Annotated in this window: 130 protein-coding genes, 1 tRNA gene and 1 other RNA gene (1 of these 132 cut by a window edge); 87 read left to right on the plus strand and 45 right to left on the minus strand. The window is 33.7% G+C overall.

The annotated features are described in order from the left end of the window. Positions 1–217 precede the first annotated feature (217 nt). Both JJQ98_RS04655 and JJQ98_RS04660 read right to left on the minus strand, forming a co-directional pair. Positions 218–1,504, minus strand: a complete 1,287-nt coding sequence (locus tag JJQ98_RS04655; protein WP_151104640.1) for an apolipoprotein N-acyltransferase — start codon at positions 1,502–1,504, stop codon at positions 218–220. Further along, positions 1,504–2,007, minus strand: coding sequence for a YajQ family cyclic di-GMP-binding protein (locus tag JJQ98_RS04660; RefSeq protein ID WP_151104639.1), 504 nt, complete (start codon positions 2,005–2,007; stop codon positions 1,504–1,506). Before JJQ98_RS04660 ends, JJQ98_RS04655 begins: the two co-directional genes overlap by 1 nt. 125 nt (positions 2,008–2,132) lie before the next feature. Here JJQ98_RS04660 and JJQ98_RS04665 point away from each other — a divergent pair, with 125 nt between their 5' ends. The 5 genes from JJQ98_RS04665 to JJQ98_RS04685 are packed head-to-tail and all read left to right on the plus strand — an operon-like array spanning position 2,133 to position 6,789. Then, positions 2,133–2,714: a CvpA family protein gene (locus JJQ98_RS04665; protein WP_054197690.1), complete on the plus strand. Its 582-nt coding sequence runs from the start codon at positions 2,133–2,135 to the stop codon at positions 2,712–2,714. Between the two features lie 10 nt (positions 2,715–2,724). Beyond that, the gene (lysS, locus tag JJQ98_RS04670) at positions 2,725–4,218 is read left to right on the plus strand and encodes a lysine--tRNA ligase (RefSeq protein ID WP_104719122.1); all 1,494 of its coding nucleotides are present in this window, start codon (positions 2,725–2,727) and stop codon (positions 4,216–4,218) included. A 1-nt stretch (position 4,219) separates the two neighbouring features. Next, positions 4,220–5,470: a serine hydroxymethyltransferase gene (locus JJQ98_RS04675; RefSeq protein ID WP_054194873.1), complete on the plus strand. Its 1,251-nt coding sequence runs from the start codon at positions 4,220–4,222 to the stop codon at positions 5,468–5,470. Between the two features lie 28 nt (positions 5,471–5,498). Further along, positions 5,499–6,044, plus strand: coding sequence for a DUF1882 domain-containing protein (locus JJQ98_RS04680; RefSeq protein ID WP_054194874.1), 546 nt, complete (start codon positions 5,499–5,501; stop codon positions 6,042–6,044). Positions 6,045–6,054: 10 nt separating this feature from the next. Beyond that, complete coding sequence (locus tag JJQ98_RS04685) at positions 6,055–6,789, plus strand: SPOR domain-containing protein (RefSeq protein WP_247596693.1); 735 nt, start codon at positions 6,055–6,057, stop codon at positions 6,787–6,789. Positions 6,790–6,805: 16 nt separating this feature from the next. Here the strand turns inward: JJQ98_RS04685 and JJQ98_RS04690 are convergent, their stop codons facing one another. Next, complete coding sequence (locus tag JJQ98_RS04690) at positions 6,806–7,642, minus strand: HemK/PrmC family methyltransferase (protein ID WP_054197693.1); 837 nt, start codon at positions 7,640–7,642, stop codon at positions 6,806–6,808. Continuing rightward, a complete protein-coding gene (locus JJQ98_RS04695) occupies positions 7,639–8,853 on the minus strand; it encodes a M48 family metallopeptidase (RefSeq protein WP_151104638.1) in 1,215 nt (404 codons plus the stop codon). The genes JJQ98_RS04690 and JJQ98_RS04695 overlap by 4 nt, the downstream gene beginning before the upstream one ends. Positions 8,854–8,984: 131 nt before the next feature. Here JJQ98_RS04695 and JJQ98_RS04700 point away from each other — a divergent pair, with 131 nt between their 5' ends. Further along, on the plus strand, positions 8,985–10,004 hold the full coding sequence (locus tag JJQ98_RS04700; RefSeq protein ID WP_060661094.1) for a rod shape-determining protein: 1,020 nt from the start codon (positions 8,985–8,987) through the stop codon (positions 10,002–10,004). Then, entirely contained in the window at positions 10,001–10,672 is a 672-nt protein-coding gene (locus JJQ98_RS04705) for a purine nucleoside phosphorylase YfiH/LACC1 family protein (protein ID WP_065837273.1), read from the plus strand. Before JJQ98_RS04700 ends, JJQ98_RS04705 begins: the two co-directional genes overlap by 4 nt. A gap of 60 nt (positions 10,673–10,732) precedes the next feature. Here JJQ98_RS04705 and JJQ98_RS04710 read toward each other — a convergent pair whose 3' ends face one another. Continuing rightward, positions 10,733–11,938 carry a 2,3,4,5-tetrahydropyridine-2,6-carboxylate N-succinyltransferase gene (locus JJQ98_RS04710; protein ID WP_151104637.1) on the minus strand — a complete coding sequence of 402 codons (1,206 nt, stop codon included), beginning with the start codon at positions 11,936–11,938 and terminating at the stop codon, positions 10,733–10,735. A 121-nt stretch (positions 11,939–12,059) separates the two neighbouring features. On the opposite strand from JJQ98_RS04710, the gene JJQ98_RS04715 reads away from it, so the two are divergent. The 6 genes from JJQ98_RS04715 to JJQ98_RS04740 all read left to right on the plus strand — a co-directional run bounded on the left by JJQ98_RS04715 (position 12,060) and on the right by JJQ98_RS04740 (position 16,416). Continuing rightward, positions 12,060–12,449, plus strand: coding sequence for a hypothetical protein (locus tag JJQ98_RS04715; RefSeq protein ID WP_104719116.1), 390 nt, complete (start codon positions 12,060–12,062; stop codon positions 12,447–12,449). Positions 12,450–12,532: 83 nt separating this feature from the next. Then, entirely contained in the window at positions 12,533–12,775 is a 243-nt protein-coding gene (locus JJQ98_RS04720; protein ID WP_005020892.1) for a TFIIB-type zinc ribbon-containing protein, read from the plus strand. A 2-nt stretch (positions 12,776–12,777) separates the two neighbouring features. Continuing rightward, the gene (gene kdsB, locus JJQ98_RS04725) at positions 12,778–13,518 is read left to right on the plus strand and encodes a 3-deoxy-manno-octulosonate cytidylyltransferase (protein ID WP_151104636.1); all 741 of its coding nucleotides are present in this window, start codon (positions 12,778–12,780) and stop codon (positions 13,516–13,518) included. A 124-nt stretch (positions 13,519–13,642) separates the two neighbouring features. Beyond that, positions 13,643–14,815, plus strand: a complete 1,173-nt coding sequence (locus JJQ98_RS04730; RefSeq protein WP_054194881.1) for a NifS family cysteine desulfurase — start codon at positions 13,643–13,645, stop codon at positions 14,813–14,815. A 10-nt stretch (positions 14,816–14,825) separates the two neighbouring features. Continuing rightward, complete coding sequence (locus JJQ98_RS04735; RefSeq protein ID WP_005020895.1) at positions 14,826–15,806, plus strand: iron-sulfur cluster assembly scaffold protein NifU; 981 nt, start codon at positions 14,826–14,828, stop codon at positions 15,804–15,806. Between the two features lie 16 nt (positions 15,807–15,822). After that, on the plus strand, positions 15,823–16,416 hold the full coding sequence (locus JJQ98_RS04740) for a pyridoxamine 5'-phosphate oxidase family protein (RefSeq protein WP_060661099.1): 594 nt from the start codon (positions 15,823–15,825) through the stop codon (positions 16,414–16,416). A gap of 6 nt (positions 16,417–16,422) precedes the next feature. On the opposite strand, the gene zupT is transcribed toward JJQ98_RS04740, so the two are convergent. Next, positions 16,423–17,292, minus strand: coding sequence for a zinc transporter ZupT (gene zupT, locus JJQ98_RS04745; protein WP_151104635.1), 870 nt, complete (start codon positions 17,290–17,292; stop codon positions 16,423–16,425). Between the two features lie 335 nt (positions 17,293–17,627). Between zupT and JJQ98_RS08815 the strand changes: the two genes are divergently transcribed. The 7 genes from JJQ98_RS08815 to guaB all read left to right on the plus strand — a co-directional run bounded on the left by JJQ98_RS08815 (position 17,628) and on the right by guaB (position 22,640). Further along, on the plus strand, positions 17,628–17,864 hold the full coding sequence (locus JJQ98_RS08815; protein ID WP_247596694.1) for a hypothetical protein: 237 nt from the start codon (positions 17,628–17,630) through the stop codon (positions 17,862–17,864). 18 nt (positions 17,865–17,882) lie between these two features. Further along, complete coding sequence (locus JJQ98_RS08820; RefSeq protein ID WP_247596695.1) at positions 17,883–18,059, plus strand: Plug domain-containing protein; 177 nt, start codon at positions 17,883–17,885, stop codon at positions 18,057–18,059. Further along, positions 18,035–19,039, plus strand: coding sequence for a TonB-dependent receptor domain-containing protein (locus JJQ98_RS08945; RefSeq protein WP_345719231.1), 1,005 nt, complete (start codon positions 18,035–18,037; stop codon positions 19,037–19,039). Before JJQ98_RS08820 ends, JJQ98_RS08945 begins: the two co-directional genes overlap by 25 nt. Positions 19,040–19,048: 9 nt before the next feature. After that, positions 19,049–19,561: a porin family protein gene (locus JJQ98_RS08950; RefSeq protein ID WP_345719232.1), complete on the plus strand. Its 513-nt coding sequence runs from the start codon at positions 19,049–19,051 to the stop codon at positions 19,559–19,561. Positions 19,562–19,644: 83 nt separating this feature from the next. Beyond that, positions 19,645–19,742, plus strand: an RNA gene (gene ffs / locus JJQ98_RS04755) — signal recognition particle sRNA small type. A gap of 100 nt (positions 19,743–19,842) precedes the next feature. Further along, a complete protein-coding gene (gene gatA, locus JJQ98_RS04760; RefSeq protein WP_170252203.1) occupies positions 19,843–21,192 on the plus strand; it encodes an Asp-tRNA(Asn)/Glu-tRNA(Gln) amidotransferase subunit GatA in 1,350 nt (449 codons plus the stop codon). Next, on the plus strand, positions 21,189–22,640 hold the full coding sequence (gene guaB, locus JJQ98_RS04765) for an IMP dehydrogenase (RefSeq protein ID WP_151104633.1): 1,452 nt from the start codon (positions 21,189–21,191) through the stop codon (positions 22,638–22,640). Before gatA ends, guaB begins: the two co-directional genes overlap by 4 nt. Before the next feature lie 144 nt (positions 22,641–22,784). Here the strand turns inward: guaB and JJQ98_RS04770 are convergent, their stop codons facing one another. Continuing rightward, positions 22,785–25,151 (minus strand): tetratricopeptide repeat protein, encoded by a 2,367-nt coding sequence (locus JJQ98_RS04770; protein WP_151104632.1) that lies wholly within the window; start codon positions 25,149–25,151, stop codon positions 22,785–22,787. Positions 25,152–25,155: 4 nt separating this feature from the next. Continuing rightward, a complete protein-coding gene (gene serS, locus JJQ98_RS04775; protein ID WP_005020916.1) occupies positions 25,156–26,451 on the minus strand; it encodes a serine--tRNA ligase in 1,296 nt (431 codons plus the stop codon). A gap of 158 nt (positions 26,452–26,609) precedes the next feature. Between serS and JJQ98_RS04780 the strand changes: the two genes are divergently transcribed. Next, positions 26,610–26,819: a hypothetical protein gene (locus JJQ98_RS04780; protein WP_224757606.1), complete on the plus strand. Its 210-nt coding sequence runs from the start codon at positions 26,610–26,612 to the stop codon at positions 26,817–26,819. On the opposite strand, the gene JJQ98_RS04785 is transcribed toward JJQ98_RS04780, so the two are convergent. The 13 genes from JJQ98_RS04785 to JJQ98_RS04845 all read right to left on the minus strand — a co-directional run bounded on the left by JJQ98_RS04785 (position 26,816) and on the right by JJQ98_RS04845 (position 37,240). Then, positions 26,816–28,156, minus strand: coding sequence for an MATE family efflux transporter (locus tag JJQ98_RS04785; RefSeq protein WP_151104631.1), 1,341 nt, complete (start codon positions 28,154–28,156; stop codon positions 26,816–26,818). The two genes, JJQ98_RS04780 and JJQ98_RS04785, sit on opposite strands and share 4 nt — an antisense overlap. Beyond that, entirely contained in the window at positions 28,149–28,709 is a 561-nt protein-coding gene (locus JJQ98_RS04790) for a class I SAM-dependent methyltransferase (RefSeq protein WP_151104630.1), read from the minus strand. Before JJQ98_RS04790 ends, JJQ98_RS04785 begins: the two co-directional genes overlap by 8 nt. Continuing rightward, on the minus strand, positions 28,702–29,583 hold the full coding sequence (locus tag JJQ98_RS04795) for a carbon-nitrogen hydrolase (protein ID WP_151104629.1): 882 nt from the start codon (positions 29,581–29,583) through the stop codon (positions 28,702–28,704). The genes JJQ98_RS04790 and JJQ98_RS04795 overlap by 8 nt, the downstream gene beginning before the upstream one ends. Then, positions 29,584–29,745 carry a hypothetical protein gene (locus tag JJQ98_RS04800; protein ID WP_166666944.1) on the minus strand — a complete coding sequence of 54 codons (162 nt, stop codon included), beginning with the start codon at positions 29,743–29,745 and terminating at the stop codon, positions 29,584–29,586. It abuts the gene before it with no gap. Positions 29,746–29,747: 2 nt separating this feature from the next. Beyond that, a complete protein-coding gene (locus JJQ98_RS04805) occupies positions 29,748–30,428 on the minus strand; it encodes a ThiF family adenylyltransferase (protein ID WP_054197707.1) in 681 nt (226 codons plus the stop codon). After that, positions 30,425–31,207 carry a 5'/3'-nucleotidase SurE gene (gene surE / locus JJQ98_RS04810; protein ID WP_151104628.1) on the minus strand — a complete coding sequence of 261 codons (783 nt, stop codon included), beginning with the start codon at positions 31,205–31,207 and terminating at the stop codon, positions 30,425–30,427. The genes JJQ98_RS04805 and surE overlap by 4 nt, the downstream gene beginning before the upstream one ends. A gap of 9 nt (positions 31,208–31,216) precedes the next feature. Next, complete coding sequence (locus JJQ98_RS04815) at positions 31,217–32,083, minus strand: polyprenyl synthetase family protein (protein WP_065830826.1); 867 nt, start codon at positions 32,081–32,083, stop codon at positions 31,217–31,219. Further along, positions 32,052–33,140, minus strand: a complete 1,089-nt coding sequence (locus JJQ98_RS04820; protein WP_151104627.1) for a DUF7488 domain-containing protein — start codon at positions 33,138–33,140, stop codon at positions 32,052–32,054. The genes JJQ98_RS04815 and JJQ98_RS04820 overlap by 32 nt, the downstream gene beginning before the upstream one ends. A 3-nt stretch (positions 33,141–33,143) precedes the next feature. Beyond that, positions 33,144–33,452 (minus strand): YbaB/EbfC family nucleoid-associated protein, encoded by a 309-nt coding sequence (locus tag JJQ98_RS04825; RefSeq protein ID WP_005020945.1) that lies wholly within the window; start codon positions 33,450–33,452, stop codon positions 33,144–33,146. Continuing rightward, positions 33,445–33,813 (minus strand): aspartate 1-decarboxylase, encoded by a 369-nt coding sequence (gene panD, locus JJQ98_RS04830; protein ID WP_005020947.1) that lies wholly within the window; start codon positions 33,811–33,813, stop codon positions 33,445–33,447. The genes JJQ98_RS04825 and panD overlap by 8 nt, the downstream gene beginning before the upstream one ends. A gap of 146 nt (positions 33,814–33,959) precedes the next feature. Then, positions 33,960–35,654, minus strand: a complete 1,695-nt coding sequence (locus JJQ98_RS04835) for an AAA domain-containing protein (RefSeq protein ID WP_345719233.1) — start codon at positions 35,652–35,654, stop codon at positions 33,960–33,962. Then, the gene (gene hypD, locus JJQ98_RS04840; protein WP_151104626.1) at positions 35,614–36,729 is read right to left on the minus strand and encodes a hydrogenase formation protein HypD; all 1,116 of its coding nucleotides are present in this window, start codon (positions 36,727–36,729) and stop codon (positions 35,614–35,616) included. Before hypD ends, JJQ98_RS04835 begins: the two co-directional genes overlap by 41 nt. A gap of 55 nt (positions 36,730–36,784) precedes the next feature. Next, positions 36,785–37,240, minus strand: coding sequence for a hypothetical protein (locus tag JJQ98_RS04845; protein WP_151104625.1), 456 nt, complete (start codon positions 37,238–37,240; stop codon positions 36,785–36,787). Positions 37,241–37,291: 51 nt separating this feature from the next. Here JJQ98_RS04845 and truB point away from each other — a divergent pair, with 51 nt between their 5' ends. The 9 genes from truB to JJQ98_RS04890 are packed head-to-tail and all read left to right on the plus strand — an operon-like array spanning position 37,292 to position 44,015. Further along, positions 37,292–38,182: a tRNA pseudouridine(55) synthase TruB gene (gene truB, locus JJQ98_RS04850; protein WP_247596696.1), complete on the plus strand. Its 891-nt coding sequence runs from the start codon at positions 37,292–37,294 to the stop codon at positions 38,180–38,182. Further along, a complete protein-coding gene (csrA, locus tag JJQ98_RS04855) occupies positions 38,176–38,406 on the plus strand; it encodes a carbon storage regulator CsrA (protein ID WP_005020955.1) in 231 nt (76 codons plus the stop codon). Before truB ends, csrA begins: the two co-directional genes overlap by 7 nt. Continuing rightward, on the plus strand, positions 38,407–39,162 hold the full coding sequence (locus tag JJQ98_RS04860; protein ID WP_151104624.1) for a 4-(cytidine 5'-diphospho)-2-C-methyl-D-erythritol kinase: 756 nt from the start codon (positions 38,407–38,409) through the stop codon (positions 39,160–39,162). Between the two features lies 1 nt (position 39,163). Beyond that, positions 39,164–39,622, plus strand: coding sequence for an SsrA-binding protein SmpB (gene smpB, locus JJQ98_RS04865; RefSeq protein ID WP_005020957.1), 459 nt, complete (start codon positions 39,164–39,166; stop codon positions 39,620–39,622). Positions 39,623–39,631: 9 nt separating this feature from the next. After that, positions 39,632–40,114 (plus strand): TonB-system energizer ExbB, encoded by a 483-nt coding sequence (exbB, locus tag JJQ98_RS04870; RefSeq protein WP_040499582.1) that lies wholly within the window; start codon positions 39,632–39,634, stop codon positions 40,112–40,114. Further along, entirely contained in the window at positions 40,114–40,503 is a 390-nt protein-coding gene (gene exbD / locus JJQ98_RS04875) for a TonB system transport protein ExbD (RefSeq protein ID WP_054197714.1), read from the plus strand. The genes exbB and exbD overlap by 1 nt, the downstream gene beginning before the upstream one ends. Beyond that, positions 40,503–40,688 (plus strand): hypothetical protein, encoded by a 186-nt coding sequence (locus JJQ98_RS04880; RefSeq protein WP_005020960.1) that lies wholly within the window; start codon positions 40,503–40,505, stop codon positions 40,686–40,688. The genes exbD and JJQ98_RS04880 overlap by 1 nt, the downstream gene beginning before the upstream one ends. Before the next feature lies 1 nt (position 40,689). After that, the gene (locus JJQ98_RS04885) at positions 40,690–43,278 is read left to right on the plus strand and encodes a synaptonemal complex protein 1 (protein WP_151104623.1); all 2,589 of its coding nucleotides are present in this window, start codon (positions 40,690–40,692) and stop codon (positions 43,276–43,278) included. Beyond that, positions 43,278–44,015 (plus strand): OmpA family protein, encoded by a 738-nt coding sequence (locus JJQ98_RS04890; protein WP_151104622.1) that lies wholly within the window; start codon positions 43,278–43,280, stop codon positions 44,013–44,015. The genes JJQ98_RS04885 and JJQ98_RS04890 overlap by 1 nt, the downstream gene beginning before the upstream one ends. Here the strand turns inward: JJQ98_RS04890 and ung are convergent. Genes ung through JJQ98_RS04905 form a run of 3 tightly spaced genes read right to left on the minus strand, consistent with a single transcriptional unit; the run spans position 44,012 to position 45,641 of the window. Continuing rightward, positions 44,012–44,707: a uracil-DNA glycosylase gene (ung, locus tag JJQ98_RS04895; protein WP_054197716.1), complete on the minus strand. Its 696-nt coding sequence runs from the start codon at positions 44,705–44,707 to the stop codon at positions 44,012–44,014. The genes JJQ98_RS04890 and ung overlap by 4 nt on opposite strands. After that, positions 44,707–44,997 carry an Asp-tRNA(Asn)/Glu-tRNA(Gln) amidotransferase subunit GatC gene (gene gatC / locus JJQ98_RS04900; protein WP_151104621.1) on the minus strand — a complete coding sequence of 97 codons (291 nt, stop codon included), beginning with the start codon at positions 44,995–44,997 and terminating at the stop codon, positions 44,707–44,709. Before gatC ends, ung begins: the two co-directional genes overlap by 1 nt. Beyond that, positions 44,994–45,641: a TetR/AcrR family transcriptional regulator gene (locus tag JJQ98_RS04905; protein ID WP_151104620.1), complete on the minus strand. Its 648-nt coding sequence runs from the start codon at positions 45,639–45,641 to the stop codon at positions 44,994–44,996. The genes gatC and JJQ98_RS04905 overlap by 4 nt, the downstream gene beginning before the upstream one ends. Positions 45,642–45,790: 149 nt before the next feature. Here JJQ98_RS04905 and JJQ98_RS04910 point away from each other — a divergent pair, with 149 nt between their 5' ends. The 14 genes from JJQ98_RS04910 to JJQ98_RS04975 all read left to right on the plus strand — a co-directional run bounded on the left by JJQ98_RS04910 (position 45,791) and on the right by JJQ98_RS04975 (position 62,045). Beyond that, complete coding sequence (locus JJQ98_RS04910) at positions 45,791–46,264, plus strand: RNA pyrophosphohydrolase (protein WP_005020967.1); 474 nt, start codon at positions 45,791–45,793, stop codon at positions 46,262–46,264. Beyond that, entirely contained in the window at positions 46,264–47,469 is a 1,206-nt protein-coding gene (locus tag JJQ98_RS04915) for an aspartate kinase (RefSeq protein WP_005020969.1), read from the plus strand. Before JJQ98_RS04910 ends, JJQ98_RS04915 begins: the two co-directional genes overlap by 1 nt. Further along, positions 47,469–48,014, plus strand: a complete 546-nt coding sequence (locus tag JJQ98_RS04920; RefSeq protein ID WP_005020970.1) for a HobA family DNA replication regulator — start codon at positions 47,469–47,471, stop codon at positions 48,012–48,014. The genes JJQ98_RS04915 and JJQ98_RS04920 overlap by 1 nt, the downstream gene beginning before the upstream one ends. Position 48,015: 1 nt before the next feature. Next, complete coding sequence (locus tag JJQ98_RS04925; protein WP_151104619.1) at positions 48,016–48,657, plus strand: DNA polymerase III subunit delta'; 642 nt, start codon at positions 48,016–48,018, stop codon at positions 48,655–48,657. A gap of 29 nt (positions 48,658–48,686) precedes the next feature. Next, positions 48,687–49,817 (plus strand): dihydropteroate synthase, encoded by a 1,131-nt coding sequence (folP, locus tag JJQ98_RS04930; RefSeq protein WP_151104618.1) that lies wholly within the window; start codon positions 48,687–48,689, stop codon positions 49,815–49,817. Between the two features lies 1 nt (position 49,818). Next, positions 49,819–50,796: a hypothetical protein gene (locus JJQ98_RS04935; protein WP_040499585.1), complete on the plus strand. Its 978-nt coding sequence runs from the start codon at positions 49,819–49,821 to the stop codon at positions 50,794–50,796. Between the two features lie 15 nt (positions 50,797–50,811). Further along, on the plus strand, positions 50,812–51,933 hold the full coding sequence (locus tag JJQ98_RS04940) for a metallophosphoesterase (protein ID WP_151104617.1): 1,122 nt from the start codon (positions 50,812–50,814) through the stop codon (positions 51,931–51,933). A 66-nt stretch (positions 51,934–51,999) separates the two neighbouring features. Next, the gene (locus JJQ98_RS04945) at positions 52,000–54,390 is read left to right on the plus strand and encodes a DUF7494 domain-containing protein (RefSeq protein WP_247596698.1); all 2,391 of its coding nucleotides are present in this window, start codon (positions 52,000–52,002) and stop codon (positions 54,388–54,390) included. After that, a complete protein-coding gene (gene xseB, locus JJQ98_RS04950; protein WP_005020981.1) occupies positions 54,380–54,607 on the plus strand; it encodes an exodeoxyribonuclease VII small subunit in 228 nt (75 codons plus the stop codon). Before JJQ98_RS04945 ends, xseB begins: the two co-directional genes overlap by 11 nt. Next, a complete protein-coding gene (locus tag JJQ98_RS04955) occupies positions 54,607–55,383 on the plus strand; it encodes a carbon-nitrogen hydrolase family protein (protein WP_151104616.1) in 777 nt (258 codons plus the stop codon). The genes xseB and JJQ98_RS04955 overlap by 1 nt, the downstream gene beginning before the upstream one ends. A gap of 110 nt (positions 55,384–55,493) precedes the next feature. Beyond that, positions 55,494–57,341, plus strand: coding sequence for an RNA polymerase sigma factor RpoD (rpoD, locus tag JJQ98_RS04960; RefSeq protein WP_005020987.1), 1,848 nt, complete (start codon positions 55,494–55,496; stop codon positions 57,339–57,341). A gap of 68 nt (positions 57,342–57,409) precedes the next feature. Continuing rightward, positions 57,410–60,928, plus strand: coding sequence for a DNA polymerase III subunit alpha (gene dnaE, locus JJQ98_RS04965; RefSeq protein ID WP_151104615.1), 3,519 nt, complete (start codon positions 57,410–57,412; stop codon positions 60,926–60,928). After that, entirely contained in the window at positions 60,916–61,287 is a 372-nt protein-coding gene (locus JJQ98_RS04970; protein ID WP_065827456.1) for a translation initiation factor, read from the plus strand. The genes dnaE and JJQ98_RS04970 overlap by 13 nt, the downstream gene beginning before the upstream one ends. Positions 61,288–61,292: 5 nt before the next feature. Then, positions 61,293–62,045, plus strand: a complete 753-nt coding sequence (locus tag JJQ98_RS04975) for a pseudouridine synthase (protein ID WP_151104614.1) — start codon at positions 61,293–61,295, stop codon at positions 62,043–62,045. On the opposite strand, the gene mog is transcribed toward JJQ98_RS04975, so the two are convergent. The 5 genes from mog to JJQ98_RS05000 are packed head-to-tail and all read right to left on the minus strand — an operon-like array spanning position 62,042 to position 64,111. Then, positions 62,042–62,575, minus strand: coding sequence for a molybdopterin adenylyltransferase (gene mog, locus JJQ98_RS04980; protein WP_151104613.1), 534 nt, complete (start codon positions 62,573–62,575; stop codon positions 62,042–62,044). The two genes, JJQ98_RS04975 and mog, sit on opposite strands and share 4 nt — an antisense overlap. Next, positions 62,572–63,057, minus strand: a complete 486-nt coding sequence (mobB, locus tag JJQ98_RS04985) for a molybdopterin-guanine dinucleotide biosynthesis protein B (protein WP_151104612.1) — start codon at positions 63,055–63,057, stop codon at positions 62,572–62,574. The genes mog and mobB overlap by 4 nt, the downstream gene beginning before the upstream one ends. After that, the gene (locus JJQ98_RS04990) at positions 63,054–63,509 is read right to left on the minus strand and encodes a molybdenum cofactor biosynthesis protein MoaE (protein WP_224757601.1); all 456 of its coding nucleotides are present in this window, start codon (positions 63,507–63,509) and stop codon (positions 63,054–63,056) included. Before JJQ98_RS04990 ends, mobB begins: the two co-directional genes overlap by 4 nt. Then, a complete protein-coding gene (locus JJQ98_RS04995; protein WP_005020996.1) occupies positions 63,510–63,731 on the minus strand; it encodes a MoaD/ThiS family protein in 222 nt (73 codons plus the stop codon). It abuts the gene before it with no gap. Positions 63,732–63,757: 26 nt separating this feature from the next. After that, positions 63,758–64,111: a hypothetical protein gene (locus tag JJQ98_RS05000; protein WP_005020997.1), complete on the minus strand. Its 354-nt coding sequence runs from the start codon at positions 64,109–64,111 to the stop codon at positions 63,758–63,760. Between the two features lie 83 nt (positions 64,112–64,194). Between JJQ98_RS05000 and JJQ98_RS05005 the strand changes: the two genes are divergently transcribed. The 5 genes from JJQ98_RS05005 to proB all read left to right on the plus strand — a co-directional run bounded on the left by JJQ98_RS05005 (position 64,195) and on the right by proB (position 67,173). Next, a complete protein-coding gene (locus JJQ98_RS05005; protein WP_151104611.1) occupies positions 64,195–64,569 on the plus strand; it encodes a RidA family protein in 375 nt (124 codons plus the stop codon). 92 nt (positions 64,570–64,661) lie between these two features. Next, positions 64,662–64,976 carry a 50S ribosomal protein L21 gene (rplU, locus tag JJQ98_RS05010; RefSeq protein ID WP_172594079.1) on the plus strand — a complete coding sequence of 105 codons (315 nt, stop codon included), beginning with the start codon at positions 64,662–64,664 and terminating at the stop codon, positions 64,974–64,976. Between the two features lie 22 nt (positions 64,977–64,998). After that, positions 64,999–65,256 (plus strand): 50S ribosomal protein L27, encoded by a 258-nt coding sequence (gene rpmA / locus JJQ98_RS05015; RefSeq protein ID WP_005021000.1) that lies wholly within the window; start codon positions 64,999–65,001, stop codon positions 65,254–65,256. A 52-nt stretch (positions 65,257–65,308) separates the two neighbouring features. After that, positions 65,309–66,397: a GTPase ObgE gene (gene obgE, locus JJQ98_RS05020; RefSeq protein WP_115056781.1), complete on the plus strand. Its 1,089-nt coding sequence runs from the start codon at positions 65,309–65,311 to the stop codon at positions 66,395–66,397. Beyond that, the gene (gene proB, locus JJQ98_RS05025; RefSeq protein WP_005021003.1) at positions 66,397–67,173 is read left to right on the plus strand and encodes a glutamate 5-kinase; all 777 of its coding nucleotides are present in this window, start codon (positions 66,397–66,399) and stop codon (positions 67,171–67,173) included. The genes obgE and proB overlap by 1 nt, the downstream gene beginning before the upstream one ends. A gap of 297 nt (positions 67,174–67,470) precedes the next feature. Here the strand turns inward: proB and JJQ98_RS05030 are convergent, their stop codons facing one another. The 3 genes from JJQ98_RS05030 to JJQ98_RS05040 are packed head-to-tail and all read right to left on the minus strand — an operon-like array spanning position 67,471 to position 71,014. Then, positions 67,471–68,463 (minus strand): hypothetical protein, encoded by a 993-nt coding sequence (locus tag JJQ98_RS05030; RefSeq protein WP_210670784.1) that lies wholly within the window; start codon positions 68,461–68,463, stop codon positions 67,471–67,473. Then, the gene (locus JJQ98_RS05035; protein ID WP_151104609.1) at positions 68,417–68,779 is read right to left on the minus strand and encodes a glycosyltransferase; all 363 of its coding nucleotides are present in this window, start codon (positions 68,777–68,779) and stop codon (positions 68,417–68,419) included. The genes JJQ98_RS05030 and JJQ98_RS05035 overlap by 47 nt, the downstream gene beginning before the upstream one ends. Before the next feature lie 3 nt (positions 68,780–68,782). Further along, positions 68,783–71,014: a capsular polysaccharide export protein, LipB/KpsS family gene (locus JJQ98_RS05040; protein WP_151104608.1), complete on the minus strand. Its 2,232-nt coding sequence runs from the start codon at positions 71,012–71,014 to the stop codon at positions 68,783–68,785. Between the two features lie 140 nt (positions 71,015–71,154). Here JJQ98_RS05040 and JJQ98_RS05045 point away from each other — a divergent pair, with 140 nt between their 5' ends. The 22 genes from JJQ98_RS05045 to folE all read left to right on the plus strand — a co-directional run bounded on the left by JJQ98_RS05045 (position 71,155) and on the right by folE (position 88,409). After that, entirely contained in the window at positions 71,155–71,580 is a 426-nt protein-coding gene (locus JJQ98_RS05045; protein WP_104719093.1) for a helix-turn-helix domain-containing protein, read from the plus strand. 65 nt (positions 71,581–71,645) lie between these two features. After that, positions 71,646–72,548 (plus strand): methionyl-tRNA formyltransferase, encoded by a 903-nt coding sequence (locus tag JJQ98_RS05050; RefSeq protein WP_065830848.1) that lies wholly within the window; start codon positions 71,646–71,648, stop codon positions 72,546–72,548. Then, positions 72,548–73,180, plus strand: coding sequence for a biotin--[acetyl-CoA-carboxylase] ligase (locus tag JJQ98_RS05055; RefSeq protein ID WP_005021011.1), 633 nt, complete (start codon positions 72,548–72,550; stop codon positions 73,178–73,180). The genes JJQ98_RS05050 and JJQ98_RS05055 overlap by 1 nt, the downstream gene beginning before the upstream one ends. 11 nt (positions 73,181–73,191) lie before the next feature. After that, positions 73,192–73,980, plus strand: a complete 789-nt coding sequence (locus JJQ98_RS05060; RefSeq protein ID WP_005021012.1) for a ParA family protein — start codon at positions 73,192–73,194, stop codon at positions 73,978–73,980. Continuing rightward, positions 73,980–74,873 carry a ParB/RepB/Spo0J family partition protein gene (locus tag JJQ98_RS05065; protein ID WP_151104607.1) on the plus strand — a complete coding sequence of 298 codons (894 nt, stop codon included), beginning with the start codon at positions 73,980–73,982 and terminating at the stop codon, positions 74,871–74,873. Before JJQ98_RS05060 ends, JJQ98_RS05065 begins: the two co-directional genes overlap by 1 nt. 68 nt (positions 74,874–74,941) lie before the next feature. Continuing rightward, positions 74,942–75,367, plus strand: coding sequence for a FoF1 ATP synthase subunit B' (locus tag JJQ98_RS05070; protein ID WP_065828411.1), 426 nt, complete (start codon positions 74,942–74,944; stop codon positions 75,365–75,367). A gap of 9 nt (positions 75,368–75,376) precedes the next feature. Next, positions 75,377–75,892: a F0F1 ATP synthase subunit B gene (locus JJQ98_RS05075; RefSeq protein WP_005021015.1), complete on the plus strand. Its 516-nt coding sequence runs from the start codon at positions 75,377–75,379 to the stop codon at positions 75,890–75,892. A gap of 1 nt (position 75,893) precedes the next feature. Next, positions 75,894–76,430, plus strand: coding sequence for a F0F1 ATP synthase subunit delta (locus JJQ98_RS05080; protein WP_134044423.1), 537 nt, complete (start codon positions 75,894–75,896; stop codon positions 76,428–76,430). Between the two features lie 20 nt (positions 76,431–76,450). Next, entirely contained in the window at positions 76,451–77,965 is a 1,515-nt protein-coding gene (gene atpA, locus JJQ98_RS05085; protein WP_005021017.1) for a F0F1 ATP synthase subunit alpha, read from the plus strand. Positions 77,966–77,978: 13 nt separating this feature from the next. Then, positions 77,979–78,866 (plus strand): ATP synthase F1 subunit gamma, encoded by an 888-nt coding sequence (atpG, locus tag JJQ98_RS05090; RefSeq protein ID WP_005021018.1) that lies wholly within the window; start codon positions 77,979–77,981, stop codon positions 78,864–78,866. A gap of 24 nt (positions 78,867–78,890) precedes the next feature. Continuing rightward, the gene (gene atpD, locus JJQ98_RS05095) at positions 78,891–80,294 is read left to right on the plus strand and encodes a F0F1 ATP synthase subunit beta (protein WP_005021019.1); all 1,404 of its coding nucleotides are present in this window, start codon (positions 78,891–78,893) and stop codon (positions 80,292–80,294) included. 9 nt (positions 80,295–80,303) lie between these two features. Continuing rightward, positions 80,304–80,696 (plus strand): ATP synthase F1 subunit epsilon, encoded by a 393-nt coding sequence (atpC, locus tag JJQ98_RS05100; protein ID WP_005021020.1) that lies wholly within the window; start codon positions 80,304–80,306, stop codon positions 80,694–80,696. Beyond that, positions 80,693–81,265, plus strand: a complete 573-nt coding sequence (locus JJQ98_RS05105; protein ID WP_005021022.1) for a MotA/TolQ/ExbB proton channel family protein — start codon at positions 80,693–80,695, stop codon at positions 81,263–81,265. The genes atpC and JJQ98_RS05105 overlap by 4 nt, the downstream gene beginning before the upstream one ends. Positions 81,266–81,272: 7 nt before the next feature. Continuing rightward, positions 81,273–81,671: an ExbD/TolR family protein gene (locus JJQ98_RS05110; protein ID WP_005021023.1), complete on the plus strand. Its 399-nt coding sequence runs from the start codon at positions 81,273–81,275 to the stop codon at positions 81,669–81,671. Further along, entirely contained in the window at positions 81,664–82,422 is a 759-nt protein-coding gene (locus JJQ98_RS05115) for an energy transducer TonB (protein WP_060661138.1), read from the plus strand. The genes JJQ98_RS05110 and JJQ98_RS05115 overlap by 8 nt, the downstream gene beginning before the upstream one ends. 1 nt (position 82,423) lies before the next feature. Next, entirely contained in the window at positions 82,424–83,704 is a 1,281-nt protein-coding gene (tolB, locus tag JJQ98_RS05120; RefSeq protein ID WP_060661139.1) for a Tol-Pal system protein TolB, read from the plus strand. Positions 83,705–83,768: 64 nt separating this feature from the next. Beyond that, a complete protein-coding gene (locus JJQ98_RS05125) occupies positions 83,769–84,287 on the plus strand; it encodes an OmpA family protein (RefSeq protein ID WP_005021027.1) in 519 nt (172 codons plus the stop codon). Positions 84,288–84,299: 12 nt separating this feature from the next. Next, on the plus strand, positions 84,300–85,256 hold the full coding sequence (locus tag JJQ98_RS05130) for a tetratricopeptide repeat protein (RefSeq protein ID WP_210670785.1): 957 nt from the start codon (positions 84,300–84,302) through the stop codon (positions 85,254–85,256). A gap of 10 nt (positions 85,257–85,266) precedes the next feature. Continuing rightward, entirely contained in the window at positions 85,267–85,782 is a 516-nt protein-coding gene (locus JJQ98_RS05135; RefSeq protein ID WP_005021029.1) for an FKBP-type peptidyl-prolyl cis-trans isomerase, read from the plus strand. A 15-nt stretch (positions 85,783–85,797) separates the two neighbouring features. Next, positions 85,798–86,934, plus strand: coding sequence for a tRNA pseudouridine(13) synthase TruD (gene truD / locus JJQ98_RS05140; RefSeq protein WP_151104606.1), 1,137 nt, complete (start codon positions 85,798–85,800; stop codon positions 86,932–86,934). Further along, complete coding sequence (gene htpX, locus JJQ98_RS05145; RefSeq protein ID WP_060661141.1) at positions 86,934–87,857, plus strand: zinc metalloprotease HtpX; 924 nt, start codon at positions 86,934–86,936, stop codon at positions 87,855–87,857. The genes truD and htpX overlap by 1 nt, the downstream gene beginning before the upstream one ends. A gap of 9 nt (positions 87,858–87,866) precedes the next feature. Next, positions 87,867–88,409, plus strand: a complete 543-nt coding sequence (gene folE, locus JJQ98_RS05150; RefSeq protein ID WP_005021034.1) for a GTP cyclohydrolase I FolE — start codon at positions 87,867–87,869, stop codon at positions 88,407–88,409. On the opposite strand, the gene JJQ98_RS05155 is transcribed toward folE, so the two are convergent. The 11 genes from JJQ98_RS05155 to JJQ98_RS05205 all read right to left on the minus strand — a co-directional run bounded on the left by JJQ98_RS05155 (position 88,406) and on the right by JJQ98_RS05205 (position 98,809). After that, positions 88,406–89,305 carry a DUF2156 domain-containing protein gene (locus JJQ98_RS05155; RefSeq protein ID WP_054194971.1) on the minus strand — a complete coding sequence of 300 codons (900 nt, stop codon included), beginning with the start codon at positions 89,303–89,305 and terminating at the stop codon, positions 88,406–88,408. The two genes, folE and JJQ98_RS05155, sit on opposite strands and share 4 nt — an antisense overlap. Positions 89,306–89,348: 43 nt before the next feature. Continuing rightward, on the minus strand, positions 89,349–89,600 hold the full coding sequence (locus JJQ98_RS05160; RefSeq protein ID WP_054194972.1) for a hypothetical protein: 252 nt from the start codon (positions 89,598–89,600) through the stop codon (positions 89,349–89,351). Next, positions 89,587–89,967, minus strand: coding sequence for a flagellar export chaperone FliS (gene fliS, locus JJQ98_RS05165; protein WP_005021039.1), 381 nt, complete (start codon positions 89,965–89,967; stop codon positions 89,587–89,589). Before fliS ends, JJQ98_RS05160 begins: the two co-directional genes overlap by 14 nt. A 14-nt stretch (positions 89,968–89,981) precedes the next feature. Next, complete coding sequence (gene fliD, locus JJQ98_RS05170) at positions 89,982–92,042, minus strand: flagellar filament capping protein FliD (RefSeq protein WP_151104605.1); 2,061 nt, start codon at positions 92,040–92,042, stop codon at positions 89,982–89,984. A 14-nt stretch (positions 92,043–92,056) separates the two neighbouring features. After that, entirely contained in the window at positions 92,057–92,431 is a 375-nt protein-coding gene (locus JJQ98_RS05175; protein WP_005021041.1) for a flagellar protein FlaG, read from the minus strand. A 75-nt stretch (positions 92,432–92,506) separates the two neighbouring features. Further along, the gene (locus JJQ98_RS05180; protein WP_060662691.1) at positions 92,507–93,739 is read right to left on the minus strand and encodes a murein hydrolase activator EnvC family protein; all 1,233 of its coding nucleotides are present in this window, start codon (positions 93,737–93,739) and stop codon (positions 92,507–92,509) included. 1 nt (position 93,740) lies between these two features. Beyond that, entirely contained in the window at positions 93,741–94,547 is an 807-nt protein-coding gene (locus JJQ98_RS05185; RefSeq protein WP_060662692.1) for an FtsX-like permease family protein, read from the minus strand. Continuing rightward, positions 94,534–95,202 (minus strand): cell division ATP-binding protein FtsE, encoded by a 669-nt coding sequence (locus JJQ98_RS05190; RefSeq protein ID WP_005021046.1) that lies wholly within the window; start codon positions 95,200–95,202, stop codon positions 94,534–94,536. The genes JJQ98_RS05185 and JJQ98_RS05190 overlap by 14 nt, the downstream gene beginning before the upstream one ends. Positions 95,203–95,204: 2 nt before the next feature. Beyond that, entirely contained in the window at positions 95,205–96,434 is a 1,230-nt protein-coding gene (trmB, locus tag JJQ98_RS05195) for a tRNA (guanosine(46)-N7)-methyltransferase TrmB (RefSeq protein WP_151104604.1), read from the minus strand. Further along, the gene (locus JJQ98_RS05200; RefSeq protein WP_151104603.1) at positions 96,434–97,690 is read right to left on the minus strand and encodes a fibronectin type III domain-containing protein; all 1,257 of its coding nucleotides are present in this window, start codon (positions 97,688–97,690) and stop codon (positions 96,434–96,436) included. The genes trmB and JJQ98_RS05200 overlap by 1 nt, the downstream gene beginning before the upstream one ends. 126 nt (positions 97,691–97,816) lie before the next feature. Continuing rightward, positions 97,817–98,809: an RluA family pseudouridine synthase gene (locus tag JJQ98_RS05205; RefSeq protein WP_233711701.1), complete on the minus strand. Its 993-nt coding sequence runs from the start codon at positions 98,807–98,809 to the stop codon at positions 97,817–97,819. 75 nt (positions 98,810–98,884) lie between these two features. Between JJQ98_RS05205 and JJQ98_RS05210 the strand changes: the two genes are divergently transcribed. The 16 genes from JJQ98_RS05210 (at position 98,885) to JJQ98_RS05285 (ending at position 112,789) form a co-directional block, all read left to right on the plus strand. Then, a complete protein-coding gene (locus JJQ98_RS05210) occupies positions 98,885–100,006 on the plus strand; it encodes an FtsW/RodA/SpoVE family cell cycle protein (RefSeq protein WP_060661147.1) in 1,122 nt (373 codons plus the stop codon). After that, positions 99,997–100,073 (plus strand) — tRNA-Ile (locus tag JJQ98_RS05215). The genes JJQ98_RS05210 and JJQ98_RS05215 overlap by 10 nt, the downstream gene beginning before the upstream one ends. Positions 100,074–100,107: 34 nt before the next feature. Next, positions 100,108–100,329 (plus strand): heavy-metal-associated domain-containing protein, encoded by a 222-nt coding sequence (locus JJQ98_RS05220; protein ID WP_054197745.1) that lies wholly within the window; start codon positions 100,108–100,110, stop codon positions 100,327–100,329. Positions 100,330–100,356: 27 nt separating this feature from the next. Further along, on the plus strand, positions 100,357–101,190 hold the full coding sequence (locus JJQ98_RS05225) for a TerB family tellurite resistance protein (protein ID WP_151104602.1): 834 nt from the start codon (positions 100,357–100,359) through the stop codon (positions 101,188–101,190). Continuing rightward, on the plus strand, positions 101,180–103,105 hold the full coding sequence (gene ciaB / locus JJQ98_RS05230; RefSeq protein ID WP_151104601.1) for an invasion protein CiaB: 1,926 nt from the start codon (positions 101,180–101,182) through the stop codon (positions 103,103–103,105). Before JJQ98_RS05225 ends, ciaB begins: the two co-directional genes overlap by 11 nt. Continuing rightward, the gene (locus JJQ98_RS05235) at positions 103,092–103,919 is read left to right on the plus strand and encodes a CheR family methyltransferase (protein ID WP_005021059.1); all 828 of its coding nucleotides are present in this window, start codon (positions 103,092–103,094) and stop codon (positions 103,917–103,919) included. The genes ciaB and JJQ98_RS05235 overlap by 14 nt, the downstream gene beginning before the upstream one ends. Positions 103,920–103,925: 6 nt before the next feature. Further along, positions 103,926–104,576 (plus strand): CheB methylesterase domain-containing protein, encoded by a 651-nt coding sequence (locus JJQ98_RS05240; RefSeq protein WP_179853497.1) that lies wholly within the window; start codon positions 103,926–103,928, stop codon positions 104,574–104,576. Between the two features lie 2 nt (positions 104,577–104,578). Next, positions 104,579–105,166 carry a YigZ family protein gene (locus JJQ98_RS05245; protein WP_151104600.1) on the plus strand — a complete coding sequence of 196 codons (588 nt, stop codon included), beginning with the start codon at positions 104,579–104,581 and terminating at the stop codon, positions 105,164–105,166. After that, complete coding sequence (locus tag JJQ98_RS05250) at positions 105,167–105,901, plus strand: hypothetical protein (RefSeq protein WP_151104599.1); 735 nt, start codon at positions 105,167–105,169, stop codon at positions 105,899–105,901. A 109-nt stretch (positions 105,902–106,010) separates the two neighbouring features. Then, a complete protein-coding gene (locus JJQ98_RS05255; RefSeq protein WP_151104740.1) occupies positions 106,011–106,517 on the plus strand; it encodes a YqhA family protein in 507 nt (168 codons plus the stop codon). A gap of 1 nt (position 106,518) precedes the next feature. Next, entirely contained in the window at positions 106,519–107,037 is a 519-nt protein-coding gene (lolA, locus tag JJQ98_RS05260) for a LolA-like outer membrane lipoprotein chaperone (protein WP_065829974.1), read from the plus strand. 117 nt (positions 107,038–107,154) lie between these two features. Continuing rightward, the gene (locus JJQ98_RS05265) at positions 107,155–108,438 is read left to right on the plus strand and encodes a citrate synthase (RefSeq protein ID WP_005021074.1); all 1,284 of its coding nucleotides are present in this window, start codon (positions 107,155–107,157) and stop codon (positions 108,436–108,438) included. A gap of 83 nt (positions 108,439–108,521) precedes the next feature. Beyond that, on the plus strand, positions 108,522–109,874 hold the full coding sequence (locus JJQ98_RS05270) for a class II 3-deoxy-7-phosphoheptulonate synthase (RefSeq protein WP_005021076.1): 1,353 nt from the start codon (positions 108,522–108,524) through the stop codon (positions 109,872–109,874). A 209-nt stretch (positions 109,875–110,083) separates the two neighbouring features. Then, positions 110,084–110,755 carry a homeostatic response regulator transcription factor HsrA gene (hsrA, locus tag JJQ98_RS05275; RefSeq protein ID WP_005021080.1) on the plus strand — a complete coding sequence of 224 codons (672 nt, stop codon included), beginning with the start codon at positions 110,084–110,086 and terminating at the stop codon, positions 110,753–110,755. Next, positions 110,734–112,035 (plus strand): sensor histidine kinase, encoded by a 1,302-nt coding sequence (locus JJQ98_RS05280; RefSeq protein WP_230845548.1) that lies wholly within the window; start codon positions 110,734–110,736, stop codon positions 112,033–112,035. Before hsrA ends, JJQ98_RS05280 begins: the two co-directional genes overlap by 22 nt. A 28-nt stretch (positions 112,036–112,063) precedes the next feature. Further along, positions 112,064–112,789 (plus strand): hypothetical protein, encoded by a 726-nt coding sequence (locus JJQ98_RS05285; protein WP_151104598.1) that lies wholly within the window; start codon positions 112,064–112,066, stop codon positions 112,787–112,789. Here the strand turns inward: JJQ98_RS05285 and murI are convergent. Both murI and rho read right to left on the minus strand, forming a co-directional pair. Continuing rightward, the gene (gene murI, locus JJQ98_RS05290; RefSeq protein ID WP_054197753.1) at positions 112,786–113,547 is read right to left on the minus strand and encodes a glutamate racemase; all 762 of its coding nucleotides are present in this window, start codon (positions 113,545–113,547) and stop codon (positions 112,786–112,788) included. The two genes, JJQ98_RS05285 and murI, sit on opposite strands and share 4 nt — an antisense overlap. A gap of 1 nt (position 113,548) precedes the next feature. After that, a protein-coding gene (gene rho, locus JJQ98_RS05295) for a transcription termination factor Rho (protein ID WP_005021088.1) crosses the window boundary here: on the minus strand, positions 113,549–114,283 show its 3' portion. Its footprint extends 579 nt past the window's final position; 735 of the gene's 1,314 nt are visible here — the last part of the coding sequence; its start codon lies beyond the right edge, outside the window; its stop codon occupies positions 113,549–113,551.

Consider the following 114,283-nt stretch of genomic DNA (forward strand, 5'->3'; position numbering starts at 1 on the left):
TTTTTAGAATCTTAAAAGAGATTCAATACTTTTAAATAATTGAATGATATTTCTAAGATTAAATTGAATTGTATTTTTAGGATTCTAAAGTATTAAGATATAGGAGGTGGAGAGAAATAAACAAAAAAATCAAGAAGTGTAGATTTTCTTTAATAGTTTATAAAACTATAAAATTGCGAACGAAATTAATCCAAAGGCAAACGCTTTTGGATTAAATCTAAGGTTGATTTGGCAAAAGCACAAAATCTTTTGAGCCATTGCTAGAATGATAGATAGTTGTGCCATAATTGAATGCAAAATATTGCATAAGAAGTTTTTGCAGAGTGGATTCAATACTAGGATAAAACCAAGCATTATTACTAATGGCAATAAGAAATTTTGGGGAGTTTTGATAATATTCTACTCTTGTGGCTTCATAGCAGATTGCAATTTGAAAAAAATGGTCTTTTAGGATTGTAGAATTTGGCGTTTTGTCTAAGCTACTAGCAAAATCATTCCCACCTTTGAAAAAAACTTCGTTTATCCAATGGGCTATAAAATCAGGCAAAGGGATTTTTTCTCCAAAAGGGACTAGAATGACTTTGTTTAGAATCTCCATTTTGCCTTGCTGGAAGATATAGGCACTATTGTAAAAATTATTTTTATCTTTATTAACCCCTCCGGTTATAATCATAATATCTTGACTTAAGTTTTTTAGCGATTGTATTAAAGAAGGCTGTGTATTAAGAGCCATAGGGAAGGCAGTTTCAGGCAGAATAACCAAATCATAATTTTCTTGTTTGGCTTTTTGTATGAGGTTTAAATTGCTTTGGATTGTGGCATTTAGGTTTGCTAAATCCCAACGCAAATTTTGAGGGATATTCGTGGAGGTTGTTTTGATTTTGAGTGTGGATTTGTGGCTTGTTGGGTAGAGTGTTTGGCTAAAAAGACTAGTTGCAATCAAAGCAAACAATAGCAAGGATATGCCTATTTTGTAGAATCTTTTGTGAAGCAAAAAAGTAAAAATTGCTAAAGTGATAAGAAGCAAAAAAAGAATGCTTTTAGAGGGGAAAAAGTAGCTTTTGGTTAAGATTATTTCAGGGATAAACCAATTAAAACCAAAAGGGTGAATAAAGCTAGCAATAAGCAGGGTTGAGATTTTATAAAGGGGGTTTTGAAAATAACAAAATAAAAAAAATAAAAAACCAAAGATGATGATAAATGTAAGCCAAATTGCAGGCATAAGATAAGTTAAGTCATAAAATCGGAAGCTTAAAGCTACCCAATAAAACCACAAAATCCCGATTAACGCTCCGCAAATAAAAGCACCAAAACGAGAAAGATTGAGGTATAAAAACAATCCTAAAATTGCAAAGAGACTTGAAAAAAGCTTATAGTTAGAATCTCCAAAAAAATATTCCAAATAGATAAAAGCGCTCAAAAGAAAAGCACTTAAGATTCCTATAAGAATTTGCGTGCGTTTATCTTGTGAGAAAACTAGCCCAAAACTTGATAATAAAGGCATTAATTGAAATTTCCAAAGTTGAGAGAAATTTCTAATTCCATTTTTTTAAGATGGGCAATGACTTTTTGAAGCTCATCAATATCTTTTGATTTTACTCGAATCTCATTTCCTTGAATTTGTGTTTGGACTTTGAATTTTTGATTTTTGATTTCTGCGTTGATGGTTTTTGCGTTTTTGTCATCTAGGGTATCATTGAGTTTGTAGGTTATTTTGAGGTTTCCGCCACTTGAATTGTCTTTGGAAGTTTCTTTTAGGACTTTTAAAGAGAGATTGCGTTTGATGAGTTTGGAATCAAAAATATCTTTGATTGTTTTTGCTTTGTTTTCGCTTGTAGCAAGGATTGTGAGTGATTTTTCTTTTTCGTTGAATGCGATTTCTTTGGCTTTGTCATCTTTGAAATCAAAGCGGTTTGCAATTTCTTTTTTTGCCTGCTCTAAAGCATTTTTGAATTCTTGTATATCGACTTTTGCTGAAATGTCAAAACTATGTTCTTTAGCTGCCATTGTATGTATCCTTTTGTAAGTTTTATTGATAATTTTTACAAGATTTTATTTTATCATATCTTTTTTTAGGTTAGTTTTGTGTAAAATAGCAAAATTATTTATTTTATAAGTTGTAAGGTTTTTTAGTGGATAGTTTGAGTTATTTTGATTTGATTATTGGTGCTTTAATTTTGCTAATTGGAATTAAAGGAATAGTAAATGGTTTCATTAGAGAAGTGTTTGGATTGTTTGGAATTGTTGGTGGGGTGTATATCGCTTCGGTTTATTCAACTCAAGCTGGGGAATGGATAAGCCAAAATATCTATACTTTTGAAAATCCTTCTGCAATTGCATTGATTGGATTTTTGGTGTTGTTGATTGTGGTTTGGGTTGCAAGTTTGGTAGTGGCAGAAATACTTCAAAGAGCGGTTAATATGAGTTCGCAAAGCACAATGAATCGTATGCTTGGATTTTGCTTTGGGGCATTAAAAACCTTTATGATTTTTGCCGTGATTTTTTATGCAGTTTCTAACATTCAAATTGCCAAAGGGTTTATGCAAAAACATACGCAAAATAGCGTTTTGTATCCTTTGTTGCTAGATGCTGGAGAAGTGATTATAAAATTAGATGTGCCACAAGAAGAGGTAAAACAAGAGGCGATACCTCAAGAGAAGATACAAGAAACCGCAGAAGATATTGAAAACAAAGTAGATAATAGCTTAAGATAAGGAGTAAAAGTTGTTTGAAGATGATATTTATGTCCAAGGTAGAATCCAAAAAGCAAATTCCTTAAAAGAGCTTGGAATAAATCCTTATGGAAACGGCATTCAAAAAGAAATGGATTGTAAAACTTTTTTGGAAAAGTTTGAATCATTGACAAAGCTAGAAAGCGATGATAGAAAAGATACAAGCATAAATGCTCAAGTGGCTGGACGCATAAAGTTTGTTCGTTTGATGGGGAAGGCTGCGTTTTTGAAAATTGAAGATAATAGTGGAATTTTGCAAATTTATCTTTCCAAAAATGAATTAGGTGAGAATTTTGAAATTTTCAAAAAATACATTGAAGTAGGGGATATCATCGTAGCTAAGGGCTTTCCTTTTGTGACTAAAACAGGGGAATTGAGTTTGCATGCTTTAGAATTCAAATTGCTTACAAAGGCTATTAGTCCATTGCCAGAAAAATATCATGGATTGGTAGATATTGAAATGCGTTATCGCCAAAGATATTTAGATTTGATTATGAATAAAGAAGTCAGGGATACTTTTGTATTGCGTTCTAAAATTGTAAGTTGCGTGAGAAGATTTTTTGAAGAAAATGGATTTTTGGAAGTAGAAACTCCGATGATGCACCCAATCCCCGGTGGTGCAAATGCAAAACCATTTGTAACATTCCATAATGCTCTAAATGTCGAACGATATTTGAGGATTGCCCCAGAATTGTATCTCAAAAGGCTTGTTGTAGGTGGATTTGAGGCTGTATTTGAGATTAATCGAAATTTTAGAAATGAAGGAATGGATCATTCACACAATCCAGAATTTACTATGATAGAGTTTTATTGGGCTTATAAAGATTATAAAGATTTGATTAAAATCACAAAAGCACTCTTTGATTATTTGTTTGCTCAATTAAATCTACCAAAAATTTTAAAATTCAATGAAAAAGAGATTGATTTTAGCGAGTTTAGAGAGATTTCTTATTTGGATTCTTTAGTGGAGATTGGCGGGATTCCACGAGAAGTTGCCACAGATAGAGATAAATTGTATGATTATTTGATTGCAAATAATGTCAAATTAGAATCCAAAATGGAATTAGGAAAACTTCAAAGTGAAGCTTTTGATGCGTTTGTGGAGGATAAGCTAATTAATCCTACTTTTATCACTGATTTTCCTATTGTGATTAGTCCGCTTGCTAGGCGTAATGATGAGAATCCAGAGATTGCAGATAGATTTGAGTTGTTTATTGGTGGAAGCGAAATCGCAAATGGTTTTAGTGAGCTTAATGATCCTTTGGATCAATATGAGAGGTTTAAAGAGCAGGTAATTGCTAAAGAAGCCGGTGATGAGGAAGCACAATATATGGATGAAGATTATATTACAGCTCTTTCTTATGGTATGCCACCAACAGCGGGTGAGGGTATAGGGATAGATAGGCTTGTAATGCTATTAACTGGGCATAATATTATTAAAGATGTGATTTTATTCCCAGCACTTAAACCACAAAAAAAGGATTAAAATGAGTTATTTTTTGGAAAAATCAGATAAAGAAATCTTTGATATCATCGGAGAGGAATTAGAGCGTCAAAACACTCACTTAGAAATGATTGCAAGTGAGAATTTTACATTTCCTAGTGTAATGGAAGCAATGGGGAGTGTTTTGACAAATAAATACGCAGAGGGGTATCCTTATAAAAGATATTATGGTGGTTGCGAGTTTGTCGATAAGATAGAGGAATTGGCGATTAATCGCGCAAAAAAGCTTTTTGGGTGTGAATTTGCTAATGTGCAACCTCACGCAGGTTCTCAAGCAAATGCTGCTGTGTATGCAGCTCTACTTAAGCCTTATGATAAGATTTTGGGAATGGATTTGAGCCATGGAGGGCATCTTACTCATGGGGCAAAAGTAAGCATAACAGGGCAAATGTATCAAAGCTTTTTTTATGGTGTAGAATTAGATGGGTATATCAATTATGATAAAGTTCAAGAAATTGCAAGCATTACAAAGCCAAACTTGATTGTTTGTGGGTTTAGTGCTTATTCTAGGGAATTGGATTTTAAGCGTTTTAGGGAAATAGCAGATAGTGTTGGAGCAATTTTGTTGGCAGATATTGCTCATGTTGCTGGGCTTGTTGTCGCTGGTGAATATCCTAATCCATTCCCTTATGCTGATGTAGTAACAACCACTACACATAAAACCTTAAGAGGTCCTCGTGGCGGAATGATACTGACTAATAATGAAGAATATGCCAAAAAGATTGATAAGGCTGTATTCCCGGGAATGCAGGGTGGTCCTTTGATGCATGTAATTGCGGGGAAAGCAGTCGGCTTTGGTGAGAATCTAAAGCCAGAGTGGAAGCAATATGCCAAACAAGTAAAGGCTAATGCAAAAGTTTTGGCAGATGTTTTGCAAAAGAGAGGCTATAAAATTGTAAGTGGTGGGACTGATAATCACTTGGTATTATTGTCACTACTAGATAAGGACTTTAGCGGAAAAGATGCCGATTTGGCATTGGGAAATGCAGGAATCACAGTCAATAAAAATACAGTTCCGGGTGAAACTCGTAGCCCATTTGTTACAAGCGGAGTTAGGATTGGTTCTCCTGCATTGAGTGCTAGAGGATTTAAAGAAGCTGAATTTGATATTGTAGCAAATAAGATTGCAGATGTTTTAGATGATATACAAAATACTCAAAAGCAAGAGCAAATAAAAGATGAATTAAAGCAGCTTGCGTTAAAATTTCCTGTATATAACAAGGCGATATTTTAAATACAATATGAATGAAAAGAGGTAGAGAATGGTTACAGATATGGATTTAAAACTTATTAAAATGATTACTTCGCATTATTGGATAAAAGAAGCGGGAATTGGTCAAAAAATCCATCATAATGGAAGAATCTTCTATGATAAGTTTAAAAGAGTAGATGAACCACTCACAAGAACAATATTGCAAAGCCATTTTAGAAAAGAAATCACTGTCGCACATTCTTTGATTAATACTCAAGATAAGGTAGAAAATATCGTTTTTGATTATAATGGCTTTAATGCAGAAAGGTTTTGGCATCGCGCACAATTGCTTTTGAGGGAAGAGGGTTTTATTAATTTCACAGCTTATCAGACAAAAACGCCCGGACATTTGCACCTTTATGTGCATAAGGGGCATACAACTTTTCAAGAGGCGTGTCAATTAGCAAAAATGCTTGGAGCAAAGTTAGCACAAAAAATGCCAACAGAATGGAAAATGTTTCCTTCATTGGACATACCTAGAAGTTTTAATATTCTTGTGGTGCCTTATGGGGTTTATAATAAAGAGCGTGGTGCTTCTTGGTCAAAACATATGTAAAGGAGAAAAAATGATAGATACAAATGACAACAAAAAAGAAGAAAAAGGGTTGGAACTTGATGATTTGCTAATTAGCGATATTCAAGAAGAAGATGAAAAGGAAACAAAGAGCAAAAAAACTATTTTGTTGGTGGCAATTGGGATTGTAATTTTTGCAATTATTATTTTGATTGTTTATATGATGCAAAGTGGAAGCAAAAATGAAGTGGATACAAATGCACAAACAAATAAGCCAGTAGAAGAGGCTCAATTGCCAACAATGGCAAAAGAAGAGCAAAATACAGATTTTGGGCAAGTGCCAATTCAATCACAAAATACAAGCAATTCAGATGAGCAATTCCAAAAAATCATTGATCAAATTAAAGCACAACAAAAAGAACAACAAGAGGCATTGCCAAATCCTCCAAAAGAACAAGTGGTATTAGAAACTAATCAAGAAAATAAACAAAATACAATTAAATCATCAGAAACTAAAAATGTTACAACAACAGCAGAAGATTCCAAAAAACAAGAAGTTGGGATAGCAAAAGGCTTTTATATTCAAGTGGGTTCATTTAGTAAATCGCCCAACCAAAAAATACTCCAAACCATTAAAGAGTTAAACTTTAGCCACCAAATGCAAAAGGCTGGAGGTGCAACTCGTTTGTTGATAGGACCTTTTGCAACCAAAGAAGAAGCACAAAAAAACCTTCCTGTGATTAAAGATAAAATCAATAAGGACGCTTTTATCAAAGAGATTAAGTAGGCTTAGGCTTACTTAATTAAAACTCTACAATAAAACCTCTATCTAAATTTGCCAAATCTTTGTAAAATTCTATTTTTTTGTGTGGAATTTTGTGTATAAAATTTTCTATACTTTGTCTTTGATTATAGCCCATTTCACAAATGAGATGAGGAATTTTTGCATTATAAGCAAGCAAGATAATTTGGTGGAGAATCTCATCTCCTACTTCTCCGCCAAATAATGCTTTTGGTGGTTCATAAGAAAGAGAATGTGGAAGAATTTCATCATTTTTGATATAAGGCGGATTGGAGATTAATAAATCAAATGAGAGTTTGTTTTGTGTATTGAAATCCAAAAAGGCACTTTTATAAAGCTTAAGATTAGAAATTTTAAATTTTTTTAAATTGACATAAGCATTGAATAAAGATTCTGGTGAAATATCGCTAGCATAGAATTTCAAAGGATAATCTTGCAATAAAAGCGATAGCATAATGCTAATAATCCCACTGCCAATTCCTATTTCTGCAATATTTTTGCAAGAGTGCTGCAAAATAATCTCTTTTGCTTTATCGATTAGAATCTCTGTTTCTGGGCGTGGGATTAAAGTGCCATGGGAAATATAAAATTCTTCCCCATAAAAACTCACTTTTTCTGTGAGATATTCAATGGGTTCGTGTTGTTCTCGACGACAAATAAAATCAAGATAGCGAATTTCTTCAAAGTGTGAGAGAGCTTGTGTTTCATGGATATGGAGATAGATTCTTGGTTGATTTAAAACAAAAGAAAGCAAAATTTCAGATTCTAAGCGTGGTCGTAGTATTTGGCGAGATTGAAGTCTTTTTGTGCCAAAATCTAAGGCTTCTTTGAGATTCAACAAGCGTCCTTAAAAGCTAATTTTTCACAATCTAATGCAATAAGACGCGCCATAAGCGGTGGGTGAGTATAATAAAAACGCATATAAAGTGGGTGTGAAAGTGGAAAAGAATTATTTTCTTTGACTAGCAATAAAAGAGCTTTTGCTAAGGCTTCTTTGCTCGTGAGATTTGCCCCAAACTCATCAGCATTGTATTCGTTTTTGCGACTAAAAAATCCGATAATGGGGGTAAAGTAAAATCCAATAGGTGCGCTTAAAAGAAGCAAAAATACAACAATGCTGTGTGGAGATTGTGTCAAGTTTGCTTGTGCAAAGAGGGATTGTGGAAAGTTTGCAATGATATTTAATAAAATAAAAACAAACAACAAAACTAACCCCATCATTTTATAAATATCAAGGTTTTTGAAATGCCCTAATTCATGCCCCAAAACAGCAAGAATCGAATCTTGTGGGATTTTTTCTAAAAGTGTATCAAATAAAACAACGCGTTTTGTTTTGCCAAGTCCTCCAAAATAAGCATTCAATCTCCCATCTCTGCGAGAGGCATCCATCACAAAAATACCATTAGAATTAAAACCAACTTGGTTTAAAAGATTTTGTATAGAAGTTTTTAGATTTTCATCTTGTAAGGGAGTGAATTTATTAAAAATAGGCGCAATAAGAGTTGGATATAAAAGATTGATAGCGACAATTAAGATTACACTAACAATAAAGGCATAAAATTCCCAGTATTGTATATTAGAAATAATCCATATAAAAATAAAAATCAAGATTCCGCCAACTATCAATAAAAGCAAGAAAGATTTAATGTTATCAAGAATAAAAAGCTTGATTCCGCCCTTTGCAAAACCAAATTGTTTGTCAATAACTAGCGTTTTATAAGCCTCAAAAGGAAGTGAAAAGAGGCTTTGTATCAATAAAAATAGAAGGACAAAAACCACACTGCCTAAGAGTGAATGAGTATTGATAAAAGATTCCAAAAAATGCAATCCAAATGCAATCCAAATCCCTACTAGTATAAAATCGACTAAAGATTGTAAAAGGGAGATTTTTTCTTTGATGATTGAATAATTTGCCGCTTTGATAAATGATTGTGAATCTAAAATATAAGGTTTTTGGTATAATTGAGATTTTAAGAAACGCAGCTCTATGATACTAAGAAAAATTTTTGGTAGGGTAAAAAATATCCCATAACAAATAGCAAAAATCATTAACCTGTCCTCTATGAAATTATTGTTTTTGCGATTATATCAAATATTGATAAAATTTTTAATTTTAAAGGGATATTGCAGTGAATATTGTTATAATTTAATAATAAAGAATAGAATTTGGTGGGAGATATATGGCTTTTTTTGGACGCAATGATATTGCAATTGATTTAGGAACGGTTAATACAATTGTAAGAAATAATGTAGAAGAGATTATATTTTGTGAGGCGACTTGTATTGCATTGGAGGATACAAGAAATTTCAAAAGAGTTGTTTGCATTGGAGAGCAAGCTAAGAAAATGTTGGGGAGAGCCCCACAAAATTTTGAGATAGTCAATCCGCTTTTAAATGGTGCAATTAGCGATTTTGAGACTACTAAGATTTTTATTGGTGCATTAATTAATCTAGGTCAAACGCGTAATTTAGCACCTAGGGTTGGAATTAGTATCCCACGGAATCTTACACAAGTAGAGAGACATTCTTTGCATGAGGCAGCAATGCTTGCTGGTGCAAAAGAGGTGTTTTTGATTGAGGATCCTTTTAGTGCAAGTGTTGGAGCAGGGTTGGATATTAGCACTTCTAGGGCAAAGATGATTATTGATGCAGGGGGCGGGTTAGTTGAAGTGAGTGTTATTTCTCTTGGCGGACTTGTTACAAGTGCTTTTACTAAAGAAGCTGGAGATTTTATTGATTATGCGTTGGTGGAATATTGCAGACACAATAAAAACATTAGTATTAGCAAAGAAATGGCAGAAAACATTAAGCGACAAATCAATGTTTTTGGGGATAATCCTATTATCAATATCGGTGCTAAATCCTTGGCAACAGGAATGCCTATCGCGTTTGAATTGAATTTGAATGATTTAAAAGAAGTGCTTTTATCTGGAATGTATAAAATTAAAAAAACAATTTTGGAAGCTATCCAAAAATCTCCAGCTCAAATTGCTCCAGATTTGATAGATGATGGGGCGATTCTCACGGGCGGAATGGCTCTAATAACAGGAATGAAAGAGTTTTTGGAAGAAGAGTTGAAAATGAAAATTAATCTTTCACCTAATCCTTTGTTAGATATTTCTAAAGGTGCTTGCATCATCATGCAAAATTATGAAGCTTATGATAGAGTAGAAGATAGGTGGGGAGGGGACCATAATTGACGCTACCTAAAGGGCTAAAGATTTGGTTTAGTAAAATGGGTGATAATGTTGCCTATCATGCTGGAGATTCTACCAAAAGAGAGGTTGAAGCAAACCATAAGAGACTTTTGGAATCTCAGGGGTTTTGTTTGGAGCAATTAGTATTCTTAAATCAAGTGCATGGTAAAGAGATTTTAAAAGCAAATCATTTTGGATTGCTGGGGGAAGGAGATGGGATTTTAATTGATAAAAAAGGTATTGTTGGATTGATTATGGTTGCAGATTGCAATCCTATTGTAATTTTTGATTTGCAAAATAAAATATTAGTGATGTTGCATGCCGGTAGGCTTGGGGTAGAAAAAGGCATTGTTTTTGAGGCTTGTAAAGTTTTGCAAGAACAATATGGAAGTCATTTTCAGAATCTTTTTGCTTATGTGGGTCCATCAATTCGCAAATGTTGTTATGAAGTGCAAGAAGAAGTAATCAGTAAGCCACTAATGGAAGGAAAGATTCTCCAAAATGGCAAAATTTATTTGGATTTGGTTGCAGTTTTAAAAAGGCAATTTAATGAAATGGGGATTAATCATTATGAGATTAGCCCTATTTGCACTTGCTGTGATAAAAGGTATTTTTCTTATCGAAGAGATAAAAAATGCGGTAGATTTGGAATGTTTGCAAGTTTAGAATAAATTAGCTTTGAAGTAGAATTGATAAGCCAATTCTGCTGCTAAAGAGCAGAATTGTAAAGCTTAGTGTAGGGCAGAATTGAGTTCGATTTTTCTGTTGGAGCGGAAAGCAATCATTACGCCGGTTTTAGAATCGCATCGGAAATGGATACCATTTTTGCCTGAAAGCTCTTTGCCTTTGTAAAGTCCGTCTTCTTTGATTTCAAAAGTTGGATTAATTTCTTTAATCTTTTGGGCTTCTTGAGGTGTGATTTTAAAAACTGTTCCTGCCAAAATCGCAATACCTCCATCAACAATACAACCATCGCCCAAACTAATACCTGTGGAGCTATTAACACCAAGTAAGCAGTTTTTGCCAATGCTAATAGGTTCAGAGTTGCCACCGCTTAAAACACCTAAAATACTCGCACCACCACCTACATCGCTACCTTCTCCAACAATCACACTAGATGAGATTCTACCTTCATTCATACAAGCGCCCATTGCCCCAGCATTGAAATTCACATAGCTAGCCCCGGGCATTTGAGTGTAACCACCTGTGCCAAGATATGCACCAAAGCGAGTTTTGGCTGTATCAAGTAAGCGGATATTATCATATTGTGGAATAACTTGCATAAGATAGCGTGGGAATTTATCTACAAAGTCAATGGCAGGGAATTCCCCTCGCATTTTAAGAGCGATTTCATTTTCTCTTAGCCAATCAAGTTCAAAAGGCACATTGCCACTCCAAGCAACATTTGTAAGCAATCCAAAGATTCCATCTAAATAAAGACTTCTTAAAGGGGCTTTGCCAAGTGAAAGAGCCAAAAGCTTCATATAAGCGGATTCTACGCTTTTGCATTGTGTATCTTCATAAATAGCACAAAAGCGATAGCGGAAGTCACCATTTTCTGTATAGATTCTATCCTCTTGCAAGGCTCTTTGTAATTCCAAAACCACAGCAACATTTTTGTGTGCATTAGGATTGCTTTGAGTTTCTGCTAAGTAAGGAGAGAAAGCCTCTAGTGCTTTGATGACAAATTCCTCTGTAATTCCAAAAACCAATTCGCTCTCGCATTCTTCTAAGATTTCACATTCTTCCCTTAGTTCCCAAAAAATTGCATAACTTCCAAAGTTTTCTTTCCAGTTTAATACAGGATAAGTTGCTTGCAAGACTTTATTACTCATAATTCCTACATCAGCATAACAGATTCCAAAACCAATAGGGGCTTTATAGCCGCTTTTTGCTTGAATTTCACTTACTTTTTGTTTGAAATGATTTGTATCCATATAATATTCCTTAGAAATGATTTTTGATATTATAACGATAAAAGTTTATCAATTCCATAAAATTGAAGTAAATGGAAGCTATAATTAGCAAATTTTTATTCTTAAATAAGTGGGATAATCAATGCAGAAAGATATTTTGATTTTAATTTTACTTTGTGCGGCAATAGGAGTTTTATTTGTAGGTTTGTGGATTGCATTTTTGATGAGTAAAACTAAGGCGAATATCAAGAATGAAAAATTCCCTAGTGCAGAGGAATTGTTGGCTAAAATGTCAAAAAAGGAAAATAGCTTGCAAGATTTGATGGAATGTGTGAAGTTTGCCAAAATACATTATAATCTTTATATGGGAGAGGTGGAAGATTTTGATATGAAATTTTTGCTTATATTAGCAACGCATAAGGCAACTGATGCAAAATTGATTTTGGATGTAGAATCTTATTTTAAGCTTGCAAATCCAAAAAGAAAGGAAAAATTAGAGAAAATTTTGGGTGTTGGTATGGCAAGGAGATGATTTAAGATAAATAAAATTTGAGTTTAATTAAGCTATTTTAAGTATAATGATTGTTTTAAAATATTTAAAATTAAGGAATCAATATGCAATGTCCGGTTTGTAATGTAGATTTGGTAATGAGTGAAAGAAGTGGAGTAGAGATTGATTATTGTCCAAAATGTCGTGGTGTTTGGCTTGATAGGGGAGAGCTAGATAAAATCATTGAACGCTCTCAAAGCACTTCGCATTCTCAAGCAAGATATGAAGAACCAAGATACAAAGAAAGCCGCCATTATGAAAAGCCCAGAAAGCGTGAGAGCTTTTTGGGGGAATTGTTTGATTTTTAGTTATGATTATAATTCCAGCAAGATTAAAATCTACGCGGTTTCCTAATAAGATTCTTGCTCTTATTAAAGGGATTCCTATGGTTGTTAGAGTGGCACAAATTGCAAAAGAAGTGGATAATGTAGTAATTGCTTGTGATGATGAAAATGTGCAAAAAGTGTGCAAAGACTTTGGCTTTGAAGGGGTTTTGACTAATAAAGAGCATAATAGCGGCACAGATAGAATCGCAGAGTGTGCAAGGATTTTGGGTGTAGATGATAATGAAATTGTGATTAATTTGCAAGGTGATGAGCCTTTTATTGAACAAGAAGTTATTCAAACGCTTAAGGATTTTATGGAATCTAAAACAAAAGAGTTGGGCGAAATTCCATTTATGGGAAGTTGTGCGAAGGTGATTTCCAAAGAAGAAGCAAAAGATCCAAATTTGGTAAAAGTGATATTCAATAAGAATGATGAAGCTATTTATTTTTCACGCTCTCTTATTCCTTATGATAGGGAAAATATTATGGATACTCACAAAGAGTGGCATTATTTTGGGCATTTGGGGATTTATGCCTTTAGTGGTAAGAGCTTGCAAGAGTTTTGTAAGCTTCCAAAATCCCCTTTAGAAGAAATTGAAAAATTAGAGCAATTAAGAGCAATCGAAAATAATAAGAAAATTGTAATGGCAAAAGTTTCTAGTAAATCTTTTGGGATTGATACCAAAGAGGATTTACAAAGAGCATTAGAAATATTTTGCAGATAAAATTGACCATATCTATTTAAATTCAAAATTCTTTAAGCTTTTTTGGAGTAAAAGCTAAATTCATTTTAGTTTTTTAAAAAATGAAAAAGTTTATATTTAAAGTGTATTTTGAAAGGATAATAATATGGAAAAGTCTAGCAAAAGAGTCTATTTAGACAATAATGCAACGACTATGTTGGACCCGCGAGCAAAGGAACTTATGGAGCCTTATTTTTGTGAAAAATATGGGAATCCAAATTCTTTGCATACTTTTGGAACAGAAACACACAAGGCAATAAGAGAAGCTTTTAATCATCTTTATGAAGGAATTAATGCAAGAGATGAAGATGATATTATTATCACTTCTTGTGCGACAGAATCTAATAATTGGGTGCTAAAGGGAGTGTATTTTGATGTTTTGCGGTTTGGCGAGAAAAATCACATTATCACTACTGATGTGGAGCATCCAGCGGTTTTGGCAACCTGTAGATTTTTGGAGACACTTGGAGTAGAAGTTACCTATCTTTCTATTGGTGAAAATGGGACACTTAAAGCTAAGCAAGTAGAAGAGGCTATCACAGATAAAACGGCACTTGTTAGCATAATGTGGGCAAATAATGAAACAGGGATTATTTTCCCTATTGATGAGATTGGGGAAATCTGCAAAAGAAGAGGTGTTTTATTCCACACAGATGCGGTGCAGGCTATTGGTAAGATTCCTGTTGATGTACAAAAGGCTAATGTAGATTTTCTAAGCTTTAGTGGGCATAAATTCCATGGACCTAAAGGAATTGGTGGGCTTTATATCAAAAAAGGTGTAAAGCTAACCCCGCTTTTTCATGGTGGAGAACATATGGGTGGCAGACGCAGTGGGACGCTCAATGTGCCTTATATTGTAGCAATGGGTGAGGCAATGCGTCAAGCGTGTTTGCATTTGGATTTTGAGCGTAATAATGTTAGGCGATTGCGTGATAAGCTAGAAGATGCGTTGCTGGAGATTCCTGATGTATTTGTAGTTGGGGATAGGGCATTACGAGTGCCTAATACAATTTTGGTAAGTATTCGAGGTGTAGAGGGCGAGGCGATGCTTTGGGATTTAAACAAAAATGGTATTGCTTGTTCGACTGGTAGTGCTTGTGCGAGTGAGGATTTGGAGGCTAATCCTGTAATGAGTGCAATTGGTGCAGATAAAGAATTGGCACACACCGCAGTTAGAATCTCTTTGAGTAGATTTACAACGCAAGAGGAAATTGATTATGCAATCACAATTTTTAAAAAATCAATTGAGCGTTTAAGAGCAATTTCAAGTAGTTATTAAAGGATATAAGATGGCAAAAAATGAATTATTGGGTGGAGCATTGTGGGATGCGTATTCTAAAAAAGTCAGTGAGAGAATGGACAATCCAACACATTTAGGAGTGATTACGCAAAAAGAAGCCGATGAACGAGGGTTGAAATTGATTGTTGCAGACTATGGTGCAGAGGCTTGTGGCGATGCTGTAAGGTTGTATTGGCTTGTAGATAGCAATGATGTGATTGTTGATGCAAAATTTAAGAGCTTTGGCTGTGGGACTGCTATTGCAAGTAGTGATATGATGGTGGAATTGTGTTTGGGCAAAAAAGTGCAAGAGGCGGTGAAAATTACTAATATTGATGTAGAAAAGGCATTGCGTGATGATCCTGATACGCCAGCGGTTCCGGGGCAAAAAATGCACTGCTCGGTAATGGCTTATGATGTGATTAAAAAGGCAGCTGCATTGTATCTTGGGAAGAATCCAGAGGATTTTGAAGATGAGATTATAGTATGCGAGTGTGCTAGGGTGAGCCTTGGGACATTAAAAGAAGTTATTAAGCTAAATGATTTAAAAAGTGTAGAAGAGATAACTGAATACACCAAAGCAGGCGCATTTTGTAAAAGCTGCATTAAGCCCGGAGGACATGAAGAGAGAGAATATTATTTGGTGGATATTTTGCGTGATGTTCGAGCAGAAATGGAAGAAGAATCGCTAAAAAACAAGGCGGATTTGGAATCTAAAGGGGATTTGAAGTTTGCCGATATGACTTTGGTGCAAAAGATTAAAGCAATTGAGAGTTTGATTGATGAGAAGATTCGTCCTATGCTTATGATGGATGGCGGAAATATGGAGATTATTGAGCTTAAAAATTCAAGCGATGGGCATACTGATGTGTATATCCGCTATCTTGGTGCTTGCAGTGGTTGTGCAAGTGGTGCGACAGGGACACTTTTTGCTATTGAATCTGTTTTGCAAGAGGGGCTTGATTCGAGTATTAGAGTATTTCCAGTGTAAGGGGATAATAAAATTAATGCGACGCAGTGAATTTGAATGCAATGATTCTAAGATTATAGAATCAATGTTGCAAAAAATCGAATTTGGTGTGATGATTATCCCAGATGTTGAACCTTATGGGGTTCCTATTAGTTTTTGTTATTGCGGTGATGAAATTTATTTTCATGGAGCAAAGAGTGGTAGAAAATACCATTTGCTAAAAGAGAATCCAAAAGTCTCTTTTAGTGCTACAAAAATTTATTCTTATATTCCTTCTTATTTTTTAAATAACACAATGATTCCTACGCAATTTTTCTTTTCTGTTTATCTAAGTGGCACTTTTGAAACAATTACGGATTATCAAAGAAAAAAGTGCATTTTAAAGTCGTTAGTGCAAAAGTATGAATCTCATAATGATTCATTGGATATGGATTTGGGTCAATTTAAAGGGCAAGAAAGGGGTGTATTTGTTGGAGCAATAAAGGTAGAAAGTCAAAGCATAAAAGCAAAATTTGGGCAAAACTTAAAACAGGAAGTTAGAGAACAAATAATCAGAGATTTGACTAATAGAGGCACTTTATTAGATCAAGAAACTATTGAAATGATGCGCTATTTTAGCCCCCAACCTTGAGGTTTGTTAGTGATTTAAAATTAATAGGCTAAAGGCTATGACTACCATTCCTAGAATTAATCCATATAAGCTATCGTGTGCTTCTCCATAGTTTTTTGAAGCAGGAAGTAATTCATCTAGCGAGATAAATACCATAATTCCAGCTACAAAGGCAAAAGTAATTGCTAAAGTTAAATCTCCCATAAAAGGTAATAGAAATAATGCGCCAATGATTGCTCCTAAGGGTTCTGCAAGTCCAGAAATAGCAGAGTAATAGAAAGCTTTCTTTTTGTTGCCTGTGGCGTGATAAATAGGTAGGGAAACCGCCATACCTTCAGGAATGTTGTGAATGGCAATGGCAAGTGCGATGATAATACCAAATGAAAGATTATCTAAGCTTGAAGCAAAGACTGCAAAGCCTTCTGGAAAATTATGTATTCCAATGGCAATGGCTGTTAAAATCCCCATGTGTTTAAGTTTTAAAGTTTCTCTTTGTGAGATTCCAGGGTGATAGCTTGGTTTTTGTTTGCCACTAGGAATGGGGCAAATTTTTAACTCTAATAACTCATCATTATCTTTAGGATTGTGTGGATTAAGTTCTTTTGGGATTAGTTTATCGATAAGTAGGCTGATTAATAAGCCTCCAAAAAAACATAATAAACCTATTATTTCGCCAAAATCTTTAGAATAGGTTTTGAAATCTAGCAATGAAGAGGGTAGAATCTCTACAAAAGAAATATAAATCATAACTCCCGCAGAAAAACCCAGCCCAAAAGATAAAAATCGAGTATTATTTGCATATGAAAAGAAAGCAATTAAAGCTCCAATTGCACTTGAGGCACCTGCAAAAAATGTTAGCATGATAGCATAAAAAACCTGCCAAGATAAAATTTCCATAATTAATTCCTTTAATAAAAACCAAATTGTAGCACTTTTTGTATTAATAATATAAAGAGAACAATATTAACAATATAATTGTATTTTTTTTAATGATTTAAAAGTAAATAGTTTATTTTTCTTTGTGATATATAAAATATTACAATATGTAATTATAAAATCAATAATGCAAACCAAATTATAAGAATCTAATTTAAGTGCAAGTTTTATTTAAAGCATCGTGTTATAATCCTGTTAGTTGGCTTATTTTAATTGAGGCTGTGAGTGAGATATTGATATAAGTAAGCCATTAGATTCTTTTTAAAATAAGATAATAATTTTTAAGGAGATATTTCATGAAACACAAAGCTTTTGCATTCTTATCTCTCTTAACTCTGCTTTATTCTCAAGGCAATCAAGTTACAATACAATATGCTAATTCTCCCCTAGCAAATCCTACGCAAATTGATTACACTGATATTTTAGGCAAAGATTCGCTTTTAAATAATAGCGATATTGCAAAGAGTTTGCAGCAGATTCCTGGGTTTTCAGTCGCTAAAAAAGGTGGTGGTGGAACCGAGGCATTTTTTTGATCGCTTGGTGGAGGTAGATTGCCAATTGTCGTAAATGGAGGGACTTTATTAGGAGGTTGTGGTGGTAGAATAGATACGACTTTAACCTATATTTTTCCACAAAATTATAATTCTATTACCATTATAAAAGGTCCTCAAGATGTAAGATATGGATCTTTGATTACTGGGGAATGCTTTTTGATAGAGAGATTCTAATACTTCAAAAACCAAGTTTTAGCGGTGGGGTGGATGCGCTTTATGGAAGTTTTGGAAGGGTTGATGCTAATGCGCATTTAGTAGGCGGAAATGAACTAGGTAGCTTACAGGCTATTTATTCAAACTATAGAAGTGATGATTGTGAAAGTGGCAGGGGAGATAGGGTGCATTCTGCATACAAGAGACAATCTGGGATTTTTGTTGGCGCTTTAACTCCTAGTCCTGATTTAAAGCTAGAACTTAGTTTTGATATTGGCAGGGGAGAAGCTGCTTATGCAGATAGGACAATGGATGCGAGAACTTTTGATAGGGAGTCTTATCAAGCACATTTGATTAAATTTTTCAATGACGATAAGTTAGATTTTCACATTTATCATCACGAAATTGACCATATTATGGATAATTTTAGCCTAACTAATGGTGTTCCAAAAACAGGGAATAAATATCAAATTAGCAATCCCAATAGAACAAATACGGGCGGGAGATTGGAATATCAAAAAAAGTTTGATCTCTCTAAGATTTACTTTGGTGGAAATTATAATTTAGATAAGCATAAGACTAGATCTATTGCTAATCAAAATAGTGCACAAGAAGCAGAAATGATTCTAAATAGCCCTTATGCCCCTAATTATACTTTTAAAAGTTATGGGATTTTTTCGCAAATAGAAACCTTTACTTCATCTAATATGGGATATTTTGCGGGTATAAGGGGTGATAGGGTGGATATGATGGCTCACAAGCTAGATACTTCTAATACAAAATATGCCTTGAGTGGCTTTGGAAGAGCTGAAAAATATTTGGGCGATTACACGCTTTATGCAGGTTTGGGTTATGCACAAAGGATTCCTGATTTCTGGGAAGTTTCTAAGGGAAATGGCTTGAATCTAAAAAAAGAAAAAAACACGCAATTAGATTTGGGGGCAACTTATCACAAAGAGAATCTTAGCTTTAGCGTGTCTAGCTATGTTTCTTGTATTTAAGATTATATTATGTTAAATTACAATACAGCTACCACTACAGGCTTTAACACTGATGCGTTATTATTGGGTGGAGAAGCAGAGATTTCTTATGAATTTTTGCCTAATACATTTGCATTAGCTCAAATGAGCTATACCTATGGACAAGACACAAAAGAAAATAGACCACTAGCACAAATTGCACCCTTGCAAACACTTTTTGCATTAAAATATGATGACAGTAAATATTTTATCAAAGGTGAAATCATTGCACATGCAAAACAAACTAGAAGTTTAGAAGGCTATGGTAATGTAGTGGGTCAAGATTTTGGTGATTCAAGTGGATTTGGCATTATAAACTTTTATGTGGGTTACACTTATAATAATCTCAAACTTTTTGCAGGAGTTGAAAATCTCACGGATAAACTCTATAGCTATCACCTCTCTAAAAATAGCATTGATTTGAGTGTGGCGGATAATCCTGTTAGCTCTAGAATATATGAAATGGGAAGAAACTTTTGGGTAAGAGTCAAAATAGACTTTTAAGATTCATGAAAATGGTAAATTTTTATTTAGTGGAATTTAAATTTGCTTTTTTAAGAAAAAATAAATATAATTTCAATCGCCCTTTTTGAGACTTGTGCAATGGGTTTTTTGAATAATGCTTCAGGGTGGGAACACAGCAGAGCCTTCAAAAAATTTATGTGCCGCAAGTATCTTAAGAAGGGTTTTTAAAACTTCAAAAATTTTTACTTCTTTAACCCTTTTATTAATATTCTTTTTTTATAATACTGAAATTTTTTATTGTGGAGAAATTGATGGATAGTATTCCTACTTTACAAGAGGCTTTGAAGCTTGATAGAGATGGTATTAAAGAATTAAAAGAAAAATTAAAAAAGAAAATTCAAGAAAGCAATTTAAATGCGTATGTTGGAGAATTGCAAGATTATCAAGAGGATTTTTTGCCTATTGCAATTAAAGATAACATAAATGTAAAAAATTGGGAGATTACTTGTGCAAGTAAGATATTAAAGGGTTATATTGCCCCTTATAATGCTACAGCAGTGGAAAATCTTTTAAGCCATAAAATGGCACCTTTTGGGCGGACTAATATGGATGAATTTGCTATGGGAAGCACAACTGTAAGTAGTTGCTATGGAAAAACGCTTAACCCAAGAAATCCAAGCAAAGTCCCCGGTGGAAGTAGTGGAGGGAGTGCTGCAGCAGTCGCTGGTGGAATCGCACTTGCAGCATTAGGCAGTGATACAGGTGGAAGTATTCGCCAACCTGCTAGTTTTTGCGGTTGTGTGGGATTGAAGCCCACTTATGGTAGGGTTAGTCGTTATGGATTGGTGGCTTATAGCTCTAGCCTTGATCAAATTGGACCTATTACGCAAAATGTAACAGATTGTGCCATACTCTTTGATGCAATAAGCGGATATGACAAAATGGATTCTACTTCTGCTAATCTTGCACCTACTAAAACCCATAAGAATCTTAATCCTAATACCAAAATGAAAATTGCTATTTTGCCAAATCTACTAAAGGATGCGGATGCAAATATTCAAAATGCCTATCAAAAAACAATTGATAGATTAAGTAAAGATGGGCATACGATTATTGAAAAAGAAATGCTTGATACAAGCTATATTATCTCTGCATATTATGTAATTTGCACCGCTGAGGCAAGTTCGAATCTCGCAAGATTTGATGGTGTGCGTTATGGAAATAGGGCAAAAGATGTTAATAATCTTAAAGAATTGTATTTCAAAACGCGTTCTCAAGGGTTTGGCGATGAGGTGAAAAACAGAATCTTGCTTGGCTCATTCGTGCTTAGTAGTGGGTATTATGACGCATATTATATTAAAGCTCAAAAGGTGCGGACTTTGATAGCAAGGCAATATAGCGAGATTTTAAAGGAATGTGATGTGATTTTGTCTCCAGTGGCACCTAGTACAGCTTTTGGATTTGATGAATGCAAGAGTCCTTTGCAGATGTATTTAGAAGATATTTACACTATTGGTGTGAATCTCGCTGGTCTCCCAGCACTTTCTTTGCCTGTAAGCGAAGATGATGGAATGCCTATTGGAATGCAGCTTATCGGAGATTCTTTTGCAGAACAAAAGATTTTAGATTTAGGATTGAATTTGGAAAATTTATGTAAGGAGGATTTATGAAAATTAGAGCGCGTGCATTGACTTTTGAAGATGTTTTGTTGGTTCCAGCTTATTCTGAAATTTTGCCCAAAGAAGTATCATTGCAGACAAAATTTAGCAAAAATATTACTTTAAACTCTCCTTTGGTTTCTGCGGCAATGGATACAGTTACGGAATATCGCACTGCTATTGCTATGGCAAGGGTTGGAGGGATTGGGATTATTCACAAAAATATGGATATTAATTCTCAAGTAGCACAAATCAAGAAGGTTAAAAAAAGCGAAAGTGGTGTGATTATTGATCCGATATTCATTAGTCCTGAAGCGACTTTGATGCAGGCAAAAGCAATCACAGATAATTATAAAATTTCTGGTGTGCCCGTGGTTGATGATAGTGGAAGTTTGATTGGGATTTTGACTAATAGGGATATGCGTTTTGAGACGGATTTAAATCGCTTGGTCAAAGAAGTGATGACAAAAGCACCTTTGATTACTGCACAAGTTGGTACAAGCCTAGAGGAAGCACGCAATATTATGAATAAGCATAAAATTGAGAAATTGCCTATCGTGAATGAAAAGGGAATTTTAAAAGGGCTTATCACAATTAAAGATATTCAAAAGAGGATTGAATATCCGCACTCTAATAAAGATGATTTTGGTAGATTGCGTGTTGGTGCTGCTATTGGTGTATTTCAATATGATAGGGCTAAGGCATTGGTAGATGCGGGAGTAGATGTTTTGGTGTTGGATTCTGCACATGGGCATAGTCGGGGGATATTGGAAACCATTAAAGAAATTAAAAAGCATTTGGTGGTAGATATTGTCGCTGGAAATGTTGCCACAAAAGAAGGGGCTAAGGCATTGATTGAAGCTGGGGCTGATGGTGTAAAAGTGGGCATTGGTCCAGGAAGTATTTGCACTACTAGAATTGTTGCTGGTGTTGGAGTGCCGCAAATTACAGCAATTGCTGATGTAGCAGAAATATGCAATCAAGAAGGGATTCCGCTTATTGCTGATGGAGGTATTAAGTATTCAGGGGATATTGCAAAAGCACTTGCAGCAGGTGCAAGTAGCGTGATGATAGGAAGTATGCTTGCAGGGACAGAGGAATCACCGGGAGAGACAATCATCTATCAAGGTAGGCAGTATAAAAGCTATCGCGGAATGGGAAGCTTAGGGGCTATGAATAAGGGAAGTGCAGATAGATATTTCCAAGAAGGCACAGCACAAGAAAAGCTTGTCCCAGAGGGAATAGAGGGCAGGGTGCCTTATAGGGGCAAGATTGCAGATGTGATTCATCAAATGCTTGGGGGATTGCGTTCTTCAATGGGGTATTTGGGGTCAAAAAATATTCCTACTTTGTGGGAAAAAGCGGAGTTTGTAGAGATTACGCAAAGTGGTTTGAGGGAATCTCATGTGCATGATGTGATGATTACCAAAGAAGCCCCAAATTATCATATTAGCAATTAATGATTTTCTAAGGGCGAGATTGATTTTGGAAGTTATGACTATTTTGACCTAAATAAAATAGTTGTAGGTTTCTTCCTTTGAATGCCGCACTTTATAAGAAGCAATGAGCTTCAAGATTTAAAATTAAATGGAGCATTAGTAAAATTATCTATTTAGTAATTTTTCTGTGTCAATTTTAAAGTCAAAAAACTCTGAAATTATGCCAGAATTTCCGATGGTTGTAAATTGTGAAGCTGCGGCATTGTAGTTGTTTTCTTGTAGGTATAAAATTCCATTAGCGATTCTTGTTTCATAATTGGTTGGCGCTTCGAGTTTGGAGAGTTGCAAAAGTGTAGCGGCATTTTCTGTATGTCCTGCTCCAACCGCTGCAACTGCTGCTAAAAAGAGAGTTTGAGTGTCTTGCTCTTTAAAATCATCAATAAGGCTATTATAAAGCGTGAAAGATTTTTCGAATTCTTGTAAGTAGATATAAGTTAGGGCAAGTGCTTGAATCACGCCTCGTACATCTTTTTGCTCGGTAATTAGGCGATTGTCCAAATCCTTTTGCACATAGTGCAAAGAGCCGATGATATAGGCAATCTCAATATATATTTCTCTTACAACCGCTGCACCATAATAAATGGGTTCTTTATTGATTGAGGGGTTTTGATAATAGCTTTGTAGTTTCAAAGAAAGGCTTTTTGGGTCGTCTTTATAATTGAGAGCTAAGAGCTCTAAGAGATTGCTTAAAGGGTCATTTGGAAGTATGGATTTTAAGCTACTAGCAGAGCTAATAAGTAGGCTTTGGTTTTGAAGTAGGATACTTTGGGTGAAGTTTAGCGCATAATAAATTGCAATATTGCTTTTTTGGGTTTCTAGGAATTCTAGTGGCATAGGTGTGCCATTATGCACAAAATTAAGCAATGCGCGGATAAAATCTCTTTCTTCTTTGGTGCCTTTTAGATTGATAATTTCTTGGTTGATTTCGTTGTTTAATCGTGTAGAATCTCGGTATGTAAGCTGGGAAGTGATAAGTGCAAAAATGCCTGCTTGTAAATCTTGGGGATTGAGATGAAAAGCGCGGATAAAGTGCTGATAAGAATGGTCAAAATCTCCCATTTGTGCATAATTTAATCCTAAATTGTAGTGCAAAATAGAGTGATTAGGATAATCAGTAATTGCAGTGGTTAATAGTTTATTGGCATTTCGGATATTTCCATTAAGTGTTTCTAAAATAGCATTGGCGATATTTTTATTGACTTTGGAGATGGTTTGTCCTCGGAGTAGAATCTCTTTGGCTTCTTGGAGATTTTCAATGTGGATATTAATTCCACCTTCTTGAATGATATTGAAAGCTTCTTTTGCATCAAAAACTTTATAGGGAGCAAAATAAAAGAGAATTTTATAGGAATTAAGCTTTAAGCCATTGAAATTATCCCAAAAACGCTTTTGAGCAATATTGACATCAAAGAAATCTTTTTTGAGGGAAATTTTGATAGGATAGGGATTTTGATTGATTGATTCTTTGTCATTGGCGTATTTATTGAGGATTTTTGAAGCATCTGCAAATCTTGAAAGCTGAAGCTTCATAAGAAGTAATGCCATTTCTTTGTCTAATGAAGTTCCGAGTGCTTCTATGCTTTGTGTGATGAGGCTATGGGCTTTGGAGTAATCTCCAATTCTTGCATAAAGTAAGGCAAGGTTAAACCAAGTGTTTGGATTTTTGGAGTTTTTTTCGAGTATTTCTATTGCTTTGTAATCATCGTTGAAATAGGTGTATAAAGAAGAAAGTAAATAATTGTTTTGTTCTTGATAATAAGTAGAGCTTTGGTGCGTGAGTGGAGAGAAAGCCTCAAAGTAATTGCCTTTGTAATAATGTGTGAGTGCATAAAGATAAGAATAAAGCGGAAGATTCCCAGAATAGGGGAGATAAGTTTCTGCCAAATCTAAATAATATTTGTATTTTAAGGGTTGATTGAGATAAAGGGAGCATACAGCAGCATTAAGAGAACTAATTACTCGATCCTCCCCCAAATCAATGGCTTTTTGAAAGGATTGCAAAGCATTTTCATAGGATTTTTCTTCCATTTGGGCAACCCCTAAATTATAGTTGGATAATCCTTCTGAATAGCTTGAAATTTTTTCGTATAAGTCTAATGCTTCTTTTTTGTTTCCGTTAGAATATAAAAAATTAGCTTTTTTGAGCCAAGCTTCTAGGTTTTCAGCATTAGTAATAATATCTCCACCTCTTTGGATAGAAAACTTTGGTGGTAGGATTTTGGATTCTTGTTGTGTGTTGGTTGTAGGCTCTTGTGAGAGAAATTGTCCAAGTAAGAATATAAAGAAAATGATAAGAAAACCAAGTAACAAAGCAAGGGCAATAGCTAGTTTTTTGCGTTCTTTAAAGAAAAGTTGAATCTTTTCAAATTTGCTAAGTTGCTTTGGTTTTTCTTCTTTTTTTAAAATGTCTTGTAAGATGTCAAAACCATCATCAAGGCGTATAATCTGCTTATCATCTTCTTGGAGAGCCATTTTGTTACCTTAAGTAAGGTTGTAAAACGCTGGGAATCTCGATACTTCCATCTTCTTGCTGGTAATTTTCCATAATTGCAACAAGTGTTCTTCCAACAGCTAGGCTAGAGCCATTTAGGGTATGGACTAAATGATTTTTTTTGTTGGCATCTTTGTATCGGATTTTTGCGCGTCTGGCTTGAAAATCTCTTGTGTTTGATATAGAGCTAATTTCACGATAGCAGTTTTGTCCAGGAAGCCAAACTTCAATATCAATGGTATTGCTTGCACTAAAGCCCAAATCCCCCCCGCAAAGCTGGATTAGTCGGTGTGGTAATCCTAGTGAAGTGAGCAATGCAGAAGCACAAGCCACCATTCTTTCTTGCATCATCTCGCTTTCTTGCGGAGTTGTAATTGCTACAAGCTCTACTTTATCAAATTGATGCTGACGAATAATGCCTCTTGTATCTCTCCCAGCACTTCCTGCTTCTTTTCTAAAGCAAGGCGTGTAAGCAGTCATCATTAATGGCAGTTCTTCTTCTTGCAGAATTTCATTGTTATGAAGGTTGGTGAGTGTAACTTCTGCGGTGGGAATCAAATAAAGCTCATGTCCTCTTTTTGCTTCTTTGGAATCTTGTGATTCTTCATCGTCAAAATCTGAAATTTTAAAAAGATCATTTTCGAATTTTGGTAATTGTCCTGTTCCAAAAAGCATTTGTGAATTAACAATCACGGGAGTTCCAACCTCGCTAAAGCCTCTTTGGGTATTAAAATCCAACATATAGTTAATTAAGGCGCGTTCTAGTTTTGCACCCATACCCATAAAAACACTAAAGCGACTTTTGGCAAGTTTTACTCCGCGTTCAAAGTCAATCCAACCATTTTTTTCTGCAAGTTCCCAATGTTCTTTTGGGCTAAAAGAAAAGGTTTTGGGTTCAAGAATCTTTTTGATTTCTACATTGTCATTCTCATCTTTGCCAAAAGGAGTTTTAGAATCCGGGATATTTGGTATCATATAGGATAGCTCTTGTAGTTTTTCTTCCCACATTTGAGATTCTTGAGTATAGAGGGAAATTTCTGCTTTAAGCAAATCGCATTCTTTTTTAAGCTCTTGAATGTCTTTACCCTCTTGTTTATATTGCGCAAAAAGTTTTGTTTTGCTATTTTGTAGTGCTTGTTTTTCTTCTAATGCAATTTTTTTCTGCTTATAATTAAGGTGTGTTTGGCGAAGAGTTTCTAAAAAAACTTCATCGATATTGCGTTTTGAGAGCCCTTGAACTACATTTTCAAAATCATTAACTAAAAGCTTCAAATCTATCATAATTTTTCCTAAAAATAATTTGATTGATTCTATACTAAAGCTTGTTAAAAACAGCATAAAATTATTATTTGTATTCTTAAAAATTTTTCAAAAATGGTGGTATAATTTTGAATTATTTAGCAATAACATTGAAATATAAGGAATGAAAGTTGGGAAGTGTGGGAAGTTTTGCGTTGGTTTTTGGGATTATTATAGCCATTTCTTTGTTGATTGTTCTTGCGACAATTATTTCTGTGATGAGAAGTGGCAATAAATTAACTTCTTTTGAGAAAAAGATTCTAGTATTTGTGGCAATGGCACTTTGTTTTTTTGTGATTGTTTTGTATATTGCCTCGAATTTTTCACTCTTTTTAGCTTGGATTTCTTAGATTTTGTGTTTTCTCCAAATTCCCATTTGAAAAATTTTCCAATATACAAAAGCACGCAAAAAAGTCTCTAAACAGATACAAATATAAATATAAATAATGGGGTAACCAAGTTTTGCAAAAAAATAGCAAGGAATTACCCGAAGCCCCCAAATCATAATAGAATTAACAATCAGTGTAATTTTGGTGATTCCAGCACCTCTTAAAGCCCCATCTAAAATACAAATAAATGCAAAAGCAATTTGTGAGATACCAATGGGGATAAGGTATTTTGCACTAGCAATTATAGTTTGTGAATCTTTGCTAAAAAAGCTTGAAAGAAAAGGAGCAAAAGCACTCATAATAAAGCCAACAATCCCCATAAAAATACCGCCAAGCAAGAGAGTATTTAAGGTGCTATATCTTGCTTCAAGTGGTTTTTTAGCACCCAGATTTTGCCCCATTAAAGCCATTGCAGCAATCATAAATCCAAATCCCGGCATAAATGCAAAACCTTCAATTCTTGTGGCAATTTGATAGCCTGCTAAATCATAAGTGCCATAAAGGGCTATAAATTTGGTCATTAAAATAATGGAAAAAAGAGTAAAAAGCCTCTCGCAGCCTGAAGGGATTCCTACCATAAAAGCACGCTTGATATAATTGAAATTAATTTTGCCTTTAAGCGAAATGGGAGATTTTTTGTAAAGCAAAAGGCACAAGAATAATGCTAGAGTTTCTGCAAAATTGACAATAAGTGTCGCAATAGCAGCACCAATGATTTCAAAACTTGGAATAAAGAAAAAACCAAAGATAAAAATATATTTTAAAGCGGGATTAAAAAGAGTAATGAATATTTTTATAAAAAAAGGGATTTTTGTAGCCCCAGCGGCAGAAAATGCAGAAATGCTAACTTGTTTTATCAAAAGCAAAGGGATAGAAAAAAGTGTAATCGCCAAGTAAGAATGACCTATTTGTCTTGCTTCATCTGAGATTCCAACCCAGCTAAAAAAATAATCAAATCCCAAAAAAGCTAAAATTAACAAAGGAATAGAAAAACAAAAAGCTGCAAAAGTAAGACTCAAAACAACTTCATCGGCACTTTTTCTATCCTTAGCACCCAAAAAGCGAGAAACCAACGCGCTATTCCCTACAAATATAATTGTGGTAAAAGCAAAGAATAGCATAATATAATTAAGGCTAATGCCAACAGCCACAATCGCATTTGCCCCAAAAACTCCAATAAACATTAAATCGATGGATAGATTAATAATATCTAAAAGCGAGTTTAAACCAGAGGGGATTGCAATATTTAAGATTTTTCTACTTCTTTCTTTGGAGTAGAATTTTAAACAATTAAGCACGCGCAACAAGCCTAGCAACTAATGCCAAAGAAGAATCTTTATTGTTTCTTTGGATAAGTTTTTCTTGATAAAAGAGTATTTCTAAATCCAAAAATGATTTTAATAATTCATTTTTGCGTAATAAATGGGAAGAATCTTTTGCAAAAGCATTGAATGCCTCATTATCGCTTTTGATGAATGTTTCAAAGATTAAAAGTCCGCCCTTTTTTAAACCCTCAATCATAAAAGGAAATAATCTACGCTCCAAAAAAAAGCTATTGCAGATTAAATTATAAGTGTGTGGAGGAATTTTGAAGGTGTCTAAATCCTCACAAATGGGATTAATATCAATCTCATTTTGTAGTTTAGAAATTGCATAAGAGGAAATATCAACACTATCTACCACAAAGCCATTGTCTCGCATAAATTTTGAATTTCTTCCCATTCCGCACGCAATATCCAAGGCTCTCCCTTTTGGCGCTAGATGAATATTTTCTGTCAATAATTGTAAGGGATTATCTAGGAGTGGATTAATCTTGTGTTGTAAATCCCATTTTTCTTTATCTTTAATCATCAAATCGCTTCAAAATACTTTGATAAGAATCAATACGCCTATCACGCAAGAATGGCCAAATCCTTCTGACTTCTTCAGTGCGTTTTTTATCCCATTCAAAATAAATAATTTCCTCATTTTCTACACTGCCAAGTGCTAGAATCTCACCTTGAGCACCAAAGGCAAAGCTAGAACCCCAAAAGCGAATTCCCGCCAAAACCTCACTAGAATCTTTTTCAAAACCAACGCGATTAATTGCTGCTACAGGGATTCCATTTGCTATGGCATGTCCTCTTTGGATTGCTATCCAAGCTTCTCTTTGACGCTCTTTTTCATCTTTTGAATCTTCATCAAACCAACCAATGGCGGTGGGATAAATAAGAATTTCTGCCCCTCTTAATGCCATAATCCTTGCTGCTTCAGGATACCATTGATCCCAACAAACCAAGATTCCAAGTTTCCCAAGGCTAGTTTGAATGGGGGTAAAATCTAAATCGCCCGGTGTAAAATAGAATTTTTCATAAAATCCGGGATCATCAGGAATGTGCATTTTGCGGTATTTACCGGCAATTTCTCCATTTTTTTCAAAAACAACTACGGTATTGTGATAAAGTCCGCTTGTGCGTTTTTCAAAAAGTGAGGTTACAAGGACAATATTATTGTTTTTGGCAATCTCGCTAAAATACTCACAATCTTTTTGAAAACTTAAAGCATAATCAAAAAAATCTACATTTTCACTTTGACAAAAATATTCTGTGGTGTGCAGCTCTTGTAGCAACACAAGATTCGCACCATTTTGTGCAGCTTCTTTTATCATTTTTGCACTTGCTTGCATCGTTGCAGCTTTTGTGCCTTTGAAAGCTTGTTGTATGAGTGCTACTTTGATAGGTTGCATTTAGTAATCCTCATCGCTTTCATAGTCATCATCACTGTTTTCATAGTCATCATCGTCATAATTATATTTATCGCTATCTTCATAGCGTGAATCATAGCCATCATACTCTTCTTCTTCAAATTCTTCGCATTCATCTTCATAAGATTTTGTTAGTATTTGCATTTTTACTCCTTTTGTAAAATAATTGAAATAGCTTCGCTTGCAAGACGCAAACCAAAGCTCCCAGTAACTCCGCTAAAACTCCCTAGTTCTTTGCATTTTGGAATTTCTGGGCTAAAGACTGCCAAAAAATCTCCCTTGAAACCTTGTTTTTTAAGCCCTTCACGGAATTTTCTAGCAAACTTATCCCCATAAGTTTTCCAAATGCTTGCACTTTGGATTTGTGAGGGGTCGAGTTTTTTGGCACTTCCTGTGGAAGAAAGTAAAATAGGATAATTGTTTTGTTTTTTGGTGTGATTAGCAATCTTTAGTGCAAGGGCGATTTTTGCATCAATATCATCAATTGCATCAATAACAATATCAAAAGAGCTAAAATCAAAATCATTCAAAAAATCTTTTGTAATTTTGGTTTCTATGGCTTCTATATTTGGATATTTTTTGGACAGCACTTGCACCTTTTTTTGTCCCAATCCCTCAAAAGAGCCAATTTGTCGATTCTGATTAGTTTCATCAAAACTATCATAATCAATAATGCAGATTCTTCCAATTCCTGTGCGATAGAGACAATCCAAGGCAAATCCGCCTACACCGCCTACACCCAATAAAAGCACATTAGCCTTTTGGAGTTTTTTAAAACCTTCTTCTTTGAAGAGTAGAAGTGTCCTAGCAAAGCGTTTATCACTCATTGTAAAATCCAATTTTGTAAGTTTTCTAGGCGATTTCTAGCGGTAAAATCTAAGCTAATGGGTGTGATGGAGACAAAATTATTCATAATAGCATTGAAATCTGAGGTTTCTCCATTGTTGCGTTCTTCCCAATTTAGGGGGTGGAGACCAAGCCAATAATATTCTTCTCCACGCGGATTTCTATGCAAATGTGCATCATTTCCATAAACTCTAATGCCAAGTTCTGTAATTTTAATGCCATTGCATTGTTCTTTTGGAATTTGTGGGATATTGACATTGAGGAATTCACGCTCACCAAGAGGAAATCCCTTATCTAAGACTTTTTTTGCTAAATGATAAATTGTATCTTTGGCAAGGGAAAAATCAAATCCAAAATAATCCTTATCTTGCAAAACTTGTGAAATAGCAATAGAAGGGATTCCATGCAAAACGCCCTCCATTGCAGCACTTGCTGTGCCTGAATAGCTGACATCTTCCCCCATATTAGAGCCGATATTAATGCCACTTACTATTAAATCTGGTTTGAAGTTTTCTTCATAAAGGGCATGGAGTGAAAGATAAATGCAATCAGTGGGACTACCATCATCTAATTTATAAAAATCATCATCAAGCTTGATGAATCTAAGAGGGCGTGTAAGTGTCATGCCATGCCCACAAGCAGATTTTTCATTAGCAGGAGCAACAATGACAATATGCCCCAAAGGCATTAAAGCTTCTTTGAGTGCTAAAAGCCCGGGAGATTGATATCCATCATCATTAGTTATCAAGATTCTTTTCATTGGATTGCCTTAGAAAGTGAAATATTTACTCAAAAGAATTTCTAAATTTCGTTGAGCTTTTGGGGTTAGGGAATGGAGCTGTTTTTGGATGGAAATTTGAAGTTTTTTGGCTTCAATTTGAGCGGATTTTAGACCCAAAAGATTAACATAACTATTTTTTTGCAAATCATTGTGTGTAGTTTTCCCTGCTTCTTTGGAGCTTTGTGTGGCATCAATAATATCATCACGAATTTGGAAAAATAGTCCCAAATCCAATCCTATTTTATAAAGTGTTTTACAAGTTGTTTTATCGCATTTAGCAATAATACCGCCCATTTGCAAGGAAGCGGCAATAAGTTTGGCGGTTTTGTTTAAATGGATTGTGCGTAAATCTTTTAGGGGTAAAGTTTGTTTTTCAAAATAGCAATCTAAAGCTTGCCCTAAAACCATTCCATAAATTCCGCCATTATAGCTTAGAAGCTTAATGAGTTTGTTTTTGATTTTTGGTTTAAGTTTGGAAGTGGCAATACAATAAAAACTATGTGTATTTAAAGCATCTCCAATCAAAATTGCTCCACATTCATCGTATTTGCAATGTAATGTTTGCGCTCCTCTTCTTAAGTCCGCATTATCCATCGCAGGAAGATCATCATGGATTAGTGAGTAGGTGTGTAAAATCTCTAATGCAAGTGCGCTAGAAAATGCTTTTTGAATAGATTTTGGCTTGTAAGCATCAACTATGCTTAAAAGTAATTTTGGACGGAATCGTTTCCCGCCATTTTCAACCATTTCCCATAAGGCTTTTTCAAAATAAGGATGAAAACTAGGCACTTTTGGTGCTTGTGAAATGAGGTAGGTTTCAAATTCACCAAAAATAGATTGTAGGTTTTTCCTCATTGCTTGCCTTTTGTTGATTTACTTCAATGAAAAATTGAAAATCTTTGCGTGAAATTAACCATTTTTGTCGCATATTAGTATAATCCCCCAAAAAGCGGATAATAGCATTATATCCGTAGGGGACATTATTTTGGTTGATTTTTAAAACTTTATCGCCAACTTGCAATAATTCAAAGCCATTTTTGGCATTAGGAGAGACAGAAGTAATGGTAAAATCATCAGAGATTTCAATTCCTATACGCCATAAAAAATCCTCTTTTAATAGCATTCCCCCATGTCTTTTATCAACCTTTACAGAAATATTATGAATAATTCCATCGCGTTGTATTCTAACTGGAATGGTAGAGCCTTCTTTTAAATCAAATACTACGCGGTTAAATTGACTGACATTAGGGATAGCTTCTCCATTAACCATCATTATAATATCGCCATATTTAAATGGATTGTTTTCAAAAAACGGATCAATGAGGCTAACTTCCACTTTATCTTCTTGATTTTGGATTACTCTAATGCCAATATCTCCGTAATAAATGGGATTGTTAATGAATCTATCCAGATATTTTTTGTCAATAAATTGATTATTGCCTATACCAATCCCATAGATGTGTTCGCAGATAGTGCTAATAAGACTATTTGGAAAGGTGGGTGTATTAAGAGAAGCAAAGTCAATAGGGCTTTGCATTTGATTTTTTATTTTCCCACTCACGCTTTTTGTGGGGGTAATACTTGCAATCTCATCTTCTAGCATTTTGCTATCAATTTGTTTTAGAGTTATAGGGGTGAGGTTGGTTTTTGATTCTAATAAATACATACCCACAAAGGGATCATGTTTGAGGATTTTATAGCCCTTTGGGGGATTTTTGGGAGAATAAAAAAACAAAATACTTTTTGATGGGCTAGAATCTTTTTGTAAAGATTGTATGGCTATTCCATAGCTTTGCCCGATTTTTTCCATAGAAAGTGCGGCTTTATTTTGACAAGCAGTGAAATCATAAGCAAAAGTAGAAATTTCAATAAAGAAAAAAATAAAAAATATTCTAAGAATTTTGTGCTTCATTATCTAGCCTTTGAAGGGAAAATTGCCGATATTTCCAAGCATACCCATTGCCATATTTTTGCGATTAGTTTCCACACTTTTATAAACATCATTGATAGCACTTATTAGCAAAATTTGTAGAGATTCTTTGTCTTCTAGCAATGAATCGTCAATGCTAATATCGATGATTTCCCCTTCACCATTTGCACTTACATTGATTAAGCCTCCGCCACTTTTTGCACTAAAAGTTAGATTTTTATTTTCTTCTTGTGCATTTTTAAAATTTTCTTGTAATGTTTCTAGTGTTTTTGCTAAATCTTGCGGGTTAAACATTGCTTAAATCCTTTTTGATTTGAATAATTTTATTGTTTTCATCAACAAGCACTACTTTTGGTTCGTAATGCTTCAATTCTTCTTTGGAGAATTGTGCATAAGCCATAATGATAATTTTATCTCCAACTTGCACTTTTCTAGCAGCAGCACCATTGAGGCAAATATCGCCACTTTTGCCTTTGATGACATAAGTTGAAAATCGTTCGCCATTATTAATATTGACAATATCCACTTTTTGTCCCTCTAATAATCCTGCGGCTTCCATTAAGGCATCATCTATCGTGATAGAACCGACATAATTCAAGTTCGCATCGCTTACTCTTGCACGATGAATCTTGCTATAAAGCATTGTAAAATCCAAAATCACTTCCTATGGCATATTGATTTGTTAAATTAAAAAATTGTCTAATTTTAACACATTTTTATTAGTATGAATGCTTTTTGTTTTGATTTTTTTGTTTTTTGAGCTTTGGATAAAGAATTTTTGGAGTGTGTGAGGGGTATTTACTAAGTTTGGGATAAATAAAAGGGTTTGGAGATTTGAATAAGTGCACTTAGAAATTGTCCTTTTTGGTTTAGCCAATAATTTTTGTCACAAACAATAATAATTTCTTTTTTTGCACGAGAGAGAGCTACATTGAGGGCAAAAAGGGCTTGTGGATTTCTTGAATCATTGAGGTAATAATTGAGGGTTACAGGAGAGAAGATTACACAATCAAACTCTTGTCCTTGTGAAGAATGAATGGTAAAAACGCATTCTTCATTTCTTAAAGCAGGCATTTTTTGTAAAATTAATTTGCGTTGATTCACAAAAGGTGTGAGGATAGCGAAGTTTTTCTTTTCTTGTAAGAATCTTTTTGCAAGATAACAACAAGCATTTGCCTCATCAAGATTGGCATTATTTTCTTGTGAAGTGGTTTGTATAAAATGGCAAAAAAGATTAGTGTGATTGGGTAAGCCTTTGAGATTGTTTTTGTAAATATAAAAATCAAGCAATTTTGCAAGATTGTCTCCATATCTGTGCGTGTAGGTAAGTGTGTAAAATGGATAGTTTGGGGAGTTTATTTGTGTGGTTGGATTGGCTTTGAAAAAGTTAGTTTGGTGTCTGAAAAAAGATTCTAAAAATAAACTAGAATACTGCCAAAACTTAGAAATTTGCCATTTTGGGTTATTTGAATCTTGTTTATTTAATAAGCAAATAGGTTGAAGTTGTTTGTGGTCCCCTAAGAGAGTGATTGGCTTATTAAACATGCAAAGAGGAATAACTTTGATAAGTGGGCAGAAAGCAGCCTCATCAATAAAAAAATGAGCAAATGGGAGTTCATAAAGTTCATCTCGTCTAAGAAAAGTATCTAAGGTAGCAGCAATCAGTAGAGATTTTTGGATAGCTTTTTTGTAGTTTGGTTTGTTGTTTAGTAGGGGATCGCAATTTTGTGGGAATCTTTGGGCAAAGGTTTGGGTTGGTGTGCCAAGTCTTAAAATGCAAGAAGTATCAATGCCGATATTGTTTAAACTTTCAATAAGTGTGTTTAAAGATTGCTCTAATGCGTTATTTGTGGGGGCAAGTATGGCGACTTTGAGATTGGATTTGAGATAAAAGGCTAGGGCATGCAATAAAACCATTTTGGTTTTTCCACTCCCTGCAACTCCCCAAACATAGCAAAAACTTTTTGAAAAAATGCCCTCTAATGCTTCTAATTGTTCTTGATGGGGTGGGTTTTCTAAATCCTTTAATGCTTGTATATCAGGAGAGATTCTAGGAAGAGTGGTTGGGAAATGTAGAGGTTTAAGAGAGAGATAGAAATTCAAAATATTTTTAACAAGGAATTTTAAGTCCGAAAAAAGCCTAATTTCATTCTTTTTTTCAAAAAGTTGGTTTTTTAGTGATTCTTCTATTTCAAGGCTTAAGATTTTGTGTTTTTCATCATAAAAAGAAGTTTGGATAGAAAGGTTTTCAGAAATTGGAAATTCTTCATCCAAAAAACGCAAAACAAGCCCTTCAAGGCTAAATAGTTTGGAGTATAAAGTAAGTTGCAATCCAAAAATGGTTTTAGAAATGCTTTGAATTTTTATCTCATCATAACCTAGGTTATTTTCTACCAAATAATCATAATAATTTTGTGCGCTTTCTATCAAAAAATCATAAGAATCTTGTGTGAGGCTATTCAGGTTGAACCCCTTGGTATTTAAAATAAGCTGCACAGGCTCCCTCACTGCTTACCATACAGCTTCCTAATGGATTTTGGGGATTGCATGCTTTGCCAAAAAGTTTGCAGTCATAGGGTTTTTTATTGCCCTTTAAAATCTCTCCACACAAGCAATTTTTATGTTCTTCTTTGGGGATTCCACCAAGATAATCTTTGAAGATAATTCCAGCATCAAATTGACTAAATTCATCTTTTAATTTCAAAGAGGAGTGTGGAATCTCTCCAAGCCCACGCCAATAAAAACTATCATCTAAAGTAAAATATTGTTGTATTAATTTTTGTGCTTTGAGATTCCCATCATAGCTTACACTTCGTGCATATTGAGTTTCTACTTTTGGGGTTTTATTGATGATTTGGTGTAGGATTGAAAGTAGGCTTTCTCCAATATCTGTAGGTTCAAATCCGCAAATAACGATAGGAATTTGGTATTTTTGCACCAAAGATTCATAGATTTTAGAGCCAGTAATTACACTGACATGAGAGGGTGCTAAAAGAGCGTCAATTTGGCAATTTTTATCACCCAAAATTACCTCTAAAGGCGGTGGGACTAAAATATGGTTGATATGAAAAAAGACATTTTTTAAATCAAGCTCTATTACTTTTTGCAATAAAGCAGCTGTCATTGGGGTGGTTGTTTCAAATCCTATGGCAAAATAAACAATTTTTTTTGTTGGATTATTGTGTGCGATTTTTAGAATATCCAAAGGAGAATATACAAAGATAATTTCTAAGCCTTTTGCTCTTGCTTCTTGCAAACTTCCATAACTGCCGGGGACTTTTATCATATCCCCAAGTGTAACTAAAATAACATCTTTTTGGGAAGCGATTTTGTAGGCACAATCAATACGGCTTTTGGACATCACACATACAGGACAGCCCGGTCCATGCACAAATTCAATGTTGTTTGGGAGAAGTTGAGGGAGTGCGTATTTCATAATTGTATGTGTATGCCCTCCGCAAACTTCCATAATTTTTATGGGTTTTTTGAGTTTTTTGCTTAGAGTTTGGATTGCTAAAAAAGTTTCTTTGATTTTTTGTGGATTGCGATAAGTATCAATATATGGATTCATAAAGCCTCTTTTTGATTGTCTAAAATTTGGGAATTATGCCATTTTTTATTTTAAATTATTGCGTTTGAAGTGCTTTTTGGATTAAAAAATCAAAATGTTGGTCATACATAGGATTGAATAATGCAATGGGAATTTCATAGTATTGTTTGTAGAGTTTGTCGGTATTGTGGGTTAGAACTTGTATGTTTAATTCTAATAAATAGCGAGGGAGCATACTAAATGAAGAACGCGGAGAATAATCGCCTTGGCTTTCATTGTAAAAATGTGTGAAATAGTAGCGTATTTCTTGGATATTGGGGTTTGGATTTTGGTTAAAAAGGATTTTGAAGCGGTTTTCAAAGGTTTTAGGAAAATCTGTAGGAATAATGCTTGTATCTAATTCTTTGGCATAAGTGATTTTGGGATAAGGAATGCTTGGATTTGCTGGTGCTATGATTGGTGATTTGGAACAATTGGATATAAAAAATAAAATAAAACCTAAAATAAAAAATGTTAGAATCTTCTTTAGCATTAGTATCCTTTATGATTCTGCATTTTTTAGTGAAAATGCAATGGATTAAATTTGTATGGTGTTAAGGATTCTAACATAAAAATTTATGTTTTTAAAGGCGAGATTTTGAATCGTATTTTTGTGGCAAAAAAGCCTTTGTTTGTTTCATCTAATGGATATTTGGGGTTTTTAAAAAGAAGAGATAGAATTAAAAAGGCTGGTTTTAGCGGGATTTTAGATCCTTTTGCGTGTGGAACTTTGGTTGTAGCTTATGGGCAATATACTCGACTTTTCCCCTTTTTGCCTAAGAATCCAAAAGTCTATCAAGCCACACTTTGGTTGGGGTTGGAGAGCGATTCTTTGGATATTGAAAATGTTAAAAAGATACATCACATTCAAAGATTTTCAGAAGGATATTTGGAGGATTTGTTAAAAAAGTTTTGTGGTGAAATTTCTTTTGTTCCTCCAAAATATAGTGCCAAAAAGATTGATGGCAAAAAAGCTTATGAGCTTGCAAGAGCTGGGCAAAAAGTGCAGCTAAAAGAACAAACAATGGAGATTTTTAAGATCGAGTTTTTAAACTATTCTCATCCTTTTTTGAGTTTTAAAGTTTGGGTGAGTGAGGGTAGTTATATCCGCTCTTTGGGTGAATTGATTGCAAAAGAGTTGGGTTGTATGGGCGGGCTTAGTTATCTTGAGCGATTGAGTGAGGGGGGATTGGGTTATGAAAATGAAAAAAACTTGAATCCCTTAGAGATTTTAGGATTGCCAAAGATTCTTGTTGAAAAGAATCAAAGAAATATTTTAGAAGAAAAGGTCAAAAATGGCAAGAAAATTACACAAGAAGAATTAAAAATCCATAAAGATGGAAAATATATAGTGCAATTTGAAGATTTTTTTTCTATAATTTCAAAACAAGAACGAGAGATACAATATTTAGCAAATAGGATTCCTTTATGTTGATTTTATCAAGAAAAGAAAATGAAAGTGTTACAATCGGTGATGATATTACTATAAAGATTATTGGTATTGATAAGGGCAGTGTGAAAATTGGTTTTGAAGCACCGCCACATTTGCTGATTTTGAGGGAAGAGTTGAAGATGGCTATTTTGGAAGAGAATAGAAAATCTCTTTCGCACAAAGAGGATAATCTCAATCAGTTAGTTGGTGCAAAAAAGAAAATCTAAATGATAAAATCTTATGCAAAAATCAATATTTTTTTGAAAATTACAGGAAGAATGTTATTTGAAAATGTGAATTATCACACTCTTTTGTCGCGATTTATGCTGGTTAAAAGTTTGTTTGATGAAATAGAAATCACAGAGGGAAGCGGTGGATTTGAGGTTTATGGTGATTTTGATTGTCCTATGGAGAAAAATACGATATTTAGGGCTTTTATAGAAATTTTGCCTTTTTTGGATAAAGAGAAACAAAAATATCTTAGCAATCTTAAGGTTGAAGTAAAAAAGAGAATCCCAAGTGGTGGAGGGCTTGGCGGTGGAAGTTCAAATGCTGCAAGTTTTTTATTGTGGGTTAATAAGCAATTAGAATTAAAATGGGATTTTAAAAAAATGTGTGAAATAGGGCAGAAGGTTGGCAGTGATGTTCCATTTTTTTTAAGTGAATATGAAATAGCAGATGTAAGTGGGCGTGGAGAGAATATTCAGCAAAGCAAAGAAAAGTCTTTTGAAGTGCAAATTGTCCATCCAAAAATCCATTGCGATACAGCCAAAGTTTATCAAGCGTATGCAAAAGAATTTTATGCACCAACGCAGATGAATTGGTTTAGGTTTAGCAATGAGGCAATCCTTAAACAATCACCTTATGAAAATAATGATTTATTAAAACCTGTTTTGAAACTTTATCCAAGTTTGCTTGAATATCCCAAAAATGGATATTTTTTAAGCGGTAGTGGCAGCTGCTTTTGGAAAATTAGAGAGTAAAATGAAAATAATTGCAACTAACAAAAAAGCTTTGTATGATTTTTTTATTTTGGAAAAATATGAAGCAGGAATCGAGCTTGTAGGAAGTGAAGTGAAATCTATTCGTGCTGGAAGGGTGAATCTTAAAGATAGTTTTGTAAAAATTGTAAATGGAGAGGCTTTTTTGTTCCAAGCTCATATTTCGGTACTAGATACAACTAACCGCTATTATAAACCAGATGAAAAGCGTCCTAGAAAATTACTTTTGCATAGGAAAGAGATTGATAAGCTTTTTGGTAAGAGTCAAGTGGGAGGAATGAGCATTGTAGCATTGAAATTGTATTTTAATAAACGCAATAAGGCAAAATTGGAAATTGCTTTGGCAAAGGGCAAGAATCTACACGATAAGCGTGAATCTTTGAAAGAAAAAATACAAAATAGAGAAATCGCACAAACCTTAAAAGAATTTCAAAGAAGATAGGAGGTTATTTTGTTTGGTTTGTCTTTAAAAGAAATCGTAGAATATGGAGTTATAGGCATTTTGGTATTGATGAGTATTATTGCGTTGTGGGCTGTCTTTGAGAGATTGCTTTTTTATCGTTATATTAAACTTGTTTTGTATGATAACAAAACTGAATTAGAGATTGAGCTTTCTAAGAATCTAACCTTGATTGCTACAATTGGTTCTAATGCACCTTATGTGGGGCTTTTGGGGACTGTTTTTGGGATTATTATGACATTTGTGCAAATTGGGCAATCAGGAATGGTTGATACAACAAGTATTATGACAGGATTGGCATTGGCATTGCAAGCGACAGCGGGAGGGCTTTTGGTGGCGATTCCTTCTATTATTTTTTATAATCTTTTGATGCGTAAGAGTGAAGTTTTGGTGGCAAAATGGGAAATTTTACAAGAGAAAAAACAAAGCGGGAATTATAGCTTAAAAGAGCTAGAAGAAAACAAAGGCAGATAATGAAGCGTTTTAAAAGAATGGATACAATCAATATTGTTCCTTTTATTGATATTATGCTTGTTTTATTGGTGATTGTATTGACGAGTGCAACTTTTATTGCACAAGGTAAGATACCTATTTCTATCCCTCAAGCAGAGGGTTCAGAAAGTACAAAAGAAAATCTAAAAAGTGTTGAAATTACAATCAATGCCCAAGGGGAATATTTTTTGGATAAAACCCAAATGGATTTAGAAGGGATAAGAAATGCACTTTTGGAAATGCCAAAAGATACACCAATTTTGCTACGCGGAGATCAAAAAAGCTATTTTGAAAAATTTATCGCATTGATTGGTATTTTAAATTCTATTGAACGCGTAAATGTAGATATACAAGTGGAGCAGATGAGATAATGTTTAAAGAGAGCTATGATATATCAACAATTATTTCAGCAATTGTAACATTTTTGTTGATTTTGTTGGTGGTGCGGTTTATATTGTTTTTGGCAAATCGAAAAAAGACACAAATCCAAAAACCAGATTGGCTAGAAGGTGATGAGCGTTTTGAGATAAAAAAGGGGAGAAGAAAAGGAAAATAGAATGGAAAATATTTTGATTAATATAATTTTCACAATCATTATGCTTGGGCTAGCAGTATGGGATTTTGTGAGTTATGGGAAGCAAAAACATAGGGATTTTAAGTCAATTATTATGAGCACGGGGGTTTTGGGGACTTTTGTGGGGATTTTTGTGGGCTTACAAGATTTCAATGTCAATGAGATTGAAAAATCTGTCCCATTTTTGTTAGAAGGGCTTAAAACTGCGTTTTATACCTCTATTTTGGGAATGTCTTTGGCAATTATATTGGCAATTATTCAAAAGGGTAGAGCTGTTAAGAGTGATTTTGAAAATATGATGGATTATTTTTCATTGCAGGTTTCTAAGCTAGATGAATTAAACAAAATAAAAGATATTGTGGAATATGGCAAGAAAAATTTAGATTTTCAAAGAGAATATTATAATACACAAAAAGATAATTTCTCTAAAATTGAAAGCTATTTTCATTTGAGCAATCAAACACTCAAAGAGGCAATGCAACATTTAGCACAGGGAGCTTCTAAAGAGCTTATTAGTGCTTTAGAGGGGGTTATTAGAGATTTTAATAAACGCATTACAGATCAGTTTGGAGATAATTTCAAAGAGCTAAATGCCGCTGTTTCGCAAATGATTTTGTGGCAAAGCAATTACAAAGATTCTATTGTTCAATTAGATGAGAATTTGAAAAACACATTAAAAGTGTTTTGCATCACACAAGAAAGTTTAGAAATGATTGCAAAACGCAATGAGGAAGTGCTAGGAGTTTATAACGCACTTGCACACACTATTGAATCTTCGCGTATAGAAAATGAAAAATTATCTGGATTGCTTGCAGGATTTAAGGATATGCATAAGGATGCAAGTAGTGCTTTGGGGGCAGTGAATGAATTGACACAGGTTTTGCAAGAAGCCCATTTGCAAGCATTAAATCATACTCAAAATAATATGAGTGAGATTAGAGGATTTTTAACACAAACTTTACAAGAGCATAAAAGCACAACTAAAGAAGTGTTGGCGGAGAATCTCAAAGTGTTGGAAAATGACTATTTGAAGGCTAGTGAAAATTTACTTTCCCTTCAAAAGCAGTTTGAAGAATTTAATTCTCAATACCTCACACAAAACAAAGAAAATTTACAAAATGCCATAAGTGAATTTGAAGAGAGCAATATAGAGCTAAAAAATAGAAATTTAGAAATGATGGGGCAAACTCAAGAAAATATACAAAAGTATTTAGAGAGCATAAAACAAGATTATTTAAATTCTTTGAGTGCTTTAAAAGAGGTTCAACAAGAATCTTTATTGCTTATTGAAGAGCAAGCCAAACAAAGTAATCATATTTTGACGCAACATACAAACAATCTTGAAGTATCGCTAAAAGATGTGGGGGCAAATTTGGAAGAAATGAGTGCTAAAGTTGCTACAAATCTCACAAAAAATTCTGAAACATTAGAGCAGCATATGACAAATGCGGTTTTGAATTTTGATGCTTTGTTGGGTAATACTACAAAGACTTTGCAAGAAAATCTTCAAGAATCCAAAAATACTCTAGTGGCATTGTCAAAAGAGATTGAAGATGCAATGTCGGTGGTAACAAAAAGTTTGGATTCTCTTTTGAATGATACTGCTAATTCTTTGAGTAAAAGCACGCAAAATATCGAAGAATCTTTGGTTTTTGCTAATCAAACCATTAGCGATAGCTTCTCTCAAACAGCACAAGAAATCGGTAAAAGTGTCCATAATCTCTTAGAATATAACCAAAAAAATTCTCAAGAAATGCAAGAAATTATGAAAAAGAATGTTGCTACAATGGATGCAAATCTCACACAAATGACTCAAAATGTACAAAAATATTACCAAGAAATTCAAGATAAAATGCGTGCGAGTTTTGGGGAATCTTATAAAAATGCCATAGAATCATTTGGAGCTTATATCAAAAATTCTACTAACGCTTATCAAAATCAACTTGTTAAATTTTCGCAAAATAATCTTGAAGTGATTTTGAAAAATCATTCTCAATCTTTGGAAAGCCACGAAAAAATACATGCAAATTTACAGCAAACTTTAATGGGGATTGTAGAAAGCTTTAATGCAGAAAGCAAGCAAGTTATTGTGAGTGCTAAGAAGTTTTCACAAGAATTGTTGAGCGCTTCAGGAGAGCAGTTAAAGGAGCATTCATCAGAAGTGATTAAGCAATATAGTCAATTAGAGCTAAAAATTAAAGATTCTTTGCAAGAAATGGCGCAACATTATTTGGGTATGCTCTCAACGCTTACTCAACAAAGTATCGAATTGCCAAAGAATGTGAGTGTTGAATTGCTTAATGAGTTTAATAAATTGCAAAAGAATCTTGGAGAGGCTTTGGAGAAAACTTATTTTTCTTTAGAAAGTAGCCATAAGGGGATTGAAGAGATATTAAGAATTATTCAAAGCAATGTTTCTTCTTCACTCACACAGACTTCTAATCTCAATGAGAATCTTTGTAAATCCTTAGGCGAGCTTGATGGGGCATTGTCCAATATTACTTTAGGTTTTCGTCAAGATTATGAATGGTTTTTGAGGAGAATTAAGGAGCTTATGGGGGCTAGAAATTAATGACAAATAATCTTAATAAAGGCAGTGAGTGGATTAGCATTTCAGATATGATGGCAGGAGTAATGATGATATTTTTGCTCATTGCTGTTGTCTATATGGTGGTTATTAGCAAGGCAGAAAAGAGACTTGCCACTCAAAATGCTGAACTTTTAGAGCTGAATAAGCAAATGAGTGATATTGCAAAAACATACAAAAATTTACAAGCAGAACTTTATGGGGATTTGGTAGCAGAGTTTTCTGGCGATTTGGAAAAGTGGAATGCGGAAATTGATGAGGATAATACGGTGCGTTTTAGGGAGCCAGAAATTTTATTTGATCAAGGCAAAAAAGAAGTGAAATTAAGATTCAAGCAAATTTTAGATGATTTCTTTCCGCGTTATGTTAATATTTTGACACAACCAAAATACAAGGGCGATATTGAGGAAATTAGGATTGAAGGGCATACTTCTATGGAATGGCAAAATGCTAAGAGCTTGGAAGATAGGTATCTTGGAAACGCTGAATTATCGCAGGCTAGAGCATTAGAAGTATTAAAATATTGTTTTAATAATACTCAAATCAAAGAGGATAAACAATGGTTGATTGGTGTATTGCGTGCTAATGGATTGTCTTTTGCAAAGCCTCTTGAAAGTGTAGAATTATCTCGCAGGGTGGAATTTCGAGCGATTACTAAAAGCAATCAAAAGATTTTAGAGATTTTAGATGTCAATAAAGAAAAAAATGATAGAGGGTTTTAGTCAATTTGCCAATTAATAGGGCTTTTGTGAAGAGATTCTAAAATCGCGTTGGTTTGAGAGAAATGTCTGCACCCTAAAAATCCGCTTCTTGCCAAAGGTGAAGGGTGAGCAGCTTCCAAAATAAAATGCTTGCTAGAATCTATAAGATTTTTTTTGGCTTTTGCATAATTGCCCCAAAGTAAAAAAACGATTCCTTTTTTTTGATTGGAGATTGTTTTGATTACATTATCTGTAAAAGTCTGCCAACCAAAATTTTGGTGAGATGCGGGCTTGTTGTGTTCTACACTCAAAACGCTATTTAGCAACAATACGCCTTGTTTTGCCCATTGGCTTAAATCTCCATTTTGGCTTGGAGGGATTCCCAAATCGTTTGTGATTTCTTTATAGATATTTTTAAGCGAGGGAGGGAGTGGAATCCCTTTGGGAACACTAAAGGATAATCCCATAGCTTGATGTGGATTATGATAAGGATCTTGACCTAAGATGACTACTTTGAGTGTGTCAAAGGGAGTGAGATTAAAAGCATTGAAAGTCAAGTTTGCTGGAGGGTAAATGGTTTTGCCACTGCTTTTAGCAGCAATATAATTGCGTTTAATCTCCAAAAAGTAAGGTTTAAAAAATTCTTCTTTTAGGGCTTCTTTCCAAGATTCTTCTATTTTTAGTTTATCTAGTGAAATGCTAATGTCTTGCATTATTCAATAATCTTTGGAACGATAAAGAAATTTTCTTCACTATTTGGTGCATATTTTAGGGTATTTGAAGCAATTTCTGATTTGGATTGTGGAATATCTTCCCTCATAGGAAGTTTGGAGTTAATTGGATTAAAAGAAGCAGGAATATCCTCTAAATCTAATTTATTGATATTTTCTACAAAATGCACAATTTCGTTGAGATTGGCTTTTGTGGTTTCTAAGCTGTCTGGTTGGATTTCGATACTTGCAAGATTTTGTAGTTTCTTTAAAAGTTCATCATTGATATTCATTGTATTTCCTTATTATGATTTAAATAAAGTAGAAATATTTTAGTCGCCTTTTTTGCAATTTTGTCTATTTCTTCTTCATTAGGTGGGATATAGTTTGAATCTAAAAGAGAATCTAATAAATGATGGCTTATAAGAAGATCAACGCAGATTCTTGAAGTCTCTTGTATGTCATCAATATCGACTTTTTCTTTTTTAGCGTAAGTTTCAAGGTATTTACTAAAATAAAAAAGCGTTTTATCAATGCAAGATACTTTGAATGTATCAAGTAATTCAGAATTGTTATAACCTTCAATAAAAATCAAACGATTAAGCGCAATGGCATCTGGTGTAAAGATTTCATTAAGAAGTTTTTTGCCGATTAATATTATAAAATCTTCCAAACTTAATTCTAGGCTTTGTGCGTGGGTAAAGATTTTTTCTAAAGAGTAGAAAAAGTCTTGATTTTTTTGCTCAATTACCTCTTGAAAAAGATTTCTTTTGTTGCCAAAAATTTTATAAATAGTCGCCAAAGAACCTTTGGTTTCTTTCACTATCATTTGGAGATTGGTTTTTTCATAGCCATATTTTAGAAAAAATTGATAGGCAATCTCGAGTGTTTTTGAGTACTTTTCTTGATTTTTTTTGGATAGCTTTTCTAATTTCAAGAAATATTCCTTTGCCTTTTGATTTGGGATTAAAAAAATTTTATGTAGAATTTTATAAAAATTTGACTTAATATCAACTGCATTTAAAAAGTTTTGAATTATTATTTTAAAAATATTTTGGTTTGTAATTCTATTTTAGGAGTTGTTTGGTGAGAAAAGAAACAAAAACTTATCGACCCAATGTTGCAGCAATCATACTCTCTCCAAAATATCCATTGACTTGCGAGCTTTTTATAGCAAGCAGGGCGGATATAAAAAATGCGTGGCAATTTCCACAAGGTGGAATTGATAAAACTGAAACACCTAGGGAGGCATTATTTAGAGAACTAAAAGAGGAAATAGGGACAGACAAAGTGGATATTGTCGCAGAATATCCAGAATGGATTAGTTATGATTTTCCTTCCTCAGTAGTTAAAAGAATGTATCCTTATGATGGGCAGATACAAAAATATTTTTTAGTCCGCTTACAAGAAGATGGAGTGATTGATATTAATACAGAAGAGCCAGAGTTTGATAAGTATAAATTTGTAACATTTGAGGATTTATTTAATCATATTACATATTTCAAGAGACCTATTTATAGGCAAGTTTTGGAATATTTTAAAAAGAAAGGTTATTTGTAATGTTGATTGTTCAAAAATATGGTGGGACAAGTGTTGGTGATTGTCAAAGAATCCAAAATGTCGCTAAACGCGTAGTTGAGAGTAAAAAAAGAGGAAATAGTCTTGTAGTTGTAGTTTCTGCAATGAGTGGAGAAACAGATAAATTACTAGGCTATACGAAGTTTTTTTCAAGATTGCCTAAAGAGCGTGAAGTGGATATGGTGCTTAGTGCAGGTGAGAGAATCACTAGCGCCCTTTTGGCTATAGCATTAGAAGAGATGGGTTATAAGGCAATTTCTCTAAGCGGAAGAGGTGCTGGGATTGTCACAGATGAATTCCATACAAAAGCAAGAATTGAGGAGGTTGATACAGCACAATTAAATGAATTGCTTGCCAAAGATTATATTGTTGTGGTGGCAGGTTTTCAAGGTATTACACGAAATGGAGAAGTAACGACATTAGGGCGTGGCGGAAGTGATTTATCAGCAGTAGCTCTTGCAGGAGCATTGCAGGCGGATTTGTGTGAAATTTATACAGATGTTGATGGAGTTTATACAACAGATCCAAGGATTGAACCTAAAGCTAAAAAAATTGATAAAATTAGTTATGATGAAATGCTAGAACTTGCTTCAATGGGAGCGAAAGTTTTGCTTAATCGCTCTGTTGAGATGGCAAAAAAAATGAATGTAAATTTGGTTACAAGAAGTAGTTTTAATCATAACGAAGGAACATTAATTACAAAGGAAGAAGAAATTATGGAACACCCAATTGTTAGTGGAATTGCATTGGATAAAAATCAAGCAAGAGTAAGTATTTGCAATGTTGAAGATAGACCGGGGATTGCAGCGGAGATTTTTGGGGCATTGAGTGAAGCAAATATTAATGTTGATATGATAGTGCAAACAATCGGTAGAGATGGTAAAACAGATTTGGATTTTACAATTCCTGAAGTGGAGCTAGAAAGCACTAAGAGGGTTTTGAAAGCTTTTGAGGGCAGTGTGGAAAGCATCGAGTATGATTCAGATATTGCAAAAGTCTCTATTGTGGGTGTGGGTATGAAATCTCATAGTGGTGTAGCTGCAAAGGCATTCCAAGCTTTAGCAGAAGATAACATTAATATTATGATGATTAGCACAAGTGAGATTAAAATTTCTATGGTAATTCGCTTAAAATATGCAGAATTAGCAATCCGCACCTTGCATAGTGTGTATCAGCTTGATAAATAATGCAAGATATTGTAAGCTGGACTACACAAACATTAAGGCGTGATGAAAGTCGCCTAACTTGGCTTGAGGAAAGAAAATTTGAATGGATACCTTTAATTAAGCGGGTATTGCAAAGAATCTTCAATGGAGAAAGCCTTATTTTGGTGACAGATAAAGATAGAGAGTGGTTTTCAAATTATGTAATTTTTTCTATCAACAAGAGTAGCAATCGTCCTTATGTGCCAATTTTGGGGATTAATGCACTTTTTCCTCAAGTGGATAGAAACTGCAAAGATGAAATTGAAATTTCTTTGATTAATGATTATTTGGACAATATTTTTTCGCAAGGTTATTTTTTTTGGTATGTAGGCAAAAATGATGCATTGAGAGCAAAACTTGCATTGAGCCGTGAAGATTGTTTTTTGTGGATGTTTGATACAGAATTGCAAAATAGTTTTACTCTACAATCAGTAGATTCTTTGGTAGATATTAAGCTTATGCAAATGTATCGTATTTTTAATTTAACCATTGAAGCAGCTATGTTTGGACAAATTTCCTTGGAATAAAATGCAAAAATTAACAACACATATTTTATTAGTTAATAATCCTATTCAAGAGGCTAATGAGTATTATCAGCGTCAAAATCCTCAAAATTGTCGCATCTTTTGTGCTGAGGAATTAAACATTGAAATATCACGCGAGATTATCGATGAGAGTTATATTGCAGCAGATGGGGAAAAGATAATCTTAATAGCTGCAAATGCTTTTAATATTTATGCTCAAAATGCACTTCTAAAAATACTAGAAGAACCGCCCAAACAAGTTTATTTTATTCTTTTTGCAAAAATGAAATCTCAATTATTGCCAACCATACGCTCAAGAATGCCAATTTTTAACCACACTAATAAAGAAAAAATGCCTAATTTTCCATTGAATGTAGAGACATTATCTTTGAGGGAGATTTATCCTTTTTTGAAAGATAAAGCCAAAGATTATATTTCTAATGCAACTACTCTTAAAACAGAAATACAAAGTTTGTATTTGGATTCAATTAATGCAGGATTGCAATTTAATCAAGAAGAAATGCAAATGTTTGAAGAAGCGTTATTGTGGGCAGGTCAGCATGAGAAAGCTTATAATATTTTTTGTGTGTTGCTTTTGATGATTTCTAATAAGAAAAGGCAAAAAATGCAAGGAAATATTCAATAGATTTCATATCATAATTTGGTGGGTAATAGATGAAGATTTTTGTTAAAGCAATTCAAGATTCCACAAAGGAATTAAAGCAAATACAATGCGATGAGATGGGCTATAAAATTTTAAAAGATAAAACAAAAGTTTTTGGTTTTTATATTTATGGATTAAAAACTCCTGCTGCACAAATTTTAAAACAAGAATCTTTGGCGTGTGGAGGGGATTTTGCTTTGCCTAAAGATGCAATTTTGTATAAGCAAGAATCTTATAATGGGATTTTAATGGTTACAAAATCTCAAAGCAAAGCTTTATTAAAAAAGCTCAAAATACAGCCTTTTGGCTTGAAGGAAGTTGCAAAGAGCTTAGAAGAGCATTTGAATTTGGTGGATTTTCCAACGCAGATTATGGGAATTATCAATGCAACTCCAGATAGTTTCTATCAAGATTCAAGAAAAGATTCCAAAGAGGCACAAGAAAGAATTTTGGAGATGATTAAAGAGGGTATAGATATTATTGATATTGGTGGAGCTTCTACAAGACCCGGCAGTGCTTGGATAACAGAACAAGAAGAAATGAATAGAATAAAGCCTATTGTAGAATTTATCGCTGCTAATGAACTTTATCAAAAAGTAAAGTTTAGTATTGATACTTATACTCCAAAAGTTGCAAGGTATTGTTTGGAGAATGGTTTTGGAATGGTGAATGATATTACAGGATTTAGCAATCCTAAAATGCTTGAAGCGGTTTGTGGATATGATTGCGAATGTGTGGTAATGCATATGCAAGGTAATCCAAAAGAAATGCAAAAAAATCCTCAATATGAGAATCTGTTTTTGGAGATTGATAGTTTTTTCAAAGAGCGTATAGAGGCTTTGAGAAAGTGTAATATCCAAAAGATTATTCTTGATGTAGGAATTGGCTTTGGGAAAACATTAGAACATAATTGTGAGCTAATTAAGAATCTTAGACATTTTAAACATTTTGGAATGCCATTATTGGTGGGGGCTTCTCGTAAATCGATGATTGATAAGATTGTATCTACAAAAGTCGAAGAAAGATTGGCAGGAACTTTGGCGATTCATTTGGAAGCTTTAAAAAATGGAGCAAATATCATTCGATGCCACGATACTAAAGAGCATATACAAGCAACAAAAGTATGGGGAGCGTTGCAGTAAAATGGAGAGAAAAGAATTAATTTGGCAGCTAAAAAAACACGGACATTCTCAAGAATCTTTAGAAGCAATGCCATTTAATGAATTAGTAAAATTGTTTAAAACAGAAAGTAAGCGGAATATTTTGGAATATATGCAGGCTATCAAAGAAGAAAAGCATACAGAAATTATTGCAGAAGATAATACAAGTTTGATTGAAGAAGAACTTGGAAAAATTCGTCATTCTATCATAGGGGAAGATATTAATTATGAGGCTTTGTATGAAGGGATTGAAAATATTTTTGCTCATTATGGTTTAAATGAGTCAATAGAATTGGTTTTAACTCAAGTTAGAGATGGACGCTATAAGCAAATTACTCGCATTATTGAATTGGCATATCGTGCTTATCAAGAGGAATTGCTAGATACGCTTGATCAGTTATTTGCGGATTATCCGCAAGAAGAGAGAATGGAGCAGATGAAGTTTTATAGCTCTAAACGCGAAGATGTGCAATTTTTAAAAGAGACAATCCGAACTATTCAGAGTGGAAACAATCAAAAAAATCTCAGTATGATTGCGCAGTTGAAATGCGAGATTATCAAGGATTATTTCCCGGATTCTTTATATGAAAATTATGAAGAATATTATGAAAATGAAGAGGAGAAAAATGAGATTATCGAGCGAATTATGAAATTGACAAATGCCTATAAACGCCCGATTTTAAAAAGAAAAAAGAGACAAGTTTTGCAACATATTGAGCGAGTTTTGATTAAAGATAAAGAAAGGGAAAAAGAAGAGAAAATATTAATCAAAAAATACAACAAAGAAATTGGAGAAGCCATCACAAATGAAGATGAACTTGGTTTTAGCAATCTTATTAGGGAAGCATTAGAGGTTTTAGATGAGAGAGATGTTAGGCGAATCGTATCAAATCTAGATATTTCTAGCAATCCGGTTTTGTCGCAATATTTTAATACAATCTTGAAAGAAGCAAGACATTGAGAAAATGAGGAGAATATGAAAAATTTTTTTCCATTGATAGCAATATCGGTATTTTTGGTAATGCATGGTTTAATCTATTTTATGTTTATTAGGCGTATTATTACCCCAAAGATTCCTCGTTTGGTCATTAAATATTTTTTGATTCTAAATTTTTTGGGAGTTGTTTGTTATTTTTTTGGAAGATATTATTGGGATATGCCCCAAAGTTTGTATTTTTTGGTATCTCTTTCTATTGGGGTGGCTTTTATTTTGTTTGTTGTAACATTGCTCTACCAGCCCCTTTTGCTGATACCATATTTCAGCAAAAAGCGACGCGGATTTTTGAGGAATGGGATTAATATTTTTAGTGGCATTTTTGCTGGAGGGTATCTTGGGTTTGGAGTGATAGAAGGCAGAATGCAACCAAAGGTTGAAAATGTAGAGATTCCATTGCCTAATCTTCAAGAATCTTTTAGTGCAGTGCAGATTAGTGATTTGCATATAGGGGGTTTGATTGAAGAAAATGTGGTTAGAGGAATTGTCAAACAAGTGAATGCTCTTAAGCCAGATGTGATTTTTTTGACAGGAGATATTATTGATACAGAGGTTTCTAAAGTGCAAAAAGCAATGCAAGAACTCTCCAAACTTCAAGCACCTCTTGGCATATTTTTTGTAACAGGGAATCACGAGTTTTTTCACAATATTGGGGAGTTGTTGGAAAGTCTAAAAAAATATGGAATTAGGGTTTTAGAAAATGAAAATGTTGTATTGTATAAAAACAATCAAGCATTAGTTAATGTGGCGGGAGTTTATGATTTGTTTGGAAGGAGAATTGGGGTTTTGGAGCCTAATTTGGAAGCTGCATTGCAAGAGCGTATAGAAACTCTACCTACTATTTTGTTGGCACATCAACCTAAATTTGTCCTTGAAATCAAAGAAAGTCAAAAAATTGATATTATGTTAAGTGGGCATACGCATGGGGGACAGATTTTTCCATTCCGCTTTTTGGTTATATTAGACCAGCCTTATTTATCAGGATTGCATCAACATAGTCCAAATACAAAAATTTATGTTAATCGCGGGACGGGTTTTTGGGGACCTCCTATGCGTATTTTGGCGCGTTCTGAAATTACATTTTTTCATTTTACAAGAGGCTAGGTTGGATTTGATGAAAAATTTAGTGCAAAAAAAGTATAATATTGCATTTTAAAGTTGTGGTAGAAAATGAGAGTAAGCAAAAAAAATATTTTGTTTTTGTTGTGTTTGGCGACAAATTATGCTTTTGGCTTAGAATTTTACATTAATAGTGGAAGAGAAGATTCAAGGGATTTTGCTGTCTTGAATTTGGTAGATTCTAAGCCTTTTGTGTGTCAAGAAAAATACAATAGGGAATCAGAAGTAGAAAGTATAGTTTGCGAGTTTGATTCAAATCTTATTTCAAGATTCTCAAAAACTAACACACTTTTTTTTGAGATTATACCAGAGATCGGTGAGAATAAGTTTTTTTTGAAAATTATCCCCAAAAACAAGATTAAATTGTTTAATACCGGTATTAATTTGGCATCTCATAATCCAATTCCACAAGAGAGAAGCACAGAATCTACGAGGTGGCAGATTGTTGGGTATAAAGAGAAGATTCCATTTTTATTAGAGCGTGAGAGTGAGGGATTGAATTTCCCCATTTCTTTTGATGAGCCATATTTGGGTGTGGGAGTTTTGGACTTTAGAATGCGTCCAATGGATAATGAAGTAGGGCAAGATAAAGACTATTTTTTGAATATTCAATCATTGTTAGAGAAAAAATCCTATCAAGAAGCATTGAATAGTATTGATGAGATGTTGCAAAATTATCCCGAAACAATTTTTAAGCGTGATATTCTTTTTATGAAGTTAAAAGCATTGCAGAATCTTCAAAATCAAGAAGATTATGAAGAAATAATGGCATTAGGAAAAGCTTGGTTGAATGCTTATCCAGCAGATATTCATGTTCCAGAAGTTTTGTTGTTGATGGCTGAAAATTATGCAAAGATGAATTTCTTTGAAGAAGCAAGCTATTATTATGATAGATTGTTTAAAGAATATAAAGATGATAAATATGAATTGTTAGCAAGGTTAAGTTATGGAGAAAAAATTTTCAAACGCGGAGACAAAAAAAGAGCATTAGAGCTTTATCAATCTGTGCTTAATCAAACGCAAGATTTAGAGATTGCTTCTTTGGCTTCATTGTTGCTTGGAGAATATTATAAAGATGCAGGAGAAAGTAAGCAAGCACAAGATTATCTTAAGAATATTCTTGATGCTAATCCACAATATTTTACAAAAGATGTGGCAAAAAATTATGCGATATTACAAAAATGGGCGGAATCTAATATTTATGAGATTCCAGCTCAAGTAGCTGAAGTGATGTTTTTGTCATTAAAAGATGATGACTTGCCTTTTTATCGTCCTTTATTGAAAGATATGGCTCAATGGTATGATAAATCAGGGAATCTCCAAAAAGCACACCATTATTACCAAATGTTATTACAAAACCCAAAAGATGAAGCCGAAGAAAAAGAGATACAAGCCCTTGATGATACTTTGCTTTTGAATTATGAAGATGATAATGCTACAAAACGCTTGGAACATTATGATTATGTGATTAAAACCTATCAAGGCAAAAATGAAGAAAAAGAGGCGTGGAATAAAAAAGCAGAAACTCTTTATGAGCTACAAAGATATCAGGATGTTTTTGATATACGAGATGTTTTGGGTGAAGATAATTCTATCGTATTAAAGGCAGTGGGTGAGCTTACTAGAGAATCTCTAAAACAGAATAAATGCAAAGAAGCAGCTTATTATGGGAGTTTGTATGACAAAAAAATTCCGCTTAATGCACAAGAAAAAATACAACTTTTTGACTGCCTTTATGAAAATAGGCAGTTTATTCCAGCTTTAGAGATTGCCAAAGAGCAATTGCAAGGTGCGAAAACTCCAAATGAAAAGGAAGATTGGCTATATCGTTTGGCTTGGAGTGAATATAGTGTTCAAAATTACCCTAAGGCCATTTTAGCTTCACGTGATGCAGTGAAAATGCTAAGCAAAGAAAAATACAATGATGCTTTATGGGTTTTGTTTATGGCTTTAGAGCAAGAAGGCAGGAGAGAGGAGGCTTTTGAGCTTTTGCCTATTTTGGAGGAAAAATTAAAAGATGATGTAAAAATGATTGAAATATATCGTGTTATGCTGCTTGATGCTTTAAATAAGAGAGATGATACAGCTATAAAGATTTATGGCAATCATTTGTTGGCTTTACAAGAAAAACATCAAAAATATGAGTATTCTCCATGGGTGGAGTTAAGTTTGGTGGAGGCATTGAATCGTGAGGGTAAATTCCAAGAATCTCTTGAGATATTGCAAAAAGCACAAACTCATATTGTTGCCCCCAAAGAACAGATTCAGATTTTTTATTTGCAGGGGTATTTGAATGCTAAAATTGGCAAGATAGAAGAAGCATTTACTTCTTATGATAAGTGTGAAGCAATCAAAGAACAATCGCCTTGGAAGAATCTATGTATAGAGGCAAAAAAGCTTTTGGAGCTAGAGAATCCAAGAAAGGAAAATAATGGAGAATAAAAACAAAAAAGAAATAGAAAGTAAAAACTTTGAAAATTATTTACAAGAAATTAATCAATGCCTTGAAGAGCTAAATGATGAGAATATCGGATTGCACAAAAGTATGGAAGTGTATAAAAAGGGTATGGAATATCTTAAAGAGGCACAAAAAATGCTTGAAAATGCCCAGCTAGAATGCAATGAATTGAAAATGCAATTTGAAAAGAAGGAAGAATAATGAAAATCGCAACTTTGCAGCTATCATCTCCAAAAATGCAAAGAGAAATTAAGACTTATTTGGATATCGCATTAGAACAAAAAGTAAAGATTGTTTTGTTTGGAGAATATTTTTTTAATCCGTTTTTTAAAGTGATTGAAAGGGATAAAAAAAATCAGCTTATACTCAAGCTCAAAAAAGAGAGTGAGAATCTTATGCAAATTTCTAATGAATATCCTATGATTTTTGTAGCTCCGCTTTTAGAATTAGTTGCAGGAAAGATTTATAAGAGTATAGCAATTATCAATAAGGGAAAGGCATTGCAATATCGCGCACAAAGGCTTATGCCTTATGAACATTGGAATGAGGCAAAGTTTTTTGCTAATACTCTTAGCAAAAATATTAAAACCCCTCCTATTTTTAGTGTTGGGGGGTTTAAATTTTCTGTGCTTTTTGGCTATGAGTTGCATTTTGATGAGTTTTGGTTGAAATTTAAACAAAATAATGTAGATTGCATACTTCTAGCAAGTGCTTCTACCTTTGATTCTTCTTTGAGGTGGAGAAATATTATCAAAATGCGTGCTTTTTTAAATAGCAGTTATATTTTGCGTGCTAATAGAATCGGGCAATATCAAGATGAGGTAACCAATACTTTGTGGAATTTTTATGGCGATTCTTTGTTGGTTAATCCTAATGGGGAAGTTGAGGATTGTTTGGGCGATAGAGAGGAGCTATTGATTGCTAATTTGGATAAAAAATATCTAAAAGAAATCAAGGAATGTTGGAAATTCCGTTAAAGGTTATATTAAAAATTTTTGGGTATAATCCAAAATTTTTCATAAAAAGGTTTGTGTCTTTTAAGGGCAGTTTTATTTTGATCTGATTTTACTTTCTTTGGAGTTGCTACATGTCTGCAAAAAATATTAATCAACAACTTGATGAATTATTTCAATCTAGTTCCAAATATGTCTCATACGAAAAAATCGCTCAAGTTTTAATCAAGCTTCCAACCGCAGCACAAGCAAAAAGAGTAACAGAGTTAGCAAAAAAATACAATAAGCAATTAATGTCGGCTTCTGAAGTGGCTAAATTACTCAATCAAGATGAAGCAAGAAGAATCAAAGAAGATAAAAAGCGTCTTTTAGATGAAGAATTAGAAGATGAATTTGATTTTATGAAAGAGCGTGAGTTACTAGAATGGAGTAGAAGTGATAGCCCAGTAAGAATGTATTTGAGAGAAATGGGGCAAATACCACTTCTAACAAGAGAAGATGAAGTGGAATTGAGCAAAAATATTGAGCTTGGTGAAAATATTATTTTAGATGCGATTTGCTCTGTGCCTTATTTGATTGATTTTATTTTGGATTATAAAGAAGCATTGATTAATAGAGAACGAAGGGTTAAAGAGCTTTTTAAGAGTTTTGATGATGAAGAAGATGAAGAAAGTGTAGAAAGTGAAGAAGAAGAGTTAGAAGAAGGCGAAGAAGAGAGTGAGGGTAAAAAGCCTATTAGTAAGAAAGACCAAAAGCGAGTTGAAAAAGTTTTGGTGAGTTTTAAGGCACTAGAAAAAGCTAAGAAGGATTGGTTGAAAACTTGGGAACAAGAAAAAGGGGAAGAAAATGGAGATATGCTGTATTTGCTTACATTGGCTCACAAAAAGCAATTCCTCAAAGAAAAATTACTCGATTTAGGACCTACAAGTAAATTAATTACAGAGCTTGTAAAGGCAATGGAAAATACAATTAAAAGTGATGAAGGTTTTGAGAGAGAATTAAAGCGTTTGGAATATCGCTTGCCTTTGTTTAATGATATTTTGTTGGCTAACCATAAAAAAATCTTAGATAATATCATTGAAATGAGTAAATCCGATATTGTAGCTGCTGTGCCAGAGGCAACTATGGTATCAACTTATATGGAAATTAAGAAGCTTTTTCAAACTAAAGTTGCTAGTGAAGAAAGTTTTGATTTGGAGCCAGAAAAGCTCAAGCAAATTTTAGAGCAAATTAAACGCGGAAAAGATATTGCTGATAGGGCTAAAACCAAAATGGCAAAATCTAATTTGCGACTTGTAGTTAGTATCGCTAAGCGTTATACAAATCGCGGTTTGCCTTTTTTGGATTTGATTCAAGAAGGGAATATCGGATTAATGAAAGCAGTAGATAAGTTTGAATATAAAAAAGGCTATAAATTTTCTACTTATGCGACTTGGTGGATTAGACAAGCAATTTCAAGAGCAATTGCAGATCAAGCAAGAACGATTAGAATCCCGATTCATATGATTGAGACTATTAACCGAATCAATAAAATTATGCGTAAATATTTGCAAGAAGAAGGCAAAGAGCCAGATATTGAAAAAATTGCAGAAGAAGTTGGACTTCCAGTAGATAAAGTTAAGAATGTTATTAAAATCACAAAAGAACCCATTAGCCTTGAAGCACCTATAGGAAATGGGGAAGATGGCAAGTTTGGGGATTTTGTAGAGGATAAAGCCTCTCTTGGTCCAATGGATAGTATTTTAAAAGAAGATTTAAAAGCACAGATTGATGATGTATTAGACCAGCTTAATGAACGCGAAAAGGCAGTGATTAGAATGCGTTTTGGGCTTTTGGATGATGAATCAGATAGAACATTAGAAGAAATTGGCAAAGAGCTTAATGTTACGCGTGAGCGTGTAAGACAAATCGAATCTAGTGCAATCAAAAAACTAAAACACCCAAAAGTAGGTAGAAAACTAAAAAATTACATTGAGGATTAGTTTTTTATTCCTTTGTTAGTATAAATAGGCTAGAATCTTACTTATTTTGACACAATAGAGGTTTAAAGATGAGTAAGACGCCTGATGAAGTAATCTCACAAGATAAAATTCCTTTTACACATTTGCATCTCCATACAGAATATTCTTTGCTTGATGGCTTAAATAAAATCAAAATTCTTGCCAAACGAATCAAAGAGCTTGGAATGGATAGCGTAGCTATTACAGACCATGGAAATATGTTTGGCGCAATTGAATTTTATAAGGCTATGAAAGAACAAGGCATCAAGCCTATTTTGGGAATGGAAGCTTATTTGCATAATGCAGAAGAAATTAGTGATAAAAGCAATCAAAGATTCCATTTGTGCTTGTATGCTAAGAATCTACAAGGCTATAAAAATCTTATGTATCTTAGCTCACAGGCGTGTTTATATGGATATTATATGAAACCTCGTATTAGCAAAAAAATGCTAAGAGAGCATAGTGAAGGATTGATTTGTTCTTCTGCTTGTTTAAATGGAGAGGTGCAGTGGCATTTAAATTTGAAAAAAGAAGACAATAAAGGTAGAAAGGGTTATGAGAGGGCAAAAGAGGTTGCTTTAGAATACAAAGAGATTTTTGGAGATGATTTTTATTTGGAGCTTATGCGTCATGGGATTGAGGAACAACAACTCATTGATAAGCAAATTATTCAAATTTCATTAGAGACAGGGATTAAAATCATAGCTACTAATGATACACATTATACCAATCAAGGAGATTCTACTGCTCAAGAAGTGGCTTTTTGTATCGGGTTTGGAAAGGACTTTAATGATCCTAATCGTATGCGTCATACAGTGCAGGAATTTTATATTAAAAGCCCAGAGCAAATGGCAAAACTTTATATGGATTTGCCAGAAGCAATTGCTAATACAAAAGAGATTGCTGATAAATGCAATTTGGAGTTGCATTTGGGTGACCCAACACCTCCTAGTTTCAAATTTACAGCTGAATATGCCAAGGCAGAAAATTTAGATTTTACGCAAGATAGTGAATATTTTGCCTATAAGTGCAGAGAGGGTTTAAAAAAGCGTTTGGAGAATGTCGAATCTTCAAGGCATCAAGAATACAAAGAACGCTTAGAAAAAGAAATCGAAATTATCAACAAAATGAAATTTCCGGGTTATATGCTTATTGTATGGGATTTTGTGCGTGCTGCAAAAGAGCGTGGGATTCCTGTAGGTCCGGGTAGGGGGAGTGCGGCTGGAAGTTTGGTTGCTTTTTGTTTGGAGATTACAAATATCGATCCGATGAAATATGATTTGCTATTTGAGAGATTTTTGAATCCAGAGCGTGTGAGTATGCCAGATATTGATATGGACTTTTGCCAAAGTCGGCGTGAAGAGATTTTGGAATATGTTACAGATAAATATGGGCGTCATAATGTCGCACAAGTTATCACATTTGGTATGATGAAAGCCAAGGCGGTGATTAGAGATGTTGCGAGAGTTATGGGAATGCCTTATGGTGAGGCAGACGCATTTGCAAAGCTCATTCCCAAAGAATTAGATATTACTTTGGAGAAAGCTTTTGAAAAAGAACCAAAGATTAAGGAATTGATTGACAAAGATCCTTTGGCTAAGAAAATATGGGATTTTGCGGTTGTTTTGGAAAATACAAAGAGAAATCCCGGGACGCATGCTGCGGCTGTTGTGATTGATTCTGAACATGAGTTGTGGCATAAAGCGCCTTTGTATCGCTCCACGCGAGATGGAATTATAGCGACTCAATATTCAATGAAATATCTTGAAGATGTGGATTTGATTAAGTTTGATTTTTTGGGTTTAAAAACACTTACGCTTGTAGATGATGCTTTGAAGCTTATTAAGAATCGCCATAATTTAGAGATTGATTTCTTGAAATTAGATGTGAATGACAAAAAGGTATATGAGACTTTGCAAAGTGGAAATACTCTTGGGATATTCCAAATTGAATCTAGTATGTTTCAAGGAATCAATAAGAGATTGAGACCAAGCACATTTGAAGATATAATAGCAATTATCGCCTTAGGGCGTCCAGGACCTATGGAATCAGGAATGGTGAGTGATTTTATTGATAGAAAACATGGAAAAGCACCCATTGTGTATATGTTTCCAGAATTAGAATCTATTTTAAGACCAACCTATGGAACAATTGTTTATCAAGAGCAAGTTATGCAAATTGTGCAAAAGATAGGTGGTTTTAGCCTTGGCGAAGCGGATTTGATTCGTAGGGCAATGGGTAAAAAAGATGCTCAAATTATGGCAGATAATAAAAATAAATTTGCACAAGGTGCAGAAAAGCAAGGATTTAATAGAGCTAAGGCAGAAGAGTTGTGGGAATTGATTGTAAAATTTGCTGGGTATGGATTTAATAAGTCGCATTCTGCAGCTTATGCAATGATTACTTTTGAAACTGCATATCTAAAAACTTATTATCCAAAAGAATTTATGGCAGCACTTCTCACTTCAGAAAAAAACTCAACAGATAAAATAGTGGAATATATTGAAGAAGCCAACAAAATGGATATTAAGGTGCTTCCGCCAAATATACAAAAATCAGAATTAGAATTCAGTGTTGCTAGAATTGATGATGAGGATTGTATTTTGTTTGGTTTGGGTGCAATTAAAGGAGCGGGTGAGGTTGCTATTAATATTATTTTAGAAGAGCGTAAAAACAATGGAGATTTTAAGGATTTGGAGGATTTTTTAAGCCGAATTGATCCTCAAAAAGTCAATAAAAAATCTTTAGAAGCCTTTATAAAAAGTGGTGCTATGGATTGTTTTGGCTATACAAGAAGGACGCTTTTAGAACAGGTAGAATTGCTAACAGAGAATGCAAGAACAGCACAAGCTGCAAAGAAAGAAGCAGAAAATTCTCTCTTTGGAGATAGTGAAGAATTTACAGCCATTGCGTTGGAATTGGAAAATAAAGAAGAATATAACAAAAAAGAAATTTTAGAATTCGAAAAAGAAAGTCTTGGATTTTATGCTTCAGGGCATCCTTTGGAGGATTATAAAGAAATCATAAAATCGATTAATTGTGCTTATACTAATCAGATTCAAGATATTGCAGAGAATAGCAGCATTTTGCTTGTTGGAAGTATTGAAGATGTGATTACAAAGTTTTCTAAAAGTGGCAAGCGTTATGGAATCTTGAAATTGCAAGATTTTTATGGGAGCGTGGAATTAACGATTTTTGAAAAAACTTTGTTGGCTTTGGAGGGTATGGATAGAGAAATTCCTATCGCTGTTAAATGCTTTGTGCAAGAGCAAAATGACACTAAAAGCCTTAGAGCAGAGAAAATTTTAACTTTGGAAGAAGCTCAAAAAGAAAAAGTAGAATTTACAATGCAGAAGGCTGATACGAGCGAACCTCTTGTATTGCTTTTAAATGTAGGGCTTAATGAGAGGGTAATTAGTAGTATAAGGGAAGCTGCAATGCGTCATCATGGCAAAAGAGAGCTTAGAATCCTTTTTAAAACACAAACGCAAGAATTGGAGATGGTGAGTTCATTTTTTGTGCATAGTCAAATTAAAGAAGAGTTAAAAGAGCTAGAATGGATAGATTAGATTTAAGCAATCTCAAAATAGGGGCAAACTTTAGAGATGAAATTGATACTTTGTGTAAAAAATGTGGAAATTTAAAAAGTCAATGCCAATGCCAAAGAGTAGTGGAGTTTAAAAGTAGAGATTCTTATTTTTTGTGGATTAACAAACAAAAGAAAAGTGGCAAAGAAGTAACTTTGTGTGGAATCTTTTTTGAAAATAAAGAAGTTTTGGAGAATCTTTTAAAAAGCATTAAAAAGAAAATGGCTTGTGGTGGAGTTTTGAGACAAGAAGAGGGAGGATATGTTATGGAGTTTCAAGGGGAGCATTTGCAAAGTTTAAAAGAAATGCTAAAAAAAGAAAAATTTAGATTCAAAAAGTAAAAATTATGCGTTTAAATCAATACATAGCTCATCATTCTAAGTATTCAAGGAGAGAAGCAGATAGGCTTATTGCCCAAGGAAAGGTTTCTATCAATAAAGAAATTATAAAAGATTTTTCTTATCAAGTCGATGATAAAGTCAAAGTGTATGTCAATGGAAAGTGTTTGAGGAAAAGTGAGGAATATACAGTTATTGTTTATAATAAGCCCAAAGGGGAATTAGTGAGTAAAAAAGATGATAGAGGTAGGAGAACTATCTATGAATCATTGCCAAAAAGATTTGCTCATTTCATTCCTGTTGGGAGGCTTGATTTTGCAAGTGAGGGTTTGCTGCTACTAAGCGATGATGCAAAAGTAGTAACTAAGCTTATGGAAAGCAAGATGGAGAGGATTTATCTTTTGAAGCTTTCAGGTAAGATTCAAGAAGAAGTGTTTGAAGCAATGGAGAATGGACTATCTTTGCAAGATGCAAGAGCAGGGGGACACAAGGAGAGTAAGATTCAATCTATGGAGTTTGCACCATTTTTGGGTTATTGGGTGTTGAAAAATAGCACTAGGTATTCTAAGATTAAAGTAGCAATCAATGAAGGTAAGAATCGAGAATTGAGAAGATTCTTTGCGCATTTTGGTTTAGAAATATTAGATTTGAAGCGTATTTCTTATGGATTTGTTTCATTGAATAATCTCCCCACCCAAAAGGTAAGGTTTTTAGAAAGAGGAGAATACAATAAACTCCATAGGTTTATGGAAGACGATTAGGAAGATTTTGGACGAAAAGCCTTGATAATGTTTTCGTTAGTTTCAAGATAGGCAACCCCAATCAAATCTAGGCAGTAAGGCACTGCTGGAAACACTGCATCAAGGCATTCGCGGATAGACTTTGGTTTGCCCGGTAGATTGATGATGAGGGTTTGGTTGCGGATTCCTGCGGTTTGTCGAGATAAAATAGCAGTGGGGACATATTGCAAACTAGTTTGTCGCATAAGCTCCCCAAAACCCGGTAGCATTTTTTGGCAAACTGCTTCAGTAGCTTCTGGAGTAACATCTCTGATTGCCGGACCTGTGCCACCTGTTGTGATGATTAAATCGCATTTGTCAATATCGCTTAATTGTATGAGTTTTGCTTCAATAGTCTGTTGGTTATCTTCTATGATACAATAAACTTTTTCCCAAGGGGAAGTGAGATATTCTGTGAGAGTTTCTATGATTGCTTTTCCAGAGATATCTTCATAGATCCCTGCACTTGCTCTATCAGAAAGTGTAAGAATGCCTATTTTTGCTTTTTTCATTTATAATCCTTTATATTAGCATTAATCCATTCTAAAATTTCTTGTGGTTGATTGAGATTTAAAATCGCAAGATGTTTGGGGATAGAATCTTTAGAAATGCTTGAATCAATAGCAACAGCATCAATATAGGGAAAAAATCTTTCATCTATCATTTCTCTTGCGACGCAGATTCTAGGGAGTGGAATCTCTTTTAATCCCTCTACAAATAGATAATCACAATGCCCAAACTTTTGGATTATTTTATCCAAATCAAAGCTGTGATGGAATCTAAAGGTAGTTTGAATCGGGCTAAGAATTGCTACATTTGCCCCAGCTTTATAAAAAATATCCGAATCTTTGCCCTCTGTATCAATATTTGCTTTATTTTTTGGGTCGTGTTTGATGATACTCACGCTTTTTTGAGGTGTAAGCAAAAGGGTTAATTTTTGGATTAAAGTAGTTTTGCCACTATTAGAATTTCCCGTAAAGGCAACGGCTTTCATTGCAAAATCCCGCTAAATGGGAGTTTATAACTCCTATCTTTTGCATAGATTCTTTTTCCTTCTTTTAAATCGTATTTCCAAATGGGTGCTTTGTGTTTGAAATCTTCAATAAAATCCTCAAAAAGTTCTAAACAAACTCGCCTTTTGGAGCTAAAAATACCAGCCATATAAGAGCTTTTGTGGTTGGGGACATCACCTCTAGAATGTGCCATTTTTAAAAAGGCGCCTTTTTGAAGTGCTTTTTTATTCCAGTTTAAAAACCATTGATTTAAAAGTGGTTCATAAATATCAAAACTTAAACCATCACAATTATTTTCAGCACGCACAATGCCGGTAAAAATTGCATTTGCACCAAGATTGTTTTGTGTAGAAAAGAAATACCAATTTTGATAAATGGTTGTGGTGTCTAAAGGTGTATCAAAAATTTCTAATCCCATTGTGTTAAGAAGCATTTAGCCACCACAAACAGGGGGTAAAAGTGCTATTTTATCCCCATCTTTAAAAGAAATATCTAAAGAGCTAATAATTTCTCCATTAAGGGCGATTGCACAATGTTGTAACCATTTTTGTATTTCTGTATCTTTTTGTAGCTCTTGTTTTAATTCATAGAAGTTTTTAGCTTCGCTTGTAAGGCTTTTGTTGCCAAGTGGTCCTAATAATTCGATTGTAACCATATATTCCCTTTGCTTATAAACTTTATTTACAGAAGCTCTAAGCGTTCTTCTTTCATCTTATAAGGGAGAATCTTGTTATTTTTTGGGGGTGTTTTTTGTGGGATAATTTTGGGAGATTTTTTTGTATTGAAATTTTTTAGCGGCACAGTTGAGAGGATTTTTCCTGTGCGTGCATCAATAATAAAAGCGGTATTTTTGGGGTGTTTTTGGATTTCGTTTTGAATAGTTCTATCAATTTTTGTTGGAGGTTGGATTTTGTGCTGTGGTTTTGGATGGACTTGAACGAAGTTATCTGCATAGGCATTTGAAAGCAATAAAGCACTTGTGCAACATACACTAGCAAGAAATTTTATTTTTGATGAGAGTGAGATAAATTTCATGGTATTAGTTTCCTTATCTAAGTTTGAATTAATTTGCTATAATTTTATAATATTTCAAAAGCAAAGTAAAGGAGATTTAAATAATGTTGAAAATAGTATCTACAAATCAAGCCCCACAAGCTATTGGTCCATATTCTCAAGCAATTTGTGTCAATGGAATGGTATATACTTCAGGTCAAATTGGATTAACTCCATCAGGAGAAATGGTGCAGGGTATAGAGGCACAAACTAGACAAGTTTTGGAAAATTTAAAAGCAATCTTAAAAAATGCTGGAAGCGGTTTTGATAAAGTGGTTAAAACTACTATTTTTCTTAGCGATATGGATAATTTTGGGATTGTAAATGGAATCTATGCGGAATTTTTTGGAGAGCATAAGCCAGCTAGAAGCACAGTAGCAGTAAAATCTCTACCCAAAGAAGCATTAGTGGAAATTGAATGTATTGCATTCAGCAATTAAAGTATTATTAATAAAAAAATAGGTAAAATAGCGACTTTTATTAAATTTTTTAATAAAAAACTTCAAATTAATTTTATATTTTAAGGAATTGTATTATGTATGCAATCATTCAGAATGGAGGCAAACAATACAAGGTAAGCGAGGGTGATATTTTATTGCTTGATTGCTTAAACCTTGAGCCAAAGTCAAAAGTTGAAGTAACAGAAGTTTTAGCTCTTTTTGATAATGGAGATGTAAAGCTTGGCAGTCCTTATGTAAGTGGGGCAAAAGTGGAGCTAGAAGTTATCAACGAGGGAAGAGGTAAAAAAGTTATTACTTTTAAAAAGCGTAGAAGAAAAGATAGTAAAACCAAAAGAGGTTTTAGAAGAGATTTTACGCGAGTTCGTGTTATTAAAATCGCAGCATAAGATTGCTACATAAGGAGTAAAAATGGCACACAAGAAAGGACAGGGGAGTACCCAAAATAACCGAGATTCTGCTGGGCGTCGTCTAGGAGTAAAAAAATTTGGAGGACAATTTGTCCGTGCAGGGAATATCATTATCAGACAAAGAGGGACAAAAGTTCATCCCGGAAATAATGTAGGAATGGGTAAAGATCACACTATTTTTGCACTTATTGATGGAATTGTCTCTTTTGAAAGAAAAGATAGAAACCGCAAAAAAGTTTCTATTTATCCTGCTTCTTAAATAAACTGCAAAGTCCCCTTTTGGGGCGAACTCATAAAAATTAAGGTAAATTATGTTTGTTGATAGGGTTGAAATCTTTGTATCCTCCGGCAAAGGTGGAGAAGGTGCTGTTTCTTTCCATAGAGAAAAGTTTGTCATCAATGGTGGTCCAGATGGTGGAGATGGTGGCAAAGGTGGAAATGTTTATTTTGTGGTGGATAGGAATACAGATACACTTTCGCATTTTAGAGGACACAAACATTTCAAAGCACAAAATGGTAAGCCCGGGCTTGGTAGAAATAAATATGGCAAAAAGGGCGAGGATTTAATCATTAGTGTTCCACCCGGCACTCAAGTTTTTGATGTAGAGAGTGGAAAGCTTTTGCTAGACTTACTTGAAGAATCTCAAAAAATTTTATTTTTAGAAGGTGGCAAGGGTGGATTGGGCAATGCACACTTCAAAAGTGCTACCAACCAGCGTCCAACTTATGCTCAAAAAGGAATGCCGGGTGTTGAAAAAAATATCCGTTTAGAATTGAAATTAATCGCTGATGTGGGCTTAGTTGGATTCCCAAATGTTGGCAAATCAACACTTGTTTCGGTGCTTTCTAATGCCAAACCAGAAATTGCAAATTATGAATTTACGACTTTGATTCCTTCTTTGGGGATTGTGAATGTTGGGGATTATCAATCTTTTGTGATAGCGGATATACCCGGAATTATTGGGGGTGCTAGCGAGGGAAAGGGATTAGGATTAGAGTTTTTGAGGCATATTGAGCGGACTAGATTTTTGCTTTTTGTATTAGATATAGCAAATTATCGAGATATTAACACGCAATTTGATATTTTGCAAAAAGAATTAAAAAATTTCAGTCAAGAATTGGCAATGCGTCCTTTTGGGATTATGCTTTCAAAAAGTGATACACAAGAAAATAAGCAAGAGATTTTAGAAGAGTTTTTAAAAAGTGAAGCATTAACGCTTATGCCCCATAGCAAGATTCCATATTGTTTTATCTCAAGAGACAAAGAGGATTTTACCTCCCCAAAAGATATTTCAAAACCTATGTTTGTTGTATTGGTATCAAGTGTGGGGGGAGAAAATATCGATTCTTTGAAACATTTGCTTTATGAATGTTTGCAAGAAAACAAAGAGGAAAAATAATGCAAAAGAAAAGAGTTGTCGTAAAAGTAGGAAGCGCGATTTTAGTAGAGAATCAATTGATTAATAAAACAAGAATGGAAGCATTAGTCAAGCTTATTGCTAAATTGCGTGATAAATATGAAGTTATTTTGGTAAGTTCTGGTGCTGTAGCTGCAGGATACACTAAAATCAAACTTGACAAAAATCACCTACCCAACAAACAAGCTCTTGCTGCCATAGGACAACCGCTATTGATGCAAACTTATACCGATTTATTTGCACCTTATGGGATTGTGGTTGCTCAAGTTTTGCTCTCGGCTTATGATTTTGATTCACGCAAAAGAACACAAAATGCAAGAAATGCAATGGAGGTTTTGCTGCAAAGCAATGTTTTGCCTATCATTAATGAAAATGATGTTACTGCAACGGGAGAATTATCGTTGCTATTAGAATTTGGGGATAACGATCAGTTATCTGCCCATGTGGCACATTTTTTTAATGCAGAGATTTTGGCGATTTTAAGTGATATTGAGGGGTATTATGAAGAGAATCCTATTATCAATCCTAATGCCAAAATTTATCCAAAAGTTGAAAAAATTTCACAAGAAGAATTAAAAGCACAAACGACCCCTAATAATATTTTTGCCACAGGCGGAATTGTAACGAAGCTAAAAGCGGCAGATTTTTTGCTAAAAAACAATCGAAAAATGTTTTTGTCAAGTGGGAAGCGTTTGGAGATTTTAGAGAAGTTTTTGCTAGAGGGGATTCAGCTAAGCGGAACTTTGTTTGCTAATTAAAAATGTTTGTAAAATCTACTAAGTTTTGCCTTGATAGATAAAATTTACATTGCTAATAAGTATTTTATGGATTCTATAAAGGAATTTTAAAAATACGCATACTTTAAATCTAGGGCATTATAGTATTTTGTCTTGTAAGTGGTTATAGTTTGTGGCGTATTGTATGGTTTGTGCGTATTTTGTATCGCTCCCTTTAATAGTATTAATAAATGAACCTTTAATGATTTTAAGCCCTAAATTGCTTTATTTCTTAATAGTAATAGAAATTTAATTATTTCATTGCAAATCCTCTACAATTCAACAAGTTTGCTCCACTAATCCCTTAAATTCTAATATCAAATTAGAATAGTCAATTTCTATATTTTTAGTAAAATAATACACAATTATCTCTCCATTACTTCGGTTGTCCTTTAGTGTGTAAGTTTCATCTAGTCTTCTTTGCACCTCATTTGCAAAATATCTTAACTTTCCTTTTTCTTTGCATACGATTTGAATCTCGCACTTTGATTTTAGCTCTGCATTGCCTCCACCATCTAGATTTAAAGCAAAACGATAAAAAATATCACCTTGGAATCTTTTGGAATAAATGTCTAAATATCTATCTTTTATGGGAAGCTTTAAATATAATTTATATTGTGCATTATTTGTTATAAAATCTTGTAAAAGTGGTAAAAGGGGGCAGAAGAGATGATAATAAATTAAAAACAAATAAACTTTATCAGGTGTATCCATGCTGCCAAAATTTAAACTGCGTAAAGAAAATCGTCTCTCATCCCCACTAATATTTTTCCATATTTTGTGGTTGATAGCCCATTCGCTAAATGCCACATAACTAAAAGGCGATTCCCAAAATTTAGTTTTTCCCATAGTGTGAATAATATTACTATTCCTAGAGCTTTGTGGTAAAGTATTATAAAATCCCTTTTTGTTTTGAACTTTAAAATCATACAAATAAGTCAAGATTCCAAAAGGAATTTCATCGCTTGTAGCAGGATAAATTAAACATTCATATTTATAGAGCTCTTTTAAAATCTCAAAACATTGTTGTGTTAAATTAATCCCACTTACGCCACCATTAGTTTTATTTAAACATTGTTTGGAAAAAGATAAAACGCCTCCAACAGGTTTCATAATGGGTTTATTTGTGTTTAATAATCCTTTAGCTTCCAAATATTTTGTTGCACCATCAATTCTGCCTCCACAATCACACTTGAAATCCATCTCATCTAAACATAAAAAATCCTTAATTCCTATCCACCACCAAAGTATCACAATCAAGCCACACCGCACAATCATACTTTTCTAGCAATTCAAAAATGTGGAATTTCGCATAGACAAATCTCTCACCAAACCTAGAAGTTAGCGGAACCTTGCCAATATCTCCGCCTAAATCTCTCAAAAAATCTTCGTGAGTATATTCTATAAAGATTATTTTGTCTTCCCATAATCTTGAAATTTTGCCTCTTGTTTCCTCTGTTATATCATGATACACCACAATATTTGTAATCAAATCTTCATTATATCGCCTAAGCCCAATAATTACATTTGCTAAAGCAAAGGCATAATTTTCATTGCAAGCCAAAAATACACAAGTTTTCTTCTCCATTTTCTACCTCACTAATAATTTAATCGGTTTCATCAAAGGTTTTTTAGAATCCATTACAAAATCTTTTGGACGAGTGATAAGCTTCCTAAAAAGCCGATAAAACTTCGTGTGTGAAATCTCATTTGAAACTTTCTTTGCCACTTGCGTTGCCACCACACTTTTTGTATTTGCCATTTTAGGAAAGACATTTTTAATCTCATATAAATAGGGCTTATAGGCAAAGTTATTGAGTTTATAAGCAAATCTCTCTACGCTCTCACATTCTAGTAGTTTCTCCCCGCAGAATCTGATTTTATAAAAATCAATCCCCTTCGTTCTATGGAAGGTTTTGTTATTTTTCTCATCTTTTACTAACTCTTTTGTAGATACCCCATAGCTATAAAATTCATTTTTCAAATATCTAATAAATCGTAGCATTTTATCTCTATCAAAGCTAAATCCATTCTCCAAAATATCCACAATATACCTTTTTAATTCCGCTTCGTCTTTAGCTTGTAGATTGAGTTTGCTAAAGCGATAAAACGCATTCCCACATAGCACACAAGGCTTTTCGCTCATCATTGCATACACACCCACACCAGAATTAATCATCACTGTCATATCACAGAGATTTAGCAAATCTAAAAAATTCGTATTATCTGCCACAAAAGTAAGATTAGGATATTTTTCTTTATTTACCTCTAGCATTAATGGATGCTTTTTGGCTAAAAATACCACATCATCATTGGCTAGTTCGCCAGCAATTTTATTGATGATTTCTAAAAACCCCCAAAAACTAAAAGGCTCATAAGTGAAATATTCAATAACTTTATCCGTATGCACTTGCAATGGTACAAATATCACTCTTTTGTGGCGGATTCCAAGCTTGCGTCTTAGCTCCAAAACACCCAAAGAATCCCCTTGAGATTCCAAAGTATTTTTACCCACCAAAAGCTCTTTTATGTATTTTTCTGTGGCTTCTTTGTCCTCTATGCTTAATGGTTTATTCCAATGTTTTTCACCATAAGAGCTAGAATCATAATTAAACCCATTAGTATCAAAAAACCAAGAATCAGGCAATGCACCTCTTTCCCAGCAAATATAATTAATCCCCATTTTTCGCACAAATTCATAAATGCTTAATCGCATTGTATTGCCATAAGGATTTGGAAAAAGCACATAAGAAATCTCAAACTTTTTTAAAAACTTCATAAACTTTTGCTCCAAAAACTCATCGCCGCTAAAAAACTCAAACTCCCTTTTGCAAACAATCTCTCCAAGATAAATGCTAATCCCACGCACACAATTAGTAGCTGCACTATCATATACACCAAAAAATAAAATTCTATGCCCAAAAGCCCTTTTATCTTGCAAACAATCTGGACCATCATAGAGATTATTAAATCTTTTTAGATTTTTATAAAATTTCTGATGATTAAGTTCTCTATTATCTAAATAGTTATTTTGGTTAGGCTCAATATGCCAAAAATGATAAAGATAGATTCCAAAAGCTGCCATTTCATTCCCCACAATACTAAACCAAGCACGGAATCCCTTAAAACTATCAAAACTCCAATTTCTAAAATCAAAATCCAAATTCATAGGCATTTTTTCAAAAACCGCACAAGATTTAAATACTCTCATCATAAAATCAAAATCCTCATATCCATGTCCAATGTAAACATTGTCATTTCCGCCTATTTCTAAATATTTGTGGCGATTTAGCACCATAGAGCTAGAAGCGGGGGAATAAAATTTCACAAGTTTATTTGCACCACTTTGCACATCAAATCCCACTAGGGAATCCCACATTTCTTCAGGTTTAGAGAGCAAGAATTCATTTCCTTCTTCTTTTAAATATGCACAAGGTAGCACCAAAAATGCATTAGGATTCCTATCAATCCCCTTGATTTGGATAATTTCTAAAAGTTTTTCTAAATTTTTTTGTGATAAATAGCAATCTACATCCAAAGCCATCACTGCAGGAGAGTTTGCATACATTACGCCTAGATTGCGACATTGTCCTAAACTATAAGCTCCCATTTTCTGTTGTTTTTCGTCCTTGCAATACTCATGCCCGCATTCTGCAATGATTAATGGAATTTCCTTGCAAGCCAAACTTGAAAATCCCTCTACAAAAATATATTTAACTTTGTCATTGCTTTTGTATTTTCTTGCTTTTTGTATTACTCTTTCTTTGATATAAGGACGCTCTTTGCTTGTCCCAAAGGGAATGATGATAGATAATAGTGCCAAAACTTATTCCTTTTTATAAAATAACAAGGCTGAAATTTTATAAATTCTTATTATATGTAACCGATAATTGCGTTATTGATTATCGATATTGTGTTAGTTTAGAATATTGAAAATTATTAGTTTTTCAAAGAAGTAAAGTAATGAAAGTGGTTGAACGCATTAATGAGATTCTAAAAGAAAAAAATATGAGCAAAAAAGAATTAGCCAATCGCTTGATAAATCTAGGAATGAAAGCTAATAAAACAGGAGAGATTCCGACACTTTCAAGCATTTATGCGTATTTGAATGGAAATATTGATATCAAAGCGGATATGATACCTTTTATTGCCGATGCTTTGGGTGTGTTTGAGCAGGAGCTTTTTATGGATAAAAAAGAGAAAAATTTAAAAATATTGAGCAAAATTTATAGTTTTCATACAGAAAAAAATTACCAACAACTAATAGAATTGTTAGAATATCTTTCGCCTAGAAGTTTGGAATACTTGGAGGAAATTTTGTATCAAAATAAAAAGCAAGTTTTGGAATTAAATACCGCACTAGAATCGGGATTGAATAAAAATAAATAGGATTTGAATCTTTGTTTAAAGCATTTTGAAGTATGATTCCCAAATGATTTTGCAAAGGCGATAAAATGAATATTGTATTTATGGGGACACCTTCTTATGCAGCAGTAATTTTGGAATCTCTTCTAAAAAGCCATACTATTAAAGCTTTGGTTTGTCAGCCAGACAAAAGGGCGGGGCGGGATATGCAATTAAAAATGCCAGCTACCAAAGAATTGTTATTAAAAAGTGGCTTGGAAGTGCCTATTTTACAGCCACAAGCTCTTGATTTGGATTTTGTAGATTTACTCAAACAAATACAATTTGACATTATTGTTGTAGCTGCTTTTGGGAAAATACTCCCAAAAGAGATTTTGAATCTCGCACCTTGTGTAAATTTGCATACCTCAATATTGCCAAAATATCGAGGAGCAAGCCCTATACAAGAAAGCATTTTGGCTAATGAAAAGTTTTTTGGCGTTACACTTATGAAAATGGAAGAAGGATTGGATAGTGGAGATATTTTGGGGATGAGGATTATCAAGAATCATCAGCAAAATTCAAAAGAACTCTTTGGTGAATTATCAAATGCAGCGGCTATTTTGACTTTGCAATATTTAGAAAAAAGAGATTTGATTGTCCCTATGCAGCAAATAGGGGCTGATGCCACTTATTGCAAGAAAATCAAAAAAGAAATGGGGATAGTGGATTTTGGTGATGCAGAAAATTTGTATCGCAAGGCGTTGGCTTATGAGGGGTGGCCCGAAATTTTTTTGAAAAATGGCTTAAAAATCAAAGAAGTTGTTTTAAATGAAATTCAAAGTTGTAATTTAGCAGGAGAAATATTAGAAATCACAGAAGATAAGATTTTGGTAGGTTGTCTGCAAGGAAGTGTGTGGATAGGGACTTTGCAAGCACCTTCTAAAAAAGCGATGAGTGCTTATCAATATTTGCAAGGAAGAAGATTAAGAAAGGGTGATATTTTAAGCTAATGAAAGTAATTGTTTTTGAGGAATTGCCTTCAACTCATCTCTTTTTGGCAGAAAAGATTAAAAATCAAGAAATATTGCCTCCCGTTTTGGTTTTGACTCATCATCAAAGTAATGGAATAGGAAGTAGAGGAAATGTATGGAATGAGGTTAAAAAGGGTTTGTATTTTTCTTTTGCACTCTATGAAGAGGATTTGCCAGAAGACTTGGCATTAGAATCTGTTTCGATTTATTTTGGTTATATTTTTAAAGAAGTTTTGGCTAAAAATGGTTCAAAGGTTTGTTTGAAATGGCCTAACGATTTGTATTTGGGGCAAAAAAAAATCGGTGGAATTTTATGCACAAAAATCAAAAATGTCATTTTAGTGGGGATTGGGTTAAATTTGAATGCAGAATGTTCAGAGTTTGGCGATTTGGATATTGAAATTTCTAGGGAAGAAATAATCAATGATTTTATTAAGGAAATAAAAAAATATACATGGAAGCAAATTTTTAGCAAATATAAGTTAGAATTCTTCCAAAATTTTAACTATAGTTTTCATCATAAGGGCAAGCTTATTTCGCTAAAAGAGGCTCAGCTTTTGGAAGATGGCTCTATTTTGTTAAAGGGTGAAAGAATTTATAGTCTAAGATAATGGAGCGGAAAATGTGTGAAGTGATTTGTATAGCAAATCAAAAAGGTGGGGTTGGGAAAACAACGACAGCAGTAAATTTGGCAGCCTCTTTGGCGGTTGAAGAAAAAAAGGTATTATTGATTGATGCTGATCCTCAAGCAAATGCAACAACAAGCTTGGGATACCACAGAAATAGCATTGAATTTAATATCTATCATGTTTTAATAGGCACCAAAAAAATTTCACAAATTATACAAAAGACTTCGATTCCTACATTATTCTTAGCTCCCTCAAATATCGGTTTAGTTGGTATTGAAAAGGAATTTTATAGTCAAAAACGCAATGGTAGAGAGTTGATACTTAAAAAAAAGATTGAAGAGGCAAGCACGGCTTATGATTATATCATTATAGATTCTCCGCCCGCATTAGGACCGCTTACTATTAATGCCTTAAGCGCATCAGATTCTGTGATTATTCCTATACAATGTGAGTTTTTTGCATTAGAGGGATTAGCGCAATTGCTAAATACCATTAAATTATTAAAAAAAGAGATTAATCCTGATTTGCAAATCAAAGGTTTATTGCCAACAATGTATAGCGGTCAAAATAATCTTTCACGCCAAGTTTTTACGGATTTGTTGCAACATTTTGAAGGGCAATTAATCAAAAACAATAACACAGAAAATATCATAGCAATTCCGCGTAATATTAAACTTGCAGAATCTCCGAGTTTTGGAAAGCCTGTAATTTTGTATGATATTCGTTCTCAAGGGAATATTGCTTATCAGAATCTTGCTAAAGCTATTTTAAAGAGGGCTTAATGGCGAAAAAGAATGCAGGTTTGGGGCGTGGGCTTAGTGCGATTTTGGGGGAAGTTGAGGAAGCATATCAAAATAATTTAAATGATAATTCTGGGTTGGTGGTTGAAATTGAAATTGACAAAATCAAACCAAATCCCTTGCAACCAAGAAAGGTTTTTGATAATGAGAGTTTGCAAGAATTAGCAGCTTCTATTCAAGAGCATGGACTTTTGCAGCCTATTTTGGTTTATGAAGATATGGATAATTCTGATGAATATTTTTTGATTGCTGGTGAGCGTCGCCTAAGGGCTAGTAAGATAGCACACAAAGAAAGCATTAAGGCAATTATTGTAGATGTTCAAGAAGAGAAATTAAGGGAATTAGCACTCATTGAAAATATCCAAAGAGAGGATTTAAACCCCATTGACTTGGCTCAATCTTATAAAGAATTAATAGAAGATTATGGGATTACACACGAAGAATTAGCTAAGAAGTTATCAAAATCAAGAACACAAATTACTAATACTCTTCGTTTGTTGGAGTTGGATAAAAATGTGCAAAAGTATGTTTTGGAGAATAAAATCTCTCAAGGACATGCAAAGGTGCTGGTTGCCTTACCTAAAGAACAGCAAAATATTATTGCAAATTCTATCATTGGGCAAAAGCTAAGTGTGCATGATACAGAAAATCTTATTAGAAAATTAAAAGAAGGGCAATTGCAAGATAAAAAAATCCCTTCTTTGGCTCAAAATAGAATCTCTTCGCATTCAAAAGAGCAATTGGAGAAAATCTGCAAGGCAATACAAAAACAAAATTTGAATATAAAATTGCAAAAAAACAAAATAATTGTAGAGTTTAGTAACGACGAGGAGGTGGAGAGGTTTAGTAAAATTTTACCAAATATAAGTTTTTAAGAAAAACTTAGAAAAAGTCGTGATAAAATTAGAAACATTTTTATTTCAATAAAAAGAAAGGAGTTCAAATGACTATTATCCCAACTCCTTGGGTGATGGCGTTAGTATTTGTTACTTTTCTTGTCTTGGTTTATTTATTGAATCGTATTTTGTATAAACCTTTGTTGGGGTTTATGGAAGCGCGCGATTCTTCAATAAAAAAAGATAGTGAAGGTATCGAGGGGAATGCAACAGAAATCAAAGCATTGAAGAAAGAGATTGAGGAAATTTTGCACAATGCAAAACAAGAAGCAGCCCTTATCAAAAACAAAGCACAAGAAGATGCTAAACAAAAAGCAGAGGCTAAGATTGCTCAAAAAAGAGAAGAGTTGAATATAAAGTATAAAGATTTTGTCGTTGGATTGGATGAAGAGAAAATCAATCTACGCAATTCTTTATTGTCTCAAGTTCCTCTTTTTAAAGAAAGCTTAAAAGCAAAACTTGGTAAATTATAGGAAGAAGAAATGAAGAAGAATATTTATTTTTTAGTTTTTGTATTTTCTCCATGTATGCTTTTTGCAGCTTCTGGAAGTGGTGAAGTGGATATTGTAGAGAGGACGATTAATTTTGTAATATTTTTTGCCCTTATTTATTATTTTGCAGCTGATAAAATAAAAGCCGTTTTCAAAGAAAGGCGTGAGGGAATAGCGGATTCTTTGGCAAAGATTCAAGAAAAATTGCAAGAATCCAAAAAAGCAAAGCAAAAAGTTATGAATGAATTAGAGGAAGCAAAGAAAAATGCAAAAGAGATTATAGAGACAGCTCACAAAGAATCTTCTATCATTTTGCAAAAATCTGAAGAAAATACTAAAAATGAGATTGAACATTTGGTGCGTCAATTTAATGAGAGTATGGCATTTGAAAGAAGAAAAATGGAAAAGCTTGTTATTAGTGAGATTTTAAATGAGTTTTTAAATCAAGATGCTGTTGTATTGAATAAAGATATTTTGGCACAAGCCTTATTGAAAAAGGTTGCATAAAATGAAAGAGTTGATTGCAAAAAGATACATTAAGGCATTGTCACAAAGCCTAAAACAAAAAGAATTGGAAGAAAGTTTGCAAATATTGGAAAAACTTGCTAATGTTTGCACAATTAACAAGTTTCAGGAAATTATGGATTCTCCATATATTAGTGTTGAGCAAAAGATTGAATTTATTTTGCAAGTCATTTTGGAAAATAAATCTAATTCAAAGTTTGCTAATTTTATTAGGATTTTAGCCGAACATAAAAGATTGGATTTATTTCAAGAATTGTATGCAGAATTATCTAGCTATTTGGCTTCTTTGAATAAAGAATATGTGGCAAAACTGATGGTAAGTGATGCCTATGATGAAGCGGTATTAAAAGAAATAGAGAGTAAGTTTAGCCAAAAATTGGGTGTTAATTTGGTGTTAGAGCAGCAAATTACCCAAAAAAATGGGATTAAACTAGTGGTAGAAGATTTGGGAGTTGAAATCTCTTTTTCTCAAGAGAGATTCATTCAAGATTTGAAAAACCATATTTTTAGAGCATTTTAAATTTTAAATAAGGAGTAATAGTGGTAGCAAAGTTACAAGCTGATGAAATTAGTTCCATCATTAAAGAGAGAATTGACAATTTTGAGTTAGATTTAAATATTGCACAGACAGGAAAAGTTATCGCTTATGCTGATGGTGTTGCAAAAGTTTATGGCTTAAAAGATGCTATGAGTTATGAAATGGTTGAATTTGATACCGGCGATAAAGGACTAGCATCGAGTTTGGAAGAAGGCAGTGTAGGTGTAGTTGTTTTGGGAGCTGGAAAAGAAATCAAAGAAGGCACTTCTGTAAAACGACTCGGGAAGCTTTTACGTGTTCCTGTAGGTGATGATTTAATGGGAAGAGTTGTTAATGCATTAGGGGAGCCTATTGATGGAAAAGGTGCAATTGAAGCCAAAGAGTATAGATTTATGGAAGAAAAAGCACCCGGAATTATGGCAAGAAAATCTGTGCATGAACCATTACAAACCGGTATTAAAGCTATCGATGCACTTGTGCCAATTGGTAGAGGGCAAAGAGAGTTGATTATCGGAGATAGACAGACAGGTAAAACCACTGTGGCAATTGATACTATCATCAATCAAAAAGGACAAGATGTAGTATGTATTTATGTAGCTATCGGACAAAAAGAATCCACTGTAGCACAAGTAGTTAGAAAATTAGAAGAACATGGTGCAATGGAATATACTATTATTGTTAATGCGCCTGCTTCTGATTCTGCTGCTATGCAATATTTAGCGCCTTATGCGGGTGTTACAATGGGTGAGTATTTTAGAGATAATGGAAGACATGCTTTGATTGTTTATGATGATTTAAGTAAGCACGCAGTTGCTTATCGTGAAATGTCTTTGATTTTGAGACGCCCTCCTGGTCGTGAAGCATTCCCCGGAGATGTTTTTTACTTGCATTCAAGATTGTTAGAAAGAGCTGCAAAAGTAAGTGATGAGCTTGGAGCTGGTTCTTTAACTGCATTGCCTATCATTGAGACACAAGCAGGAGATGTTGCGGCTTATATTCCAACAAATGTTATTTCAATTACAGATGGACAAATTTTCCTTGAAACAGATTTGTTTAACTCCGGGATTCGTCCTGCTATCAATGTTGGACTTTCTGTATCTCGCGTTGGTGGTGCTGCACAAATTAAAGCAACTAAGCAAGTTTCAGGGACATTGAGATTAGATTTAGCACAATATAGAGAACTTCAAGCGTTTGCACAATTTGCTTCAGATCTTGATGAAACAAGTAGAAAGCAGCTTGATAGAGGGCAAAGAATGGTGGAAGTTTTGAAGCAACCTCCTTATTCTCCATTGCCAATTGAAAGACAAGTGGTAATTATTTTTGCTGGAGCAAGAGGCTTTATGGATGATATTTCAGTAGCAAATATTACAAAATTTGAAGCAGACTTGTATCCATTCTTGGAAGCAAAGTATCCTCAAATTTTTGAAGATATTCGCTCTAAAAAAATGCTTGATAAAGATATTGAGGAAACTCTCAGTAAAGCTTTAGAAGAATTCAAAGCTGGTTTTTCAGTGTAAGTAGGGAGTTGTTATGGGAAACAACTTAAAAGATATTCGAAAACAAATTTCAAGTGTATTAAATACGCAAAAAACTACGCGTGCAATGAAGCTTGTTTCTACTTCTAAATTGAAAAAAGCCGATGAAATGGCAAGGCATTCAAAAATGTATGCTGGCAAAATTGTAGAAGTTATTGCAGAGATTAAGGCTAGGGTAGCAAATGGGGAAAATATCCAAGATAATCCTTATTTTGCCCCCGAAAATAAAGAAATAGGTCTCATAGATATTGTTTTGATTACTGCTGATAAAGGATTGTGTGGCGGATTTAATATTAATACAATTAAAGAAGTAAATCGCATTATCGCAGAACATAAAGCAAAAAATATGAAAGTTCGTTTGCGTGTAGTTGGAAAAAAAGCAATTGAATATTATAAATTTAATGAAATTGAAGTATTAGATAGTGTTGTTGGGTTAAGTGCGACGCCTGATTATACGCAAGCTGCAGATTTCATCAATAAAGCTGTGAGCGATTATTTGCAGGGGATAACTTCAAAAATCATTTTGGTGCATAATGGTTTTAAAAATATGATTTCTCAAGAAATGAAAGTATCCCAGCTTTTGCCTATTGAAAGCATTGAAGCATCACAAGAGCAAAATTCAATTTTGGAAATTGAGCCTAGTGAGCAAGAAAAGGAAGTTTTGAATCAACTTGCAAAAAAATACATTGAATTTAGTATGTATTATGCACTTGTAGATTCATTAGCGGCAGAACATAGTGCAAGAATGCAAGCAATGGATGCTGCAACAAATAATGCAGGTGAATTGGCAAAGAGTTTGACAGTGGCTTATAATAAAGCAAGACAAGAAGCAATAACAACAGAGCTGGTAGAAATTAATACCGGTGTTGAGTCAATGAAATAAGGAGTGTAATAAATGTCAGAAAATATGGTAGGAAAAATTATTCAAGTAATGGGTCCTGTTGTGGATATTGATTTTGAATCATATCTTCCAGCAATTAATGAAGCGTTAGATATTGATTTTGTTGTAGATAATCAATCAAGAAAATTAGTGTTAGAAGTTGCTGCTCATATCGGAGATAATCGAGTAAGAGCTATTGCAATGGATATGACAGAAGGTTTAACAAGAGGGGAAAAAGTTGTAGCAAGAGGAAATCCAATCACAGTGCCTGTAGGTGAGCAGGTTTTGGGTAGAATCTTTAATGTTACAGGAGATGTAATTGATGGTGGAGAAGAATTGAATAATCCAGAAAAATGGTCAATTCACAGAGCGGCTCCTACTTTTGAAAACCAAAGCACCAAAACAGAAATGTTTGAAACAGGGATTAAAGTTGTAGATTTATTAGCGCCTTATTCAAAAGGTGGTAAAGTAGGTTTGTTTGGTGGTGCTGGTGTTGGTAAAACTGTTGTTATTATGGAGCTTATCCATAATGTTGCTTTTAAACATAGTGGCTATTCTGTTTTTGCAGGAGTTGGAGAAAGAACAAGAGAGGGAAATGACCTTTATCATGAAATGAAAGAATCGGGGGTTTTGGATAAAGTTGCTTTGTGCTATGGGCAAATGAATGAACCACCGGGTGCTAGAAATAGAATCGCATTTACTGGTTTGACAATGGCAGAATATTTCCGTGATGAAAAAGGGCTAGATGTATTGATGTTTATTGATAATATCTTTAGATACGCTCAATCAGGTGCAGAAATGTCAGCTTTGTTGGGTAGAATCCCTTCGGCTGTTGGTTATCAGCCTACACTTGCAAGTGAAATGGGCAAATTGCAAGAAAGAATTACTTCTACCAAAAAGGGTTCTATCACTTCTGTTCAAGCTGTTTATGTGCCTGCAGATGACTTAACAGACCCTGCGCCTGCTTCTGTTTTTGCACACCTTGATGCTACAACGGTTTTAAATAGAAAAATTGCAGAAAAGGGAATTTATCCAGCAGTGGATCCATTGGATTCTACTTCTAGGATTCTTGATCCACAAGTAGTTGGAGAAGAGCATTATAAAATTGCAACAAGTGTTCAACAAGTATTGCAAAAATATAAAGATTTACAAGATATTATTGCAATTTTGGGTATGGATGAGCTTTCAGAAGAGGACAAAAAAGTTGTTGAAAGAGCAAGAAAAATTGAAAAATTCCTTTCACAACCATTCTTTGTTGCAGAGGTATTTACTGGAAGTCCGGGAAAATATGTTACATTGCAAGAGACTTTGGAAGGATTTAGAGGTATTTTGGAAGGTAAATATGATCATATTCCAGAAAATGCGTTTTATATGGTAGGTAGCATTAATGAAGTTCTTGAAAAAGCAGAGAAAATGAAGGCGGGTGCATAAGGAGCTTTAATGGAAACCTTGAAATTGGATATTGTAACTCCAGAAGGTAAAATTTTTTCTAATGATGTCAAAAGTGTAACTCTCCCCGGAAGTGAGGGAGAATTTGGCGTTCTACCGGGGCACATTGGCATTGTTACTACGCTAAATAGCGGTGTAATTGAAATTGAAAAAAAAGATGGCAAAAGAGAAATAGTTGCTATCAATTGGGGTTATGCAAAAGTTGATGAAACTAGCGTAGATGTTTTGGCAGAAGGTGCAGTGGATATTAATGGCGATAGTGAGAGTGAGATTGCTCAAGCTATTGCTAATGCTAAAAAACTGCTTGAAGATTCTACGGATAATAAGGTTGCTGTTTCTATGGTTGTTTCACGGATTGAAAATTCTGCAAAGAGTATATTGTGAATCTTCTTTCTTTCAGTGGCGATTATGGAATCACAACAATAGTTGTTCTTGTATGGCTTTCTTTGTATTTTATTTTTGTGGTATGGGTTTTTTTGTATCGCTATATTCGTTTATCTGTATTGACAAGAGGTGAAAAAGAATGCTTGGAGGATTTGCTAAGGGGTAGAAATCTACTCCCTAGAAATTCTATATTAAATATCAATTTAGGAAAAATAGACAAAAAACCAACAGAATCAATGTTGCAATATTCTATCAATAAGGCAATCAAAGATTCTACTGCTGGTTTGACTTTTTTGGGAATAGTGGCTTCAACTGCTCCCTTTATTGGCTTGTTTGGGACGGTCGTTGAAATATTAGAGGCATTTTCTAAGTTGGGTATGGATTCTAAAGCTACTTTGGATGTTATAGCTCCAGTAATTTCAAAAGCATTGATTGCGACAGCTGCTGGTATTTTGACGGCAATACCTGCTTATTCTTTTAATCTTGTTTTAAAAAGAAAAGTTTTTGAATTAAATACCTATTTGCAGCTACAAATAAATGTTTTAATGTCCTCCAAAAATGAGCATTAGAGATAGTATGAAAGTGAATTTTAATTGGGAAGAGAATCCAGAGCTTAATATCACTCCATTGGTGGATATTATGCTTGTGTTGTTGGCAATTTTAATGGTAACAGCACCTGTGATTGTTTATCAAGAGGAAATAGCACTTCCGCAGGGTTCTAAAACTGCGAAAATGCAAGAAGATTCAAAGATTGAAATAAGGGTAGATATCAAAAGAAATATTTATCTAAAAGACAATGTTTTGGATTTTAAAAGCTTTCCAGATGCCTTTATAGCTTTTGTCAATGGATATGATAGAAATACACAAGTTTATATTAGGGCTGATAAAAATCTTAAGTATGATGATATTATTTATATTTTAAAGATTGCTAAGCAAAGTGGATTTAGCAGAGTTTCATTAGTGACTGATGGGTAATTTTTTCTTAGGATTGTTTAGCGGCGGTGTAGCCGTTTTTAGTTATCTTGCTATTCTTTTTTTGTTTTTATGGAATTTTTATTTTCTTGATGAAGCCCCCAAACAATATACTTCTTATAAGGAAACAACTTTTAATATAGAATTGTTTGAGGAAGTAAAAACGATAGAAAAAAAAGAAAAAAATATTCAAAAAACACAAAAAACGCAGAAAAAAATCGAGAATGTTTTAGAACATAAACAAGAAAGTGCTTCTAAAACAGCTAATGTTGGAGTTGGCATTAATGAGTTATTTCAGCAGGTGGAAGCAAAAAGAAATGTTCCAAAAGAAGCATTAAAGCCTCAAAGTCAAGATGATAAAATCGCAAGAAGAAAAAAAGCCTTGCAAAGTATCCAAAAAATAGAGGATAATTTAAAAGAAGATATTGAAAAAATTATCTCTAATGTAGAAGTCAAAAAGACAATGAGTTTTGCAGTCCCAAAAGGGGAATATAATGAATTTTACGCTAAAGTCCAAGAAATTTTATATGAAAATTGGAATCCAATTAAGGATCAAAATGAAAACCAAGCAGAAGTTCAAATTGCAATAGACTATCAGGGTAAGTTTTCTTATGAAATTTTAAAGCTATCTGGAAATTTGGAATTTGATAAAGCTTTAAAAGAGTTTTTGGATATAATGTGTAACAAAGAGTTTCCTCAATATAAAGGTGGAAATAGAACAAATATTATTGTAATTTTCAAAACAGAGGTATAAAATGAAAAAAATTTGTGTATGGGTATTATTGTGTGTAAATTGTTTGTTTGCAAATCAAGAAATAGATGCAACTTTAGAGGTTGTTAAGAAGTTTGGGAATTTGCCTAATATCTTAGTTCAATATAGTGGAAAAGATTATAATCAAAAGGAATATACTCTTAGAATCTTTAAAATGTTGGTTGCAGATTTGAAAGTAACAGGGCATTTTACAGTGCAAGAAGATGGAAATATTGCAAATGAGATGGTATTGAATTTTGATGAATATCGCAAAGCCAAAATTGATCTCATTGCAAGAGTGTCTGCGGAAATATTGCAAGATGGGTTGGTGGTTAATTTGCAGCTTTATGATGCTAATTCAGGGACGCTCGCTTTAAGCAAAGAATATAAAAATTCAAGAGCAGAAACCTATCCTTTTTTGGCACATAAATTAGCAATTGATATTAATGATTATATTCAAGCTCCTAATGTAGATTGGATGGAAAGAATTGTGGTGGTTTCTTATTATACAAAGCCCGGAGAAAGTGAGATTTTATTGAGTGATTATACATTGACTTACAAAAATAGCCTTATAAAAGGCGGATTAAATATCTTTCCAAAATGGGCAAATGAGCAACAAAATGCCTTTTATTATACGAAATATTTAGATAAACCTACTTTATTTAAATATGACTTAACCACAGGGCAAAATACTCAAATTATCAGTAGCGAAGGTATGCTTGTGGCTTCAGATGTTAGCAAAGATTCTACTAAAATATTACTTACTATGGCACCTAATGAGCAGGCAGATATTTTTCTTTATGATATTCCAAGTGCGAAACTTACAAAGCTAACAAATTATCGCGGGATCGATGTAAGTGGAAATTTCATCGAAGATGAAAAAAGAGTAATGTTTATTTCTGATCGTTTAGGTTATCCAAATGTATTTGCAATTTCTGTGGAGGGTGAAGCTAATGGGAGCTTAGAGCAAATGGTATTCCATGGCAGAAATAATAACGCAGCAAATGCGTTTGGGGAGTATATTGTGTATTCAAGTCGTGAAACTAATGAGGACTTTAGTCGAAATACTTTTAATCTTTATTTGGTATCTACCAAAAGCGATTTTATTAGGCGATTGAGTGCAAATGGTATCAATCAACTTCCCCGTTTCTCAAAAGATGGTGAAACTATCATGTATGTCAAACATGAATCTAATCAAAGTGCTTTGGGAATTATACGCCTAAATTACAATAAAACTTTATTATTTCCATTGCGTGGCGGCATTATTCAATCAATGGATTGGTAGTTTGTATAATTTTTGAAAATATGTTACAATGCTTGATATTTTTATTTATAGGGAGAAAGTTTATATGAAAAAAAGTTTAGTTTTAGGTTCATTGGCAGCTGCATTGTTGATGGTTGGTTGTAGTCAAAAAAGTGGTGTAGATACAAGTGCTTCACAAACACAAAATATGCAAAATGCACAACAAGGTTATGTGGCAGGCAAAGATAATTTTGTGAATATTGAGGATAGAATCCAGTATGTAGAAAATGGATTGCAAAATATTTTCTTCAATTTTGATCAATTTTCAATTCGTCCAGATATGCAAAATGCAGTAGATAATGATGCTAATGTTTTAAAAGATACTGCTGCAAATCCTCTAACAGTAAGAATTGAAGGTAATACTGATGAGTGGGGAACAGATGAATATAATTATGCTTTGGGATTGAAAAGAGCAGTTGCAGTTAAGGATGCTTTGGTGGCTAGAGGTGTAAGTGAAGGTAAAATGGTGCTTGTAAGCTATGGTGAAAGTAAGCCTACTTGTATGGAAAAAACAAGAGAGTGCTGGGCAGAGAATAGAAAAGTTACCTTTAAAATGTTGCCATAAGTAATAAGATAGATGAAATTGCAAAAACCAATTATTGCTAGTGCATTATTAATTAGCTTTTTGTATGGAGTAGAACCATCAGCTTTTAATGCTGGAGGTGACGCTCCCCTTAAAACAGAGACACAAATACTTAACGAAAGGCTTTTTAATCTTTCTAATAAAGTTAAAATGCTTGATGAATCACAAGAAGGTTTAAAAAGTGTTTTTGAGGGCCAAATAAAAAGAATGCAAGAATTTTCTAGTCAATTAAGTCAAATGGCTGATGAAAATAATGCGACAATCTCACAGATGAAAGAGCAGGTGAATACTAATTTTGCATTGCAGAATGAGAATATCGAAAAACTGCAAGCTAGTATTGTAGCACTTGGAGATTTGGTCCAAAAAGTAAATGCACAGACAAAAGTTGAGATTGAAGCATTAAAAAAGGCTATTTTAGATGATATAGAAAGTCAAACTTTGACAGATGAAACAGCTAATAAAGAAGTCAAAAAAGATACAATCAAAGAAGATTCGGTAGAAAATAATGGAAGTGCTCCAAATGCTAATGCAAATATTGCAACCATAGAATCTGCAGAAAATAACCAAAAAGAGTCAAAACAGCCAGAAAAGTCTTTAGCAGAATTTTTTGCAGAAGGTGAAAAACTTTTAGAAGAGAAAAAATATAAATTAGCTGATGAATATTTGCAAACAGCTATAAAGGGTCATTATAAGCCAGCAAGGGGAAATTACTTGCTAGGCGAAATAGCATTTGCACAAGGAAGATATGAAGAGGCAATTTATTATTACAAAACAAGTGCTACACGCTATGATAAAGCAGATTATATGCCGCGGCTTATGTTAAATAGTGCGAAATCATTTGAAAAAATCAATGATAAAGAAAATGCTAAAAAATTTTTAGAAAGTTTAATAGCGCTTTACCCAGATTCCAATGAGGCTAAGGAAGCTGGGAATCTTTTAATAAAAAAATAGGAGACTTTTTATGATAGATAAAAATCAAGTTGTAAGTATTGAATATGAAGTAAAAGAAAATGGGACTGATAAAGTTTTGGATTCTAATGTGGGTGGAAAACCTTTGGAATTTATTATGGGTAGCGGGCAAATTATCAAAGGCTTAGAGGAAGCAATAGCAGAAATGTCTGTTGGTGATAAAAAAGAGGTGATAGTAGCCCCTGTAAATGCCTATGGAGAGTATATTTCAGATTATATACAAGAGGTTCCAAGAGATCAGTTTGTTGGAATTGATTTGCAAGAAGGTATGACGCTTTTTGGGCAAGGCGAGAATGGTGAAACTGTGCAAGTGATTGTTAAAGATTTTAATGATGAAGTTGTAATTGTGGATTATAATCATCCATTAGCAGGAAAAGAATTGAATTTTGTGGTTACAATTCTTGATGCAAGAGAGGCTACAGAAAAGGAACTTGCATGCGGTTTGCATCATCATGAACACCATAATGGAGGCGGTTGTTGTGGAGGCGGAGGCTGTGGTTGCCACTAGAATGAAAGTTAAGGAATGAATTATTCTTACGCTTATACGCATTCAAAAATCGATTTTCATTTTCGACAAAATACGAGAGATTTTGTAGTAGAAGAGATTCCTCTTTATGCTTTTAGTCAAGAGGGAGCTCATCTTATATTAAAGATTCGCAAAAAAAATCTTACCACTTTTGAGCTTATTAATATTTTATCTTCGCATTTTGGAATCAAGGCTCATGAAATAGGTTATGCGGGATTAAAAGATAAAAACGCATTAACCATTCAATACATCAGCATTCCAAAACATCTTTTGAAAAATGTCTCTTTGGATACTTTTTCTCATACTAATATTAAAATCTTAGAAACAACTTCACACAATAATAAAATCAAAATTGGGCATTTAAAGGGGAATAATTTTTTCATTCGCATTAAAAAGCTAGACAATCTTAATTCACAAAAGATTCAGCAGGTTTTAAAACAAATTGAAAGATTTGGGATTCCCAATTATTTTAGTTATCAACGCTTTGGTAAAAATTTGGATAATTATTTGCTGGGCAAGGAAATTGTTGAAGGCAAGAAAAGAATGCGCGATAGAAAAATGCAAAATTTTTTGATTAGTGCATACCAAAGTCATTTATTTAATCAATGGTTGTCTTTGAGAATTGATATTTCACATTTGATAACAAAAATAAAAGAAAGAGAAATCTATCAAGCCTTAGAAATGTATTTTCATACAAAAGAGATTCCACAAGCTTTTTTAGATATGAATTATTGTGAAATGCTAAAAATGCAACCCCATTTTTTTAAAATTTTCTATGGGGATTATATGTGCCATTATCCTTTTGGCAAAAATTTTTTAGTAGAAGAAGAATTATTGGTAGATTCTAGGCGGTTTATGGAGAAAGATATTGCGCCAACTGGTTTATTAAGTGGTATAAAATCGCAAATTTCTCAAAAAGAAGCAGGATTTTTTGAGAGTAAATTCATTGATTCTCGCATTAAAAGTGTAGGGCAAAGGCGATATGCGTGGATTTTTCCCGAGAATCTTCAATTTTTATATAAACAAGAAGAGGCACAAGGGGAATTAAAATTTTTCTTACCCAAAGGTGCATACGCTACTAATTTGCTAAGGGAATTAGCCCATAGAGAGATTATGCAAGAGGAGGAAGAATAATGTTTGATAAAATTATTAGAGAAAATCATTTTAAAACTTTATGTGTTATTGCAATCTATATTTTTATTTTCATTGTAATTGGACTTCTTGTGGATATTATAAGAATCAATGCAACTAGCCTCTCTTTTGGATTTTATGAACTTCTTACTTTTAGGGAGTTTCCATTGGTAACGCTTTGTATGTTGGGTTTAGCTTGTGGGATTGTGTTGTATTGTGTTGGAAATTTTAAGCAGATTTTGTTAAGTGGTAATGAATATAAAGAAATCATTTATGGGCAAGAAATAAGCCCTCAAGAGCGAGAATTAAGCAGAATGCTAGATGAATTGCTGCAAAATGCACAATTGAATTTTCGCCCTAAGTTGTATTTGATGGAAGCTCCCTTTATGAATGCGTTTGCGAGTGGTTGGAATGCGGATAATTCACTCATTGCCCTAACAACGACTTTGGTAAAAAACCTCTCCAAAGATGAAGTAAAAGCGGTAATGGCACATGAACTAAGTCATATTAGGCATGGAGATATTCGTTTGACTTTGGTAGTTGGTGTTTTGAGCAATATTATGTTGTTAGTTGTAAATTATGGGGTTTATATGTTTTTGGGAAATTCAAGGGAAAAAGGAGCAAATGCTGCGCGCAGTATTCTTTTGATTTTGCAATTTGTGTTACCCCTACTTACAATTGTCTTGCAAATGTTTTTAAGTCGCAGTCGTGAATATATGGCAGATTCTGGAGCAGCTTACTTGATGGGAGATAGTACCCCTATGATACGAGCATTGCAAAAAATTAGCGGAAGTTATGCGCAATCAGACTTTAGTGATATTGATACAAATCCAACAAGATCGGCTTTGTATATTGTGGGATTTAAAGAAATATTTAGCACACATCCGAGTATAGAAAATCGCATTAAAGCTTTACTGGGTAAATAAAGGAAAAATATGGAAGAAAAAATTAGAGCCTTTTTTGATTATATTGGAGAAGATAGGGATAGGGAAGGATTGTTGGAAACGCCAATGAGGGTGATAAAGAGTTGGGAGCATCTTTATAGTGGTTATAAGAGCGATCCAAAAGAGATTTTAGGAAAGTGCTTTAGTGATGGAGCTTGTGATGAGATGGTTGTTTTGAAGGATATTGAATTTTATTCTGTATGCGAACATCATCTTTTACCATTTTTTGGGAAAATTTCTATTGGTTATATTCCTGATTCCAAAGTTGTTGGAATCTCTAAGTTGGCAAGGCTTGTAGAGGTGTTTTCAAGGCGTTTGCAGATTCAAGAAAAAATGACCAGTCAAATTGCTGATACCATTATGGAAGTTTTACAGCCTAAGGGTGCAATGGTTGTTGCGGAGGCAAAACATATGTGTATGGTAATGCGTGGAGTAGAAAAACAAAATAGCATAATGACTACTAGTGCAATTCGAGGGCTTTTTAAGAGTGATCATCGCACACGAGAAGAGTTTATGGGGCATATCCGCTCTTAAAGCAAAGAAGCGTCGAATTTTTTTTGTAAATAGAGTGGTTGATAGGATTGCTTTGCTTTTCTTAATCCTTCAATCCCCAAATCTTCCTCCCGATTAACTAGTGTGTAATTACTCCATTCATTTGCTAAAAATTCCCTATTTATAGCTTGGTAGGCACCTTGATATTCAATATCCGCTTTTTCTATATGAATGACAATGGTTTCATCATTGAGTGGTTCTCCAAAGCTAAATGCAATAATTTTATCTTCAACGCGAATAATGCCTCCCTTAAAATCCAAGGAAGGAAATTTTTTAAGAGATTCTATGATGCCGATGTATTCATTTTTTAATCCCTCACTTGCTGTATCGCTTATTTTGCCAAACCATTCTTGGTAAGTTATGATGAGTTCTTCTAAATTATCTTGACAAAGAGATTCGTATTTGAAATCATAACGCTCCACAAAGCGATTAAGGTGAGTTTTTTTCTTGTGATATTTTTTGCCTTTAAGCTCTATAAGTTCTGGAATCGAGTAAATATAATCACTTCTATCTTCTCTATAGGTAAATTTAAAGGTGTTAGGTAAAATAGCTTCTAGCTCTTCTTTATCAACACAGCTTAAAGAGTGTATGGAAAATTCCATACCTTTTGCCTTGCAAATTTCCATAATATCTAAAATAGTTTGTTTTTTTGCTTCTTTGTTGTTATTTTTGTGAAAAGGGTAAAAAATAAAAGGGTTTTGGTTGGGATATTGTGTTTTGATAACTAAACATTCATTTAAGATAATATAGCTAATATGGCGTGAATAATGCCATAGATAGAGATTAGTAAAAGTAAAATCTGACGCAAGAATATGGTTAGCGCTAAAGAAACTATTTATAATTTCTTTATCTTCTATATCGATTGGTTTCCATTGCATTTTTAATTCCTTTCTGTATAAAAGTGAATTGTAATACAAAGAATTAAAAAGATAGATTAAGTTTTTGCACTCTTTCTTGTTTTGGTAAAAATTTTTTGGTTTGTTTGAGTTTTCTCATTTCTTGAGCAAGTTTTTCTTTTTGCGCTTTTGCATATTCTCCAATTTGCTCTAAAACTGCTAATGCTTCAAACATTTCATCTCTTGTTTGTAAAACCGGAGTATTTGCCATTAGTTCTGTTATTTTTGCGTCATTTTTATTGAGATATGCCACTTTTAATTCATTAAGCCAATTCATTGTGATTTACTTCCTTCCAAGCTTCAAGTAAGCCTTTTGTTACTTTGATTACAATATCAATTTTTTCTTTGCTATTTTCCATATTCGCTTGTGTTAAAAGCTTTATTTGATGGGTGTAGAGTCCTGTCAAATAGTGTGCGACTTGACCGCCTTTTTCGTAATCCAAAGAATTAAGTAATTCTACAAAAATATCTGTCGTGCGATTGATATAATAAATCTTTTTTTCTATATCTTCTGCATCAATGCAGCGCTTTGCCATTGAAGCAAAACGCAAGATACCTTCATAAAGCATTTCTACGAGCTTTGCAGGAGATTCAACGGCAACAGAATTTTGCTGATAAGAATTATAAGCCAAGTTGCTTTTCATTATTTGCCCTTTATTTAAGAATTCATTGCTTGATTAATGAGCTGTGTAATGGTGTTTGCAGATTGCTGCATTTGTGCAATCATTTGGTCATAAGCGGACCATTTTTCAGCCATAATCTCGTATTTGGTGTCAATTGATTCTTGTGTGGAAGTTTTGTCCTCATTAAGTGTTTTTTGTTCGTTAATGAGAGTGGTTTCTAGAATCTTAAGGGTAGAATTACTTCCGGTAATAAGAGAATCCATTGTATCTCTAAGATTAGTGAAAACTCCATCTGTTTCAATAGTTTGACCTTTTGAAGTTGTTGCAGAGCTTCTAAAAAATTCTACTGCAGCATCGGGGTCTTCTTGAAAAGCGGTGTTAAAAGTATCTTGTTCAAAAGTCAATGTCCCATCTTCATTCATATAAACGCCATATTTGACAAGGCTAGTTCCATTAGCGTCAGTAGAATTTATGATGGCGTTGAGCTGGCGTGTAATACTTCTAATTTCACTATTTCCATTGAATACTCCAGAAATCTCAGTTTCAGCGTCATATTTGGTAAGCTCTTGGAGTTTGTTATACATTTCATTGTAGCTTTCTACAAAAGCCTGCATTTCCTCAGCAATGCCTTCATCATCTCTTGCGATTCGGACAATTACATCTTTTCCTGTTTCTGTAATTGAAGTGAGTTCTAAGGATAATCCAGAAACAATATCATCAATGTTGTTGGTATCTCTTTCAATAGGAATACCATTGTAAGTGAGCTTTGCATCTTGAGCTTTTTGGATATTAGTAATATCCATTTTATCTAGCAATCCTTGAGAAGAAGTGTATGAACCAGCTACCATACCAATAGAATCTAAGACTTTTGTTTGTTCGCTTGCATCAGCCCCTTCAGCTCCAATGGTAACACTTTTGCCCACTAAGCTAATCGCACCATTTTTGCCTTCTTCGGCCTTGATTCCTGCGGATTGCAAGGTAGAGTTACTATTGATGGCATTGAGTATTGCTGCACGATTTTGTTCTGCGGTATTATTTGCATTTGTTAGCTGGCTTAAATCAAATTTTTCCCCATTAATGGTAAAAACACCCGTAAGAGCACCCGCTGCGATTTTCATTTCTGTTAAAGTTTCATCTCCTCCAACAGAAGTTTTAACAAATCCCAAATCTGTATTGGTTTCACTTGCTCCTTGTGAAGCTTGTAGTTTGACATTGTTAGCTTCTACTTTGATTGTGCCACCTGAAGCGTCATTAAACATAAGTCCATTACCAGAACTATTTAGGCTAATTGTGATTTCACCTTTATCGATTTTATCTTTGAGGTTGGTATGGTTAGTTTCAATTTCTTTGTTGATTGCATCAAGTATAAGGCTTGCATTGTCTTTTGCTTCATTACCAAAATCACTGCCAATTTGGCTCATATCAATGCTAATTTTTTCTCCACCAATCTCAATATCAAGCGTCCCGCTAGTGATTTTACCACCGGGTGTTGCAGCACTTTCTAGTGTGCTACCAAAATAGATTTTGTTATTTGCCCCTGTATTTTTGGATTGAATCATAAGCTGGTAGGGATTTTCTCCGCCTGTTTTCATAATGATACCCATAACTTCACCATTTGTCGCATCTGTAATGCTTTGTGCAACTTCTGAAAGTGTAGCCCCAGCTTTGATATCTACACTATAATTAGAGCCATTATAGTAAAAGTTCAAAGTCGTGTTATCACTACTAAAGATACTATCTCTTGAAGCAAATTTAAGTCCGACTTGATTAACATCATTTTGTGCAAGTTGTGAGACATTAATGGTAATATCTTGGATTGCTAATCCATCTCCCGCTGTTGCTTTGACACCACTTCCTTCCACCGTCGCTTGTCTTTTTTGATAAGTGCTATAATCTGATAGATTCTTAAAACTTGTATTCAAAGAAGTCATCATGGTTAGTAAAGAGGTAAGCTCTGTTTGTTGCTCCATATTTTTTTCAAGTTTTTCAGTGATTGGATCGATTTGATTGCTAACATCAAGATCTTTCATTTGCTCGATAACATCCCATGTTAGGTTACTTGAAATACCTAATACTGATTGTGTTCCTAGTGCCATACTTGCCTCCTTATTTAAGCTTGTTTATCAAAAATCATTCCCACAATTTCTTTCATTTTTGCCGCTAACTGCATTGCCTCATCACTTGGTATTTTGCGTATAAGGCGATTTGTATCACGTTCGCTTACAGTAATATATAATCCTTCAATATCTTCGCTAAAGTTAAAAGCAATACTTGTATTAAGAGGGCTTAACTCTTTGTTGAGCTGCTGTGCTAATTGACTAAGCTCTTGTTTTTGCTCTTCAATATTTTTTTGCTCGTTACTTTCTTGAATGTTTTGCTGCATTGTCGCAGAAGAAACATTATTTGAATAGGTGCTTTCTCCTTGTTGATAAGAATTCACTTGCATATTACCAGCAATATTCATTCCATTTTCTGTGATATTCATAGCAATCTCCTTATTATCTATGGAATCATTTTAAAAGTATATCGGATATTTTACAAAAAAATGAAACAAAAATGATTAATTTTTTAAAGAAATTAACTCTAATGGGTCAATATGCTTATCTTTTAATGTAACTTCAAATTTTAATGTATTTTCTATTCTTCCTATTGTATAGCCTTTTTTGATGGTTGTTCCGGGTTTAATAGTGGGGGCTATTTTGTCGAGTTGTGCATAAATGGTGTGCATATTATCCTTGTGCTCAATGATGACAACTTTTTTTAAAATAGGGGTATCTTTGGCAAAAACGACCTTGCCATCTAACACACTTTTTACTTTATCATCACCTTTTGTGAGTAAAGTAACTGATTCGTTAAAAACTTTCATTTTATAAACTGGATCATAATAAGGTCCGAATCTTTTTTGTATTTCAAAATCATCTAGGGGTGCGATAGTTTTGGAGCCTTTGTATTTTGTGGTGCTAATATTGTGATAAGAGCTTGCTACTTGGCGGACATCAAAATCATTTTGGGTTTGGGGAGTTTGAGATTTTTCTTGACTTTTGGCTAATTCTTCTCGTTTTTTGCGTTTTTCTTCTTCTTGGCTTTTAAGGATATTGAGTTGAACTAGAATCTCTTGCAAGCTATCACGCTCTTTGACGATTTGCTGGAGTTCTTTGTTGTATTTATCCATTTCTTTTTGATAGGTGGCTAGAATCTTTTTTTGTTTGGCTTGCAAGTCTTTGAGATTATTTCTTTTTTTGTCTTCTAGGGAAATAAATTTTTCTAGTTGCGTTATTTCATTTTGTAGGGCTTGTATGTCTTGTATAATTTGTGTTTGTTGTTGGCTTAGATTGGTTAGTTGCTCTTTTGTGGAGTGATTGATTGCTTTGAAACTTTCTTCTGTGATTAGATCTTGGATAGATTCTGGTTGAAAATCGTTTAATAAAATGGCAAAAGAAATATCTTTGGCTACCAAATCTATAATAGCAAGTTCGATGTTTTTGCGTTTTTGATAAAGGGTTTCTTGCTCGTTAGATAAGGTTTTGATGAGTTTTTCTTTTGTGGTGTATTCTTGCTTATTTTTGGAGATGTTTTTTTCGCTTTCTTGGATGATATTTTCCAAAGTTTCTAATTCTTCTTTTTGTTTGTTGATGTGATTCCCGATTTCTTGGAGTTTTTGATTGATTTGTGCTTCTTTTTTCTTTTTGCTTTCTAAAGCGGTTTTATTTTGTGAAATTTTTTGAGTGATTTCTTTTTGGTCGGCATTAAGGCTAATAAAACAAAGAAATATAACAAGAATTTTGAATGGCATTTTAGTCCTTTTGTTGCAAACTAACAATCCACACAGAAACCAAAGAAACTACCAAACCAACAAGCAATAAAACAATAGAATCGCTTAAAGGCGAGAAAATATCAGGCTTTAATCCAAGTTCTTGCATAAAAATCAAAAGAGTAGGGTTTGTAGATACATAAAACAATCCAATCCCTACTATAATGGTGGCAATAATGGTATCCAAGCAAGCAAGACGGAATAAAATTTGCGAACGCATCCATAAAGGCGCACCAAGCAAAGTCATAATTTCCATTCTTTCTAAATGTTGGAATTTCCAAATTTCAATTTGTTTAAACATTAAAAGAAGGCTAATTAATGCAATGAGGCTAGAAAAAATAATAACGCTGCTATTAATTATTAAAAGAAGTTGGTAGATTTGGCTGTGGCTTTTGGTGAAAGTTTCTACTCGTATGATGCCATCAATTGATTTTAGGGAATTATTGATGACACTAAGGCGAGCAGAGCTAGGGTAAGTATTGAGACTTAGGGAATAAAAATGTGGCAATGTGTTTTTTAAAACAATAAGATTTGCTTGACTAATATTATCTTTTAGGCGGTCAAGCACAATTTTGGAATCTATTGAAGTAAGGCTTTGGGATTCGCTAATTTTTTCTTTGATGTCTTGTAAATTTAGCTCTTTTGTAGAAGCTAAAATGATTGCATAGTTTTTTCCAAGCGTGTTTTCATAATCATTCAAGGTGCGATTAACGAGCAAAATGCTTTCTAATGCAAATAAGAGCGCAACTAAAGGAATAATTAGAGATAAATGGTTTTTAAGAGAGTTCATAAATTACTCCTTCTTCAATGTGTAGATGTCTGTATTTAATACCAAAAGTTTCTGGGATTCTGTGAGTTACAACAACAATAGTAATGCCAAGCTGTTCATTAACACCTTTTAATAAGCTCCAAATTACTTCGCTAGAATAATCATCTAAGTTTCCGGTTGGTTCATCTGCCAAAATCAAAAGTGGATTATGAGAGAGCGCTCTTGCCATTGCTACTCTTTGTTGTTCTCCCCCGCTTAATTCCAAAGGATATTTATTGCCTTTGTGGGAGAGTTTTATGTGTGCTAGAAGTCTATCAGTTTGAGCTTTGCAAGATTCTTTTGTGAAACCCCCGATAATCATAGGAAGCATAACATTTTTTTCGACATTGAAATCTTTGATTAATTTGTAGTCTTGAAAAATAATACCAAGATGGCGGCGTAGATTTTCTATGTTTTTTTTGCTGGTTTTAAACATTTCCACTCCGCATACTTCCAAAGAGCCACTTTTGAGCGGTAAATCTCCATAAATAGAGCGTATGAGTGTGCTTTTTCCACTTCCACTAGGACCACTAATAAAAACAAATTCTTGTGGAAAAATATTAAAGCTGGCGTTTTTGATGATAATTTCATCTTTGTAGCCTAAGTTAATGCCTTGTGCTTTGATGATTGCTTCCATAATTAAAGTCCTTGTGTTGGTTTTTGGTTTAAGAGTGAAATAAGCAGCTGGTGGGCTTTGTGATTAATTTGCGTTGGTAATGGATTTTCTCTAAAATAATGCAAATGTGTATCTTCTATAAGGTAGCGAGTTTCTGGATAATTGAAATCGCCAAATGCAATTTTGAGTAATTTGCAATCTGTGGAATCTGCAATCAATAAGTCTTCTAAGTGCAAAAAATAATCCTCTTGAATAATTTTCTTTTTTTGAAAGAATTTTTGAAGGGAAGTGTTTGAAAAATCAAATGTATAATCAAAAGATATAGGGCTACTGCTTTGTTTTGCAAAGATTTCAAGATTGTAAATATTTTTTTGCTGTTTTAGCCATCTAGCTTCATATTTGCTGATAATCTCTTCTTGTGCATTTGAAGTGTATTGAATCTCTAAATTAGGGTTAGAGATTGCAAGCTCTTTTGCGTAGCAAAAATACTCATAGCTATCTGTGCGTAATTGTAAATGTCCATTTGGTATTAACACTCTTGAGGCTTGAGAGAGAAAGGCATTGCTAAAGATTCTTCTATGGGGTTTTTTATCCCAAGGGACTGGAAAATGCACGAATATTTTTTCAAGTGTATTGGAGGGAAGAAGCTCTAAGAAGATTCTAGCATCGTAGGCTAAAAGTAGGATATTATCAAGTTTATTTAATTCAATTTGTCTAGCAACTTGCTCCAAAGATGGATAATGAATCTCTAAACCAATGTGTAAAATATTAGGGTGTTTTTGGGCATTATAGAGGAGATGCCTACCGCTACCAAAGCCGATTTCAAGCCAAACTTTTGGATTTTTAAGTTTTTGTTTTTTGAGTAGAGTGTCAAAATCCAAGAAATCTTCAATATGCTTAATAAAGGGTATTTTTCCCAAATAGAGATTATTTTTTTCATGAAGATTGTGGGTGAGTAAGGAATCTTGAAATTGAGAGAGAATTTCTAGGGATTTTTTGATAATGCCAATGGGGGCAATTTTTGAGTTTTTATCGCATTTTACAATGGTTTCATGGTTAGTTTTTTTGATTTCTAGGAAGTAGTCTTTGTTTTTTAGCGAAGAAAGAGTAGGGGAGAAATGCACTTGCAAAAGCGAAAAATTAGGATTATTAGCCGAAGTAAATAAATTGGTAAAAGTAAATTCCCCTTCTTTTGTTGTAGAGGTAAATGGAAGGGGAGGAAGGGTGAGGCTTTGAGTTTTGAAATGTGGCATTATTTGGCAGGTAAAAATAGCATAATTTCTTCAGTTTGTTTTGATTCTAAGCCATTTTCATCAACAGCGCTGATTCGGTAATAGTATTTTTCTCCAGCCCTAACTTCATTATCAATAAATTCTGGTGTAAGGACTTTATTGTAACGCAAAGTTTCCCCAAAAAAGCTTGAATCTTTTTTATACACAATATATTCTACTGCACGATTATCTTGTGGATTCCAGCGTATAACTGCAGAATTTCCTTCAATTTGTGCATAAGTGATTAAAGGGGTATTAGGCAATCCCAAAGTAGTTCCTATAATCGGTCCTGTTTCAAGGCTTTCTATGCCATCTTTATCAGTAGCGGTAATTTTGTAATAATATTGTTTGCCATTATCGTCAATAATATCTTGGTAAGTATTGGTATTATTTGGAATTGTGGCTAATTTGCTAAAAAAATTAGATTCAAAACTTGAGCGAAAGAGGTTGTATTGTGTAATTTCTGGATTTTGATGCAAATCCCATTTGAGTGTGATTTGTTTGGGGATATTGTTGCTTGCGGTAAAATTAGAAATAGGGGTTGGTTTGGGTTTTGTGGTCGCACTTACAATTTGTGAGGGGAGGGATAGAGTTTTATTGACATTGTAAGCAAAGATTCTATATTCATGCGTTGCGTTATCTTCAAGCTTGGTATCCAAATATTCCACTAATAAGCGATTATTTATATCGGCTAATTTATCCCAGTTTCCTTTGGAATCTTTTTTTTCTATAATATAGCCTATTACCCTTGTATCTTGGTGAGGATTCCAAATGATTTTAATTTTTCTAGGGTAGTTTCCTATGGCTTCAATATAACTTACAGCGGTGATAAATTGTGTTTTTGCACTAATGGGTGAGGAGAATTGAGAAATGTTTTTTTGTGCATCAAAAGAAGCAAATTGATAGAGATATTCGGTATTGGATTCAAGTTTATTGTCTGCATAATGTGTTGTGAAACGAGAATCTAGCGTGGCAATTTTGCTAAAGCTTGTTTCATTTGGCTTTTTGCGATAGATATAATAACCTGCTATTTCTGGATTTTGGATTAGATTCCATTCAAATGCAATTGTATTAACATCGCTTAATACACGAATGTCACTAGGAGGAGTAATGTTTGGATTAATAGAGGGTGTGCTCCCAAAACTAAAATTGCTACTTGAACTACTACAAGCACTAAAAAATGCGGCAATAACTAATATTAAAAGCTTAAAAAAAGTGTTTTTAAATAAAAATAACATAATCAAGAATCCTTAAATTTCCTAAAATATGCTTTTAGGTTTTGATTTGTAAATAATTAAAAAGTTTTATCATAGCATAGATTTGCCAAAAAATCTATTATTTTTATAAATTAGCTAAGTTTTGTTTTAAGTAAATTTTGAAAGATAAATATCTTGTAAAGGCAAAATGAAATTTTTTGCAAATGATTCAAAATCTTGTGAGGCATAAAAATTTTGGTGCAAAAAAAGAAGCATATCCTCAAAAAGAGGTGCATAGATTTTTAAGTGTTTTTGGGTGGTGGGGTGCTTTAGATAGAGCAAAGAAGAGTGGAGAAGAATCCTTTGTGTGTAATTTCCTTTGTAGTTGTAAAAAAAATCTCCTAGAATATGGCGATTAATTTTGCTTAAATGAGCGCGGATTTGATGTGTTCTGCCACTAAAAAGTTTTGCGCCTATGAGTTCAGTTTTGCCATTATCGATGATTTTGAAAAATGCAGTTTTTGCATCTTTGGAATCTGGAGTTTGCTTGGAAGTTGTAATGTATTTTAAGCGATTTTTTGGGTGTCTTATCAAAGGCGAATCTATAATAATATCTTGTTTGAGAGGTTGGTTGATAACACAAAGATAATAGCGTCCCATTTCTTTGGTTTTGAGTTGTTGGCTTAAGATTTGATGGGAATGGTTATTTTTGGCAATGACAATGGCGCCACTGGTGGTTTTGTCTAATCGGTGAATAATGCCCTCTCGATAAGAATCTCCCAAATTGGAGAGTTTGAAATTTTGCTCTTTTAGCCACTCATGGAGCGTGTATTGGGTGTCTTCTTGGTTGGTTTTATGCACAACCAAATTAATGGGCTTGTTGAGGACTAATAAATCTTCATCTTCATATAAGATTGGAATGTGGATTTTTGGAGTGGGTTTGGCAGCTTCCAAAAGAGAAGGGAAGATATGAATTTGGTCTTGTTCTTTGAGGATAATTCCATTTTTTGAGGCTTGTATTTGATTGAGGGTGATTTGTTTGTTGTGAAGCATTTTGTTGATTTTATTGCGTGATAAATTTAGTTTTGTTGCCAAAAAAATATCTAAACGCATTCCAGATTCTTGAGAGGTTACCAAAAAATTTAAAATTTCTCTTTCCATTGCTAAATGTTTTATTCTTTCCTAGATTAAATTATGTTAAAATTTCTATTATTTATTTTTTAAGGTTTATTTGTTTTGTTTGGGTTTAATAGAAATATTTTATCATTTTTTGATTTTACTTTACCTTTATTAGTGACTCCTTTGATTTTGTTATCGTGGTTTTTGATTAATGAAAACAATGAATTTTTGGGTAATAAAGTCCTTATTTATGCTTTTATTGGATTATTGATTTTTATTGTAGTTTTTTTGATTCCTATACGGCGTATGACTTGGGCGATTATTGGGTTTTATTGGATTAATATTATATTGCTGATTATGGTAGATTTTTTTGGCGATATGAGGCTTGGGGCTCGTAGGTGGCTTGAAATACCTTTTGTGCATTTTACCTTCCAGCCTTCAGAGACAATGAAACCTGCTTTGATTTTGATGCTTGCTTATTTGATTACTAAGAATCCCCCTAAGAAAAATGGTTATGGATTGCAAGAATTTTTGAAACTTTCCTTTTTTATTTTATTGCCTTTTGTTTTGATATTAAAACAGCCAGATTTAGGGACAGCGCTTGTATTGTTGATTATGGGATTTGGTGTTTTGTTTTTGGTGGGAGTGAATTATAAAATATGGTTGGTTTTACTTATTTGCGTGGGTTCTCTCTCTCCGGTATTGTATGCAAATTTGCATGATTATCAAAAAAAACGCATTGTGGATTTTGTATTAAAAGAGCCTGATTATCAAGTCAAGCAATCAATTATAGCGGTTGGTTCGGGTGGAATCTCTGGCAAAGAAAAAGAAAATGCCACTCAAGCGACTTATCGTTTTTTGCCTATTGCGACAAGTGATTTTATTTTTCCTTATTTTGCGGAGCGTTTTGGATTTGTGGGTGTTATTGGATTGTTTATTTTGTATGTGGCATTGATTTTTCATATTTTTAGTATCGGCAATGTGGATAGTAAGGATTATTTTCTCAAAGTAGTTGCTTATTGTGTGGGATTATTGATTTTTGTTTATTCGTGGGTAAATATTGCCATGACAATAGGATTTGCCCCTGTGGTTGGAATCCCATTGCCGCTTTTTAGTTATGGTGGGAGTAGTTTTATTACTTTTATTATTTTATTTGCAATTTTAGAGCATCTTCTTGCTTTTAAATATAAATTTGTGTATAATTACGCTTCTAAAAATTTTTTAAAGAAGGGCCCTTAGCTCAGCTGGTTAGAGCACTCGGCTCATAACCGATTGGTCATAGGTTCAAGTCCTATAGGGCCCACCACTTTTTACCTTCAACTTATTTTAGGAAAATTATTATGAAAATCCAATGTGTTAATATTAAATGTCAAGGTTGTGTTAATAAAATTCAAGAATCTTTAGGACAAAAATTCCCTACTTTAAAAGTAGATATTCCAAGTCAGAGTGTCGAAGTAGATGCTAATGAAGAAGAATTAAAAGAGATTAAAGCAAAGTTGCAAGAATTAGGATTTTTGAAGTCAGAGGGAGTTATAGGGAAAATCAAAGGCTTTTTTCAATAGATATATTCAAGTTTTTTAAGGATAAATATGGAGATTCTGCTACTTATTACAATCGTAATTATTGCGATAGCTTTTATTAATTTCAAAGATTATTTATCAAATCCTCAAAAACGCCAGCAATTTCAAACAACTATTCAAGATAATCAAATCCAAGAAGAATTTCAAGAATATGAAGACCCTTATAAGAATTTAAGCAAAGACAGCAAAATCAAAAAAAGTCAGTATGGAGTAATGGTTGGATTATTGGCAAAGTTAGCACAAAGTGATGGGAAGATCTGCGAGCTTGAAAAAGAGCTAATAGAAAACACTATTGAAGATATTGCACAATCACTTACATTGCAAAGCGCTATGAATCAAAAAGAAGAAATTTTGGAGATTCTGCATTCTATTTTTCAAAATACTGCCGAAAGTGTCGAGGAATTAAGTCAAGCGTATGCGGATTTGACAAAAGGGCAATATAAAAGTCGCTTGAAGCTTGTGGAGTATTTGTTGGCGCTTGCTTATGCTGATAAAGTTCTAAGCGAAAATGAACGCGAAGTGATTTTGGATGTCGCTGCGTATTTGGAAATTGAAAATGATGATTTCAATAAAATGTATGATGCTTTTGTGGAATTTTATTCCAAAGAGGACATCAAACAAGATTACAAGGAAGCTTGCAAGGTTTTAGGGGTAAGTGAAGAAGCGGATTTAAAAGAGATTAAGACAAAATATAAAGCATTAGTGAGAGAGTATCATCCTGATATTTTGCACCATAAAGGTTTAGAAGAATCTATTATCAAAACTTCCACAGCAAAATTGCAAGAAATTAATGCAGCATACGAAATTATTGAGCAATATAAAAAGGAAATGGGTGAAAAATAAAAAAGAGATTTTTAGAGATATTGCAGAAATTTATTATTTTTTAGAAAATGAAAATCAAAAAGTCAATTCCCTATATCACGAGGTAGAAGCCCAAAATATCCCTGCATTTTTAGAATGCGTTTTTCAACTAATTCCAAAAACTCCAGAAACAACATTTGCTGTTATTGATAGAATCGTATCTCTAAAAGAAGGTGCTTTGGTAAATGTTTTGGAGAAATTGGGGATTAAAGAAGAGGAAATTTTAAAAATACGCTTTTTAATGTTTCAAGTTACACGAGATTTTTATATGCAAAAGCATGAAAAAGTATTAGACTTTATTTGCAATAAGAATCTTTTGACGCCTTTTTTGAGAGAGTTGCTCCAAAGTATTCATAAAATTGGTTTGGTGTTTAATGGTTTTTTTGAAAATTGGCAAAGGGAATTGATTTTAGGAATTAATCAAGAATTAAAGCAAAAATATCAAAATATCGAAGAGATTCTAAAAGCACTTCAAGAGAGTATGGAAATAACAGAAAATGGTGAAATGAGTGATAGAAGTTATTCTATCCCTGTGTGGCAAGACAATCAATATCAAGCAATAGCTTATGCAAAATTTTTTCAAGAGGATTTTAAGAGATTTAAAAAAGTTTTTGAAAATGTTTTAATACAACTTAAAGGCATAGAAGAAAATTGCCCAGAAGTGGAGCAAAAGCAATATTATCTTAATTATTTGGAAGCTTTAAGGGAAGCTTTGTTGCAAGAAGATGTGAGTAAGCTTTTGGAATCGTGGAGAAAAGTGGATAAAGCTTGGATGCAAATTACCACTCCTTTACAGATTGGGCATCCTTTGGAGTATTATGAAGATCATTATAGAAAAGCAGTTGCACCTGAATGGGATTTGAGAATTGCCAAGATTTATCAAGGTTTGGATTTAACTAATCTAAATCATAAAGATGAATTAAAGATTAATAAAGAATCTTTTTTGGAGTTTTATAGAGAATATACAAAGCAAATGCCAAATTCTGCTTATAAAAATGAAATTGATATTTGCGTGCAAGAATCTTTGCAAAAAACACAAAGCTATGGTGGGCAGCCTTTGTTATTTTATGGAGCGGAGATTAATGGGTTATTTAGTGCTCAAGTAGTTCCTAATGATGAGAGTGTGAGCGCAAAATTTGGAAAGAAAATATTTTATTTTCCTGATAGGGTGAGAGAGATTTTATGCTCAAAACCTTTTATGCTTTTAAGTAGCAAAACTTTCCCCAAAGAGTTTTTGGATTTTAATCGGGAGATGTTGTATTTTAGGAAAGAAGATTGGTATAAGGTTTATGAAATTTCGACTATAGGGCATGAATTTGGGCATATTTTGTGGGTAAGTTTAGATACTGAATTGAAAATGAATCAGAGTGGTCAGTTTAAAAATATAGAAGAATTTAAAGCTACTATGGGAGGGTTAGCTTATTATTTTGTAGGACAAAACCATACGCTTTTGAAGGAATTAATTTTTAACACAATTACAAGGGCAGTTGGGCTAATTGCATGGAAAAAGGAAAATGAGGTTTTGCCTTATTATTGTGAGGGATTAATTCATTTGGATATTATGTTTGAAGTGGGGGTTTTAAGGTATAATGGAAGCTTTGAAGAGATAGCTTTGCAAATAGATGAGACAAAAATACCTCTTTTGGTAGAGAAATATTTACAAACTTATAATAAACTAATTGAATTTTATCTTTCTAAGGCAGATGCATCTGGGTTTTTGTTTGATTATGTGAAAAAAGACCAAGAAGGTTACTATCAGCCCATAAGAGAAGAACTTGCAAGATTTACTTTTGATTATTATGAACAATACAATAAAATAGGGCAGATTGCAGATTCATTGAAGGTTGAAGAATGGAAAAAAGATTATTTAAAAAGGAAAAATATTGCCAATAATTAGTGAAACAGAAATTAATCAAGCAAGAAAAATGATTTATGAAATGGCAGGAATCCATCTTCCTAGTAACAAAGATTCAACGATTAAAAATCGCTTAGAAAAGTTGGCTCGTGATTTAAAGATTGAAAATTTTAATGATTTTTTTATACAGCTTAAAGCAGGAAGATTCAAGCAAGATTTTATTAATAGTTTTACAACCAACAAAACAGATTTTTTTCGTGAGGGTTTTCATTTTTTGGATATGGTTAATCGCATTTTGCCTCATCGCTTGCGAGAAAATGAGCCTTTAAAGGTGTATTGCTCGGCTAGTTCGACAGGGGAAGAACCTTATTCAATTGCTGCAACCTTGCTTTATGCAAAGGATATTTATAAAGCTAATATCCCCATTAGTCTTGTAGCCACAGATATTGATACTTCGGTTTTAGAATTTGCTAAACAGGGAAAATATGTGGTAGATACTTTTTTGAATCCTCTTCCCACTTGGCTAGATATTAAAGATTTTTTTGAGATAGCACCAAAGAGCCAAAGAGAAATTTATATGAATGCTAAGCAATCCCTAAAGAATATTATTACCTTTAAGCAGCATAATTTATATGCAAAAAATTATCCTTTTGGGCAAAGAGAATTTGACATTATTTTTTGTCGCAATGTTTTGATTTATTTTAAGGTAGAGGATCAAGAAAAAATACTCAATCAACTTTTTTCTCATCTAAAAGTTGGTGGAACTCTTTATTTGGGGCATTCAGAGAGTATTTTGGGGTTGGCACCAAAGGTGGAGCGTTTGGGGCAAAATATTTTTATTAAAACTAAGGATTGATTTTTGATGCAAATTAATCACAAATATCATCCAGATTTAATCTTGAAATCTAATCCATATAAAAGCGAAGGCAAAAAGCTTATTGCTATTGGAGCAAGCACAGGCGGGGTAGATGCAATTGCAAAAATTTTGCAAGTATTGCCAAAAAATTTACCCCCTATTATTATCACACAACATATTCCAGAGGGCTTTTCTACCTCTTTTGCAAATCGTTTGAATCGCATTTCTTCTATTGAAGTTTTTGAAGTGAATGAAAAAATGCATTTGCATAATTCTTGTGCTTATCTAGCACCCGGGGGCAAACATTTGCTTTTGGATAAAAATTACAATGATTACTATGCAAAAAGTGTCGATGGAGAAAGAATCTCTCGCCATAAACCTAGTGTAGATGTGATGTTCCGTAGCGTCAATAATGTTGTTGGAAAAAATGCACTTGCAATCATTATGACAGGCATGGGAGATGATGGAAGTATAGGCATAAAAGAGCTTTATGACAATGGGGCTTACACAATAGCGCAAGATGAAAATAGCTGTGTTGTTTTTGGTATGCCAAAACAGGCAATTGCAAGAGGGGCAGTTTGCGAAATTGTAGGATTAGATGAGATACCTAATAAAATCATACAATTCTCTAGTGGAAATCTCAAAAGAGGGCATTAAGTGTGGAGCTTTTCTATCCTCTAGCAGAAACGCAGAGTGCTTTTGAGATTAAGGGCTCTTGCTTTATTTCCATGCTTATACCCATTCAAAATTTTGAAAATACGCTACTTTTAATGCGTCAAGAACACACTAAGGCAGTGCATTTTGTGACTGCTAGTCGTTTTTTGAATCCTCAAGAGCAAATTGAAGAATCTTTTAGTGATGATGGGGAGCCAAAGGGGACTTCAGGAATGCCAACCCTCAAAGTTTTAAGAGGATATAATTTGATTGATTGTGCTTTATTGACTATACGCTATTTTGGTGGGACATTGCTTGGCACAGGTGGGCTTGTAAGAGCATATACTCAAGGAGCCAAAGAGGTGATTTTGAAAGCCAAAGATGAAGGGAAATTAAAGCCCTATATTCCCCAAAGTATTCAAAGAGTATTTGTTTGCTTTTCTTGTTTAAACAAAATAGAATATCTAGCCAAGAAAATGGAGATTGTGATTTTCAAAAGAGAATTTTTAGAAACAGGCGTAGAATTAAGTGTGCAAGGCTGCAAAAGTGCTTTAGAGCATTTTATGGCAAAAGTGGAAGAATTGAATTTTTGAATGTTTAATAAAATTATTATTTTTTTATGTTTTGCTTTGATGGCTTTTGCTAAAGAAAGGGAAACGGAAGCTTCAAAGTATCTTAAGCTAAATATTCAGCACAATAATCCTTTTAATCGCTTTCAAAAATATGGGAATATCTTGGGTGTGCCATTGCCGGTGGTAGAAAATAAAATACCAAAATATTATAAGAAATCTCCTTATTTGGAACAAGAAGAAGTGGTAGATCTCAAAAGTGATGATTGGGAATTAGAACCTTTTGGGCTTAGCCATAAAATCTTTAATGTCGCATTAAAGCAAATTTCTCCGATTTTTAGCCAGCAAATTGATGGTGTATTAGAAAATTATATTCCCAAAGTGAATTTTAATGTTAATTTAGATGCTTATTTTAGTCAAGATACACAGAATTTGGGGGGAGATATCAATCTTACCTTTCCTATTTTGGAGCATCGTAATTCTTCTGTGTTTTTTCTAGGGGGCTTTATAAGGGATTCACAAACTGGAGAGTGGAGTGAAAAATATGGCATAGAACACCAAATGCAATATAAATTTCTTCAAAATATTATTTTTCGACAATCTTTAATACAAAACAATGACACCCTAAGTGAACGTATTTGGAATTATGGGCTAGAATATTCTCCTTTTAGAAATTTTTCTACTTATATTCAAAGAGAAAATCGAAAAATACAAAAAGATAGCACAAAAACAGGAGTGCGTTATAGAATTGTATTTTGAGGTTTTTTCAATAAAACAAATAAAAGCCATAAATAAAACTTTTGAAATTTATTAGGAATAGATTTGCTATAATTGCACACAAAAATATCAAGGAACACAATTGGAATTTATGCGTATTGTATTTGAAAAAATGATGTGGAATGCCAGAATGTTTATTATTTTGGCAGTTGTTTTATCGCTTGTTGGAGCGATTTTGCTTTTTATTGTGGCAAGCGTGGATATTATCAAAGCAGCCAAAGATACTGCCTTGTATTATATGCATGCTCTACCAGAAGGCTCTGATATTCACAATATTTTGCTAAACACCATTATTATGGCAATTGATTTGTATCTCATTGCTGTTGTTTTGTTGATTTTTTCATTTGGATTGTATGAGTTATTTATTTGCAAAATACAAATCAAAGATGAGAGTAGCTCCAAGGTATTAGAGATTCATACGCTTGACCAGCTTAAAGATAAACTTGCAAAAGTGATTGTTATGGCTCTTATTGTGGCTTTTTTCTCTAAAGTGCTTAATATGGGCATGAAAAGTACTCAAGATATGCTGTTTTTTGCAATTTCTATCCTTGCATTGGCAATAGGTTTGTATTTTTTACATAAAGATTCTAAGCATTAAAATGTTTAAAAAAATATTTTTATTATTGATATTTTTGTGTGTGGTGGATGCCAAAGAGATTAAAATATTAGAATCTATGCAGGCAAAATTTACACAAAAAATTTTTTCTGATGAGCATACAATTACCTATAAGGGAGAAATTTTTGCACTCGCACCAAGAAGCTTATTGTGGAAATATCAAACGCCAGTTTCAAAAGAAATTTATATCGAGCAAGATACTATGATTATTTATGAGCCACAATTAGAGCAAGCCATTTTTACGCATTTGCAGGAAAATTTAGATATTTTAAATCTTGTTCATCAAGCAGTAAAAATCGCTCAAGATCATTATGTGGCAGAAATTTTAAATCAAAAATATCATTTGTATTTTGCAAAAGGGATTTTGCAAAGAATCTCTTTTGAAGATTCAATGGGAAATCAAGTTGAGATTGTCTTTGAAGATATTCAAGTAAATCCAAAAATCGATCCTAAAATATTTGATTTCAAACCAGCAAGCAATATTGACATTCTTTATAATTAAAAATGTGTAAAAAAGTATAAAATATTTTTTTTGTCTTAGAATTTAATTATTTTTTGACTTTTTTAAAAAAAAGTGCAGTAAAATGCTTGTAAATTCAAAAAATATCAAGGAGTAGTTATGGGAAATATAACGCTTATCAATAATGAAACAGGTGAAAAATTTGATTTTGACTTGATAGAATGCACAAGAGGTCCTAAAGCAGTAGATTTTAGTAAATTATTTGAAAGAACAAATATATTTTCTTATGATCCCGGCTATGGTTCTACAGCAGGCTGCGAATCAACTATTAGTTATGTTGATGGAAAAAATGGGAAATTACTCTATAAAGGGATTCCTATTGAAGAAATTGTAAAAAAATATAAATTTACAGATGTTGCTAAATTATTAATTACAGATGAAGCGCCAAAAGATGAAAAAGAATCCAAAGAATTTGATTTAGAATTAAGGCATCGTTCATTTTTGCATGAAGGTTTGATAAATATCTTTAGCGCTTTTCCGGATAATGCACACCCAATGGCAAATTTAAGTTCGGCAGTAGCAGCATTATCTACTTTTCATTTTGACCACAAAGAAATGGATGATGAAGATGATTATCAAACAATGGCGCGTAGAATCATTGCAAAAATTACTACTTTAGTGGCTTTTTCTTATCGCAATTCTATCGGAGCCCCTTTTATTTATCCTGATATTAGTAGAAGTTATGTAGAAAATTTTCTTTATATGCTTAGGGCTTATCCGGGAGGTAGATTAAAATATACTTTGGAAGGGCATGAAGAAATTACTCCGCTTGAGGTAGAAGCGTTGGATAAAATTTTTATTCTTCATGCAGATCACGGACAAAATGCTTCAACAACAACGGTGCGTAATGTTGCTTCCACAGGTGTGCATCCCTATGCTGCAATTTCTGCTGGAATCAATGCTCTTTGGGGACCTGCTCATGGTGGAGCAAATGAAAAAGTGTTGGTTCAATTAGAAGAAATCGGTGATGTGAAAAATGTTGATAAATTTATTGCAAGAGTGAAAGACAAGAGCGATCCTTTTAGGCTAATGGGGTTTGGACATCGAGTGTATAAAAGCTACGATCCGCGTGCCAAAGCTATTAAGGCTTTGAAAGATGAGTTGAATCAAAAAGGTATTAAAATGAATGCACGACTAAGTGAAATAGCAGAAAAACTCGAAGAAGTTGCATTAAATGATGATTATTTTAAAGAGAGAAATTTATATCCCAATGTGGATTTTTATAGCGGTATTATCCTCACTGCGCTTAAGATTCCTGTTCCATTATTTACCCCAATTTTTGTGATTGGTAGAATGCCAGGTTGGTGCGCACAAGTAATGGAGCATATTAAAAATCCACACGCAAGAATCACACGCCCAAGACAAGTTTATCTAGGAAAGTAAATTCAATATTTTTTAAGGTAAGGGCATTTTTATTTTGGATTTGCTAAAATCAAAGAAAAATTAGCTTTTTAGGAAATACCAAAATGACAACACAAGAATGGAATACCAAAAGTTGGAGGGGAAAAGTTGCCCTCCAGCAACCTATTTACAATGATATTGCACTTTTAGAGAGTGTAGAGAAGCAATTAAGTAAGTATCCTCCGCTTGTTTTTGCAGGAGAAGCAGAATCTTTGAAAAAACATCTTGCAAAAGTTTCTCGAGGAGAGGCTTTTTTGCTACAAGGTGGAGATTGCGCAGAGAGCTTTTCTGACTTTAATGCTATAAGAATACGCGATTTATTTAAAGTGATTTTGCAAATGGCAGTAGTGCTGACTTATGCAGGGGCTTGTCCGATTGTAAAGGTTGGACGCTTAGCAGGGCAATTTGCCAAACCTCGCTCTAGTGATACAGAAACAATCAATGGAGTTACGCTACCTAGTTATCGCGGCGATATTATCAATGATATAGAATTTACAAAAGAGGCTAGAGAAGCAAATCCTAATCGAATTTTGCAAGCTTATAATCAATCTGCGGCGACTTTGAATCTTATACGGGCTTTTGCACAAGGTGGATTGGCTGATTTAAATCAAGTGCAAAAATGGAATTTGGATTTTGTGAGTGGAATCTCTAGTGAGCGTTATCAAGAAATGGCGGATAAAATTACTCAAGCACTTGCCTTTATGGGTGCTTGTGGGATTAATTCAAGCAATACTCCGATTTTACACGAAACAGAGTTTTTTACTTCCCATGAGGCTTTATTGTTGAATTATGAAGAAGCTTTGACAAGAAAAGATCATTTGAGTGGAAAATGGTATGATTGTTCAGCACATATGCTATGGATTGGAGAGAGAACAAGAAATCTTGAGGGTGCGCATTTGGAATTTTTGCGAGGAGTAGAGAATCCATTGGGGGTAAAAATTGGTCCAAATGCTACTAAGGAAGATATTTTGGGGATTTGTGAGATATTAAATCCAAAAAATGAAGCAGGGCGTTTGAATTTCATTATTCGTATGGGAGCAAATACAATCAAAGAAAAATTGCCAAAATTGCTTGAGTCTGTAAAGGGCGAGGGTAGAGAGATTTTGTGGAGCATTGATCCTATGCATGGTAATACGATTAAAGCAAGTAGCGGCTATAAAACACGCACTTTTGATAGTATTTTAGAAGAGGTCAAAAGCTTTTTTGAGATTCATAAAAGCGTTGGGACTTATGCAGGTGGTGTGCATTTGGAGATGACGGGTGAAGATGTGACAGAATGTATAGGTGGTATGCAAGCTATTACAGAAGAGAATTTAGGGTGCAATTATAACACGCAATGTGATCCTAGATTGAATGCAAATCAGGCAATAGAACTTTCATTTTTGATAGCAGATATTTTAAAAGAACGCAAGATATAGCTAGGGCTTAATGTTGGTTGAAAAATCAATACCTCAAAAAAGATTATGGATATTTTGTTGTGATTGCAAAAGAAAGGGTGAGGAAGGTTATACGAAAAATTAAAAATTTCTTAGCATTTTTTTAATTTTTCATAAAAGTTTTTTTAAAAATAGCTAAAAATATGCTATAATTTCAAGAAATTTTAATTTTACATAGTAAGGATAGTTTAATGCGTATTTTGATTATCGAAGATGAAATTAGCCTTAATAAAACAATCACAGAAGGGCTTAATGAATTTAACTATCAAACAGATGTCGCAGAAAATTTAAAAGATGGGGAATATTTTATCAGTATTCGTAACTATGATTTGGTGTTGGTTGATTGGATGTTGCCAGATGGGAGCGGTTTGGAAATCATTAGTCAAGTCAAGAGCAAATCCCCACGCACTGCAGTTGTTGTTATTTCTGCAAGAGATGATGCAGAAAGTGAAGTGGAAGCGTTGAGAACGGGTGCTGATGATTTTTTGGCAAAGCCTTTTGACTTCAATGTATTGGTGGCAAGAATTGAGGCTAGATTGAGATTTGGAGGGACTAATCTTATTGAAATTGAAGATTTAATTATCAATCCTGATGAAGAGAAAATCACCTATAAAGGGCAAGAAATCGAACTTAAAGGGAAGCCATTTGAGGTTTTAACTCATCTTGCAAGACATAGAGATCAAATTGTTTCTAAAGAGCAATTATTAGATGCGATTTGGGAAGAACCAGAGCTTGTAACACCAAATGTAATTGAAGTTGCTATCAATCAGATTCGCCAAAAAATGGATAAACCTTTAGACATCGCAACAATTGAGACAGTCAGACGCAGAGGTTATAGATTTTGCTATCCAAAAGGAGTATAAGAGGTGATTATGTAAGACAAATCACCATTTCCTTTGTCGCTCTTTTGGTCATTTTTTCGGTTGCACTCTATAGCTATTTGTATTTTACCGCTTATGGCAACATTAAACAAGAGTTGCAAAAATATAGCCAGCATATTCTTACAAACAATATTACTTATACAACAAATCAATCTTTTTATATTCAAAATACTAATATCCTTTCAAATGATACAATCAAAATTGTTGTTTTAGATGAAAAAATTATACAAGAATATTACAAAAAGCAAACCATAAAAGATGATGTATATTTTTCACTTTTTGTCCCATACAAGGGAAATAAGACATTAAATATTACTAAAAATATTACCAAAGAGATGTGGTTTTTAGAGAATCTTTTTGAGGGGATAGTCTTGGTGAATTTCTTTGCACTTATTTTGATACAGCTTTTTGCATTGGCATTTTCTAATATACTCTATAAGCCTATCCATAATCTTTCACAAACTTTAGAGAAAGTCAAAGAGTATGATTTAGAAACATTAAATAACAATGCGTTGCCATTGGAGTTTCAACCTTTGGTGTATTCTATCAATAATCTTTTGCAAAGAATTAAAAATTATCTTTCTAGTCAAAAACAGCTTTTTATCGGCATTGCTCATGAATTAAAAACGCCATTGGCAGTTATGAAAACAAAATGTGAAGTGACTTTGATTAAAGAAAGACAAAAAGAAGTTTATACCGATGCACTCAAAGAAAATATCTCTAGCATTAATGAGATGAATGCAATTATAAAAATGCTTTTGGATCTTGGAAGGCAAGAGAGTGCGCAATTTGAAAAATCAAGCATGGTTGATATTAATAAAATACTTAAAAAAATAGCCGATAATTTTATGATTCTTAGCAAAAAAGAAAATAAAAGTTTTTTTGTCGAGATCGGGGAAGAGGAAGTTTTATTGACAATAAAGCCCACACTGCTAACCCAAATCGTGCAAAATTTTTTACAAAATGCTTTTAAATTCACTCCCAAAGGCAAAAGTATCTTGCTAAAAAGTAGCGTAGAAGATGGAAAGCTAAATATTATAGTGATGGATGAAGGATGTGGGATAGATTCGGAGCTCAATGATATTTATGCGCCTTTTAGACGAGCTGGCAATAAAAGCGGAGCTGGTCTTGGATTGTTCTTGGCAAAAAATGCTGCAAACGCATTGGGAGGCAATATTTCTTTGCAAAATCGCTCTGATAAGCAAGGAACTATTGCAAAATTTCAACTAAAAATTTCTGATAATTGGAATAAAAATTGCTAAGGTTTTTTAGAGTAATAAGGAGATTTTTATGCGATGGATTGTTTTAGTTTTGTTTGCTACGATGGCATTTGCACTCCCAAAGGTTGAATTTAAAAATTCTTGTGTCCCGTTAGAAAAATTTAATGATACACAAAAAGAAGTGTTATTGCGTTCTTATTTGGCGGGATATCAATTTGGTTTTGGCTATACATTGGCAGCCATTGCGTGGAAAGAATCTTGTGCTGGAGAATATAAAATGAATTTTCAAGATCCAAGTGCTGGAATCTTTCATGCGTATATCCCGGGCGTTATTAAACGCTATCCCAAATTAAAACAAAATGGTTTTACTCAAAATATGGTTGGAGCTATGCTGGTAGAAGATGATAAATTTGCTGCTCAAATTGCGATTTCTGAATTAAAATTTTGGGATAAGATTCATAAGGGGAATTGGCGTAATATTGTTAAATCTTACAATAAAGGTTATAGTTGGCAAAAAAATTTACAATCCAACATTCAAGCAGAAAAATATTACGCAGATATTGCCAAAAAAGTCAAACAGCTTCAAGAATATTTTGCCTCTAATGAGCTTGATGAGACTGCCTTAAAAATTCCACAAGAGAAATTACAAAATATTGAATATTATGCGAATCTAGAAACCCAAAAAGAAAAAGAACCGCTGTTGCTTCCGATTTATCAAATAGGGACAGAGTTTGCCGCCCCTTTGAAGAAAAATAAAACTATTCTCAAAGAATTTGAATTGATGGAGGATTACTAGAATTGACAATTCAGCCATAGGTTGGCTGTATTTTTTAGTTTATCTAGGCTATCACTCGCATAAAAAGTGATTTTTGTTTTGTGTTTGATAGAATGAAAAGTGTATTGTTGCTTGAGATATTCCATAATGGCATTACCCGAATGGATAAGAATGGGTTTGTTTTGGTAGTAATTAGCAATAGCCTTGGCAATAAGAGGGAAATGTGTGCAGCCTAATATAATTGCATCTGGAGATTCTTTGTAATCTTTGAAATAATATTTCATAGTAGATTCTAAAATCTCTCCCTCAAAAATCCCTTCTTCTACGATTGGCACAAAAAGGCTTGTAGCAAGTCCATTGATGTTTGTATAGCCTTGTGTGTGAAGGAGATTTTGGTATAAATTGCTGTTAATTGTAGCTTTGGTGCCAAGGATTAGAATGTTTGCGTTTTTATTGTCAAGATTATTAGTAAGCGCTAAAACTCCCGGTTCTATTACCCCCACAATAGGATAATTTGCAAATTTTTGCATAGAATCTAATGCATAAGCACTGATGGTATTGCAAGCAACCACTAATAAATCAAGGTTAAATTGCTTAAAAAACTCCAAAGCTTCTAATGAATATTGAATGATTGTTTCTTTGCTTCTTACGCCATAAGGCACTCTAGCAGTATCGCCATAGTAGATAATTTCTTCAAAGCTATCTGAATCTATCAAGCTTTTTAAAACGCTAATTCCGCCCACTCCACTATCAAAAACACCGATTTTTTTGGGAGTCATCTTATTCCTTAGCGCTATCATTCATCATATTTAAAAACTCTTCATTGTCTTTGCTTTTTTGCATTTGGGAATAAAGAAAGGTAAGGGCATCAATTTCATTATTCATTTGATGAATGGCGTTTCTTAGTACCCATACTTTTTGTAGTTTGTCATGCCCTAGTAACAATTCCTCTTTTCTTGTACCACTTTTTAAAATATCCATAGCCGGATAGATTCTACGCTCTGCAATATGTCTAGCAAGGACAATTTCACTATTTCCTGTCCCTTTGAATTCTTCAAAAATCACTTCATCCATTCTAGAACCTGTCTCAATTAATGCAGTAGCAATAATCGTTAGCGATCCACCCTGTTCGATATTTCTTGCTGCACCAAAGAATCTTTTTGGTTTGTGTAGTGCATTTGCATCTACCCCCCCACTTAATACTTTTCCACTACTTGGAGTAGCGGTATTATAGGCTCTTGCAAGACGAGTAATAGAATCTAATAAAATCACAACATCTTTACCCATTTCTACCATTCTTTTGGCTTTTTCCACAACGAGTTCTGCAACACGAGTGTGGTTGTTTGCTGGCATATCAAAAGTGGAGCTATACACTTCGCCTTTTACACTTCTTTCCATATCAGTTACTTCTTCTGGTCTTTCATCAACTAACAACACAATTAGTTCAATTTCTGGGTGATTTTTTGTGATTCCATAGGCTAATTCTTTCATTAATTCTGTTTTACCTGTCCTTGG

This window comes from Helicobacter pullorum NCTC 12824, assembly GCF_017979475.1.
GTDB lineage: Bacteria > Campylobacterota > Campylobacteria > Campylobacterales > Helicobacteraceae > Helicobacter_D > Helicobacter_D pullorum.

Coding starts and splice junctions, on each gene's coding strand:
- JJQ98_RS04655 (WP_151104640.1), bottom strand. CDS start 1,504: ATGCCTTTATTATCAAGTTTTGGGCTAGTTTTCTCACAAGATAAACGC.
- JJQ98_RS04660 (WP_151104639.1), bottom strand. CDS start 2,007: ATGGCAGCTAAAGAACATAGTTTTGACATTTCAGCAAAAGTCGATATA.
- JJQ98_RS04675 (WP_054194873.1), top strand. CDS start 4,220: ATGAGTTATTTTTTGGAAAAATCAGATAAAGAAATCTTTGATATCATC.
- JJQ98_RS04680 (WP_054194874.1), top strand. CDS start 5,499: ATGGTTACAGATATGGATTTAAAACTTATTAAAATGATTACTTCGCAT.
- JJQ98_RS04685 (WP_247596693.1), top strand. CDS start 6,055: ATGATAGATACAAATGACAACAAAAAAGAAGAAAAAGGGTTGGAACTT.
- JJQ98_RS04695 (WP_151104638.1), bottom strand. CDS start 8,853: ATGATTTTTGCTATTTGTTATGGGATATTTTTTACCCTACCAAAAATT.
- JJQ98_RS04700 (WP_060661094.1), top strand. CDS start 8,985: ATGGCTTTTTTTGGACGCAATGATATTGCAATTGATTTAGGAACGGTT.
- JJQ98_RS04710 (WP_151104637.1), bottom strand. CDS start 11,938: ATGGATACAAATCATTTCAAACAAAAAGTAAGTGAAATTCAAGCAAAA.
- JJQ98_RS04715 (WP_104719116.1), top strand. CDS start 12,060: ATGCAGAAAGATATTTTGATTTTAATTTTACTTTGTGCGGCAATAGGA.
- JJQ98_RS04720 (WP_005020892.1), top strand. CDS start 12,533: ATGCAATGTCCGGTTTGTAATGTAGATTTGGTAATGAGTGAAAGAAGT.
- kdsB (WP_151104636.1), top strand. CDS start 12,778: ATGATTATAATTCCAGCAAGATTAAAATCTACGCGGTTTCCTAATAAG.
- JJQ98_RS04730 (WP_054194881.1), top strand. CDS start 13,643: ATGGAAAAGTCTAGCAAAAGAGTCTATTTAGACAATAATGCAACGACT.
- JJQ98_RS04735 (WP_005020895.1), top strand. CDS start 14,826: ATGGCAAAAAATGAATTATTGGGTGGAGCATTGTGGGATGCGTATTCT.
- JJQ98_RS04740 (WP_060661099.1), top strand. CDS start 15,823: ATGCGACGCAGTGAATTTGAATGCAATGATTCTAAGATTATAGAATCA.
- zupT (WP_151104635.1), bottom strand. CDS start 17,292: ATGGAAATTTTATCTTGGCAGGTTTTTTATGCTATCATGCTAACATTT.
- JJQ98_RS08815 (WP_247596694.1), top strand. CDS start 17,628: ATGAAACACAAAGCTTTTGCATTCTTATCTCTCTTAACTCTGCTTTAT.
- JJQ98_RS08945 (WP_345719231.1), top strand. CDS start 18,035: ATGCTTTTTGATAGAGAGATTCTAATACTTCAAAAACCAAGTTTTAGC.
- JJQ98_RS08950 (WP_345719232.1), top strand. CDS start 19,049: ATGTTAAATTACAATACAGCTACCACTACAGGCTTTAACACTGATGCG.
- guaB (WP_151104633.1), top strand. CDS start 21,189: ATGAAAATTAGAGCGCGTGCATTGACTTTTGAAGATGTTTTGTTGGTT.
- JJQ98_RS04770 (WP_151104632.1), bottom strand. CDS start 25,151: ATGGCTCTCCAAGAAGATGATAAGCAGATTATACGCCTTGATGATGGT.
- serS (WP_005020916.1), bottom strand. CDS start 26,451: ATGATAGATTTGAAGCTTTTAGTTAATGATTTTGAAAATGTAGTTCAA.
- JJQ98_RS04790 (WP_151104630.1), bottom strand. CDS start 28,709: ATGATTAAAGATAAAGAAAAATGGGATTTACAACACAAGATTAATCCA.
- JJQ98_RS04795 (WP_151104629.1), bottom strand. CDS start 29,583: ATGCAACCTATCAAAGTAGCACTCATACAACAAGCTTTCAAAGGCACA.
- JJQ98_RS04800 (WP_166666944.1), bottom strand. CDS start 29,745: ATGCAAATACTAACAAAATCTTATGAAGATGAATGCGAAGAATTTGAA.
- JJQ98_RS04805 (WP_054197707.1), bottom strand. CDS start 30,428: ATGAGTGATAAACGCTTTGCTAGGACACTTCTACTCTTCAAAGAAGAA.
- surE (WP_151104628.1), bottom strand. CDS start 31,207: ATGAAAAGAATCTTGATAACTAATGATGATGGATATCAATCTCCCGGG.
- JJQ98_RS04815 (WP_065830826.1), bottom strand. CDS start 32,083: ATGAGGAAAAACCTACAATCTATTTTTGGTGAATTTGAAACCTACCTC.
- JJQ98_RS04820 (WP_151104627.1), bottom strand. CDS start 33,140: ATGAAGCACAAAATTCTTAGAATATTTTTTATTTTTTTCTTTATTGAA.
- JJQ98_RS04825 (WP_005020945.1), bottom strand. CDS start 33,452: ATGTTTAACCCGCAAGATTTAGCAAAAACACTAGAAACATTACAAGAA.
- hypD (WP_151104626.1), bottom strand. CDS start 36,729: ATGAATCCATATATTGATACTTATCGCAATCCACAAAAAATCAAAGAA.
- JJQ98_RS04845 (WP_151104625.1), bottom strand. CDS start 37,240: ATGCTAAAGAAGATTCTAACATTTTTTATTTTAGGTTTTATTTTATTT.
- csrA (WP_005020955.1), top strand. CDS start 38,176: ATGTTGATTTTATCAAGAAAAGAAAATGAAAGTGTTACAATCGGTGAT.
- JJQ98_RS04860 (WP_151104624.1), top strand. CDS start 38,407: ATGATAAAATCTTATGCAAAAATCAATATTTTTTTGAAAATTACAGGA.
- smpB (WP_005020957.1), top strand. CDS start 39,164: ATGAAAATAATTGCAACTAACAAAAAAGCTTTGTATGATTTTTTTATT.
- exbD (WP_054197714.1), top strand. CDS start 40,114: ATGAAGCGTTTTAAAAGAATGGATACAATCAATATTGTTCCTTTTATT.
- JJQ98_RS04880 (WP_005020960.1), top strand. CDS start 40,503: ATGTTTAAAGAGAGCTATGATATATCAACAATTATTTCAGCAATTGTA.
- JJQ98_RS04885 (WP_151104623.1), top strand. CDS start 40,690: ATGGAAAATATTTTGATTAATATAATTTTCACAATCATTATGCTTGGG.
- JJQ98_RS04890 (WP_151104622.1), top strand. CDS start 43,278: ATGACAAATAATCTTAATAAAGGCAGTGAGTGGATTAGCATTTCAGAT.
- ung (WP_054197716.1), bottom strand. CDS start 44,707: ATGCAAGACATTAGCATTTCACTAGATAAACTAAAAATAGAAGAATCT.
- gatC (WP_151104621.1), bottom strand. CDS start 44,997: ATGAATATCAATGATGAACTTTTAAAGAAACTACAAAATCTTGCAAGT.
- JJQ98_RS04915 (WP_005020969.1), top strand. CDS start 46,264: ATGTTGATTGTTCAAAAATATGGTGGGACAAGTGTTGGTGATTGTCAA.
- JJQ98_RS04920 (WP_005020970.1), top strand. CDS start 47,469: ATGCAAGATATTGTAAGCTGGACTACACAAACATTAAGGCGTGATGAA.
- JJQ98_RS04925 (WP_151104619.1), top strand. CDS start 48,016: ATGCAAAAATTAACAACACATATTTTATTAGTTAATAATCCTATTCAA.
- folP (WP_151104618.1), top strand. CDS start 48,687: ATGAAGATTTTTGTTAAAGCAATTCAAGATTCCACAAAGGAATTAAAG.
- JJQ98_RS04935 (WP_040499585.1), top strand. CDS start 49,819: ATGGAGAGAAAAGAATTAATTTGGCAGCTAAAAAAACACGGACATTCT.
- JJQ98_RS04940 (WP_151104617.1), top strand. CDS start 50,812: ATGAAAAATTTTTTTCCATTGATAGCAATATCGGTATTTTTGGTAATG.
- JJQ98_RS04945 (WP_247596698.1), top strand. CDS start 52,000: ATGAGAGTAAGCAAAAAAAATATTTTGTTTTTGTTGTGTTTGGCGACA.
- xseB (WP_005020981.1), top strand. CDS start 54,380: ATGGAGAATAAAAACAAAAAAGAAATAGAAAGTAAAAACTTTGAAAAT.
- JJQ98_RS04955 (WP_151104616.1), top strand. CDS start 54,607: ATGAAAATCGCAACTTTGCAGCTATCATCTCCAAAAATGCAAAGAGAA.
- rpoD (WP_005020987.1), top strand. CDS start 55,494: ATGTCTGCAAAAAATATTAATCAACAACTTGATGAATTATTTCAATCT.
- dnaE (WP_151104615.1), top strand. CDS start 57,410: ATGAGTAAGACGCCTGATGAAGTAATCTCACAAGATAAAATTCCTTTT.
- JJQ98_RS04970 (WP_065827456.1), top strand. CDS start 60,916: ATGGATAGATTAGATTTAAGCAATCTCAAAATAGGGGCAAACTTTAGA.
- JJQ98_RS04975 (WP_151104614.1), top strand. CDS start 61,293: ATGCGTTTAAATCAATACATAGCTCATCATTCTAAGTATTCAAGGAGA.
- mog (WP_151104613.1), bottom strand. CDS start 62,575: ATGAAAAAAGCAAAAATAGGCATTCTTACACTTTCTGATAGAGCAAGT.
- mobB (WP_151104612.1), bottom strand. CDS start 63,057: ATGAAAGCCGTTGCCTTTACGGGAAATTCTAATAGTGGCAAAACTACT.
- JJQ98_RS04990 (WP_224757601.1), bottom strand. CDS start 63,509: ATGCTTCTTAACACAATGGGATTAGAAATTTTTGATACACCTTTAGAC.
- JJQ98_RS04995 (WP_005020996.1), bottom strand. CDS start 63,731: ATGGTTACAATCGAATTATTAGGACCACTTGGCAACAAAAGCCTTACA.
- JJQ98_RS05000 (WP_005020997.1), bottom strand. CDS start 64,111: ATGAAATTTATCTCACTCTCATCAAAAATAAAATTTCTTGCTAGTGTA.
- JJQ98_RS05005 (WP_151104611.1), top strand. CDS start 64,195: ATGTTGAAAATAGTATCTACAAATCAAGCCCCACAAGCTATTGGTCCA.
- rpmA (WP_005021000.1), top strand. CDS start 64,999: ATGGCACACAAGAAAGGACAGGGGAGTACCCAAAATAACCGAGATTCT.
- obgE (WP_115056781.1), top strand. CDS start 65,309: ATGTTTGTTGATAGGGTTGAAATCTTTGTATCCTCCGGCAAAGGTGGA.
- proB (WP_005021003.1), top strand. CDS start 66,397: ATGCAAAAGAAAAGAGTTGTCGTAAAAGTAGGAAGCGCGATTTTAGTA.
- JJQ98_RS05035 (WP_151104609.1), bottom strand. CDS start 68,779: ATGGAGAAGAAAACTTGTGTATTTTTGGCTTGCAATGAAAATTATGCC.
- JJQ98_RS05045 (WP_104719093.1), top strand. CDS start 71,155: ATGAAAGTGGTTGAACGCATTAATGAGATTCTAAAAGAAAAAAATATG.
- JJQ98_RS05050 (WP_065830848.1), top strand. CDS start 71,646: ATGAATATTGTATTTATGGGGACACCTTCTTATGCAGCAGTAATTTTG.
- JJQ98_RS05055 (WP_005021011.1), top strand. CDS start 72,548: ATGAAAGTAATTGTTTTTGAGGAATTGCCTTCAACTCATCTCTTTTTG.
- JJQ98_RS05060 (WP_005021012.1), top strand. CDS start 73,192: ATGTGTGAAGTGATTTGTATAGCAAATCAAAAAGGTGGGGTTGGGAAA.
- JJQ98_RS05065 (WP_151104607.1), top strand. CDS start 73,980: ATGGCGAAAAAGAATGCAGGTTTGGGGCGTGGGCTTAGTGCGATTTTG.
- JJQ98_RS05070 (WP_065828411.1), top strand. CDS start 74,942: ATGACTATTATCCCAACTCCTTGGGTGATGGCGTTAGTATTTGTTACT.
- JJQ98_RS05075 (WP_005021015.1), top strand. CDS start 75,377: ATGAAGAAGAATATTTATTTTTTAGTTTTTGTATTTTCTCCATGTATG.
- JJQ98_RS05080 (WP_134044423.1), top strand. CDS start 75,894: ATGAAAGAGTTGATTGCAAAAAGATACATTAAGGCATTGTCACAAAGC.
- atpG (WP_005021018.1), top strand. CDS start 77,979: ATGGGAAACAACTTAAAAGATATTCGAAAACAAATTTCAAGTGTATTA.
- atpD (WP_005021019.1), top strand. CDS start 78,891: ATGGTAGGAAAAATTATTCAAGTAATGGGTCCTGTTGTGGATATTGAT.
- atpC (WP_005021020.1), top strand. CDS start 80,304: ATGGAAACCTTGAAATTGGATATTGTAACTCCAGAAGGTAAAATTTTT.
- JJQ98_RS05110 (WP_005021023.1), top strand. CDS start 81,273: ATGAAAGTGAATTTTAATTGGGAAGAGAATCCAGAGCTTAATATCACT.
- JJQ98_RS05115 (WP_060661138.1), top strand. CDS start 81,664: ATGGGTAATTTTTTCTTAGGATTGTTTAGCGGCGGTGTAGCCGTTTTT.
- tolB (WP_060661139.1), top strand. CDS start 82,424: ATGAAAAAAATTTGTGTATGGGTATTATTGTGTGTAAATTGTTTGTTT.
- JJQ98_RS05125 (WP_005021027.1), top strand. CDS start 83,769: ATGAAAAAAAGTTTAGTTTTAGGTTCATTGGCAGCTGCATTGTTGATG.
- JJQ98_RS05130 (WP_210670785.1), top strand. CDS start 84,300: ATGAAATTGCAAAAACCAATTATTGCTAGTGCATTATTAATTAGCTTT.
- JJQ98_RS05135 (WP_005021029.1), top strand. CDS start 85,267: ATGATAGATAAAAATCAAGTTGTAAGTATTGAATATGAAGTAAAAGAA.
- truD (WP_151104606.1), top strand. CDS start 85,798: ATGAATTATTCTTACGCTTATACGCATTCAAAAATCGATTTTCATTTT.
- htpX (WP_060661141.1), top strand. CDS start 86,934: ATGTTTGATAAAATTATTAGAGAAAATCATTTTAAAACTTTATGTGTT.
- folE (WP_005021034.1), top strand. CDS start 87,867: ATGGAAGAAAAAATTAGAGCCTTTTTTGATTATATTGGAGAAGATAGG.
- JJQ98_RS05155 (WP_054194971.1), bottom strand. CDS start 89,305: ATGCAATGGAAACCAATCGATATAGAAGATAAAGAAATTATAAATAGT.
- JJQ98_RS05160 (WP_054194972.1), bottom strand. CDS start 89,600: ATGAATTGGCTTAATGAATTAAAAGTGGCATATCTCAATAAAAATGAC.
- fliS (WP_005021039.1), bottom strand. CDS start 89,967: ATGAAAAGCAACTTGGCTTATAATTCTTATCAGCAAAATTCTGTTGCC.
- fliD (WP_151104605.1), bottom strand. CDS start 92,042: ATGGCACTAGGAACACAATCAGTATTAGGTATTTCAAGTAACCTAACA.
- JJQ98_RS05175 (WP_005021041.1), bottom strand. CDS start 92,431: ATGAATATCACAGAAAATGGAATGAATATTGCTGGTAATATGCAAGTG.
- JJQ98_RS05180 (WP_060662691.1), bottom strand. CDS start 93,739: ATGCCATTCAAAATTCTTGTTATATTTCTTTGTTTTATTAGCCTTAAT.
- JJQ98_RS05185 (WP_060662692.1), bottom strand. CDS start 94,547: ATGAACTCTCTTAAAAACCATTTATCTCTAATTATTCCTTTAGTTGCG.
- JJQ98_RS05190 (WP_005021046.1), bottom strand. CDS start 95,202: ATGGAAGCAATCATCAAAGCACAAGGCATTAACTTAGGCTACAAAGAT.
- trmB (WP_151104604.1), bottom strand. CDS start 96,434: ATGCCACATTTCAAAACTCAAAGCCTCACCCTTCCTCCCCTTCCATTT.
- JJQ98_RS05200 (WP_151104603.1), bottom strand. CDS start 97,690: ATGTTATTTTTATTTAAAAACACTTTTTTTAAGCTTTTAATATTAGTT.
- JJQ98_RS05205 (WP_233711701.1), bottom strand. CDS start 98,809: ATGGAAAGAGAAATTTTAAATTTTTTGGTAACCTCTCAAGAATCTGGA.
- JJQ98_RS05220 (WP_054197745.1), top strand. CDS start 100,108: ATGAAAATCCAATGTGTTAATATTAAATGTCAAGGTTGTGTTAATAAA.
- JJQ98_RS05225 (WP_151104602.1), top strand. CDS start 100,357: ATGGAGATTCTGCTACTTATTACAATCGTAATTATTGCGATAGCTTTT.
- JJQ98_RS05240 (WP_179853497.1), top strand. CDS start 103,926: ATGCAAATTAATCACAAATATCATCCAGATTTAATCTTGAAATCTAAT.
- JJQ98_RS05250 (WP_151104599.1), top strand. CDS start 105,167: ATGTTTAATAAAATTATTATTTTTTTATGTTTTGCTTTGATGGCTTTT.
- JJQ98_RS05255 (WP_151104740.1), top strand. CDS start 106,011: ATGCGTATTGTATTTGAAAAAATGATGTGGAATGCCAGAATGTTTATT.
- lolA (WP_065829974.1), top strand. CDS start 106,519: ATGTTTAAAAAAATATTTTTATTATTGATATTTTTGTGTGTGGTGGAT.
- JJQ98_RS05265 (WP_005021074.1), top strand. CDS start 107,155: ATGGGAAATATAACGCTTATCAATAATGAAACAGGTGAAAAATTTGAT.
- JJQ98_RS05270 (WP_005021076.1), top strand. CDS start 108,522: ATGACAACACAAGAATGGAATACCAAAAGTTGGAGGGGAAAAGTTGCC.
- hsrA (WP_005021080.1), top strand. CDS start 110,084: ATGCGTATTTTGATTATCGAAGATGAAATTAGCCTTAATAAAACAATC.
- JJQ98_RS05285 (WP_151104598.1), top strand. CDS start 112,064: ATGCGATGGATTGTTTTAGTTTTGTTTGCTACGATGGCATTTGCACTC.
- murI (WP_054197753.1), bottom strand. CDS start 113,547: ATGACTCCCAAAAAAATCGGTGTTTTTGATAGTGGAGTGGGCGGAATT.